Raw genomic sequence first — 115343 nt, 5'->3', positions numbered from 1 at the left:
ACATCAAAAACTTTTGCGGCAGTAGAGGCGTGTATGTCTTCACCGTTTTTAAAGGCTTCGATCATGGTATCTTCTTGGCTTAACGCAGCAATGATACGCAACTCAATTTGGGAGTAATCGGCGGCTACCAAAACGTGATTTTCATCTCTTGGGATAAAGGCTTTTCGAACCTCACGACCGCGCTCGGTGCGTATAGGTATATTTTGCAGATTAGGATTATTGCTGCTCAATCGGCCTGTGGCCGCTACAGTTTGCATGTATTCGGTATGAATTCTACCGGTTTTCTCTTGTATTTGTTGTGGTAAAGCATCCACGTAAGTGCTCTTTAACTTCATTAATCCGCGCCAAGCGAGAACATCAGCTATAATTTGATGCTCGCTAGCCAAGTAAGATAGTACATCTTCTGCGGTAGAATATTGACCGGTTTTGGTCTTTTTGGGTTTTTCTACCAACTTTAATTTACCAAATAAAATTTCGCCCAATTGCTTGGGAGAGCCAATATTAAAAGATTCTCCTGCTTCTTGATATATTGTTTTTTCTAGAGCCAGAATATCTTTTTCTAAAGCTTGAGAGAGTTGCTCTAGAAAATTTTGATTTACTCGTATGCCTTCTAATTCCATTTTTGCCAATACTTTTACCAAGGGTAACTCAATCTCTTCATAAAGTTTTTTGGTCTGGGTAGCTTCCAATTCCTGGCTAAAGTATTCTTTGAGTTGAAAGGTAATGTCGGCATCTTCTGCAGCATATTCTTTTTGTTGCTCTAGCGGAACCTCTCGCATAGAAATCTTCTTTCTTCCTTTACCTATGAGTTCTTCAATAGGTTGCGGACTGTACTTGAGGTAGGTTTCTGCTAGAACATCCATATTATGACGCATGTCTGGATTGATAACATAATGCGCTAGCATGGTATCAAAAATGGGACCTTTGAGCTGCATGCCATATTGGGCCAATACCTTAATGTCGTATTTTAGATTCTGACCCACTTTTACAATGCTATCGTGGGTAAAAAATACTTCTAATTGGTCAAGTAAAGCTTTGGCTTCTTGATAATCTTGAGGAAAGGGAAGGTAGTAGCCTTTGTTTTTGTTCCAGCTAAAGGCTATTCCTACCAATTCGGCTTCAAAAGTATTGAGTGAAGTGGTTTCTGTATCAAAACAAACAGCAGGTTGCTTTAGCATTTGCTTGATAAAAAGATCTAATGGTTTGCCGGCTTCTATAAGTTGATAATAGTGCGCAGTGTTTTCGAGATTGCGATAACCTGTGAAATCTGAGGTATCTAAATCCTCCTGATTTACCGCATTACCAAATAGTGAAAATTGACCGCTCCCAGCTGTAGGTTTTTCATTGCTTGTTTTCTTTGCTTCTGGAGTGGTAAGACCACCGTTGTTGTTGCTTTGCTCGTTATACATTTTAAGGAACTGCTCACTCAAACGTCTAAATTCTAACTCTTGAAATAGCGCCATTAGTTTTTCAGTATTGGGAGGTGAGAGTTCAAAATCTTTCTCATCAAATTCTACATCGCAATCGGTAAATATGGTGGCTAGTTTTTTAGAAAGTTTACCTAATTCTTCATTGGCTTGGACTTTCTCTTTCATTTTGCCTTTAAGCTGGTCAATATTTTCATATAGGCCTTCCATGCTACCAAATTGCTTAATAAACTTTTTAGCCGTTTTATCGCCTACTCCAGGTAGCCCCGGAATATTGTCTGATGCATCTCCCATCATCCCAAGGTAGTCAATAACCTGCTCAGGCTTTTCAACGCCAAAACGTTTTTGAACCTCCTCAATACCCCAAATTTCTATCGCATTTCCCATGCGTGCTGGGCGGTACATAAAAATATTTTCACTTACCAATTGGCCAAAATCTTTATCTGGGGTAACCATAAAAACTTGGTAATCTTTTTTTTCGGCCTGTTTGGCTAAGGTTCCTATAATATCATCGGCTTCAAGTCCTTCTAATTCTATTACGGGAATATGTAATGCCTTTAAAATATCTTGAATAATGGGAATGGATTGCCTGATGACATCTGGCGTTTCATCTCTATTGGCTTTATAATCTTCAAACATTTCGGTACGGGCTTTACTCCCTCCTTTATCAAAACAAACTGCAAGATGATCTGGTTTTTCACGCTTAATCACATCGAAAAGCGAATTTACAAACCCCATTATAGCCGATGTGTCTTGGCCCTTTGAGTTTATCCTAGGGTGTTTTATCAAGGCGTAATACCCTCTAAAAATTAACGCATATGCATCTAATAAAAACAGTCTTTTTTGCTGGGCCATAATTTCTAGTATTTAGAAGCGTAAAGCTACACGATTTTTTATCGAAAATAAAATTAAGAAGCTGCAATATGAGGTAGGTATTTGCCTACTATTAGATGTGTTATTCTTTTACAGACGTTAATTATCTCCAAATTAAACCATAAAAAGAGCAATATAGGTTAGTTTTGTACACTCAAAAAAAAAGAAATGCGCTGGATTATTTTCATACTATTTTATGCGGCAATTAATTTTTACAGCTATCAAGCTATTAAAACCCTAAGCAAAAATTTTTGGGTACAAGCTATGTTTGTAGGCCTAAGTCTTATTTTCTTAGGCTACTTTCTGTTTTATTGGTTGCAACCAGCAGTGGGAAGCGTTTTTACGGGAAAACGCAGTTTTGCTTTTGGTTTGCTGTTGAGTTTTATGTCGGCTGAACTGGTATTGATTGCTTTTTTAATGGGGGAAGATATCATTCGTACCTTAATTTTTTTAAAAAATAAAATAGTTAATCCAGAAGTGGCTCATTTGCCTGGCCGAAGAAAGTTTGTAAGTACGCTGGCTTTAGGATTGGCGGCTATTCCTTTTGGATCTTTGCTTTACGGAATGTTTAGAGGAAAATATAATTACAAGGTACTCACCTATGAAATAAACTTCCCTGATTTACCAGAGGCTTTTGATGGCTACCAAATTACTCAAATAAGCGATGTTCATAGCGGTAGTTTTGATAATCTAAAGAAGGTTAAATATGCAATAGATTTAATTAACCAACAAAAAAGTGATGCTATCTTTTTTACAGGTGATTTGGTGAACAATACCGCCGATGAAATGGATGCTTGCCAAGAGTTATTTGGTGAACTTAAGGCTAAAGATGGTGTTTTTTCTGTATTAGGAAACCATGATTATGGCGATTATGTGCGTTGGGACTCACCTCAAGAGAAAATAGAGAACTTAAATCGTTTAAAATCTATTCAAAAACAAATGGGATGGAAGCTATTATTAAACGAGCATGCTTACATCCGTAAAGGAGATGCTAAATTGGCTGTTGTGGGTGTAGAGAATTGGGGAAAAGGTGGTTTTGTAAAGCATGGCGATTTAGATCGCGCTGCTGCGGAATTAAGCAAAGAAGAATTTAAAATACTGTTAAGCCACGATCCGAGTTACTGGCAAGAGAAAATAAAAGCACACGAAAAAGAATTTCAACTTACTCTAAGTGGTCATACCCACGGCATGCAATTTGGTATTGAAATACCCGGTTGGTTCAAATGGAGTCCGGTAAAATATCGGTACGAAAACTGGGCTGGACTTTACAAAGAGTTTAATCGTTATCTCTACGTAAATCGAGGGTTTGGCTACCTGGCTTACCCAGGCAGGGTAGGGATGTGGCCCGAAATTACCGTACTTAAATTGAAGAAAGGCACTGCAAATGCTTAAATCTTAACGTTTAAAGTGCAAAAATTATAGATTAAGTGTTTATATTCGATTTCAAAAAGGGATAAAATGAAATCGATAACTTTATATCTCTAATTGTTAATTACTCTAGGTGATTTTGCTCAAGTAGGTATAAACACCTAGAATCCTCATAATAGTTCTATTCTTTATGTGCAAAGTGAGGCTGCGGGTGTTTTATTACCTAGGGTAGCCTAAGCGTCTCGCGATACCCTAACCACTGGTATTGCAAATTCTTTATTGCTATTTGATACCGATAATAACCAATTTTATTACAATGCCGGCGATGAGACCGCCAGTAACTGGTTAGCCTTATTGAGCAGTGAAAACAAACGCGATAATCACGTGTTGGTTAAAAGTGAAAGCGATTTTCCCGCACCAAGCGGTGGTGTGATTACGCTAGACAGCCAAACGCTCTATGAAATAAACGGAACCGTTACCTTAAGCGCCAGTATAGATTTAAATGGAGCTTACTTAATTGGGCAAGATACCAATGAAGATGTTTTAAACTATTCTGGTGGCAGTAGTCTGTTCGTTGGTGATGGCTCTGGAAATTTAAGGAATGTAACCTTAATTAACGCAGGAACGGGAAACCTGTTTAATCTAACGGCCGCTTCGTCAAGTGAACGTCTGATAGGACAGAGTGTTGTGGTAAGTGGTTTTAACTCGGTTGGAAGTGTATCTGGTTATGGTCTAGTTTTTTTTAATGTTTTTCAGTTCATCGGAAATGCAGATGGAATTACTTATACCTACATAAACAGCTTACTTCTTAATTACATAGGATGGCAAATTAATAACAACGGTACTTATGAAACTTTTACAGGTACGTTTAATTTTATTCAAAAATCAAGCGGTTTTTCTTACGTCGGTGCTAGTTCAACGGGAATTGATGTAAGTAGCAATCCAACCTTAAATAAGGGGGTGATTAAGAATGTTGTTTTTAATGGTTCAGGAGATTTTGTAAAGCCCTACTCGGGATTTAACACTTATGCTGGTTACAATTTCGATATAAACTGGGATATAGATTGTGTAGGGATCCCTCGCGAATCAGACAATAACGCTTCGGGAAACATCTAGATTACAAAGAACTCTACCACTAGTAATCCTTCATTTAATGTCAGTAGTGCGGTACCGATAGATGCTCAGATTAGTGCTGGGCAGCTTTTTCGCTTTTCAAACTCTACTTCCAATGTTACCGGTACCAATAATGTGTAAGTATACGAAGGGAAAGAACCTAGAACCTTTACAGTAACGGGTAACTTATCGTATCAGTCTGCATCTACTAATTCTAATGGAGGTGCTACCATTCACGCCTTCTATATTAGACTTTTTGACAGTAATGGATCCCCTATAGGAATACCATCTGGGACAGAAATTTACTCTGAAGTGGGTGGTCATCCTGATACAAGGGTTCGAACCGTACCGCTGGGAGGAAAGGTAACCTTAGATCCTGGTGACTACATACAAATCTATGCTCATTATATAAGTGCCGGTGGCGGAATACGTCGAAATAACATTCGAATTTATTCGGTTAGCTTAACGTTAGAGTAAAATCTTACAGCTAACAGAAATCACGAGACCATTTTCTTTTAAGATCTTGGTATAAAATAGCCGTGAAAATCATCGAGTATTTTTGAGTATTTACTTTTAAACACCTTTAAATTAAAACAATTTTCTCCTTTTCGGATTTAAGGAAGTGATTTAAAACGATATCCTGCATTAGAGAAATACTCTAAGGTATTAGGGAGTAATTTTTTGAGGTTTTTTTCGGCTTTCAAGCTGTCGTGAAATACTAAAATGCTACCCGGGCGTGTATTTTTTTTGATGTAATCCCAACGTTTGTCTATGCAAATATTTGGTTTATAATCTAAGCTGAGAATATCCCACATAACAATTTGATGGCTTTGAGCAATACGTTTTGCTTGTTTAGCCTTAAGCTTTCCATAGGGTGGTCTAAAAAGCAGTTTTTGATTTGATGAAGACTTAATATAATTCTCGCACTTTTCGGTGTTTTCTATATAAATCTTATTATTGGTTTTCCATCCGTTTAAATGGTTGTAGGTGTGATTGCCCACGCGATGGCCTTGGGTTATGATTTTTTTGAATACCTGGGGGTGCTTTTTTATATTTTCTCCTATGCAAAAAAAGCATGCTTTAGCCTCGTACTTTGCCAATTGCTCTAAGACCCATGGGGTTACCTCAGGAATTGGCCCATCATCAAAAGTAAGATAAATTGATTTTTCCTCGCGTGGCATATGCCATAGACGTTTGGGAAAAATCAATTTACCAAGTTGAGCAACTGCATCAATAATCATTTCAAACTATAAGGGTAAGCTGTCAGGATTAACCAATAAATTATCATCTGGTAGATTAGGTTGGGCATCACCTTCTTCCAGGCTACTCGACTCTTCTAGAGATTCGTTTTCTAGCATAGATTCATCGTCTCCATAAAAATGATTAAACAAAGTGAGGTGTTTGTTGAATGCTTTAACCTTTTCTTCGAATATTTCTTCGTCTTGATTGATAACCAATAAATCGATAAGACTTCGGTAACGCTGAATGTTAATTACAATCTCATCTCCTAGCATATATTGGCGTTCTAAATCAAGCTGACTATAGTAAGTCAAATACTCTTGGTATTTTTCTGCAGTTCTATTCCATAAATCTCTAGCCAGTTGTTTTTCGCCTACCTTATAATAACCATCAATAAAGGGTTCTACTAATGAGTAATACCCAAATTTATCAAGCGGCATTTTCTCCATGGCTAAATTGATAATTTCAAGCGCTTTCTCCTTTTCTCCTGCAGCTAGCAAAGATTCTGTTAAGCGTGCTAGATTACTGCGGTAAGTGATTGCATTTTTACGGGTTTCTGGGTCGTGGTAGATTTTATCGCTACCACTGTTGCCCCATTCCCAATTGGTTACAATTGAGTACATTTTTTCGTGATCTATTCTCCCCATAGAAAACGGATCTTTAGGATCTACTGGGGTTCTAATAGGAACAAGCTTATAACAAACCCCGTCTAATTGCAGATAGTCTTTCATCCATAAATAATCATCTTCGCCAAAACTCCCTCCCGTAAAATACACAGGACGTTTCCATTGCGTATTAGCCACTACATCGAGCATAAGCAATCTGTTTTTATAAAGAATCTCACTGTTGATTTCTATATCTATATAAGGCACAATCTTATCTGCGTCTTCGGGTTTAACCAAACCGCTGCTTAATGCATTTTCTTTATTAACGGGTAAGCGTAGGGTTTTGGCGGGAAAAGTATTTATTAACTGACCATTGGCTAACTCAACTTGGGTGCTAGGGTGGTCACTTTTAATATACTTTAGCCAGTCGCTAATCATTAACGTGTCTGAAAGTCTTGGGTCTGGGGAGTAACGAATATACTCATTGGTCCCGTAGCGGTAATTTTTATTTTCAAGGGTAGTGCGAATGGGTTCACTTTCGTAAGCCTTAACCCTCATTTGATCAATATACCAGTCGGTTGCAAAAAGACTGGTATTAATCACCCTAACATCGGTTCGGTAATTTTCAATCTCTTGCACATACCATAGAGCAAAAGTATCGTTGTCACCAATGGTAAATAAAATGGCGTTTTCATCTACAGAGTCGAGGTATTTTTTAGCCATGGCTTGAGCAGTATATCGGTCTGAACGATCATGGTCGTCATAATTTTGTGAAATTAAAACACCGGGAACTGCCAATAGACATACCAACCCAATACTGCTAGCAGCTATTTTGCTTGGAATATAATTTCGTAGCTTATGGTAAATGGCGTAAACCCCCATTCCAATCCACATCGCGAATACATAAAAAGAACCTACCAGGGCGTAATCTCTTTCTCGAGGTTCAAAGGGGCGCTCGTTGAGGTATATTTTTAGAGCAATTCCTGTGAACAAGAAGAAAACCAATAAGACCCAAAAGCCTTTCACTTCTCTTTGTGCGTGAAAAAGCAATCCGATAAGGCCTAAAATCAAAGGAAGGAAAAAATAGGTATTACGACCTTTATTGTTCTCAACATCACTTGGTAAATTAGCTTGAGTGCCTAAGCGTATTTCGTCTATAAAATCGATTCCGCTAAGCCAGTTACCGTGTAAATCGTTTAATCGACCCTGAATGTCATCTTGTTTTCCAACAAAATTCCACATAAAGTAACGCCAATACATATAGCCTATTTGAAACTCGATTAAATACCTAAAGTTTGAAATGTCTGAAGGTTTTTGAACTACGAGGTACGGACTAAATTGCTTTAAAAAACTGATGTAGTCTTCATTATTTAACCGGCCTAGCGCATACTCTTTTTTAAATTGGTTTACCGTTTGAATTAATTGTTCTTCTTGTTGGTATTCTGGATTTATGGTAAATTCAATGGGTCCCGTGTACTCCATATAATTGGCCATATGTTCTGTGCTCCACATACGAGGTAAAAAAGTTTTATGCTCTTTACTAGAATTTTGTTTGGCGTTTTTCCAGTTGTTTACAATTTCATATTTTCCTGTAGTCTCGTTTTCTTCATATTTGGGTTTATCATCTATATAAGGATTATCGGCATCTAGGCTGCCAAAAATATCGGTAAACTGGGGTCCGTAAAACAATTTAGTTTCAGGATATTGCTCTCGGTTATAATAAGCGAGTAGTTCACGAGCATTGTCGGGTCTATTTTCATTGATTACTGTTCCTGCGTTGGCACGGATAGGGAGCATGATCCAAGATGAAAATCCTATGAAAATGAATAAAATACAAAGTAAAATCGTGTTGATGTGAATATAATTTTGCTTTCGCGTATAATTAAGTCCAAAATAAAAGAAAGCCACCAAAGCTAGCGCTGCAATTATAGTTCCCGAGTTAAAAGGTAAACCTAGACTATTGACAAAAAACACCTCGGCTTCACCAAAAAACGCCAGCGAGTAAGGTAAAAGTAATTTGAATATAAACATTAGAATACCTACCACTACTAGATTTGCAATGATAAAGTTTTTAACGGTGATATTTTTTACGTTTTTAAAATAGTATAAAAAGCCAATAGCAGGAATGGTAAGTAAGCCCATAAAATGAACACCAAAACTAAGCCCTATGATAAAAGCGATTAAAATTAACCAACGATTACCTCTGGGTTTAAACATATCGCGCTCCCATAAAAGGCCTACGTAAAAAAGAATCGCCATAAGGCAACTGGCCATTGCATATACTTCAGCTTCAACGGCGCTAAACCAAAAACTATCGGTAAAGGCAAAGGCTAAAGAACCTACTAATCCGCTGGCTAGTACCGCTATTTTTTCACCCGTTTTTAAATGTTCTGCTTGTCCGCTGATTTTTTGAACCAATAGCGTTATAGACCAAAACATAAATAGAATAGCAAAAGCACTAGAGAAAGCCGATAGCATATTTACAGTAAAGGCTACCGTTTCGGCATCGGGGGCAAAGGTAGAGAAAAAAGCGCCCATCATTTGAAAAAGCGGGGCTCCTGGCGGATGTCCAACTTGTAATTTGGCCGAGGTGGCAATATATTCGCCTGCATCCCAAAAACTTGCAGTGGGTTCTAGGGTTAAAGTGTATACGGTGAGTGCTATAAAAAAGCTAATCCAACCTAAGGCTTTGTTCCAAAAAGTAAAATTAAATTCTTTCATTGAGTTTTATATTGTAAGCTTGGCTTTGCAACTAAAAATTTATCGATTTATTTTATCTGCATTTAAAAATAATACTGGCGAAGGTACTAAATATTGTTTGAAGAAAATTTTTTTAAAAAAAATTAAATTTTGTTTTGGACAATTGAAACTTTCCTTTATATTTGCAACCGCAATCAAGCATTGGCCTATGGTGTAACTGGCAACACGTCTGGTTTTGGTCCAGAAGAGTCTAGGTTCGAGCCCTAGTAGGCCAACAAAAATCCCAATTCATTTAGAGTTGGGATTTTTTTCTTTTTAGACGGTTATAATGGGTCAAGACGGATCAAGACCATTTTGGATCAAGACCATTTTCTGGGTTTTTGGGTTTTTAAGCAAATAATTTTTCGAGTCGAAACAAGAAAAATTCGGGTATTCTTACTCCCTTTAACCTTGCTCTAAATGCTTTTATTGTGGCATCGAAATTATATGCAGATTTGCTTATATTTAATTAGGTATAATTCTTTAGTGGAGACTTTAAATTAGAAAATCATTTTTTTATTTAATAAACAGTCTTTAGGTTTGGATTGGCGATTTTTTGACTTGTGCACTAATGCAATTCAGCCGTATTTTCAATTTCGCATCGGGTTGGTTCATTGTTATCTTCAAACGCATCATCAAAAATATACTTATTTGCCTTTAGAATAAGTAGGCAAATGAGAATAACGCTTGAAAGAAAGAAGGTAAATTTTGTAAATAAATTATTAGTTGCGTACAAAGTATAGTAAGCAAAACCAGAGTGGCTGCCTAGAATAAAGATAATAAAAACTATACGTAGCAACATTTTTTTTCTTTAAAGATAGTGTCTCAAGCCTTGTTATACATCTAAAATATTCCCAATTAATCTTAATTTAACGTATAGGATGATTGTGCTTTCATATCTTAGAGAGTAAAATTATAGTGGAGTGGCTAGTAAAACTTTAAAATATATATTTCTCGGAATTTTACTTGTTGGAGTAAGTTATTTTGGAACGCAATGGTATATCGAATTTCGATTAAAGCAACATTTAAGCAAGGGGCTTTTAGGTGGAGAGCTTGTATTTAAAGAACTTGATGTCAGGCTGTGGCAAAGAACTGCACGATTAACTGAATTTTATTGGCATAAAAAGGGAGATGATCCTGTTTTTGAGGTAGAGGAAATTCAGGTGAAAGGGGTACAAATCTTAAAATTAGTATTTGAGAATGTGTTGGCAATTGACGAAATTCAAATTGACCAACCTAAAATTGTATGGGTGAGTAATAAATCAATTCCTGAAAAGAAAGCGGAAAAGGAGATGAAAATGAATGCCATTCGGGTGAAAAAAGTGCATTTGCAGAAGGGTAGCTTTAAATGGCTAGAGCAAGATCGGCTAAAAGCAGAGGTAAATCAAATAAATTTATCTATAAATAATGTTGTGCTTAATAATAAAACAGTGAAACAAGTTATACCTATTAATTATGATAGCTATCGTTTTGAACTTCTAGATTTGTTTTTAAATGTAAACACCCTTCAAGACTTAAAACTGCAGAGACTTGACTTAAATGACTCGCAACTACAAATAAATAATTTAACTTATACACCTAAATATTCTAGGGCGGAGTATGTGAATCACATACCTTACGAAAAAGATTTGATAAATCTAAAAGTTGAGCGTGTCACCTGTAAAGATTTAAAATACTCCTTTGGTCAAATATTTTCTTTATACATACCCAATGTGGCCATACAAAAGGGAGATTTGCAAATTTATAGAGATAAAACAATTAAAGATGATGTGCGGCAAAAAAAGCTATACAGTGAGATGTTACGTAAGCTGCCTTTTAATATTAAAATAGATTCGGTAGACGTTCATGAAACTTTTATTAAATATCAAGAAAAGTTAGGAAAAGATGAAATGGGTGAGGTATCATTTGAAAAGGTAAGTGCGGTTATTAAAAATTTAGTCGGAGGTAAAGCTAGTTTCAACTCTAGAAATGAAACGAAGCTTGAGCTGAAAGCAGAATTTACTGGGATTTCTAAGTTAGATTTTAAGTACTCATTCCTAGTAGCTGATTCTACCGATGCTTTTCAATTTAAAGGAAGCGCTTGGGAGGTGCAAGATTACCAAATAAATAAATTTTTTATTCCGGCTTTGGGTGTGCAGGCTGATGGTAGTATTGATGCTTTGCACTATAATTTTAGCGGTAACCGAAATGAGGCATCAGGAGAAATGATTATGAATTATGATGAACTTAAATTTGATGTGCTTAAGAACAATGGGAAAGAAAAGAAGGTGATGAGTTGGTTGGCTAATATCTTGGTAAATAACAAAAATAAAACCCGTAAGCCTGTCGAGGTTACGGGTGTGCAAAGAGATAAAACAAAATCTTTTTGGAACTTCTATTGGCGTTGTTTACAAAAAGGCCTTAAAAAGGAGTTGCTTTAATCTTGTTCTTTAATTTTAAAAGTAATTACAGGTATTTTAGCGTGATTTACAAGATCTTCACTGATGCTTCCGTTTAGGAAATGTGCAATCCCTTTTCTACCATGAGTACTCACGCCTATAAGAGAGGCTTTTTTAAAGGCAGCAAATTTTAAGATTCCTTTCTCAATAGATTCCGCTCCATATAAATCAAAAGAATAATTATCAAAATCTACATCTTTAAAGAAAACAGCTTTTTTCTTATTGATGTATTCGTCAGTTTTAAATTTATTTGCAGTATTAATGTATACTACGTGCATTTCAAGATTCATTTTCTTGGCGAAATTTACTGCTTCCAAGAAAGAATCTCTATTTTTTGGTATAAGATCAGTGGCATAAACCATAGATTTAACCTTGCTTACTTCCAATTCGTTCTTTACAACCAATACAGGGATGTCTGAGTTTCTTACCACTTTTTCTGTGTTTGAGCCTATGAAGATTTCCTTAAAGCCGCTTGCTCCATGTGAACCCATGACTACTAAATCAACATCATTTTCGTTTGAGAAAGTCATAATTCCTTCAAAAGCCTCGTTAAATTGAACCGTTTCGTAAACCGTTAATCCTTTAAGATAATCACTGTTTAAAACATCTGAGAAGCGTTTACGGGCTAATTTCATAAAATAAATTGCCTCGGGTAAACTGTTAGGATTGCCGTCTAATGTGGGGTCAATCAATTGAGCTGGAAGCTCAAGCATGTGTAGTAAATATATCTCGGCATTATAGTTTTTGGCTAGTTGAGCCGCTACTTTTAAGGCATTTTCAGCTTGATCAGAAAAATCTGTTGGGACAAGAATTTTTTTCATTTGTGTTGTTTTAGTTGTCTGTTTGTGCTAATAAAATTTAAAAGTACAAATAATTTCGTTGGTTTCTAATTTATTATGTGAGAAAATATTATTACATTTGCATTGTAAACAAAAAAATATAGGAGGGGACACTTTAAGTCCCCTCTTTTTATAACTAGAAAAGCGTTTTATGAAGCAAGAAATAGTAGCGGGATTAATAGAGGAAGCCCTTGCTGAGAACCCTTCGCTTTTTTTGATCGATTTAAGTATACAAGCAGACAATCAAATTCAAGTAGTGATTGACGGTGACCAGGGGGTGAGTGTGAATGATTGTATTGCTGTAAGTCGAAAAATAGAACATAACTTAGATCGTGAGGAGGAGGATTTTTCTTTAGAAGTAACCTCGGCTGGGGTAACAGCCCCTTTGCAATTACCAAGGCAATTCAAGAAAAATTTAGGTAGAAAGTTAAAGGTTACCACAGAAGAAGGTGTTTTAGAGGGTAATCTAGATCAAGTTGAGGATGATAAAATACTATTGAGTTGGAAAGCTAGAGAGCCAAAACCAGTAGGAAAAGGCAAGCATACAGTAAATAAAGAAGTATGGGTGCCACTGGAAGAGATAAAAGAAGCAAAAGTGATGATAACATTTTAACCTAAATTAGATATGGAGAATATCGATTTAATCAACTCATTTTCAGAGTTTAAAGATAATAAATTAATAGATCGTGTAACTTTAATGGCGATTCTGGAAGACGTTTTTAGGAATGCCTTGAAAAAGCGATTTGGACAAGATGATAATTTTGATATTATTATTAATCCAGATAAAGGCGATTTAGAAATTTGGAGAAACCGTATTGTGGTGGCCGATGGAGAGGTTGAGGATGACAATCAAGAGATTTCTTTGACAGAAGCTAGAAAAATTGAGCCAGATTTTGAGGTGGGTGAAGATGTTTCAGAAGAGGTGAAATTGATTGATTTAGGTAGGCGAGCGATTTTAGCGCTTAGACAAAACCTAATATCCAAGATTCACGAACATGATAACACAAATATATACAAGCAGTTTAAAGATCTTGAGGGAGAGATTTATACCGCCGAAGTGCATCATATTAGGCATCGTGCGGCAATCTTGTTAGATGATGAGGGCAACGAATTGGTGATGCCAAAAGACAGACAAATCCCATCAGATTTCTTTAGAAAAGGTGATAATGTGAGAGGTGTTATTGAAAGCGTAGAGCTTAAAGGTAATAAGCCTATCATTATCATGTCTAGGACAGCGCCTGAATTTTTAGAGAAATTGTTCGAACAAGAAATCCCAGAGGTTTTTGACGGGTTGATTACTATTAAAAAAGTGGTGCGCGTACCTGGAGAAAAAGCTAAGGTAGCTGTAGATAGCTATGATGACAGGATAGATCCAGTTGGAGCTTGTGTGGGAATGAAAGGATCTAGAATTCACGGGATTGTTCGAGAATTAGGAAATGAAAACATTGATGTGATTAATTTCACCAATAACATTCAATTATTGATAACGCGAGCTTTGAGTCCAGCAAAGGTGATGTCGATAAAAATGGATGAAGAAAATAAACGTGCTCAAGTTACTTTAAAACCCGAGGAGGTTTCTAAGGCCATTGGTAGAGGAGGACACAATATTAGACTTGCCGGACAACTAACCGGGTATGAGATTGATGTTTACCGAGATGGCGAAGAAGAAGATGTAGAGTTACGTGAGTTTTCAGATGAAATCGAATCTTGGATCATTGATGAATTGTCAAGAATCGGTTTAGATACAGCAAAAAGTGTCCTTGAAAAAGATGTGGATGATTTGGTTAAAATTACCGATCTTGAAGAGGAGACGATAGTAGAAGTTATAAGAATTTTGAAAGAAGAATTTGAGTAAGATTTTTTTAAAATTTTAAGACATAATAAGAATAAAGAGGTTAATTTAGAGGCAATTTATGGCTGAAGCGAAAAATATGCGATTAAACAAAGTATTACGTGAATTTAATATATCACTAGACCGGGCTGTGGAGTTCTTGGAGTCTAAGGGTTATGAGATTGATGCACGTCCTACAACAAAAATTTCGGAGGAAGTTTACCAAGTGCTTTTTGAAAAATTTCAAACTGATAAAAGTAAAAAAGTGGCTTCTAAAGAAGTGAGTAAAGAAAAACAAAAGGAAAAAGAAGAACTCCGTTTGGCTAGAGAGCGCGAACAACAAGAGAAATTGCGTAAACTGGAGGAGAAGAAAGAACGCGAAAGAAAACGCCAGGAGGAAGAAGAGCGTATTGTTAGAGCTAAAGCTAGCCTAGATGGTCCAAAGCAAGTGGGTAAAATTGACTTAAATAAATCGGCTGATAAAAAAGAAGCTGATAGTAAAAAAGAGTCTAAAGAAACTGTTAAGTCAGAAGTGAAAAAAGAAACTTCGGCAACAAATAAACAGTCTAATGAGGCAGGTCAATCTAAGGCCAAAAAGGAGCGTGAAACAGATGAGCCCAGACCAGAAGAGCGTATTCAAACAAATTACAAGAAATTAGATGGTCCTAATTTTACGGGTGAAAAAATTGATCTAAGTCAATTTAAGAAAAAACCGGCTAAAAAGAAGGAGGACGATAAAAATACTTCTAATTCAAAGAAGAAACGCAAGCGTATCGCTAAAGATCCTTCTAAAGGAGGAGCAGGTAAGAAAAAAGGAAACTTCAAAAAAGGCAATAAGGCTAGAAGGCCAGTGGTGAAAGAAGAGCCTACCGAAGAAGAAGTACAAAAGCAAATCCGCGAAACCCTAGAAAAACTTCAAGGTAAATCTAATAAGGGTAGAGGAGCTAAATATCGTAAAGATAAAAGAGATCAACACCGTCAAAAGACAGAACAAGAACAAGAGCAGCAAGAGCTAGAAAGCAAAACGCTAAAGGTAACTGAATTTGTTACTGTATCTGAAGTGGCGACGATGATGGATGTTCCGGTCACTAAAGTGATTTCAGCATGTATGTCGCTAGGAATGATGGTGACAATGAATCAGCGTTTAGACGCCGAGACACTAAGTATTGTAGCAGAAGAGTTTGGTTATGAGGTAGAATTCGTTACTGCCGACTTGGAAGAAGCTATTGAACTAGAGGAAGATAAACCAGAAGACTTAGAAAGTAGATCGCCTATCGTAACTGTAATGGGGCACGTTGACCACGGAAAAACTTCGTTGTTAGATTATATCCGTAAAGAAAATGTAATCGCAGGCGAAAGTGGGGGTATAACCCAGCATATAGGAGCATACGGTGTAGAGCTAGATAATGGCAAGCGTATTGCTTTCTTAGATACACCAGGTCACGAAGCGTTTACCGCAATGCGGGCACGTGGAGCACAAGTTACCGATATTGCTATTATTGTTATTGCAGCCGATGATGATGTGATGCCTCAAACAAAAGAAGCTATTTCTCACGCACAAGCAGCGGGAGTGCCTATAATTTTTGCGATAAACAAAGTAGATTTGCCTACTGCAAACGTAGAAAAAATCAAAGAAAAATTAGCCGGAATGAACCTACTGGTAGAAGATTGGGGTGGTAAAATACAATCTCAAGATATATCTGCTAAAAAAGGAACCGGGGTTAAGGAATTACTAGAGAAAGTATTGCTAGAAGCTGAGTTGCTTGAATTAAAAGCGAACCCCAATAAATTGGCTACAGGTACTGTTGTTGAAGCTTATTTGGATAAAGGTAGGGGATATGTTTCTACCATATTAGTTCAAGGTGGTACACTTAAGATAGGTGACTATGTATTGGCAGGTACTACAAGTGGTAAAATCAAGGCGATGCACGATGAGCGTGGAAACAAAATAAAGGAGGCGGGTCCTTCTACTCCGGTTTCCATCCTTGGTCTTGATGGTGCTCCGCAGGCAGGTGATAAATTTAGTGTTATGCGCGATGAAAGAGAGGCTAAAGATATTGCTAGTAAACGTACGCAATTGCAACGCGAGCAAGACGTGAGAACACAAAGACATATTACCCTTGATGAGATAGGAAGACGTATTGCATTAGGCGACTTTAAGGAGTTAAATATTATCCTTAAAGGGGATGTGGATGGTTCTGTAGAGGCCTTGACAGATAGTTTCCAAAAATTATCAACCGAAGAGATTCAAATTAACATACTTCACAAAGGCGTAGGTGCTATTACCGAAAGTGATGTGTTGTTAGCTTCAGCATCTGACGCTATTATAGTTGGGTTTAATGTAAGGCCTGCGGGTAATGCTAAACAGGTGGCTGAGAAAGAAGAGATTGATATCAGAACCTATTCTATTATCTATGATGCCATAAACGATCTTAAAGATGCAATGGAGGGAATGTTATCTCCAGAAATGAAAGAAGAGGTAACCGGTACAGCAGAAATTAGAGAAACCTTTAAAATTTCTAAAATTGGGACCATTGCAGGATGTATGGTTACCGATGGTAAAATTTACCGAAACAGTAAGGTGCGTTTGATACGTGATGGTGTTGTAATTTATGACGGACTTTTAGCGTCTTTAAAACGATTTAAAGATGATGTAAAAGAAGTTTCAAAAGGTTATGACTGCGGATTGCAAATTAAGAACTACAACGACATCAAAGAAGGTGATATTGTAGAAGCATATCAAGAAGTTGCAGTGAAGAAGAAACTTAAATAGTTAACTGTTTAATTCTTAATAAAAAAAGGGATTGCAAACGCAATCCCTTTTTTTATTAAGCTTATTTTTGATCTATGACCGCGGTTTAAAAACGAATGCTTTCTTAAAAGTTTCTTTGAGATCTCTAAAAGCTCTATCAGCTTCTATTCTATTTCTAAAATTACCAGCCCAAACCTTATAATTGGGGGCTTGATATTCTATACTCGAAGTCATTTCAGGGAATTCTTTTTGAAGTTTAGCTCGAGTTTTTTCAGCTTCACTTAAAGTAGCATCAGCCGATAATTGTATAATATAGCGATCATTTATTTCTTTGGTTTCAACCATTTTATTTTTTAAAATCACTAACTCTTGTATCAGTGGATCTGCTTCAATTTTAAGTGTTCTTTCCTGCGCATTTATGCCTAGCGTGGTTATCATAAAAACTCCTAAAAATAAGGGCTTATACGCTTTTACATTTTCGATCATAATTCTAATTTTACACAAAAATATACTTTTCTAACTATTTTTAATGAAATTTATTATTTAGAACTGGTATAAATTACGTATTAACACTTAGCTAACATTTTTAAAATGCGTGATAAGTGTTACTTTTGCTATTGATTTTCGCAGTATTCAGGCTTGTTTAGAGGTAACTGCCTTATTGTGAAAGGTATATCAAGTTAAAGATGTTAATTCAACTGTAATATGAAAAAGGTGAAAATGCGCCATTCAAATTCAAGATTCCTTTTGCTCGCTCTAGCAGCATTATTTTTCTTTTCTAACCCCTCTTTTGCACAAGATGCTGCCGATAGTCCTTCGGTAGAAGAGAACACCACCCCGGTCGATGAGGCTGGTTTAGAAGGTGATGTGAGTGCTGGTAAAGATTTGTTTAATAGTCTATGTGCCGCTTGTCATAAGCCTTATAAGCGAGCTATTGGTCCTGCTTTGCATGGGGTGACTGAAAAACGAGGAAAAGAGTGGTTGTATTCTTGGATTAAGAATAGTTCGGCAATGATTGAAGCAGGAGACCCTCAAGCGGTTGCGATTTATGAAGAATATAACAAAGTGGCGATGAATGCCTTTCCTCAATTATCCAATTCTGATATCGATAATATCTTGGCTTATGTAGAGCAGCCAAAACCTGAGCCTAAAGTGGCAGTTGCTACCGAAGGCGCTGCGGAGGCCGGTCAAGGGGGTGGTGCAGGAGTGTCTACCCAGGTTGTTTTAGGTATTTTGGCTTTTGTGTTATTATTGCTTTTGGTGGTTTTGTTTTTGGTAAACAAAACACTAACGCGTTTTGCAGAGGCAAATGGTGTGGTTATTGAAAAAGACGAAAAAACTTCGAAGCCTATTTGGAAGGCGTTTGTAGAGAACCAGTTTTTAGTGATTGTCACTACGGTAGTTCTTTTACTAGTTGGTTCGTATTATGTATATGGTTTCTTTATGCAGGTAGGTGTAGATCAAGGTTACGCGCCTGTGCAGCCTATTCATTATTCGCATAAGATTCACGCGGGCGACAATGGTATTGATTGTAAGTATTGCCATTCTTCTGCTCGTGTGAGTAAGCATTCAGGTATTCCTTCTTTAAATGTTTGTATGAATTGTCATAAGTCAATTGCAGAGGTTGCTCCGGAAACGGCAACAGAAGAGTATTCTAAAGAATTTTATGATGGTGAAATAGCCAAGCTTTACGATGCCGTAGGTTGGGATCCAGCTACGCAATCCTATACAGGAGAAGAGAAGCCGGTAAAATGGGTTCGTATTCATAATTTACCAGATTTAGCTTATTTTAATCACTCTCAGCACGTTACTGTGGCGGGTATCGAGTGTCAAAAATGTCACGGTCCTGTTGAGGAAATGGAGATTATGAGGCAGCACGCGCCTTTAACTATGGGGTGGTGTATAGAATGTCACAGAGATACAAAAGTGAATATGCAGGGTAATGAGTATTACGAAAAGATTCACGAAGAATTATCAAAGAAATATGGTGTTGAAACCTTGACGGCTGCTCAAATGGGAGCGCTGGAGTGTGGAAAATGTCATTACTAATTTATTAAGCAGTTAATATCTATTTTATATATGTCATCAAACAAGAAATACTGGAAAAGTGTTGAGGAGCTAAAAGATAATAGTTCTATTGTTGAGACGCTTCAGCAAAACGAGTTTGTAGAAGAGATTCCTACAGATGAGTTCTTGGGAAATAAAGAATCTTTGGAGAGTTCTAAGACCTCTCGAAGAGATTTTTTGAAATTCGTAGGTTTTAGTACAGCAGCAGCATCTTTAGCAGCTTGTGAAGGTCCGGTTGTAAAGTCTATTCCTTATGTAGTTCAGCCCGAAAGAATTGTTCCTGGAGTAGCGAATTATTACGCGACAACAATAGCTAACGGATTTGATTTCTCTAGTGTATTGGTTAAAACCCGTGAAGGTAGACCAATTAAAATTGAGAATAATAGCTTAGATAAAATGAGTCCGGGAGCAAATGCAAGGGTTCATGCTTCGGTGCTTTCTTTGTATGATACTAATAGATTGCAGCGCCCAATGGTAGGTGGTGAGTCTGTTTCTTGGGAAACATTTGAATCTGATTTAAAGAAGCGTTTAGATGCTATTGCTGGGAAGAAAATTGTTTTCTTGACGCAGAGTTTTGCTAGTCCATCTACAGAGCGTTTGATGGAAGAGTTTAAACTGGCTTACCCTAATGCAAGTCATGTAATATATGATGATGTTGCAGAAGATGCTGTGTTGAGCGCTTTTGAGCAAAAATATGGTTATAGAGCCATGCCAAATTACGATTTTGCAAAAGCCGAAGTGATAGTATCTGTTGGTGCAGATTTCTTAGGTGATTGGCAAGGTGGTGGTTACGATTCAGGTTATGCTAAGGGTCGTATTCCTAAAGATGGCAAGATGTCAAGACATGTTCATTTTGAATCTAATATGTCTTTGACTGGCGCTAATGCTGATAAGCGTGTAATGGTTACCGCCGCAGAGCAAAAACAAGTTTTAGCGGCGCTTTACGGATATGTTTCGGGTAAATCAACTAGTGGATTACCTGCGAAATTAGATGATGTTGTAGTAAAAGCTAAAGAGCAGTTGCGTAAAGCTGGTTCTGGTGCAGTTGTAGTATCTGGTCTTCAGGATGTTGATGCTCAATTGCTTGTGATGGCTATAAATGAAGCCTTAGGAAGTAAGGTGATGAGTACAGATGATCCGAAACTTACCAAGCAAGGAAATGTAGCTGAAGTAAAAGGTCTTATAGCCGATCTTAAAGCGGGTGCTGTTGGTGCGGTGATAATGGCGGGGGTTAATCCTGTATTTACTTTGCCTAATGGAGATGAATTTGCTTCTCTTTTGGCAAATGTAGATGTTTCTGTAGCTTTCGCTGAGCGACTAGATGAAACTGCAAAACTTTGTGCATTTGTTGGGGCGGAACCTCATTATTTAGAAAGTTGGGGAGATGTACGTTTTACCAAAACTCAATTCGGTTTAACCCAACCAACCATACGACCGTTATTTGCTACTAAGCAATTTCAAGACGTATTGTTGAGTTTATTAGGAAAAGAAGAGAATTATTATAAATATATAAAAGAGACTTGTAAAGGGATTTTAGGTGGCACCAATTGGGCTACTGCACTGCATGATGGAGTATTTACTTCTAGTACAGGAGCTGACTTAAAAGCAAGTGAAGGCTTTGTGGCTAATGTAAGCATTTCTAATGCGGCCAATCGTCTAGCGAAGGCTGAAAAAACCAATGGTTTAGAGCTTCACTTGTATACAAAAACCGGAATGGGCAGTGGAAGACAGGCTAATAATCCTTGGTTACAAGAATTTCCAGATCCGTTAACGCGAGTATCTTGGGATAACTATTTAACCGTATCAAAGGCAGATGCTGAAAACTTGGGGTTTGTAAATGAACATGTTGCTGATGGTGGTTTAAACGGTAGCTATGCAAACTTAAGCTTGGATGGCGTGGTTATAGAAAACGTACCGGTAATTATTCAACCGGGTCAAGCAGTGGGAACCTTAGGTTTAGCTCTTGGGTATGGCAGAAAAGAAGCTATTCAGAGTGAAATGCAGGTGGGAGTTAATGCTTTCCCATTATATAAAGATTTTAATTCTGTTCAAAATATTAGTGTTGAGAAGGCGAGTGGCATGCATGAATTTGCTTGTGTGCAATTGCATAAAACGTTAATGGGACGTAGTGGCGATATAATCAAAGAAACCACTTTAGAAATTTTTAATACTAAAGATAAAGATCATTGGAACGCTATTCCGCATGTTTCTTTAGATCATAAACCGGTTTCTGTAAATTCCCCTGAAGTTGATTTATGGCAAGAATTTGATAGAAGTGTAGGGCATCATTTTAATCTTTCTATAGATTTAAATGCTTGTACCGGTTGTGGTGCTTGTGTGATTGCTTGTCATAGTGAGAACAACGTTCCGGTTGTAGGTAAAGAAGAGGTTAGAAAAAGTAGAGATATGCACTGGTTGCGTATTGATAGATATTACTCTTCGGAAGAAACCTTTGTTGAGGATTTAGAGAAAAAAGACAATTTTGATGGTTTAGGAGACTCTCTTTCAGGATTTGGTGAGCTAGAAGAGGCTTCGGGTAATCCGCAGGTAGTTTTCCAGCCAGTTATGTGTCAGCATTGTAATCATGCGCCTTGTGAAACAGTTTGTCCTGTAGCGGCAACTTCTCATGGTAGACAAGGTCAAAACCAAATGGCTTATAATAGATGTGTGGGTACGCGTTATTGCGCAAACAACTGTCCTTATAAGGTACGTCGTTTCAACTGGTTTAGATATAACCAAAACGATTCATTTGACTATAATATGAATAATGATTTAGGTAGAATGGTGATTAACCCAGACGTGACGGTTCGTTCTAGAGGGGTTATGGAGAAATGTTCAATGTGTATTCAGATGACTCAGAAAACGATTCTTGACGCTAAGCGTGAGGGTCGTGAGGTGAAGAAAGATGAGTTCCAAACAGCTTGTTCTCAAGCTTGTGGTACTGGTGCTATTCAGTTTGGAGACATTAATAACGAAGAGAGTGAAGTTTATAAGAATAAGCAAGACGATAGAATGTATCATTTGTTAGAGTACTTAGGTACTAAGCCGAATGTTTTCTATCAGACTAAAATTAGAAACACATCAGAAGTTTAATTAAGTAAAGAATTAATTTTAAAAATACTATGTCTCATTACGAAGCACCTATAAGAAAGCCGCTAGTTACCGGGAATAAGACCTATCACGATGTAACATTAGACGTTGTTGCGCCGGTTGAGGGAAAGGCTAACAAATCTTGGTGGATTGTCTTTTCTATTGCCTTAGTAGCCTTTATTTGGGGATTGGGTTGTATAACTTACACCGTTTCTACCGGAATTGGTACTTGGGGTCTAAATAAAACCGTAGGCTGGGCCTGGGATATTACCAACTTTGTATGGTGGGTAGGAATCGGGCACGCCGGAACCTTAATTTCAGCTGTTCTATTATTGTTTAGGCAAAAATGGAGAATGGCCATTAACCGTTCTGCAGAAGCGATGACTATCTTCTCGGTAGTGCAAGCAGGATTGTTCCCAATTATTCACATGGGTAGACCTTGGTTGGCTTATTGGGTTTTACCTATTCCTAACCAATTCGGGTCTTTATGGGTTAATTTTAACTCTCCGCTACTATGGGATGTATTTGCAATTTCAACATACCTTTCTGTATCCTTAGTTTTCTGGTGGACAGGTTTACTTCCAGATTTTGCTATGATTCGTGATCGTGCGGTTAAACCCTTTCAAAAGAGAATTTATTCTATACTGGCCTTTGGTTGGTCGGGTAGAGCCAAAGACTGGCAGCGTTTTGAAGAGGTTTCTTTAGTATTAGCCGGTCTTGCAACTCCTTTAGTACTTTCGGTTCACACTATTGTATCGTTTGACTTTGCTACCTCTGTTATTCCTGGATGGCACACTACCATATTCCCCCCTTACTTCGTTGCAGGGGCAATTTTCTCAGGATTTGCAATGGTAAATACACTTTTGATCATTATGAGAAAAGTGTCTGGATTAGAAGATTATATTACTGTACAGCATATTGAATTGATGAATATCGTAATTATGATTACGGGTTCAATAGTAGGGGTGGCTTATATTACCGAGCTGGTTATTGCTTGGTACTCTGGAGTAGAATTTGAGCAGTATGCCTTTTTGAATAGAGCAACTGGACCTTACTGGTGGGCTTATTGGGCGATGATGACTTGTAACGTATTTTCTCCACAATTTATGTGGTTCCCTAAGTTACGAAGAAGTATCATGTTCTCATTCTTTATTTCGATTGTTGTAAATATTGGAATGTGGTTTGAACGATTTGTAATTATTGTAACTTCTTTACACAGAGATTACTTGCCGTCTTCTTGGACAATGTTCTCACCAACTTTTGTAGATATTGGAATTTTTGTAGGTACCATCGGATTCTTTTTTGTATTGTTTTTATTGTATGCGAGGACCTTCCCAGTAATTGCTCAAGCCGAAGTAAAAACCATTTTGAAGTCATCTGGAGATCGTTATAAGAATATGCGTGCAGCACATGGTGATGATGTAAAATTGTATGAATTGCCGAAAGAACAAATGGTTAATGTTGTTATAGATTCGCCCGAGACAAAATCAGCAATAGCTCAAAATAAAGAGCTCCTGGTGCAACAGCTTTTAGATCGAATTGGAAGATTTGATGCGGCGAACCAACAACAAGATGATTTAACAAAGATTGATGGGATAGGGGTAAATGTTGCGCATCAATTACATCAAATAGGGGTTTTTACCTATGATCAAATCAGTAAAATGACAAATGAGGATTATGCACTTTTAGATCAATTACTTGTCGATTACGATGGGCAAGCAGATAGAAAGGATTGGTCTGGACAGGCAACTAACTTAAAAAATAACTAATTGAAGATGGCATCAACAAAGATTCATGCAATTTACACAGATGATGATATCTTAATGCAAGCGGTTAAAGATACCCGTGCTAAGCATTATCATATCGAAGAGGTTTTTACGCCTTTCCCTGTTCACGGACTAGATAAAGCGATGGGTTTACCACACACCCGCTTGGCAGTTACTTCTTTTCTTTATGGATTAGTAGGGTTGACGGTCGCCATCTTGATGATGAATTTTATTATGATCGAAGACTGGCCACAAAACATAGGAGGTAAACCAAGTTTCTCTTTCTTAGAGAACCTTCCTGCCTTCATTCCAATTATGTTTGAGCTTACGGTATTTTTTGCGGCTCACTTAATGGTAATTACTTTTTACTTAAGAAGTAGGTTATGGCCTTTTAAAAAAGCTGAAAACCCAGATGTAAGAACAACCGATGATTTGTTTTTAATGGAAGTTTTAGTCGAGAATAATAACATAGAAGAAATGGCTCAATTCTTTAAGAATACTGGGGCATTAGAAGTTAATTTAATAAACAAATAAGCCTTATGAGAAGTTTATTTAAACTAGCGAGTATTTGTGGTCTATCTTTAATAGCAGCATCTTGTGCTGGTGAGAAAGACAGAAATTATCAATACTTCCCAGATATGTATGAACCTGTAGGGTATGAAGCTTACGGCGAATATGATATTTTTGTGAACGGGCAAGAAGCTAAATTACCAGCAGAAGGTACGGTTCCAAGAGGTTGGATGCCTTATGAATACGAAAATAACTTAGATGGTTTTGATGCTGCAAAGGCCGAGCTTAAAAATCCGCTTCCTTATACAGAAGAGAATGTAAATGAAGGGGCAGCTTTGTATACCATATATTGTGCAATCTGTCACGGCGATAAAGGTGATGGTAAAGGAACTTTAGTGAATCGAGAGAAAATTTTAGGGGTGCCTTCTTATGATGATATGGGAAGAGCAATTACCGAAGGTTCTACTTATCACGTGGTTTATTATGGATTAAATAGTATGGGGTCATATGCGGCTCAAACTAATGAGAAAGAACGTTGGCAAATCGTACATTATGTGATGGACCTTAAAAATGAACTTGAAGGGAAGCCTAAAAGAGATTTCATGACTGCAGACGAAATTGCCCATTGGGAAAAAGCAGGAATTGCCGGAGATAAAGCCAATAATGAAGCACAAGATTCGGCTGACCAAAACCTATCAAAAGAAGAAAATAATTAAGAATAACCGCATTATTATCTATTAATATGTACACGCTATCTGGTAAATTAAAAATAACAGCTATAATCTTTATGATTTTAGGGGCAATAGGATTGGTTTATGCCTTTGCAACTGCACCTACCTCGATTGAAGAAGTAAAAGAGATTTTAGCTGCTCAAGAGCATCACGGTAATCATGAAATGGCCGCGGGAGAGCATTCAGTTGCCCATCATGGAGATGCAGCGCACGATGACGAACACGCAGAACATGTTCTTCATCAATTACAAAACAAACCTTGGGCCGCACTTTATGTGGGAGCCTTCTTTTTCTTTATGATCGCCTTAGGAGCCCTAGCCTTTTATGCGATTCAATATGCGGCACAGGCCGGTTGGTCGCCAGTACTATTTAGGGTCATGGAGGCTATAACTGCCTACTTGTTGCCAGGTAGTATAATTGTATTTATTCTTTTGGCTTTGTCTGGTGTTCATCTTAATCATTTATTTATTTGGATGGATCCTGATGTAGTTGCCACCGATGAAATAATCCAGAATAAATCTTCTTACTTAAATGTTCCATTCTTTTTGATTAGGGCTGCCATTTATATTATCGGGTGGAATGTATTTAGATACTTTTTAAGAAAAAATTCTTTAAAACAAGATGAAGCTAATGATAACAGCTACTATAGAAAAAACTTTAAGTTATCTGCAGCTTTTCTAGTATTCTTTATTGTTACTGAATCGATGATGTCTTGGGATTGGATTATGAGTTTAGATCCGCACTGGTTTAGTACTTTGTTCGGCTGGTATGTGTTCTCTAGTTTATTTGTTTCGGCAATTACCGTAATCGCTTTGGTTACCATTTACCTTAAGTCTAGAGGTTACCTTCCCTATGTAAATGATAGTCACATTCACGATTTAGGTAAGTTTATGTTCGGTATTAGTATATTTTGGACTTACCTATGGTTCTCTCAGTTTATGTTAATTTGGTACTCAAACATCCCAGAAGAAGTGGTTTATTACGTTACTAGAATAGAAAAATACAACTTAGTATTTTTCGGAATGGTAGCTATTAACTTTCTATTTCCTTTGTTGGTACTAATGAATAGTGAGTATAAAAGAATTAATTGGTTTATTGTTATGACCGGTATAATGATTTTAGTTGGTCATTATCTAGATATCTATACTATGGTAATGCCAGCAACCGTTGGGGAATCTTGGTTTATTGGTGTACCAGAAATAAGTGCGGTACTTTTCTTTGGAGGATTATTTACTTTCGTTGTATTTAACGCATTAACTAAAGCACCCCTACTAGCAAAAAGAAATCCGTTTATTAAAGAGAGTGAACACTTTCATTATTAAAATTTAAAAAGTTAAAGACTACGATAAAATGACTGTATTTTTAATCATATCTGTTTTAGCCTTATTGGGATTGACCTTTTGGCAAATGTCAAAAATCCTGAAATTATCGAAGCCTGTGTCTAGTGATGATTCTAGTATTGCTTCAGATAAAGACAATAAAACCCAAGCCTATTTATTGATGGCCTTTACGGTTTTCTTGTATGTTTTTATGTTTTATAATTTTTGGAATTATACAAAATTGTATCTTCCAGAAGCTGCCTCAGAACACGGGGTAGATTATGACCGGCTAATGTTTATAAGTATGGGTGTTATCATTTTTGTACAAATGATTACTCAATTCTTGTTGCATTATTTTGGTTGGAAATATAGAGGTAAAAAAGGTCAAAAAGCGCTATTTTATGCAGATAATGATAAATTAGAATTTATCTGGACAATTATTCCTGTTATCGTATTGGCGGGCCTTATAATTTACGGATTATTTACTTGGTCTGATATTATGTTTGTTGACGAAGATGAAGATACATTGGTAATAGAGGTTTATGCTTATCAATTTGGTTGGAAAGCACGTTATTCTGGTGAGGATAATACCTTAGGAAAAGCCAATGTGCGCTTTATCGAGGGAATCAACACCTTAGGAGTAGATGAAAGTGATCCTTATGCAATGGATGATAAAATTACAACAGAATTACACTTGCCAGTTAATAAAAAGGTACTCTTTAAATTTAGATCGCAAGATGTGTTGCACTCTGCTTATTTTCCATTTCATAGAGCACAAATGAATGTGGTTCCTGGTATGATTACTCAGTTTGGCTTTACACCAACCTTAACTACAGAACAAATGCGTACTACCGATTATATGGTAGATAAAGTTAAAGAACTTAATGAGATTAGGAAACAAAGAACAAAAGAGTTAGAAGCTCAAGGCGAAATGGGATTAGATCCTTATGAGTTCGATTATTACTTATTATGTAATAAAATTTGTGGGGTTTCTCATTACAATATGCAGATGAAGATTGTAGTGGAAGAAGAGGATGAATACCAAGCGTGGCTTGCAGAGCAACCAACATTTGGTTCTACAATTGAGAAGAAATAATAATACATTAGAAAAGATATAATAGCTTATAAATATGTCAGTAAACGCAACATTAAACGCTCAAGATCAGCACCACGATGATGGTCACGGTCACCACCATAAAGAAACGTTTATTACTAAATATATTTTTAGTCAAGATCATAAAATGATCGCTAAACAGTTTTTGATTACTGGGTTTGCTATGGGATTCATAGGGATATTGATGTCCATATTGTTCAGAATCCAATTGGCTTGGCCAGAACAATCTTTTTATATTTTTGAGTTACTTCTTGGCGATAAGTATGCACCAGATGGAGTAATGACGCCAGATTCTTACTTAGCATTAGTTACCATTCACGGTACTATAATGGTGTTCTTTGTATTGACAGCCGGTTTAAGTGGTACTTTTAGTAACCTATTAATTCCATTGCAAATTGGAGCGCGTGATATGGCTTCCGGCTTTATGAATATGGTGTCATACTGGTTATTCTTTATATCATGTGTTATCATGATTAGTTCTTTATTTGTAGAATCGGGACCAGCATCAGCTGGTTGGACTATCTATCCTCCATTGAGTGCTTTACCAGAGGCTATTCCTGGTTCTGGTTTAGGGATGACGCTTTGGTTAATATCTATGGCAATATTTATTGCGCAATCGCTAATTGGTTCATTGAATTATATCGTTACCGTACTTAACTTAAGAACAAAGGGCATGTCTATGACACGTCTTCCGCTTACAATTTGGGCTTTGTTTGTAACGGCTATTATTGGTGTGGTTTCTTTCCCTGTTTTATTAAGTGCCGCGCTAATGCTTATCATGGATAGGAGTTTTGGTACATCCTTCTTCTTAAGTGATATTTATATTAAAGGAGAAGTTTTAGCACACCAAGGTGGTTCACCTGTACTTTTTGAGCACTTATTTTGGTTCTTAGGTCACCCAGAAGTATACATCGTTATTCTTCCAGCAATGGGGCTAGTGTCCGAAATCATGGCGACAAATTCAAGAAAACCTATTTTTGGTTACCGAGCGATGATTGCTTCTATATTAGCCATTGCCTTTTTATCTACAATCGTTTGGGGTCACCATATGTTCGTATCAGGAATGAATCCTTTCTTAGGTTCTGTGTTTACTTTTACAACCCTTTTAATTGCCATTCCTTCTGCGGTAAAAGCCTTTAACTGGATCACTACCTTATGGAAAGGTAACTTGCAGCTTAACCCTGCGATGCTATTCTCAATTGGATTTGTTTCTACTTTTATAACAGGAGGATTAACAGGAATTATTTTAGGAGATAGTACGCTAGATATCAACGTGCATGATACCTATTTTGTTATTGCACACTTCCACTTGGTAATGGGTATTTCGGCAGTGTACGGTTTGTTAGCCGGAGTATATCACTGGTTTCCCAAAATGTTTGGGAGAATGATGAACAAAAACTTAGGATATGCGCATTTTTGGATTACTGCCGTTGGAGCATACGGAGTTTTCTTCCCTATGCACTTTATCGGTCTAGCCGGACTTCCTAGAAGGTACTACACCAATACAGCGTTTCCTTATTTCGATGACTTAGCTGACGTAAATGTACTAATCACATTGTTTGCTATTATGACCGCATTAGCTCAATTGATATTTGTTTATAACTTTATAGCTTCTATTTTCTATGGTAGAAAAGCTACGCAGAACCCTTGGAACGCGACCACGCTAGAATGGACTACTCCGGTAGAGCATATCCATGGTAACTGGCCAGGTGAAATACCAAGTGTGTACCGTTGGTCGTATGACTATAGTAAAATGAATAAGGAAGAAACAGACTATGTAATTCCTGGGCAAGATTTTGTGCCACAGCACATACCACTTCAGCCTAATGAAGATGAATTAAGTCATTAAAACTTCTTTTAATAAATCACAAAAGCCTTTTCAAGATTTGAAAAGGCTTTTTGTTTATCTTTGTTTTTATGAATGAGCATTTAGATCCAACTGGTGAGGGGTTCTCTCCAGCCGAGCACGATATAGAGAAAGCCTTAAGGCCTTTATCTTTTAATGATTTTGCAGGTCAAGAAAAGGTACTGGAAAATTTGGCTATTTTTGTTCAAGCGGCTAATCTTCGCGATGAGGCTTTAGATCATACGCTGTTTCACGGGCCTCCAGGTCTAGGTAAAACAACGCTAGCTCATATTTTGGCCAATGAACTCGGAGCAGGTATCAAAATTACTTCCGGTCCTGTTCTCGACAAGCCTGGTGATTTAGCTGGGTTATTAACCAATTTGGAGCCTCGAGATGTTTTATTTATAGATGAAATACATCGCCTCAGTCCGGTTATAGAAGAGTATCTCTATTCTGCCATGGAGGATTTTAAGATAGATATCATGATAGAAAGTGGTCCTAATGCACGTAGTGTTCAGATAGAATTAAATCCGTTTACTCTTGTTGGAGCAACCACTCGTTCTGGTCTATTAACTGCACCCATGCGTGCTAGGTTTGGTATTTCAAGCAGATTACAATATTATAATACAGAGCTCCTAGCCACTATTATAGAAAGAAGCGCTAGTATTTTGCGAGTACCCATTAAAACTCAAGCGGCTATTGAAATTGCAAGCCGAAGTAGAGGAACACCCCGTATAGCCAACGCCCTATTGAGAAGGGTTAGAGATTTTGCACAAATAAAAGGATCAGGTCAAATCGATTTAGCTATTGCCCAATATGGTTTAGAAGCACTCAATGTTGATGCTAATGGACTTGATGAAATGGACAATAAAATATTAACCACCATTATTCACAAGTTTAAAGGTGGCCCTGTGGGGATTACCACTCTGTCTACGGCAGTGAGCGAAAGTGCAGAAACTATTGAAGAAGTCTATGAACCTTTCTTAATCCAGCAAGGTTTTATTGTTAGAACACCCCGCGGGCGAGAGGTAACCGAGGCTGCTTATAGGCATTTGGGTATTTCTAGGCCTAATTCGCAGGCAGGGTTATTCTAATGATAAACATGAGCACTACCTTTACTTATAAAGAACTTATTAAACTCGAAGCAGACCGGCTTGGGTTCATTTCTTGCGGTGTGAGCAAAGCAGAATTTCTTGAAGAAGAAGCTCCTCGTTTAGAACAATGGCTAAAAGAGGATAAAAATGGACAGATGGGTTATATGGAGAATCATTTTGATAAACGGCTTGATCCTCGATTGCTTGTTCCTGGGGCAAAAAGTGTAATATCTTTACTATATAATTATTATCCTGATGTAAATCAGAGACAAGATACCTACAAAATAAGCAAATATGCCTATGGTCGGGATTATCATTTCGTAATTAAAGATAAACTAAAAATATTATTTGAATACATAAAAAATGAGATTGGAGCCGTTGAGGGGCGTGTTTTTGTTGATTCTGCACCAGTTCTAGATAAAGCTTGGGCGGCTAGAAGCGGATTGGGTTGGATAGGTAAAAACAGTAATTTATTGGCCAAAAAAACAGGCTCATTCTTCTTTATTGCAGAATTAATTTTAGACCTAGAGTTAGAACCCGATACTCCCGTAACAGATCACTGTGGTAGCTGTACGGCCTGTATTGATGCTTGCCCAACAGAAGCGATTTATGAACCTTATCGTGTAGATGGTAGTAAATGTATATCTTACTTTACCATTGAGCTAAAAGAGGAAATACCACCATCACAAAAAGGTAAATTTGATGATTGGATGTTTGGTTGCGACATTTGTCAAGATGTTTGCCCTTGGAACCGATTTTCTAAACCCCATAATGAACCACTTTTTGATCCACACCCCGATTTGCTGGCCTACACAAAATCTGATTGGGAAGAGATTACACAAGAAACTTTTGGTAAGATTTTTCAAAAATCGGCCGTTAAACGGACTAAATTTGCGGGTCTTCATCGTAATATCTCGTTTTTAAAAAAGCAATCTTAGCAAATCAAAAAACTTATGTTTACATTTGTAGGTTCGCTAAACAAAATACAAATGAGCATACAAAACGAAAGAAAAAGACGAGAAGCTTTAGTTTATCACGCCAAACCCAAACCTGGAAAAATAGAGGTTGTGCCAACCAAAAAATACGCGACTCAGCGTGATTTAGCATTGGCTTATTCTCCTGGAGTTGCCGCTCCTTGTTTAGAGATTGAAAAAGATAAAAACAACAGCTACAAGTATACATCAAAAGGGAATTTGGTTGCGGTTATATCAAATGGTACTGCCGTTTTGGGCTTAGGAGATATCGGGCCAGAGGCCTCTAAACCCGTAATGGAAGGGAAGGGCTTGTTGTTTAAGATTTTTGCAGATATAGATGTTTTTGATATTGAAGTTGATACCAAAAATGTAGATGAGTTTATACAAACAGTTAAGAATATTGCACCAACTTTTGGTGGAATAAACCTAGAGGATATAAAGGCACCAGAAGCATTTGAAATTGAAAGACGCTTAAAAGAAGAGTTAGATATACCCGTGATGCACGATGACCAGCATGGTACGGCTATTATATCGGCTGCCGCACTTTTAAATGCAGTTGAGCTGGCAGATAAGAAAATAGAAGATGTAAAAATTGTGGTGAGTGGGGCAGGAGCCGCTGCAGTTTCTTGTACTAGACTTTATAAAGCTTTTGGGGCCCAGGCAGATAACATTGTTATGTTAGATAGTAAAGGGGTAATCCGTAAAGATCGAGAGAATTTAAGTGCCGAAAAAGACGAGTTTGCCACCAGCCGTACAATCGATACACTCGAGGAGGCGATGCAAGATGCAGATGTTTTTGTGGGCTTGTCTATCGCCGATATTGTTACACCAGAAATGCTCTTAAGCATGGCAAAGAATCCTATTGTCTTTGCTATGGCTAACCCTAATCCAGAAATTGATTACGATTTAGCCGTAGGTACAAGAAAAGATTTGATTATGGCAACTGGGCGCAGCGATCATCCTAACCAAGTAAATAATGTACTTGGTTTTCCGTTTATTTTTAGAGGAGCATTAGATGTTCGGGCCACAAAAATTAATGAAGCTATGAAAATGGCTGCTGTTAGGGCCTTAGCAGAGCTAGCTAAAGAAAATGTTCCAGAGCAAGTCAATATTGCCTACGGAGAAACCAAATTGGGCTTTGGTAGAGAATATATTATACCTAAGCCTTTTGACTCAAGATTGCTTACAAAGATACCGCCGGCAGTAGCTAAGGCGGCAATGGAGAGTGGCGTGGCTCAAGAACCTATAGAGGATTGGCAACGCTATGAAGATGAGCTTTATGAACGTATGGGAGGCGATAATAAAATTACCCGTTTGCTTTTAAATAGAGCAAAGCTAAATCCAAAACGGGTGGTTTATGCCGAAGCAGATCATTTAGATGTATTAAAAGCAGCTCAAATAGGTCACGATGAAGGCTTATGTAGACCTATTCTATTAGGAAGAAAGGATGTGATTCTTGAATTGATGCAGGAATTGGAGTTTGAAAAAACAGAAGCTGTTGAGATTATAGACCCTAAGTCTGATGAATGCAAAGACCAAGTAAATGCTTATGCCGAAGTGTTTTGGAATGCTAGAAAACGTAATGGAATTACCTTGTATGAGGCGCAAAAGCTGATGCGCGAGCGTAACTATTACGCTAGTATGATGGTAAATGAAGGAGATGCAGACGCTTTGTTGTCTGGTTATTCTAGAGCCTATCCTACCGTGGTGAAACCAATTTTAGATTTGATCGGAATGGATAAAGGGGTAACTCGAATTGCAGCAACCAATTTGATGAATACCACCCGTGGTCCGTTGTTTATTAGCGATACCTCCATTAATATAGAGCCCGATTCTGAAGATTTGGCTAAAATTGCTTATATGACTAGTCGAATCGTAAAAATGTTTGGTATGGAACCTATTATGGCCATGGTTTCTTATGCAAATTTCGGGTCCTCTAAACATGATAAAGCAAAGAAAATAAAACGTGCAGTAGAGATTTTACACGATAAAATGCCAGATTTGATTGTAGATGGCGAATTGCAAGTAGATTTTGCTTTGAGTCGACGCATGTTAGAAAGTAAATTCCCGTTTTCAAAATTAGCGGGTAGAAAGGTGAATACGCTTATTTTTCCGAACCTTGATGCGGCCAATTCTAATTACAAAATGATAAAAGAATTGAATCAAACCGATTCTATTGGTCCTATTTTAATGGGATTAAAAAAACCTGCACATGTTTTGCAATTAGGAGCTAGTGTAGAAGAAATGGTTAACATGACCGCCGTTGCAGTTGTAGATGCGCAAGAAAAAGAAAAACGATCTCACACAGGAATACCGCATTAAAATACACGAAAAAAGCAGGTGTGTTAAACCTGCTTTTTACTTTTTGTATCCTAATTAATTTGCTACATTTGGAGCTTTAACGCTTTATTAACGTTTATGATTGCTTATTTAAAAGGTAGATTAGCCGAAAAGTCACCTACTTATGTGGTAATTGACTGCCAGGGTGTTGGTTATTTTTTACATATTTCTTTACATACCTACGAGCAACTTCCGCTCGACGAGAACGTAAAAATTTATACCTATTTACAAGTTCGAGAAGATGCGCATACTTTATTCGGGTTTATGCAGGTGCAAGAGCGTGAGATTTTCAAAAAACTCATATCAGTGTCGGGTATAGGCGCAAGTACAGCAAGAACCATGCTCTCTTCTTTATCTCCTCAAGAAGTTGTTGAAGCTATAACCCAAGAAGATGTTGATGTGATAAAAAGTGTGAAAGGGATAGGAACCAAAACAGCGCAAAGGGTAATTATAGATTTAAAAGATAAACTAGGAGATCACCTTGAACAAGCACAAATTTCAATGCCTCAAGGCAATAGTGCAAAGCAAGAAGCGTTATCTGCACTAGAAACTCTTGGGTATAGTGCAAAGCAATCTGAAAAAGTAGTGCAGCGCATTTTAAAAGAAACTCCAGACTCAACCGTTCAACAAATTATAAAGCTAGCTCTAAAAAACTTATAAATATCTTGAATACAATTGCTCTAGGTAATAAAAGTAAGATTGTTGCTTTTCTGGTTTTAGGCTTGATTTTTAGCCCTAAGTTTTGGGCGCAACAAGAAACTGTGCAAGATAGCACCGAGACAGGACATCAAACGGGTAAGATAGATTTAAGTTACCCTAATAGTATTAAACAAAAATATACTTATGACCCCATTTTAGACCGGTATATTTATACAGAGAAAACTGGAGCGGTGAATGTCAATTATCCATTGGTTTTAACACGTGAGCAATATGAAAATTTGATTTTAAAAAATCAAATGAAAGAATATTTTAAGCAAAAATCTGATGCGCTAACTGGAAGAAGTGATGAGGCCAAAGAGGCACAAAAGAACTTGTTGCCCATTTTTTATGTAAATAATGATTTTTTTGAAAGCATTTTTGGGGGTAGTGAAATTGAAATTATCCCACAGGGTTCGGTTGAAGTAGATTTGGGAGTGCTATACACCAAACAAGATAATCCCTCATTATCGCCTAGAAATCGAAGTAGTTTTACCTTTGATTTTAACCAACGTATAAGCTTGAGTTTGCTGGGTAAAATAGGTAAGCGCCTAGAGATCAACGCTAATTATGATACACAATCTACTTTTGACTTCCAGAATCAAATCAAATTAGAGTATACTCCTACAGAAGATGATATAGTAAGAAAGATAGAGGTGGGTAATGTGAGTATGCCACTCACCAGCTCACTAATGCAGGGTAGTCAAAGTCTATTTGGAGTAAAAACCCAGTTGCAATTTGGAAAAACTACAATTACAGGAGTTTTTTCTGAGCAAAACTCAGAACGACAGACTACAGAAATACAAGGCGGTGGAGCGGTAGAGAAATTTGAAAAATTCATACTAGATTATGATGAAAACAGGCATTTTTTCTTGGCGCAATATTTTAGAGAACATTACGATAAAGCGTTAGAGAATTATCCTTTTATAAATAGCAATGTGCAAATTACCCGAGTGCAATTATGGGTAACCAACCGTACAAACTCAACCCAGGCGCTCACCGATGCTAGAAATATTGTTGCAATTCAAGATTTGGGAGAGTCTAACCCTAGAAAAGTGGGGGTTTTATTAGATGCCAATGGTAATCCGAGCAATCCACCAGCATTTTCAGGCTTTATCAATGCTCCTGCCAGTGCATTTCCTAACAATAGTAATAACGACTTTAATCCGCTGGGTATTAATGGTCCACAACAGAGTTTGTTAACCGAGGCCATTCGGGATGTTGCGAGTGTAGATCAAGGTTTTGGAGCTGTTTCTTCTCAAGTAAGTGAGGGGACAGACTACGCCAAACTAGAAAATGCCCGTCAATTACAGCCATCTGAATATACCTTACATCCACAATTGGGATATGTATCCTTAAATCAGCGTATCAATAATGATGAGATGTTGGCTGTAGCTTTTCAATTTACAGTAAACGGTCAAGTTTATCAAGTGGGTGAATTTGCAAATGATGGGGTTCCAGCTACCCAAGGGCAAACCACCGGTACAGATCCTAACAACCAAAACCAAGTGGCGGTGAGTCAAAATTTGGTGGTTAAAATGCTTAAAAGTCCTATTACGAATGTGAACGAACCGGTTTGGGATTTAATGATGAAAAACATCTATAGTTTGGATGCTTTTCAAATTGAAAAAGAAGATTTTAGATTTAATATACTTTATACAGATCCTCAACCCTTAAACTACATCAAAGGAGTGGCGAATGCCAATTTACCACCAGATGTAGAAGATAAAACCTTATTACGTGTTTTTAATCTAGATAATTTAAACTTAAATAACGACCCTGTTCAAGACGGTGACGGATTTTTTGATTTTGTAAATGGTCTAACCATTGATACACAAAACGGTCGGGTTATTTTTACTAGTGTAGAACCATTTGGTGAGTATCTTTTCAATAAACTTGACAATACCCCAAACGGAGGTCCAGAAAATTACGAAAATCCGTTAAGTTATAACGCCAATCAAACGAAATATGTTTTTAGAAGTTTGTACACTACTACAAAGATTCAGGCAGAGCAAGAAGAAGCCGATAAGAATAAATTTCAGTTAAAAGGTAGTTATAAATCAAGTGGTCAAGGAGGAATCCCAATAGGTGCTTTTAACGTGCCTCAAGGTTCTGTGGTAGTAACCGCAGGAGGAAGAACTTTACAAGAGGGAGTAGATTATACGGTAGACTATCAATTAGGTAGAGTAAATATTTTAGATGAAGCTTTATTGGCCTCAGATACGCCAATTCAAGTTTCAACTGAAAATAATGCGCTTTTTGGACAGCAAACCAAGCGTTTTACCGGCTTAGATATACAACACGAATTCAATAAAAACTTCATTATTGGTGCCACTTATTTAAACCTGAATGAGCGACCGCTAACCCAGAAAGCAAATTACAGTTATGAGCCTATAAATAACTCTATGTATGGCTTTAATTTAAACTACTCTACAGAGGTTCCTTTCTTTACGCGATTGGTGAATAAACTACCAAACATAGACACCGATGTGCCTTCTAATTTTTCTGTACGTGGTGAATTTGCTTATTTGCATCCTGGTAGTCCTAAGGGTGATAATTTTAACGGTGTAGCCACCAGTTATGTAGATGATTTTGAGGCTTCTCAAACTTCAATTTCAGTAATGAGTCCTTTATCGTGGTTCTTGTCAAGTGCACCACTAGGCTTTGGAGGAGAGCGTAGCAATAACGATTTGGCTACTACATACAAACGTGCTCACTTATCTTGGTACACCATAGATCCTATTTTTTATACCAATCAGCGCCCTTCAGGTATTAGCGATAATGACCTTTCTTCATATGCCACCAGACGCGTATTTATAGATGAAATTTTTCCAGATACCGATATCGTTCAGGGGCAAACGCAGGCTATTTACACTTTAGATTTAAACTTTAATCCGCAGGAGCGTGGCCAGTATAATTTTAATCCGGCTGCGACCGATAATACGCTTCCTAACCCCAAAGAAAATTTTGGAGGAATAATGCGTGAGATTACTACTACAGATTTTGAGCGTTCAAATGTTGAGTTTATTGAATTCTGGGTGATGGATCCGTTTATTTACCAAGAAAATGCCAGCATCAATGAAGGATTGATTACCCTTAATCTGGGAAATATTAGTGAAGATATTTTAAAAGATGGTAGAAAACAATACGAGAACGGATTGCCAGTAGACGGATCAACCGATAATACCCTTGAAACAGCTTTTGGTAAAGTGCCAAGTAACCAATCTTTGGTTTATGCCTTTGATACAGAAGGTCAACAAAGGGTAAATCAAGACCTTGGTCTTGACGGTCTAGACGATAGCGAAGAAGGTCTGCAATTTCCGCAGTTTGCCGGATTAGAAGATCCTGCGAACGATAACTATGAATTTTATCTAAGTGCTACGGGAAATATTTTAGAGCGCTACAAAAAATACAATGGTTTGCAAGGTAACAGTCCTACAGAAGTGGGGCAGAACAATAGAGGAAGAACTACTGTACCTTCTGTAGAAGATATCAACCGTGATAACACCATGAATACTATAGACAGTTACTTTGAGTATAAGGTTCCTGTTTTTAGAAATATGAGTGTTGAGAATAACACCGCAAGTTTTGCTGGGGTTGACTATGATTATATTACCGATGTAAAGACCTTAACCACTACTTTGCAAAACGGTAAACAAATGGAAGTGCGGTGGGTACAGTTTAAGATACCTTTACGCACCGAAAGTCAATTTGCGGTAAATGGTATTGCAGACTTGCGCTCTATTCGTTTTATGCGAATGTTCCTTAGCGGATTTGAAAAGGAGGTAACCTTAAGATTTGGAAGTTTAGATTTGGTACGCGGTGATTATAGACGCTACAACCAAGCTGTGGTTCCCGACGGTACCGATCCAGAAATTACTACCGGAACTACCTTTGAAGTAACCGCTGTAAGTAAAGAGCAAACTTCAGATTATGTAACACCACCAGGAGTTGTACGAGAAGAATTAATCGATAACAATCAGCGCGTGCGAGAAGACGAGCAATCCATGTCTTTGGTAGTTAAAAATTTAAAACCCAATGATTCTCGGGCGGTTTATAAGAATTTTCAGATTGATATGCGTCAATTTGAAAATTTAGAGATGTTCTTGCATGCCGAGTCGTTACCCGCCCCAGAACCCACTTTATTAGATGGAGAATTATCGGCTTTTATACGTATGGGTACAGATTTTACCGATAACTTTTATCAAGTTGAGATTCCTCTTACGGTAAGCGACCTAAATTCAACTGTACCTAGAGATGTGTGGCCCATAGAAAATGACTTAAAACTCCCCCTAGCTTTATTACAACAAATAAAATCATTGGTTATAGGAAATCCTAATTTTAATCCAGGACAGCTAAACTATTTTAATAAAGAACTGCAGCCTGTTACTGGGAATACTTCTGGAGAGATGAAGGTTGGTATAAAAGGGAATCCAACTTTTGGCGATATACGTATGTTGATGCTAGGTTTAAAAAATACCGGAACAACACAGGCTAGTGGTGAAGTTTGGTTTAACGAGTTGCGCCTTTCTGATATGAAAAATGAAGGCGGCTGGGCCGCAATCGTAAATATGGATACCAATCTAGCCGACTTCGCTAGCGTAAGCGCTACAGGTAAGCGAAGCACTGTTGGTTTTGGTAGCATAGAACAAGGACCTAACCAGCGTAGCAGAGAAGATGTGAAACAATATGATGTTGTAACCAGCTTAAATATGGGGCAATTACTACCCAAAAAATGGGGTGTAAAAGTACCTTTTAGCTACAGCCGTGGGGAAGAGTTAATCACTCCTCAATTTGATCCAGAATATTTAGATTTAGAATTAGAGACGCTGTTAGATAATGCTACACCCGAGCGCAAGCGAGAATTGCAAGAACGAGCCGAAGATTATACAAAGCGTCAAAGCGTTAGTGTTATTGGTCTTCGAAAAGAAAGACAGAATCAAGATAAGGTACCGCTTCCTATTGATGTAGAAAACTTTACTTTTTCTGGTACCTATAATCAAGAAGATCATCGTGATTTTGAAATAGCAGAAGCATTAAGCCAAAATGTTAACGTAGGTGCAACTTATGAGTACGCACCGCCAAAAGTTGCAGTAGAGCCTTTTAAAAACATTTCCGTTTTAGATAGTAGTGATTACTATCAGCCGCTAAAAGATTTCAATTTTAATTTATTACCTACTAGTTTATCGGCTTCAAGCACCATTTTGAGGCAGTATAACGAACAGCGATTTAGAGAAATTAATCTGCCACCAGGTTCTTTAGGTTTACCAAAGTTATATCAGCGTAATTATACACTCGACTATCAATATGCTATCAATCATCAATTGACTCAATCTTTAAATTTTGTACTCTCGGCAAATACCAATCGAATAGTTCGTAATTATATAGATGAAGAAAATAGGCAAGACAATAGCGTTGGGGTGTGGGATGATTTTTTTGCCATCGGAGATCCAAATAGCTTTAACCAAAATTTACAAGTAAATTATGAGTTGCCTTTTGAGAAGTTTCCATTCCTTAAATTTTTAAGGGCAACCTATTCTTATACGGGTAATTTTCAATGGCAACGCGGATCTCAAATCTTAAGAGATTTACCCGGTATCCCTGATTTAGGAAATACCATACAAAATGCTAACACCCACCAAATAAATGGTACGGTAGAAATGGGTACTCTTTACGATTATATAGGTTTAAAGAAAAAAGGCGGGAATAGTAATAAGTCGGCAATTAACATGAATGCGCGTCCGGCTAACGCTCTTGGATTTTCAAGAAGTGGAGGCACAAATGCCGCAAATACAGATGATGAAGAGTTGAGCTTTGGTGACCGCGTTTTAAGTACAGGTATAGATGTTGTGACTGCTTTAAAACGTCTTACTTTTAATTATCAAGAAACCAATGGTATGTTTTTACCAGGTTATACTAACGATATAGGATTTTTAGGTACCTTAAAACCCAGTGCAGGTTTTGTTTTTGGAGGTCAAAATGACATTCGTGAGCGTGCAGCTAGAAGAGGTTGGCTTACCACATATCAAGAATTTAATGAGCAATATACAGAGAATGAAACACGCAATTTGGGTGTTCAAGCTAATATTGGTTTGTTGCCAGGCCTTACCTTAGACTTAAACGCCAATAGGGTTTATTCTGAAAATTATGCCGAAAATTACCGAGTAAATCAAGACGATTTGCAATATAGATCGCTGGCTCCAAATAGTTTTGGTAATTTTAACATCTCTACTATTATGATTAGCTCAGCTTTTTCTGAAAGTACCAAAGAGCGATCAGAAGCATTTGAACAGTTTAGGGAGAATAGACTTGCCGTTGCTAACCGTTTGGCACGTAAAGCCGGTATAGATTTGTCAGATCCAGCCAACATTAACCAAGAAACCGGGTTTCCTAAAGGATTTGGAAGAACTAGTCAGGCGGTGCTGTTACCTTCTTTTCTATCGGCTTATACCGGTAAAGATGCCCAAGATATTAGTTTAGGTGCCTTTAGAGATGTACCTTTGCCTAACTGGACTTTAAAGTACACGGGTCTTATGCGTATTAAATGGTTTAAAGATACTTTTAGAAGATTTACGCTTCAGCATGGATATACTTCGCTGTACAGTATCAATCAATTTCAAAGTAATTTAGATTATGATAGAACCAATCCGTACAGTATAACCAATCTAGACCAATCGGGAAATTTCAAAAATCCGTTTTTAATTTCAAACATTAATTTAAGTGAGCAATTTTCACCTTTAATTAAGGTTGATATGGAGTTGAAAAATAGCATTAAACTTTCAACTGAAATCAGAAGAGACAGACAGCTTTCTTTGAGTTTTGATAATAACTTATTAACCGAAGTGCAAGGAAACGAATATATTTTTGGTTTAGGTTACCGTGTTCAAGATTTAAGCTTTACTACAAAGGTAGGGGGTAACAACCGAATTATTAGAAGTGATTTAAACCTTAAAGCCGATATTTCTTTTAGAAGAAATGAATCTATCATAAGGTATTTAGATTTTGCTAATAGTCAAACCACGGCGGGTCAGGATTTGTGGAGTGTATATTTTACGGCAGATTATGCTTTGTCAAAAAACTTAACGGCCATATTTTATTATGATCATACTTTTTCGCAGTATGCTATCTCTACTGCCTTTCCTACCACAACTATACGTTCGGGTATAACCCTTCGATACAATTTCGGAAATTAAAAAAACACAACTATAAATTAAATCAGTTAATATTATGAACATTCCAAATGAATTAAAGTACACTAAAGACCACGAATGGGTTAAAATAGACGGTGATGTTGCTACTGTGGGTATAACCGATTTCGCACAAAGCGAACTAGGTGATATTGTATATGTTGAGGTAGAAACAGAAGGCGAAGAATTAGCCAAAGATGAAGTTTTTGGAAGTGTAGAGGCTGTTAAAACCGTTTCTGATTTGTTTTTGCCTTTGAGTGGTGAAATCATCGAGTTCAATGAAGGACTAGAAGACGAGCCAGAGAATGTAAATACAGATCCGTATACCGAAGGCTGGATTATTAAAATTAAAATAAGCAACCAAGAAGAAATAGAAGACCTATTAGATGCAGAAGCTTATAAAGAACTTATTGCCAGCTAAACTTTTACTCGTTCTTGCTTTGGTTAATACCTTGTGCATTGTTTACCTATCTTTAACCAGTACGCAAGGTTTACCAAAAGTTCAAATCAATCAGGCCGATAAGATTTTTCATTTTACGGCCTATTTTGTTTTAAGCTTTTTATGGATTTGGTACCTCTTTAAAGCAGTTAAAAACGCTAGGTTTATCTCAATTAAAAAAATAGTTTCTTTACTCGTAATCATTTTTGGCATTTTTATTGAAGTATTACAAGAAAGTCTTACAAGTTACAGAACTTTTGATTATTGGGATATTTTGGCCAATTCTGCCGGCGTGATGGTCGCATATTGGGTTTCAACTTATTTGATGAGGCCTGAGAAACAAGAAAAGAAGTTAAACTTTTAGATTTTTATCAAAAAATATTTACATTAGCAATTCGTTAAACTCAAGTTATGAAACCAAAAAAAAATCCAAAGAAAGATTTAGGAAGAAAAAGTGTTTTGTTCTTCCAAATTGGTCTTATTCTAATGCTTTTGATTACTTGGCGTGCCATTGAGTGGAAAACTTATGACAAAGAAGCCATAGACCAAGGAGTAGTGCAATTTGACCAACTAGAGGAAGAAGATGTGCCCATTACCGAGATACAAACCCCACCACCGCCACCACCGCCACCGCCACCAGCACCAGAGGTGATCGAAGTAGTTGAGGATGATGTAGAAATCGAGGAAGAAATTATTGAGTCTACCGAGGTTACAGATGAGCCAGAAATAGTTGAGGTTGATGATGTGGAGCCAACTCCTGAAGAAGTGATAGAAGATGTTCCTTTTACGGCTATTGAGGATGTTCCTTTATTTCCTGGCTGTGAAAAATATAAAACTAACGCCGAACGTAAGAAGTGTATGTCTGATAAAATCAAGAATTTTGTAAATAGCAAATTTAATACAGATCTTGGTTCAGAACTCGGTTTGTCTGGTGTAAATAGAGTATATGTAAGATTTAAAATTGACAGAAACGGAAAGGTTGTTGGTGTTCAAGCGAGAGCCCCACACCCAAGGTTGCAAAAAGAAGCCGAGCGTGTTGTAGGTATGTTGCCTAATATGGTGCCTGGTAAACAACGTGGAAAACCAGTTGGTGTTTTGTACTCACTTCCTATTATTTTTCAAGTGCAAGATTAATCTTAATCTTATTCAATATAAAAGCCTTCAAGCATTTGAAGGCTTTTTTTATGGATTTAAAGTTTTAATTTTAGGTACTAAGCTTTGCGCTATAAGCCACTTAGTTTTACATTTGTGTACTTAACTATTTTTAAATCTATGGCTAATTTCAATTTGCTTATCTTCACGCTTTTACTGGCTAACCTAACTTTGGCTCAACAAACTACCCAAAGAATAGAGCAATTTCCCGTTTTTGATTCTTGTACTGCTCAATCCGATAATGAAATAGAAAATTGCTTTTATGAGCGATTAAACGAATTGGTGTTTGAAAATTTTAATATACCAGCCAATCTGAAGGATATAGAAACTCAAATTGATGTTTTGTTTGAAGTTGATAAATCTGGAAGCTTTAATGTGCTTTATGTGACTAGTGCTCATAAAGTTTTAAAAGAAGAGGTTTACCGCACCTTTAACGCATTCCCTAAGGTGAAACCAGCATTTTTTAACGGCAAGCCTACCTATATGCAGTTTCGCTATCCTATAAAACTACCTTTAGAGGCACCTAATAAAATTGTTCAAGAAAAGACAACCAACAAAGAAAGCCAAGAAATTAAACTTCAAGAATACGATTTAGTCAACCAAGCTAAAGTGCCCTATACAAATCCAGAATATGAAAGCCAAATCAATATTCCGTTATCGCACGAAATATACAATCGGTTCGATAAGGAATTAAATCAGTTGGGAAGTAATGCCCATACTTCGGTCAAGCCGATGACTTACAATCGTGTTAATGCTTACTATAATTTTAAAAACGAACATGAAAAACTAAAATTACCTTTTAAATCATGGTTTGGTAAAAAGTTTTTTAACGAGCATTTGGTACGTTTACAAACCGAAGATTATTGGTTTACTGCAGATGTAGCTGCAGACCTTCAAATAGGTAAAGATTTTGATGCCGATTTTAATTCTACTTACAATAATACTCGTGCCGCTGTGATACAAGGAGGGATTGGCTCTAAATTTAATTTTTATGCGGCAGTTTATGAGAGTCAAGGACGTTTTGCCAACTATTTTAATGAGTATGCTAATAGTATTCGGCCCGATGGCGGAAATCCTGCCGTAATACCTGCAAGGGGAATTGCAAAAGATTTTAAAACAGATAGTTATGATTATCCTATCGCAGAAGGCTATATCTCTTACACCCCAAATAATTATTTTAATTTACAATTAGGGCATGGAAAAAACTTTATTGGCGACGGTTATCGTTCTATGCTATTGAGCGATAATGCGAGCCCGTACCCATTTTTTAAAATTAATACCAGTTTTTGGAAAATAAAATATACCAATATTTGGATGAGTCTACGCGACATAAGGCCAGCGGTGACAGAGTCTGGCTCTTTTCGCACAAAATATATGGCCACTCATCATTTAAGCTACAATGTAAGCAAGCGATTAAATATAGGATTGTTTGAATCTGTACTATGGGAAAACGACAACGATCGAGGTTTTGATTTTAACTACTTGAATCCGGTTATTTTTTACCGTGCCATAGAATTTTCAACAGGATCTAGAGGAGGAAATGCATTGATTGGTCTTGATGCCAAGTACAAATTTTCAAATCAAATTAACGCCTATACCCAAATGATGATCGATGAGTTTTCATCTTCAGATATTTTTGGAGGCCAGCAGAGTTACAAAAACAAGATTGCCTATCAATTGGGCCTTAAATTATATGACTTTGTTGGTGTACGCAATTTAAATTTACAGGTAGAATATAATCAGGCTCGACCTTACACTTACTCTCATAATACAGTGGTTTTAAATTACGGTCATAACAATCAATCTTTAGCGCATTTATGGGGTGCTAATTTCAGAGAGTTTTTATTCATAACTCGCTATAAGCAAAAACGCTGGTATGGGCATGCTAAATTTATTTTAGGAAAACGCGGATTAGAGCTGGAAGCAGATTTAGATCCGTTTTACGGCGGAAATATTTACGGAAGTGAAGACCAGCGAATAAGTAATAAAGGAAACGAAATGCTGCAAGGGAACACCGCAGACTTTTTTTATGCTGAGACAGAGTTGGGGTATTTGCTTAATCCGGCTACAAATTTAAAAGTGTATGCTAATTTTATTTATCGAAACTTGACACCCGATATTGAAAATACATTCCTGCCGTCTACGGGCACTACTACCTGGTTAAATTTTGGGTTTAGAACCGACTTATTTAATTGGTACTACGACTTTTAAAAATATAGCAGCATGCTTTGTCTTTACCGCTTTTAAGCAGTATCTTTGCAGCGACAATTTTTAGGAGATTGAGCAAGACCATAGAAAATACTTATCAGGTAAGTCGGTTAACCGATTTTAAAGAAATTACCAAAATGCGTTTGGCGGTAAGTGTGGTTTTTTCTTCTATTGCTGGTTATTTTCTAGGAGCCGATAAAATTAACTTTTTTACGGTTTTATTGCTCGGTATTGGAGGTTATATGATGGTTGGTGCAAGTAATGCTTTTAATCAAGTTTTAGAGCGTGATTTAGATGGATTAATGAGCCGTACCAAAAACAGGCCTTTACCAGCAGGTAGAATGAGTGTGAAAATGGCGCTGTTTATTGCTGTTAGTTTCACCTTATTGGGGTTGGCTGTTTTGTATATCATCAACCCTGTAACGTCTATGTTCGGTGCGATATCAATCTTTTTGTATGTAAGTGTTTATACACCATTAAAAACCAAAACACCACTTTCTGTATTTATAGGTGCCTTTCCGGGAGCAATCCCATTTATGCTTGGCTGGGTAGCCGCTACAAATGATTTTAGTATCGAGCCAGGAACGCTTTTTATGATTCAGTTTTTTTGGCAATTCCCGCATTTCTGGGCGTTAGGTTGGTGGTTGTACGATGATTATGAGAAAGGCGGATTTTTTATGCTGCCAACGGGAAAACGAGATAAAGGGACTGCGATTCAAATTATACTCTATACAATTTGGACGGTGGTAATTTCACTAGTACCCACACTGGGGGTTACCGGTAAATTATATCTGAGTCCGATTGCAGGGGTATTAATATTTTTACTTGGCTCAGGTATGATGTATTATGCCGTGAAATTATACCGTGATAGAGACCAAAAAACGGCTAAGCAGCTTATGTTTGCTAGTGTTAGCTATATTACCTTACTACAAATAATTTATGTTTTAGATAAATATATTCGCTTATGGATTTAACAGATGGTACCGAGAGAGAAAAAATAGCACGGTCAAAAAAAATGATGTTGTGGTTCGCAATCATAAGCATGGGTATGATGTTTGCTGGCCTTACCAGTGCATTTGTGGTGAGTAAAGATAGGCCCGATTGGATTGAAGATTTTCAATTACCAGCGCCTTTTTTGTACAGTACAATTGTTATTTTGCTAAGTAGTGTCTGTCTGCTTTTTGCTAAAAAAGCCGTAAAGAATAATGAAACCAAAAAAGCAGGGTGGTTACTTATAGCAACCTTTGTTTTGGGTAGTGTTTTTGTTTGGATGCAATTTCAAGGATTTATGGAAATTTTGGGTGAGGGGTATTATTTTACAGGAAGTGCGAGCAACATAACTTCATCTTTTATTTATTTAATTGTTATATCTCATATCGCCCATATAGTGGCGGGTTTAATCATATTATTAGTCTTAATTTATAATAATTCTAAACAGCGCTATAAATCTGGGCAAATGCTTGGATTAGAGCTAGGTGCGACCTTTTGGCATTTTGTAGATGTCTTATGGATTTATCTGTTTTTCTTTTTATATTTCTTAGGATAATAAAATTAACTATTTTTGCTTAATATTTAACACTAATTTCTATTTATGGAAGCTACTGTTGCCCAAACAGGCACCGAAGGAAAAACTTGGGGTGGAGGAAATAAACCACTTGGAGCAAGTTATGGAAAATTAATGATGTGGTTTTTTATTGCATCAGATGCGCTTACGTTTTCGGCGTTTTTAGCAGCTTATGGTTTTTCAAGATTTAAGTTTATAGACTCTTGGCCTATAGCCGATGAGGTGTTTAATCACTTTCCGTTCTTACACGGGGTTGACGCACCCATGTACTATGTGGCGTTGATGACTTTTATTCTAATATTTTCATCGGTGACCATGGTGTTAGCTGTAGATGCAGGACATCATATGAACAAAAAGAAAGTTACACTCTACATGTTTTTAACCATTATTGGTGGTTTGGTCTTTGTAGGATCGCAAGCTTGGGAGTGGAAAAATTTTATAAACGGTACCTACGGTGCGGTTGAAACACGAGGAGGTCAAATTTTACAGTTCGTAGATGCCGATCACGAGCGCGTTGCTTTAGCCGATTTTGCTAAAACCTTACCTCAAGACCGTATAGAACACCAGCCTAGCAATGGTGTGTGGTATGATGCTGATAAGCAGACGTCTGCTAGTTTTACTGTAGAGGAAATTACTAAGGGGTTTGAAGCTAATCCAAACATATTGGTTCGTATTCAGCAATTAGATGAGAACGGTAAGAAAATTGTTTTATCTAGAGAAGCTTCATTGGCAAAATTAGAGAATGATGCTGTTACAACCGTAGAAGGAGCAAACCTTACCCATAATGAATATGGACCGCCATTATTTGCCGATTTCTTTTTCTTTATCACAGGATTTCATGGTTTTCACGTATCTATGGGTATTATTCTAAATATTATAATATTTTTTAATGTTTTAATAGGCACATATGAGCGAAGAGGAAGCTATGAAATGGTAGAAAAAGTGGGATTATATTGGCACTTTGTAGACTTAGTTTGGGTATTTGTATTTACTTTCTTTTACCTTGTTTAATAAAAAACACAATTAAAAATGGCACACGATTCAGCACATACTAATCAATCAGCAACAAAGCGAATTTGGTATGTATTTATGTTACTCTCAGTAGTAACTATTGTAGAGGTGGTATTGGGTATCTTTAAACCAGCATTCTTGGTGCAGACCGATATCTTGTATATGCATCTTTTAAATTGGATATTTATTATTTTAACCGTTTATAAAGCTTATTTAATTACTTGGGCCTTTATGCATATGGAAGGTGAAAAGAAGGGTTTAAGGCGTTCTGTGGTGTGGACAGTTGTATTTCTAGTTTGTTACTTGGTTTTTATCCTTCTTGCAGAAGGAGTTTATGTTCACGATGTTTTTGCTAACGGTTTTCTAACTTGGAATTTCTAATAGAAACATAAGTTAAATCATAGAAAAAGGCGGTTTTATTTAACCGTCTTTTTTATTTTTGCAAAAGCAATTATATTGTTATGAAAAAATATTTAGTGCTTACCTTATTGTTTGCATTGCCTATTGTGGCTTACTTATTTTTTTCTTCAGGAATTAATCATTTTGCCATACTTCCCACTTTAACCAAACCTATTTCCGAAATCGATAATTTTCAGACTTCTCAAAGCGAAGAAGTGCGTTTGAAAAACCATATTAGTGTTCTTTTCTTCATGGGGAATCGCGTTAAGGAAATGGAAGGGAATGCTTTTAATCTTAATGAAAAAATTTACGATAAAAACTATCAGTTTAAGGACTTTCAATTTGTGATATTGGCAGAAAATGGGCAAGAACAAGCGGTCCAAGATCTGCTAAATCAATTAGGCACCACCATAGATGTCAAGAATTGGAAATTTGCTTTTGGTACTCAGCATGACATTCAAAGGGTCTTTGATAGTTTGCAAACCCCTCTGCAATTAAATGAAGGTGGTGCTAATGAGCACGTTTTTATTATTGATAAAGAATTAGCTTTACGCGGAAGAAAAGATGAGCAAGATAAAAGTGTGGTTGAAAATTATGGGTATGACACTTCTTCTGTGGCAGAGCTTAGCAACATCATGAGCGACGACATAAAAGTGATTTTAGCCGAATATAGATTGGCCACAAAGGGGAATGCAATTAAAGATAAAGATGAAAAATTATAAATACATTGGTATAACTTTTATTATTTTGATTTTTGGAATTTGGGCGGTTCCTAAAATAGTAGATCGTTTTAGCGGTAATAAAGTTGCTATGACAGTAATAGGTAAGGTGCCTAGTTATCAGTTTACCAATCAAGATGGTGAGCTCATTTCTGATGAAGATTTTAAGGGTAAGGTTTATGTAGTAGAGTTCTTTTTTACTACTTGTCCTACTATTTGCCCCGAAATGAATGAAAATATGACAAAAATTCAAGACGAATTTTTTGGTAATCCTAATTTCGGTATAGCTTCTTTTAGTATTAATCCAGAATACGATACGCCAGAGATTTTAGCTGCCTACGCCAAAAAACATGGTATATCACATCCTAATTGGCATTTGTTAACTGGTGAACGAGACGCTATATTCCAATTAGCCAATCAAGGATTCAATCTTTACGCAGCCTACAATCCTAAGGTAAAAGGTAACTTTGAACATTCAGGCTATTTTGCTCTTATCAATAAGCAAGGTGAGATTGTTTCTCGCCTCGATGAATATGGTAATCCAAAAGGTTATTACGATGGGTTAGCCCCCAAAGATCTAAATATGCTTAAATCTGATATAAAAAAGTTGTTGTAAAATGAAAGAGGTAATTCAAAAGGGTAAAGATAAAATTGTTGTACCTATTATTATTATTTTATCTATTGCGGTACCACTTATAGTATTAGTCCTGCTCAATCTTCCTACAAGATATGATTTATTAGGATTAGAAATAGGTACCTATCCATTTTTTCACGCCGTTTTAAATGGGATTACAGCAGTACTTTTATTTCTTGGCTATATCTTAATCCGTAAAGGAGAAAAACTACTTCATCGCAATGTAATGATTACTGCTTTTGTTTTATCTTGCGTGTTTTTAATTAGTTATGTTTTCTCTAAATTAAGTAATGATCCTGTTCCTTATGGAGGAGAAGGATTTTTAAGGCCATTGTATTTTTTTATTTTAATTTCGCATATCGTACTTTCTGCTATAATAGTACCTTTGGTCTTGTTTACCATGTATAGAGGTTTAACAGCAGAATATAAAAAGCATGTTAAAATAGCCCGATATACTTTTCCTATTTGGTTTTATGTGGCTGTAACAGGAGTTTTGGTTTATTTGTTTATGTTACCTTATTATGGATAAAAAATTAGTCTTTCTTTTGTTTTTTGTATTATTTATTGGTTTCATATTACCAGTCAATGCACAATGCGCTATGTGTCGAGCGGTATTAGAAAGCGACCCAGATGGGACAGCCGCCAAGTCGATAAACAATGGAATTATGTATTTAATGGTTTTTCCTTATCTGCTGGTTGGCGGGGTTGGCATAGCGGTTTATCGCACCTTAAAGAATAGAAAAAAAGAAGCATAGTAACGCGCTTTTTGTAACAAAATTCCATCATATTCGTCCTATGATTAGTAGGTTTTAAAAGTAGAGCAAAAGGAAATTAAGTTGCTTGTGGTTATTTATTTGATCCAGTTGTAACAATAATCCTACTTTTTCTACTTATAAATTAGTAAATTATAATGATGCGAATAAAAACTTTACTCCTTTCCATATTTTGTCTTCCGGCTGTACTTTTTAGCCAAGAAAAAAAATGGACGCTAAACGAATGTGTTACGCATGCTTTAGAGAACAACATCAGTATCAAACAATCTGAGTTAGATTTGGAAAGTGCTCAGTACGATAAAAGAGATGCTATAGGTAATTTTATACCAAGTCTTAATGGTTCTGCATCTTACTCTACGAATACCGGAGCTAACATTAACCCGGTTACCAACCAATTTGAGAATGAAGTTTTTAGTTCTTTTACCACCGGGTTTAATTCTTCACTTACTTTATTTGATGGTTTAAGGAACATTAGGCAGCTCCAAAGAGCCAAATTAGCTCAATTGGCCACGCAATATCAACTTGATAAAATGAAAGATGATATTAGTCTCGCCGTGGCAAACGCCTATTTAAATGTCTTGCTTAATAAAGCCAACCTATCATCGCTACAAAGTCAAAACCAGGTTAGTAATGAGCAGTTAAAGCGTACAGAAGATTTGGTAGAAGGTGGCGTACTACCAAAAGGAGATCTTTTAGAAATAAAAGCCAATATGGCCAATGAAAAGCAGCAAATAGCCATAGCACGAAACAATGTAAAAATTGCTTTAATTAATCTCGCGCAGTTGTTGTTGGTTAAAGATTATGAAAATTTTCAAATCGTTGATGAAGGTTATGAGCTGGTCTCAAACGAAGTAGCTAACCAGCCTGTGGCATCTATTATCGCTTCCGCGGAAGAGAATAGGCCAGAACTTAAAATTGCCGAACAAAATTTAGCTATTGCACAAAAAGATGTGCAAATTTCTAGGGGAGCATATTATCCTACTTTAACCGCTTTTTTTGGATATAATACCCGTTATTCAGATAATGATTTTTTTGAACGTTCATTCACAACGCAGTTGTATCAAAATGACGGAATTGGCTATGGAGTGCAATTAAACGTACCTATACTTAACGGTTTGGCCACTAGAAATAATGTAGCTCGCAGTAAAATAAATTTAGAAAGAAGAAAGTACCAACTAGAACAAGCTAAATTAGATTTAGAGTCTAATGTATATCAAGCACACGTAGATGCTCAGGGAGCTTTAGAAGCATATGAAGCAGCTCAAGAAGTGGTTAAATCACAAGAATTGGCTTTTGATTATGCCCAGCAGCGCTATGATGTTGGTCTCACCAATGGTTTTGATTTTACCCAGGCTAAACAAAGATTAGACAACGCTTTTATAGAGCTTAATCGTGCTAAATACGACTATATTTTTAAATTAAAGGTGCTTGAATTGTATTTCGGAATAGATCCGCAAAACTTAAAATTATAAAAATGAAAAAAAAGAAAATACTTGTAATTGTAATAAGTGTATTGGTTTTAATTGCCTTTTTAATAGGAGGTAAAAAAGCGGGTTGGTTTGGAAAGGCAGATAACCTTAAACAAGTGGAGGTATCCCTTTTAGAAAAAATGGACTTGGTAGAAACGGTGTCAGCAACGGGTAAAATACAGCCTGAGGTAGAGGTTAAACTATCTTCTGAAGTTTCGGGTGAGATTATCGAACTACCTATAAAAGAAGGACAACGCGTTGAAAAAGGTGATTTACTGGTAAAAATTAATCCAGATTTATACCAATCAAGTCTACAACGTTCGCAAGCTAGCTACCAAAATATTAAAGCCAATTTAGAGCAAGCTAAGGCTAGCCTTAAAGAAGCTGAAGCTAACTATAACCGAAACAAAACTTTGTTTGAGAAAGGGGTTATTTCACAAAGTGAATGGGATGCCGTTTTATCTAGGTATGAGGTAGCAAAAGCCACACAAAAAAGCGCCTATTTTAATGTACAAAGTGCCGCAGCAACGGTTAACGAAGCACAAGATAACTTAGGCAGAACTACAATTTATGCACCCATGTCGGGGACAATTTCAAAATTGGACGCCGAATTGGGCGAGCGTGTTGTGGGAACCCAGCAAATGGCGGGTACAGAGATATTACGCGTTGCCAACTTGAATGAAATGGAAGTTGAGGTTGATGTGAATGAGAATGATATCGTAAAAATTAATGTAGGTGATTCCGCTATAGTGGAGGTTGACGCTTACTTGGATAAAAAATTTAAGGGGTTGGTAACGGCTATAAGTAATTCTGCAAACGATGCGCTTTCTGCCGATCAAGTAACTAACTTTAAGGTGAAAGTGAAAATTTTAAAAGAATCTTATGCCGATTTATTAGCGGGTAAAGGAGAGAACTATTCACCCTTTAGACCAGGGATGACAGCCACAGTTGATATAATTACAAACAGTAAAAAAGACATTCTTGCGGTTCCTATTAGCGCGATTGTTATTAAAACAGATACGACCAAGTCAAACGCGTCTGGTTTAGACGACAAAACTTACGAAGCTGTATTCATTAAAGAGGAAGGCGAAGCAAAGTTACAAGCCATAAAAACCGGTATTCAAGATGAAACCAATATTGAGATTATTGAAGGTCTTAAAGAAGGAGATAAAATAATTACAGGTCCGTATAGTTTAGTTACTAAAAAATTAAAAGACGGTCACGCGGTTGAAGAAATTAAAAAATCGAAATAAATTGGCATTATTATTAGCGTTAGAAACAACAACTACCAATTGTTCTGTTGCGTTGTGGAAAGATGAGAAGTTAATAGATTTAATCGAAGATCGAACTCCTGGATATTCCCACGCTGAATTGCTTCATACCTTTATTCAAAAAATAATTGAAGACAATGGTTTTTCATTAAAAAGTTTAGATGCAGTAGCCATAAGTAAAGGTCCAGGGTCGTATACCGGATTACGAATTGGGGTGTCGGCGGCTAAAGGTTTGTGTTATGCCTTGGGCGTTCCGCTTATTGCCGTCGATACTTTAGAGGCTCTAGCTATGCGGTATAATAAAGAAACGCACGGAGAGGTAGATAAAATTATATCTTGCCTAGATGCTCGCCGAATGGAAGTTTATGCCGGTTTTTATTCGGTGAATTCGAAATCTGATACTGGCTTAACCACAATTAAACCCGTTGAAGCTTTAATAATTGAAGCAGATTCTTTTCAAGATGAAAAAAGCCAACGTCTTTTATTTTTGGGAGAAGCTACAAGTAAGTTGTCTGAAAAGTTGACGTCTAAAGATAATTTTACTTTTGTTGAAGCACAACCTTCTGCAAAGGAAGTAGGTATTTTGGCTATGCGAAAATATAAAATAAGCGACGTAGAAGACGTCGCTTATTTTGAACCGTTTTATTTGAAAGATTTCAAATTAGGGTAATCCCTTATTCGGGTTTGCTAATAATATGAACGTCTCTTTGAGGGTAAGGAATACCAATTTCGGCAGCATCCAATCTTCTTTTAGCCTCTTCGATGGTATACCAATGGCAGTCCCAGAAATGCTCATTTAATGCCCAAAAACGTAAAGATAAATTAACTGAATTATCGGCTAATTCTGTTACAACTACTTGTGGTGCAGGATCACGCATAATATTTTCCTGCTCTAGCATAAGGTTTTCTAAAATATCTTTAGCTTGTTTTATATCTGCATCATAAGAAATACCTATAGTAATAGCATCTTTACGCTTTCCTTCAACAGTGTAGTTAGTAATGTTATCATTGGCTAAAGGGCCATTAGGAACCGTAACCAATTGATTCCCGAATGTATTTATTTTTGTATAAAATAAAGAGATTTCTTTTACAGATCCAGAAACACCTTGAGCCTCAATCCAGTCGCCTATTCTAAAGGGCTTTAAAATAACTATAATCACACCTCCTGCAAAATTGGCCAAAGAACCTTGTAGAGCCAAACCAATAGCTAAAGTGGCAGCACCAATAACTGCAATTATACTTGTGGTCTCTATACCGATTTGATTAATAGCTGTAATGAAAACGAGAATCTTAAGCGTATATTCGATAATTTTAGTAAGAAATTGCTCTAAAGCAATGCCGTAATCTTTTTTGCTTAAAATTTTTCTTACATACTTAACAATGACTTTAGAAAGCCACCATCCTATAATTAAGATGACAATTGCGGCTAGTAAATTAGGTAAGAAATCGATTATTTTATCGATATACTCTTTTGCGTAATTTTCAAATTCAGTTATTTCCATATTTATAATTTTTGTTTGTTGCATTATATGGAACAAACTGCTTTTTTAAAACTTTTATTCGTTTAATTTTTGTTAATAATTATTACTCAATAAGAGCTTTATGGCTTTCTGCGTATTATATACAGGAGGGAGGCAAGCTTTTTCTGTGCAAATTAATATTTCTTCCTTTACAGTGTTATTTGTGCTTTTTTGGCTTGTATTAATCGTACGATAAAAGTTAATAAGTGCTTTTCTTTTGCAAAACGCAGACCACAAGTTTTCATTGGTTTTCACCAAAAAAAACGGATAATCTCGTTTCAATTGGTTTTGTAGCCATTGAGAATAGTCACTAGGAGAGTGAATAATATCTGCCAAAATACAATCTTGCATTTTCTCAAATTGTTTTCGATATGTTGACTTGCCCGTAAGCAGCGCCAGCTTATGCAGATTCTCACTCATTACAGCATTGGCACTAGGAACAACATTATCACGAACTGCAATTGGTTTTATAAATAAATCTTCGTTATGAATCTCAGAATAGTAAAAAAAGATATCGGTTTCTTTTTTAAAGTTTTTAAAACAATACTGGATAAAAGCCTCAGAAAGCTTTAAATAAATAGGCTTTAGACTAACTTCATGCATACTAAGTAAGGCCTGAATAAAAAACGCGTAATCTTCTAAGCTGCCAGCTTTTGAATCTTGGTGCTCGTGTAATTCCTTGTAAAGCTTATTGCCATCGTAGTTGAGCTGTAATATTCGATCTATTGCATTTTGGCATCGCAATAGGAGAGGTTGCTCTTGTGTTGTTTTATAAACATTCAAGTAGGTTGTAATGGCCATGGCATTAAGCGATAGCATCTTTTTATTGTCTAGTTGTGGTTTTGCTCTTTTTGCTTTGCTAGCTTTTAATGTTTGTAAGCATTCGTTTATTTTATTTTCTGCCTCTAGCTTCGATAAATTAAATGATTTTACAAGGCTTGAAATGGATTGACTTTTATATAAAATGTAATTTCCATTCTCCCAATACCCTTTCGGGTTGATGTTAAAGTAACTGGCAAATAACTCAAACTTTTCTTTTAGTAATTCTTGGAGTTCTTCTTTTTTCCAGGTATAATATGCACCTTCTTCGCGCTCTTCTTTTAAATTAAGGCTATCGGCATCTAGAGCAGTAAACCACAAATAATCATTATCACTCAATTGCTGGTCAATGAAAGCGAGTGTTTTCTTATATGTTTTTTTAAAGGATTTCTCTTGGAATAAAATATAGGCTTGGTGGTACAGGTTGATGAGTTGAAGGTTGTCATATAACATTTTCTCAAAATGTGGGACATGCCAATTTTGATCTAGAGCATAGCGTGAAAATCCGCCTTCAATATGATCATGGATTCCTCCGCGTTCAATTTTTTTCAAACTTAATTTAAGATAATTATTCAAATTATCGTCTTGGGCAATATGAGCGTATTTTAGTAAAAATAAGTGCTGATTAGGCATCATAAACTTTGGGATGCCCAAGTCACCTCCATAGGTGTAATCGAGTTGATTCTTCCATTTATTTATAAGCAATTCAAAATCTATTTTTTTCTTTAATTCTTTATCATTTATATTAGGTAATTGTAGTTTTGATACTCCTTCCTTTAAGGTGTCGGCGTATTCTTGCATTGAATTAGGATCTTTTTCAAACAAAGCATTTATCTGCATTAAGGCACTTAACCATGGTTTCGCTTTTAAAAATGTACAACCCCAAACTGGCATCTTGTTGGGTAGGGCTATAATATTTAGGGGCCAACCCCCTTGCTTAATCATAAGCTGCAGACTTTGCATATAGAGATGGTCGACTTCGGGATGAACCTCACGATCTACTTTTATAGCAACAAAATGTTCATTCATAAATTTAGCTACCTCCTTGTTCTCGAATACCTCTTTTTCCATTTCGTGACACCAATGGCAGGTAGTATAACCTATACTAATTATCAGCATTTTATTTTTTTCAATAGCATAGTTTAATACGTCATTACTCCACACTTGCCAATTTATCGGGTTGTCGGCGTGTTGTTTTAAATAAGGGCTATTGGAGTTTTTGAGGTTATTGGATTTAAAATTGATCATAATTATTATTTTTTTTCGGGAAGAAGGTAAATTGAAAATTAATGTTTTGGTAACATTGGGTTGATAAGTAATTAAAAATAAAAGCAGGAATTTTGCACCCAATTAGGTAAACAAATTTATGGAAACTTTTTACATTATTGTTTTAGTTATATTATTTGCTTTAGCCATTACAGATTTAGTAGTGGGGGTAAGTAATGATGCTGTAAACTTTCTAAATTCGGCCATTGGTTCAAAAGCTATTTCCCTAAAGACAATTATGATTGTAGCTAGTATAGGGGTGGCCGTTGGAGCAATCTTTTCAAGCGGACTTATGGAAGTAGCCAGAAAAGGAATCTTTGATCCCAGTCAATTTTATTTTGATGAAATCATGATCATCTTTCTGGCAGTTATGATTACCGATGTACTATTGCTCGACTTTTTTAATTCCTTAGGATTGCCTACTTCAACTACAGTTTCTATTGTATTTGAGTTGTTAGGAGCTGCGGTAAGTGTAGCTGCAATCAAGTTATACGAGCAGTCCCAGAGTTTTAATCTTATTTATGATTATATAAACACTTCAAAGGCCTTAGAGATAATTATGGGTATTTTGCTTTCTGTGCTCATTGCATTTACAGTAGGAGCCATTGTGCAATATCTCTCCCGGTTAGTATTTTCTTTTCAGTTTGAACGTAAAATGAAATATGTAGGGTCTGTTTTTGGAGGGGTGTCTATTACGGCTATCACTTATTTCATTTTTATTAAAGGGATGAAAAGTATTTCTTTTATTCCAGGGTCGGTTAAAGAATTTGTAAACGATCAAACCTTGATAATAATAGGGATTAGTTTTTTGTTCTGGACACTTGTTTCCCAGTTAATGATGAGCCTATTCAAAGTAAATATCCTTAGAGCAATTATAGTAATTGGGACCTTTGCACTAGCCTTGGCCTTTGCCGGGAATGATTTGGTAAATTTTATAGGGGTTCCTATTGCAGCTTGGCAATCTTACGACATTTGGATGGCCAGTGGCCAAGCACCAGGACAATTAGATATGACCGGCCTTGCAGGTGCGGTGCAAACCCCTGAAATACTTTTGATAGGGGCTGGAGCCATAATGGTTATTACGTTGTGGTTTTCGAGTAAAGCCCGAGCGGTTGTAGATACGGGTATAAATCTTTCTAGACAAGGAGACGGGGCAGAACGCTTTGAACCGAATAGCCTCTCTAGGGTTATTGTAAGATATTCAGTAATTTTTAGCAACAGTATTACTCATATTCTACCCAATAGTATAACCAATAGTATCGAATCTAAATTTCAAAAACCTAAAGAATTATTGAATGATCGCAGAATTGATGCTCCTGCTTTTGATATGGTACGCGCTTCTGTGAATTTGGTTGTTGCTAGTATTTTAATTTCAATAGGTACTAATCTTAAGTTACCCTTGTCTACTACTTATGTTACCTTTATGGTAGCCATGGGTACTTCGCTTGCTGATCGTGCTTGGGATCGTGAAAGTGCTGTTTATCGTGTGGCAGGTGTGATTAATGTAGTTGGCGGTTGGTTTGTTACTGCTTTAGTAGCTTTTGTGGCAGCGGCGATTTTTGCTTTGGTGATTTGGTTCGGAGGCATGGTAGCCATTTCATTATTAGTTGGTCTAGCAGTATTTTTAATTGTTCGTGGAGCAATTCTTCATAATCGTAAAAAGAGACTAGAACAAAGTAAAAAGCGATTTAATAGAAGCGATATCATCACTATTAATGAAATTACTCAAGAGACTTCGCAAAATGTTTCCAATGTAATTAAAGGTATTAATAAAAGATATAGTAAGGTCATAAACCATTTGGGTTATCACGATCTGAGTAAACTTAAAAAAGATAAGAAACGCTTGAACGAGCTTGATGGAGAAGTAGAAGAGTTGAAAGATAATGTTTTCTATTTTATTAAGTCTTTAGAAGATAACTCGGTTGAAGCTAGTAAATTCTATATCTTATTTTTAGACTATTTGCAAGACATGGTACAATCTATCGGTCTTATAGCACAATCAAGTTACAAACACGTAAACAATAATCATAAAAACCTGAAGTTTAATCAAATTAGAGATTTAAAAAGTGTAGATCGGGATATGCAGGTGCTTTTTGATGACATCATTGAAACCTTCGATAGTCATTCGTTTGAAAATATTAACCGAATTCTGGAAGAAAAGCAGAAGTTAATGAACAAGGTGTCTGAGTTAATTCAAAAGCAAATCAATCGTATCAGAACTTCAGAAACCAGCCCTAAAAACACCAAGCTTTATTTTGGTATCTTGTTAGAGACCAAAGATTTAATAAGCGCTACCATGAATTTACTGCAGCTTTTTGATGATTATTATCAAGACGCAAAAAGAGAGTTGTAAATTTAAATTCTGTTATAAGTTGATAAAAAAGGAGGCTCGTGAGAGCCTCCTTTTTTTATGAGTTATTTGGTTATACAATATTAGCCATTTACAGCTTCTACACGGCCAATTTTATCGTGTAACATTTCTTTTAAAACGTTTTCAATACCATTCTTTAAGGTGATGGTAGATGAAGGACAGCCGCTACAAGCGCCTTGCAAAATAACTTTTACCGTTTTAGTGTTGGCTTCGTAAGAATCAAACATAATATTACCGCCATCACTAGCTACGGCGGGTTTCACATACTCCTCTAACACGGCAATTATTTGCTTTGATACCGAATCTAATTCTTTTGAATTATCAGCTTGGCTTTTTGGTTTTTCTGTGTCTTTATTTGACTCGGTGCGCTTTATTTCTTTATTTAGTACTGGTTTGCCTTCTTCTAAATAAGTTTTGATAAACTCCCTTAATTCTAGAGTGATTTCATTCCATTCTGCAATATCGTATTTAGTAATCGAAATATAGTTATCATCTAAAAACACTTCCTTTACAAAAGGGAAATGAAAAAGAGCTTGAGGTAGTGGTGCATCCTTGGTTTCGTCTATATTTTTAAACTCAATGCTTTGTAGAACCAGTTTCTTGTTTGCAACAAATTTTAAAACCGCCGGGTTGGGTGTGCTCTCGGCATAAACCGTTATGGCTATTTTTTCATTTTGGTTTTTATCTTTTACAATTTTAGTTCCTTGGTTTAATAAATCGGTTATTTTAGACTTTAATTCATTTTGAATTTCAGACCAGGGGGCGATGTTAAACTTCTTTATCGCTACAAAATTTTGAGCGATATAAACTGTTTTTACAAAGGGTAAATGAAAAAGAGCTTGAGCTAAAGGGGAGTCTTTGGCGTCATCAATATTGTTAAATTCATAGGATTTATGATTGACCAAAAACCTGTCGGTTTCAAATTTTAGGATATCTGGATTTGACGTATTTTGTAATTCAATCTTGTAATTTTCCATAGTTTTAAATTTCATACAAAAATACTAAAAGAAATACTATGAATTCAATATATTTACCCAATTATAATTTTCACCTAAAAACAATAAAAACCTTAAAATTCACGTTGAATTAAGAGTAGTGTTAATTTTATTTTAAAAAAAAGCCAAAATAAATTTTTTACTTACTTGCATTTTGTTTTAATTTGGAGCAACAACACCCTAAATGAATATGAAGTTTAATAAAACCTATTTAGTTTTTGTATTTTTTGCCTTTTCATTATTAGGCTTTAGTCAAGAACGAGGAATTCCCGTTTACAGTGATTACTTAACAGATAATATGTATTTAATTCACCCTTCTATGGCAGGGGCAGGGTTGCTTAGTAAAGCTAGACTTACTGCTAGAAGGCAGTGGTTTGATGTAGATGATGCGCCTACTTTAGAAACCTTGAGCTTAAATGGTAGACTAAGTGATAGTAACATTGGCTTAGGTGGTATATTGTATAATGATAGTAATGGTAGATTTTCACAACAAGGTGCCTATGCTACTTTTGCTTATCATTTATTGCTTTCTAGAGATCGGGTAGATTTAAATCAATTGTCATTTGGTTTAAGTGTTGGGGTTTTACAAGAAAAACTTGATGAAAGTGATTTGATTGGAGGTACCAACCCTTCAGATCCTAATATAGCAGGTATCGAGCAGCAAGATTCTTACTTTAATATTGATTTTGGTATTTCTTACTATTATCTTGAGTTCTTTACGCATTTAACTGTTAAAAATTTAATTCCGCAGAAGCGTGATATTTTTGCCGAAGATTTTGAAACTGATAATCAGCGTCAATACTTATTTACTTTGGGTTACACTATAGCACCCTTTGCTAGTGACTGGTCTTTTGAACCTTCTGTAATGTTTCAAATGAAAGAAGAAACTGCAGAAGCGGCCGTAGACGGAAACTTTAAAGTATACAGACAATTTGACTTTGGTCAATTATGGGGAGGTTTGTCTTATAGACGTAGTTTAGACGGTGCTGAATATACAGAAGACGGTGCTGCGACGGTTGAAAATCAGAAATTACAATATTTTTCTCCCTTTTTAGGTATTAATTACAAGCAATTTATGTTTGCTTATACTTATACTTATCAAGCTAATTCTATTGTGTTAAGTAATGCTGGATTTCATCAAATCACCTTAGGATATAATTTTGGAGGTGGCAAAGAGAAATATCACTGTAACTGTCCTGCGATTAATTACTAAAAATCTTTATAACCAACTAAAAACCGCTCCTCGGATTGAAGAATTTTTTCTATAATCCGGGGATTTTTATTGCTATAAAATATACACTTTTCACCGGAGTCTTTTCTGAGAAGATTTAGCTTTTCTAATACATTTTTTGTTTGTTGCGCCGCGGCTCTTCCTGAATCAATAATTTGTACGTGTTGTGGAACAATTTCGTTAAGAATTGGCATAAGATAAGGGTAGTGGCTGCAGCCTAAAACTAAGTAATCTATATTTTCTTTAAGCATAGGTGTAACAAGTTTTTTAACCAATTGCTTTAAGGCGGGCTGTTGTAAATTGCCTGTTTCAATTAAAGGAACCAGTCCTTCACCTACCACTTCTATTACTTTAGTACCGCGTGTATACAAATCTGATGTTTTTATAAATAATTCGCTTGCCAAGGTACCTTTAGTAGCTAAAATGCCAATCGTTTTATTTTTACTATTTAAAGCCGCTGGTTTTATTGCAGGTTCTATGCCTACAATGGGTGTGCTGTATTTTTCACGCAACACTTTTATAGCATTGGTGGTAGCGGTATTGCAGGCTACAACAATTATCTTTGCGCCCATCTCCAGTAACAACTCGGTATTTTTAATAGATAAATCTATAATCTCTTGCTGACTTTTAGCACCATAGGGAGCGTTTTTACTGTCTGCGAGGTAAATTACTTGTTCCAACGGTAAAAGCTTATGAATCTCTTTAAAAATAGATGTTCCGCCTATTCCCGAATCAAACATACCTATGGGTGCCAGTTTTTTTTGCATTGCGTTAGCTTCTTGGTTAAGTAGTAAAAATAAAAAAGCGTTTCTATTTAAGAAACGCTTTGTAATATATTATTTAATAAAGAAGGCTCTTACATCCCTAATTCTTTTTTTACATCATTAAGTAAGTTGTACCCGTCTGCTAGCAATACTCCGCCAGCTCCGGTAGTAGAATCAAGTACATAGTCAAATCCTTTTGCACGGGCCACTTTTTGAATAGCATTTCTAGCTTTTTCATACACTGGTCTAAGTAATTCAGTTTCTTTCTTCTGCAATTCTCTTTGTGCGGTTTGTTGAAATTGAACTATTTTTTCTTGTGTAGCCTGTAACTCTCTTGCGCGTGCTGCATTCTCCTCATCTGTTTTGGTAGGAGCTTCATTTTGATAGCGCTGATTTTTGCTCTGCGCTTCTTTTAGTAAGTCGTCTATTTCAGAACGATAAGTTTGCTCTAATTTCTCTAATTGTGACATAGCCGATTTATATCCTGGCATAGACTCAATTAGCTCTTGTGTGCCTATATGAGCAATTTTAGAAGTTTGTGCTTGAGCAAAATTCATAGCACCAAACATAAGCGTTAAAGCTAAAAATACGGTTTTAAATTGTTTCATCTTTTCTTAATTAATTTGATTTTGGGTTATTTAATTTTTGCCTTTCGGCGGATTTAATCTTTGCTGTTTCTTACTCGCTCTAAACTATCTCTTCTTCGCTGTCTATCTTCTAATAGTTTTTGTCTTCTTGCTTCGAATGCAGCTTGCCTAGCCGCTCGTGCAGAATCTCTAGCTCTCTCACGATCTTTAATCAGGTTTTCTCTTTCTTTCTCTCGCGTTAAACGATCTCTTTCGCGTTGAGCTTCCTCTGCCTTATCTTCTTTTGCTTTTTCAACAGATTTATACGTGTCTTCTGCTATATCTGCACCTTTATTTTCTCTTCGTTCTGTACGACTCTGTCTGTCAATCATTTTAAGAATTTGATCGCTGATGTCGTGACGGTTAGCCGAAAATAGCATTAATGCATCTGAAGACCGTTCAAAAATATAATCAAAATCTCTTTTAATCGCATACTCCTGTACAGCATTAAAGACTTGATCTTGCACGGGTTGAATAAGTTGTCTTTTCTGAGTTATAAAATCCCCTTGAGGGCCAAATCTTTTTTGTTGGTATGCAACCACTTGTTGTACCTCATAATCGATTTCGTCTTCGCGCTCTTCAATCAATTCTTTGGTTAGTAAAGGGCTTTCCTGTTTTAAAGCCTGTTTCATTTGTTCAACTTGGTTAAGTTTTTGCTCGACCTCGGCTCTCCATTTTTGAACTTTTGCATCCAATTGGTTGTTTGCCTCTTGGTATTCTGGAACATTCTCTAGAATATAATCCATATCAATATAGGCAATTTTCAATCCGCTTTGAGCGAATAGAAAGCCTGCTTGAAGAAGAAATATAAAAAGTACTATGTTTTTTCTCATGTTATTTCAAATTTAGAAAATATCGTGCCAAAATTAAAATTGCTGTCCAATTATAAAGTGGGTTTCCCAACCGTTAGCGGCACCGTTGGTTCCTGGGATGGGATCAAAACCGTAACCAAAGTCTATTCCTAACAATCCAAAAGCAGGCATAAAGATTCGAATTCCTGCACCGGCAGATCGGTTTAATTGAAAAGGGTTGTAATCCTTAAATCCGTCATAACTCGAACCTCCTTCTAAGAAGGTTAACGCATAAATAGATGCTTGTGGTTTAAGTGTAATTGGGTACCTAAGCTCTAATGAAAACTTGTTGTAAATGGTAGCACCATCTTCGCGAGTAAGACTTTCATCTCTATCTCTGGGTACAACTGTTTGGTTACCATATCCGCGTAAAGCGATGTTTTCTCTACCATCTAGGCTATAGCCACCAAGACCGTCTCCTCCTAAGTAAAAACGCTCAAAAGGCGGTATACCTCTATCGTTGTTGTAGGCTCCTAGGAAACCAAATTCTGTTGCAGTTCTAAGCACTAATTTACCTATAAGTTTATTGTACCAGTCACCATTAAATTTTATTTTATAATATTCTAACCATCTAAACCTTTCTTGGTCTATTTTGGCTACATCTGGTTGACCGTTGGGTAATTGAAAAGCAGGGTCATTGGCCAGGTTAGCGTAGTCTACACCATTCCAAGCCGAATAAGGGGGTGTTACCTTTGCGGTTATACCAAATTTAGATCCTCCTGTTGGGAAAATAGGGTTGGTGTGGGTGTTATCTCGGCTTAGACCAAAAGTTATGGCAAGGTTGTCTGCTGTACCATTGGGGAACGTAAATAAACCAATGTTATAATTTTGCAAGTTATAATGCTGAAAACTTAGGGCTACAGAGGCTACAAAAAAGTCATCTGGAACTTTAAGGTTTTTAGCTAAGCCGATAGATCCACCGGTGATTAAAAAGCTGCGATCTGTATCGGTTTCACGAGCAAAAAAGTCACGGTAAAACTGTTTCGTGTGTGAGAAACTTGTAGTTAAACGAATGGGCTTTTTACCTCCTAACCAAGGCTCTGAGAAAGACAAGCTGTAAGTTTGGTAGAATGAAGAAGCTTGAGCTCTTAATGAAAGCGTTTGGCCGTCTCCCATTGGTAGAGGTTTGTATGCGTCTTTGTCGAATATTCCTTTTAAAGAAAAATTGTTAAATGAAAGGCCCAAAGTTCCTACAAAACCACCGCCGCCATATCCTCCTTGTAGTTCAATTTGGCTTGCGCCACTTTCAACCACTTTAAAGTTTAAGTCTACGGTACCATCACTCGGATTTACATCAAAGTCGGGTGAAAGTTGTTCGGCATCAAAAAAGCCAGTGGCTCCTAATTCTCTTACGGTTCGCACGACATCTTGCTTACTATAAACCTGTCCCGGTCTGGTTCTTATGTTTCTGTATATTACGTGGTCATTGGTTTTGTCGTTTCCAGTAACCCTAATTTCATCAAAATAAGCCATTTTTCCTTCCATCACTCGGATTTCAAAGTCGATAGTATCATTGTAAACTCGAGTTTCTACAGGATTAATTCTAGCAAATAAATAACCGTTATTTTGGTATAAGTTGGTTAAATCTGCAGCATCTGGTCTTTCTTTGTCCGCAATTTTTTTCTCTAAAAGTACTCCGTTATAAACATCACCTTTGGCGATACCCAAAACTGCTTTTAATTGCTTATCGGTGTAAACTGAATTTCCTAAAAAGCTAATCTCTCCAAAATAATATTTGTTACCTTCTTCTAATTCAAGTGTTAAGGCTACTTCTTCTTCATTTAAAATACTTAGGCTATCTTTTATAATTCGCGCATCTCTGAAACCACTACTTTTATACTTGTTAATAATGTTTTCTTTACTTTCTTTATATTCTTCTGCAATGTATTTAGACCTTTTCCAAAAGCGTAAAAAATTCTTTTGCTTGGTTTTCATTTGGCGCCTAATCTTGGCATCGCTAAAGATCTCATTACCCTTAATTTCAATTTCTTTTATTTTTACTTTTTCACCTTTATTGATTCGCAGTACTAGGTCAACCTTTTCCTTGTCGTTGTCTAAACTATCTTTAATGGTGCGGGTTTGAATATTAACTTTAGCAAACAGAAAACCATCTTCGGCATATTTGTTTTCTATGCTTGATTTAGTGGTGGCAATTAAGTTTTCGGTAACTTTTGTGCCTGGTTTTAAATCATTTTCTTTAATGATTTCTTCTCGTTTTTTCTTTTTGTCAAGGCCGCTAATTTTTACTTCATTCAGTTCGGGAACTTCTTTTATTTCTAGCTGCAGATCGGCAACATTATTGTCAATGTTGGTTACATATAGGTTGATGTCGCTAAACAATCCTAAATCCCAAAGTTTTTTTATTATTCCGCTTATTTTATCTCCTGGGATATAAAGTTTATCTCCAGATTTAATCCCCATAAAGGCGATAACGGTTTGTTGGTTATAATTGGTGCTTCCTACAACACTTATTTTGCCAATGGTATATTCTTTACCATTAGCCAAAGCCATGTCTTGGGCTTGCGATTGCCAAACTGCAAAAAGGCAAAAACATAAAAGGTATAATTTCTTAATCATTAAAATCTTAATTGATTTGTTCACTTGTTTTTCCAAATCTTCTTTCTCTATTTTGGTAATTTAATATGGCCTCGGCTAAGTGTTCTTTTCTAAAATCTGGCCATAAGACTTGTGTGAAATATAATTCTGCATAAGCTATTTGCCATAATAAAAAATTACTTATGCGTTGCTCACCGCTAGTTCTAATCAATAAATCAACATCGGGTATAAAGTTGGTATATAATTGATTGTTTATATCTTGCTCAGTGATCTTGTCTGGATCTATTTTATTTTCTTGAGCCAAGCGGGCAATTTTTTTGGTTACATTAAGCAACTCTTCCCGCGACCCATAACTAAGCGCTAATGTTAGCGTCATCATAGTGTTTTTTGCGGTTTGTTGCATCACTTCATTTAATTCTTCTTTTGCTTTTTGCGGTAAACTGTCTAAACATCCGATAGCTTTAAGTCTAATGTTGTTATCTTGAAGCGTTTTGATTTCTTTGCGTAAAGAGGAAACCAGTAATTTCATTAAAGTTTTCACTTCAATTTGTGGTCTATTCCAGTTTTCTGTAGAAAAAGCGAATAGGGTAAGGTTTTCTATACCTAATTTCGCACAGGTTTCAACGGTCTCGCGCACCGATTTTGTGCCGCTTTTATGCCCAGCAACCCGCAATAATCCTTTGTTTTTTGCCCATCTTCCATTACCATCCATAATGATCGCGATATGCTTGGGTAATCTTTCTTTGTCTATGTCGTGAAAAGGCTCCATTAAAATTTACAATAACATGGTTTGCGTCCAAAACTATAAGTAAGTGTTATCCCGGTAAAAACATACCAATCGTTCGAGTTGGCACTACCAAAGCTGGGGTAAACATCTTCGGCATCTATTTCTTCTGGATTGCTTCCGTCCAAATTATCGGTAAAAGTATAACGCGCTCCAATCTCAAAAGCTAAAATCCATTTTGTAGATAGCGTTCCTTTTACCCCTAAAACCATAGGAATAGCAGAAGTAAATTTATTGTCTTCTGGTATAATTTTATTACGTCTATCTACAAACATATCTTGTGTAAATATTCCTGTAAGACCAGTGTAGATATAAGGCGTCCATTGTGCTTCTAAATTGTGCAAATCCCACTCCCAAAAGGTGTATTCAATACCTAGGGAAGCTTCTGTAATTTTATTTTTAAACGAGTAATCCCTTAGCTTTCTTCTTGTTTCTTGGGCGTCTGCGTCGTTGGCTTTTATTTTTGAATGAAAAAGGCTAAACCTAAAGGAATGTCTGGTGCTTCGATTCCACTTAAAAATTCCGCCAGCCGCTAGTGTTTTTGGAGCGATATATTGGGTGTTACCCACATCACCAATGTAATTGGTTGCACCGAGCATAGGGCCAATTTCAAAGGTTTGGGCCAAACTTAGGCTGGTGAATAATATTATAAATGAAAAGATTAAATATCTCATAGAATCTCAAAAGATTGCAAATATATAAATTAAGTTTGCTCTACGTTAATTTTAAACTATTTTGTGCCTCTATGATTAACAAATTATACGCTAGTTTATTGTTTTAAATTCCTTTTATCTTCTCCCCATAATAGTTTCTGACGCAAGGTCTTAATAAAACTATTTTCATTGAGTAATACAATACCTATTTGAAAATCTGCTTTCTTGAGATGTATTTCGGTATCGTTGTTTAAAGTGGTAAGTCTCGAGTCTAGTGAAATTAAAAATTGATTTTCACGGCTAGATACTTTTAATTTTAGTTCTTTATCGTCTGGTATTATTAATGGCCTCACATTCAGATTGTGCGGTGCTATGGGGGTAATAGAAATAGCCTTGGTTTCTGGTGTAATAATAGGGCCTCCGCAACTAAGTGAGTAGCCCGTCGATCCTGTTGGAGTTGAGATAATAAGACCATCTGCCCAATAGGCATTCAGGTATTTATCGTCCATCCAACTTTCTACGGTAATCATAGAGGTACTGTTTTTTCGGCTTATGGCCACTTCATTTAAAGCAAAATTCATACTAGAAAGACTTTGATTGTCTGGATATGTTGCAACACTTAACAAATCTCTTTTAGAAATCGTGTATTCTTTTTGCTTTAGGGCTAAAATCATAGCTTTAATTTCTTCTTTTTGAATGGTTGCCAAAAAGCCTAATCGTCCAGTGTTTATACCTACAATGGGTATATCTAATGCTTTTACAAAATGCACACTGCGTAAAATTGTGCCATCTCCCCCAATACTAAAAAATAAATCATAACTGTCGTCAAGCTGTTTAAAAGTTTTAAATTGGGTGTATTGTTTGGCAACGCTTTTATTTTGGTTTATAATTTTAAGAAATTCCTCCTCTATTCGAACTTCAATATCTAGGTTGCTTAGCTCATCGAGCAATTCCCGTATGTATTTTCCTGAGTTTTTATGGTAAAATTGTCCGTAAAGAGCTACTTTCATATATCTAAATATTTTTTAAGGTAATTTGATCTTTCTTTTATAGTTTGTGTGTGCCGATCTTCTTGGTGTAGGCTAACAATTTGATAATCATATCGTCTAAAGGCAGCTAGAACTTCGGTAATGCTTTGGCTTCCTATTTTTAAGGTGATTTGTACTTTATTTAAATCGGTTTCACTTATAAAAAGGCCCAAAACTGTCTGGTTGGCTTGTTCTGCAATTTGGGTTACTTCGCTTAAGGTGTAATCTCGCGCCGATTTTTCAATTACTACCAACGCACCTTCTTGCTGTAAGAAAGGGGTAGAACTAAAAATGCCAAGCAAGTCAATGAGTTCTATATAGCCCAAGTATTTTTGATCTTCTGGATTGATAAGGGGTAGCAAGTTGGTTTCAAGCTTACCAAAATGAGCTAAAACTTCTAGCCAGTTTTCATTTACATCGGCATGAACATTCTCTATGGCATATCTATATTCTGTCAATGTTTTTGTCTCATCAAAACAACGTAGGTCATTTTCAGCAATCAATCCAATATAAACATCATTTTCAGCAACAGGTAAGTGCGTGTAGGTGAATTCTTTAAAAATTGCCTTAAACGCTCCAACAGTTTGCGATATGGGTTGTAAATCTATGTCGTTGATAATGTATTGCGATAGCTTCATAGCTTAATGTTTGGTGCAAATTAATTAATTTATAACACATAGATGCGGTGCAACTTTGTATTTTTGTCATTTAAAGTTAAGAAATATGACCAAACTAAGCGTAAACATAAACAAGATTGCTACTTTAAGAAACGCTCGAGGCGGAAATGTACCTAATGTAGTAGAAGCTGCCAAGCGTATAGAGGGGTTTGGTGCGCAGGGAATTACGGTTCACCCCAGACCAGATGAAAGGCATATAACCTATCAAGATGTAAGGGACTTAAGTGAAGTAGTGCAAACCGAATTCAATATCGAGGGTAATCCCAATCAAAAATTTATCGATTTGGTACTAGAAAATAAACCTACTCAAGTAACTTTAGTTCCCGACGCTGTAGATGTGCTCACTTCAAATGCCGGTTGGAACACCCAAAAACACCAAGCATTCCTAAGCGAAGTTATAAGCGTATTTAAAAATGCGGGAATAAGGACATCTATTTTTGTAGATCCTAATTCAGCTATGGTAGAATCGGCTGTTAAAACGGGAACCGATAGAATCGAATTGTATACAGAAGCTTATGCAATAAATTACGCTAAAAACCCTAGAGCTGCTATTGCTGCTTACGCCGATTGTGCTGCAATAGGTAAGAAATTAGGTCTGGGTATTAATGCGGGTCATGATTTATCATTAGAAAACATAGCTTTTTTTAAGCAGCATATGCCGTATCTTGATGAAGTTTCAATAGGCCATGCTTTAATTGCTGAGGCGCTTTACAGCGGATTAGAAAACGTAGTCAAATCTTATTTACATAAACTTAAATGAAGTTACACGCAAATATTATAGGTCAGGGTGAGCCATTGCTAATTTTGCATGGTTTTTTGGGTATGGGAGACAATTGGAAAACCTTAGGTAAGCAATTTGCAGAAGAAGGTTATCAAGTGCATCTTATAGACCAAAGAAACCACGGACGTAGTCCTCACTCAGAAGAGTTTTCTTATGCCATTTTGGCGAAAGATATTAAAAACTATTGCCGCGAGCATAATTTAAATAAGGTTGTTTTGATGGGGCACTCAATGGGCGGTAAAACCGCCATGAAAACTGCCGTCTCTTATCCAGAGCTGATAAAAGATTTGGTTGTGGTTGATATTGCACCACGCTATTATGAACCGCATCACCAAACCATTTTAGAAGGATTAACTATGCTGGCTGATGCTAAACTAACTTCTAGGCAAGATGCAGATAAGAAGCTAGCAGAATTTATAGATGATTGGGGGGTACGTCAATTTCTACTCAAAAATTTATTCCGTAAAGATAATGTCCTAAAATTACGTGTAAACTTGCCTGTGCTTAAAAGTAAAATTGAAAATGTAGGTGCGGCACTTGAAGAAGGAGAATTATTTGAAGGTAGCGCATTATTTATTAACGGGGGCAATTCAAACTACGTCAGGTCAAATGATAGAGATTTGATTAGAAAGTATTTCCCTTCTAGTCAATTGGTTACCATTAAGGATGCTGGGCATTGGATTCATGCAGAAAAGCCAGAAGTGTTTTACCAAGCTGTGTTAAGGTATTTAAATCGCTGATTTGCATTTTTTGCTATGCTCGCATAATAAATCATAAAAAAGTTGTAATTCTCTTATTTTGTGTTAAATTTGGGTTAATGAAAAACTAATTCATTTTTAATTATGAAGAGAAAACTACTTTCACTTACCGTATTTTTGTTCGCGGTAAGTTTAACTTTTGCGGGCGGGTACCGTATTAGTACGCAAGGTCAACGCGCATTAGCTATGGGGCACACAGGTGTTGCTGTAGTGAATAGTGCAGAGTTGGCATTTTTTAATCCAGCAGGACTGGTGTATTTAGAAAATAAGTTAAATATCTCGGCTGGTGTAACTGCCGTAAATGCAAATGTAAAATGGCAAAATTCCATGACGGGTCAATTTTCAGAAACAGAAAAAATCTGGAAAACACCATTTTACTTTAATGCTTCTTATGCCGTTACAGATTTTTTAAGTGTGGGAGTTAGTGTTACTACGCCATACGGTAGTTCTGTAGAATGGCCAACAGATTGGGCAGGTTCACATTTAATTAATGATATAGAGCTTACTGCATTTTATATACAACCTTTAATCTCCTTAAAATTATCAGAATATTTTAGTATTGGAGGAGGGCCTATTTATGTTACGGGGGGTGTTAACTTTAATAGAAATTTAAATAGAAATTTAACCGATGAACAGGGTAATCGCTCGAATGTAGAGGTTGATGCTTCTGATGTTTCAAAATGGGGTTGGTCAGCTAGTTGGATGTTTAATCCAACCGATAATTTGCGTATTGGTTTTAATTATCGCTCTGAAATTATCCTAGATGCAGAGAATGGAGAGGCTACTTTTAGTAATGTTCCAGATTCACCTTTGGCTCCAGTTGAAAACGGAACGGTTGGGTTTAACGCCTCTTTACCGATGCCAGCCGAATTGACCATTGGTTTATCTTACGAGTTTGCTGATAAGTGGTTGTTTGCATTTGACTATAATCGCGCATATTGGGGAGTGTATGAAGATCTTACAATCAATTTTACGCCAGAAGATATTCCTACCTCTAGAAACCCGAGAAATTACAAAAACGCTTCGACATACCGTTTTGGTTTACAATACGAGGCGCTTGATAAGCTAACTTTACGTGCGGGATATTACTATGATGAATCACCTGTTCAGTCAGGTTATTTCGCGCCTGAAACACCAAGAAATGACTCTTCAGGATTTACTGGAGGGCTGTCTTATCAAATTACAGAAAAATTAGCCATAGATGCATCTATAGCCTATTTACGTTTTGATGAGGTAGACGAAAGTTACGATCATTACCAAGAGAATGGTCAAGAAGTTCCTTTTGGAGGTACATATAAAAGTAATGCAATCCTAGCCGGATTAGGAGTAACATTTAAACTATAAAAAAATGAAAAATTATATAAAATTTGTAGCAATTGCCGCATTAGGTTTGGTGGCTTGTGAGCCAGAGTTTGATAAATCTGTAGAAGACGGCGATTTTTATAGTAGCGGAGAAGCCAATTTTGCTAAATATGTCGCTGTGGGTAATTCGCTTACCGCGGGTTATGCCGATGGTGCTCTTTACAGGCAAGGTCAAAAAAACTCATTTCCTAACTTATTAGCCCAACAACTTGAATTTGTAGGAGGCGGCGAGTTCAATCAGCCTTTAACCAATGATAATCTAGGAGGTCTCACCTTAAACGGTCAAGCCATTGCTAGTAATCGATTAACTCTATCGTTGGTCAACGGTAATCCTTCTCCGACTCCAATCGAGGGGCAGCCCACAACCGAAATTAGTAATACTCAGACAGGTCCCTTTAATAATATGGGAGTTCCTGGTGCTAAATCATTTCATTTGCTAGCTAACGGGTACGGAAACCTTGCTGGTGTTTCTGCAGGGCAGGCAAACCCCTACTTTGTTCGTTTTAGATCATCAGAAAATGCTAGTGTTATAGAAGATGCTGTAGCGCAAAATCCAACTTTTTTTAGCTTATGGATCGGTAATAATGACGTGTTAAGTTACGCTACTTCTGGAGGGGTAGGTGAAAACCAATTGGGTAACTTAGACCCTACCACTTATGGCAGCAATGATATAACAGACCCGAATGTTTTTGCAAGTGTATATGCGCAGGAAGTAGAGGCTTTAATGGCTTCGGCTAGCGCGGGAGTATTATTAAATATTCCTAACGTGACTGATACTCCATTTTTTACAACGGTTCCCTTTGCACCCTTAACACCTGCTTTGCTAGGCGATCAGTTACCAGTCTTAAATGCTACATTCGCTCAATTGAATCAGGCGTTTGCATTTTTGGGTGTTCCAGAAAGAGCTATACAGTTTAATAGCGATGGGCCAAGCGGAGTCTTGATACAGGATGAAAGTATTCCAAATATTTCAGCTCAGCTTGCTCAAGTTTTACAAGCAGGAGGTTTAGATGCAGCAACGGCTAATTTATATGCCCAGCAATTTGGTCAGGTTAGGCAATCAAATGAAAACGACTTGCTGGTGCTTACCAGTAGTGCTGTGATTGGTAGCTTAAATGAATCGCACTTAGGTGTTTTAATGGGCTTAGGTGTACCAAGAGAAGCAGCAGCGCAACTGGCAGTTAATGGAGTTACTTATCCGTTGCAAGATCAATATGTGTTAATTCCTACAGAACAAGAAGATATTGCAAATGCTACAGCGGCTTTCAATGCTACCATTGCTGGCATTGCCTCATCAAAAGGCTTGGCATTAGTTGATGTAAATGCTATTTTAAACGAAGTAGCCGATGGAGGAGTTTCTTTTGATGGTGGTTTGATTACCAGTACGTTTGCAACAGGAGGAGCTTTCTCATTAGATGGTGTGCACCTCACTCCTAGAGGAAATGCTTTTATCGCTAATCAAATTATTTTATCATTAAAAGAGACCTACGGCTCAGACATCCCAATGCTTAATGTGGGAGACTATAACGGGGGCCCTGCTATTGGAGAATAAAAATATCGTTATAATTTTCATAAAAGCGTCGCATCAATAGCGACGCTTTTTTAATTTTAATCAAATCTTTATATTATGAAATTTTTACTTCGCTTATTAGTAACAGGAATTTTAGTAGTACTATTAGCTAATCTGTTACCGGGTGTGAGCACAGATTCTTATTGGACCGCCATTATTGTGGCTTTAATATTAGGTATTCTAAATTTAATCGTAAGGCCTGTTTTGGTAATTCTTACCTTACCAGTAACAATATTAACCCTAGGTTTATTTTTACTGGTAATAAATGCATTTATAATATTAATGACCGATGGTCTTATAGATGGATTTAGTGTAGATGGATTTTGGTGGGCGCTTCTATTTAGTATTTGTTTGTCTATCTTGCAATCTATACTCGATGCTTTAGTTGAAAAATAGATTTTGTTAAATGAAACATAGAAAGTCTCAAGGTTAATTCAGTGAGACTTTTTTTAATTGACTTAAAAAAATAAAAACTTGGTTGGCAGGCAAATAAATTGTAATTTTGCCAACCAAATTTTCACAAAAAACAACCATGAATATCACAAGAGAAAATATTGATGAGCTTAATGCAGTGGTAAAGGTAGAAATCAAAAAAGATGATTACCAGCCTAAAGTAGAAAAGATATTAAAAGATTATAGAAAATCGGCTAATATTCCTGGGTTTAGGAAAGGGCACGTGCCTATGGGCTTAGTTAAAAAGCAATACGGTAAAGCTGTTCTTGTAGATGAGGTAAATAAATTGCTTCAAGAATCATTAAATAATTATTTGAACGAGGAGAAATTAGAGGTTTTAGGTAATCCGCTTCCAAAAGCTCAAGATAATTTTGATTGGGATAAAGAAGATTATGCTTTTGAATTTGAATTAGGTTTAGCACCAAAATTTGATGTGAATCTTAATACTAAAGACAAGGTAACTCACTATAAAATAGTGGCAAACGAAGAAATGATAGATAACCATGTGAAAACCATACAAAAACAGTATGGCAAACTGGTTTCGAAGAATGAAGTTGAAGAAGGAGATCTTGTCGCAGGAACTTTTAAAAGTGAAGACGGCGAAATAGAAAATACTACTACGCTACCTGTTGAAAAAGTTAAAGGCAAGCGCAATACTGCAAAATTTATTGGAGCAAAAGTAGGTGATCAATTGAGTTTAAAATCGAAAAACTTATTTGAAAATACAGAAGATTTGACAGAATTTTTAGGAGTGGATGCTGAAACGGCAGAAGACTTAGATGTAGATTTGAGTTTTGAAATTACCGAGGTGAACAAACAGGAACCAGCTGAACTAGACCAAGAGTTGTTTGATAAGCTATTTGGGAAAGATCAGGTGAAATCGGTAACAGAATTGAAAGAAAAGATAAAAGAAGATGCTGAGAATCAATTCGTGCAGCAAAGCGATCAGCAGTTGCTTAATGATGTGACTGAAAAATTGATCGAGGAAACTAAATTTGAGTTGCCTGGTGAATTTTTACAGAAGTGGATCATGACCAGTGGAGAGAAAGAATTATCTGCTGAGGAAGCAAAAGAAGAATACGAAAAGAGTGAAAAAGGAATTCGTTTTCAATTGATAGAGGCTAAGATTATCAATGATAATGATTTGAAGGTTGAATTAGAAGAAATTAAAGACCTTACCAAAGACAGAATCAAGATGCAGATGGCTCAATTTGGTCAAATGAATCCTTCAGATAAAGACTTAGAAGATATAACTGCTCGTGTTTTAGCTAATCAAGATGAGGTTAAGAAATTATCAGAACAAGTTTTAAATAAAAAGTTGCTCGATACTTATAAAGAAAAAGCCAACTTGGAAGAAAAGGAGCTAAGCTATGAAGATTTTGTTAAAGAGGTTTACAACTAATTTAAAACAAGAATAAATAGTATATTTAAGGCGTTAAATCTCTTTCGAGGTTAACGCCTTTTGTAATAATAACCTGATTTATTTCAGTAAAAAAAGAGAATCTATGGATTTTGGAAAAGAATTTAAAAAATTTGCAATAAAAGATCAAGGTATTAATAGTAACTACTACGATAAAATAGTGAGTGCTGTTACTCCGCCTACAGGCATGACACCCAATATTATTGAAGAAAGACAAATGAATGCGGTAGCTATGGATGTTTTCTCGCGTTTGATGATGGACCGAATTATCTTCTTAGGCACGGGGATTAATGACCAAATCGCTAATATTGTGCAAGCTCAGATGCTCTTTTTAGAAAGTGCAGACGCTAACAAAGATATTCAGATCTATATCAATTCGCCAGGTGGTAGCGTATATGCAGGCTTAGGAATTTATGACACCATGCAATTTATTAAACCAGATATTGCAACTATTTGTACCGGTATGGCAGCATCTATGGGTGCCGTTTTACTATGTGCAGGAGCTGCGGGAAAACGCAGTGGATTACCTCATTCACGTGTGATGATTCACCAACCATTAGGAGGGGTTCAAGGGCAAGCTAGTGATATAGAAATTACCGCTAAAGAAATTTTAACTTTAAAAGAAGAGTTATATAATATTATTGCTAAACATAGTGGGCAATCCTATGAGAAGGTTTACCAAGATAGCGATAGAGATTACTGGATGAAGGCTGATAAGGCAAAGGAGTACGGAATGATTGATGAAATTTTAACTAGAGAAGATAAATAAAGCATAATTTATGGCTAAAGATAACCTAGAATGTTCGTTTTGCGGAAGGAAAAAACCAGAAACCAATTTATTGATTGCTGGTCTAGATGCACATATTTGTGATAGATGTATAGAACAAGCCCATGGTATTGTAATTGAAGAAGCTAAGCAGGAAGGCCAGCAAGAGCTAGCGAACGAGCTAGAATTGAAAAAACCAAAATCAATTAAAGAGTTCATAGATGACTATGTAATTGGTCAAGAATATACAAAGAAAGTACTCTCTGTGGCAGTTTATAATCATTATAAGCGTTTGCTTCAGCCTAAAAGTGAGCAAGATGATATCGAAATAGAAAAGAGTAATATTATTATGGTTGGGCAGACAGGAACCGGTAAAACCTTAATTGCCAAAACCATTGCTCGCATGTTGAATGTGCCTTTAGCAATTGTTGACGCAACCGTGCTTACAGAGGCTGGTTATGTAGGAGAGGATGTTGAAAGTATTTTAACCCGATTACTGCAAGCGGCCGACTATAATTTAGAGAAAGCCCAGCAGGGTATTGTGTTTATAGATGAAATAGATAAAATTGCCCGCAAAAGCGATAATCCATCTATAACGCGTGATGTTAGTGGTGAAGGTGTTCAGCAGGCACTTTTAAAGTTGTTAGAGGGTACCACAGTTAATGTTCCACCTAAAGGAGGAAGAAAACATCCAGATCAAAAATTCATTGAAGTTGATACCAGCAATATTCTGTTTATTGCCGGTGGGGCTTTTGATGGTATAGAGAAAAAAATATCAAAACGCTTAAACTTGCAAGCTGTTGGTTATAGTGCTTCTCGTACCGAGGATTTAATAGAAAAGGAAAATATGCTTAAGTATATTATCCCTAAAGATTTAAAAGACTTCGGTTTAATTCCAGAAATTATAGGTAGGTTACCAGTACTTACGCATATGAATCCACTTGACAAGGAAACTTTGCGTAGCATTCTAACCGAACCAAAAAACTCTTTGGTTAAACAATATACCAAATTGTTTGCTATGGATGGAATCGCATTTAGTATCACCGATGGGGCTTTAGATTATATTGTCGAAAAAGCTATAGAATACAAACTTGGTGCGCGTGGTTTACGCTCTTTATGTGAAGCCATTCTTACAGATGCTATGTTTGAGTTACCCGAAAGCGGAGAATCTGAATTTAAAGTGACGAAGAGCTATGCCGAAAAGGCTTTGCAAAAATCTACAATAAAGAAACTTAAGGCAGTTTCCTAATTAAGATTTTAATGTAATAAAACGCACAATCTTTGTTTGTGTCATAAGTGACGCACTTAAAACAAAAAAACCTATTCTTATTGAATAGGTTTTTTATTTTAATGAGTGGTGTAAGAAGTAAAATACAGATTTTAGAACTCGTTGTTTTTATATTAATAGCTTTGTGGCACAAGATTTGTTTTTTAGCGTGTTATTAATCTAAAATTATATTTATGCGAATTTTATTTATTCTACTTCTAGTTAATCAACTTGTTTGGTCTCAAAATACTCAAAAAATAAAGCTAAATAAAACCGATGTAACCGTTTATTTAAACCAAGCCCAAATGAGTGGTGAGGCGTCATTCTTCTTGCCTAAAGGAAGAACACAAGTGCATTTTACGCAATTATCATCTGGGTTAATTGGTAATAGTATTCAAGTAAATGGGCTTAAAGGTGTTGCGATGCACGGCATGCAATTCAAGCAAAATTATTTAGAAAATAAGGAGGCAAGTTTAGAAATAAAAAGCTTAGAAGCACAATTAGCGCAATTGAAAAAGAAAAAGGCTGTTTTAGAATTTGAATTAGAAGGATCAAAAAATGCACTAAATCTATTATTGACCAATCAAAAAGTAAATAATGACAAGCAAAACCTTAGTGTAGATGAGCTAAAAGATTACGCTCTTTTAATGGCAGAACAAACCCAAGAACTAAAAACTCAACAGTACGATTTAAGTATTGAAATTGAAACTTTGAGAGAAAAAATTTATCAACTAAACCGCAGTTTATCTGGGTTTAAAGCCGATTTAAAAAGACCTACAGGTGAAATTATTTTAGATTTAGAAACAGATAAATCGCAAACCATAAACCTAGCATTGAGCTACGTTGTCAATAATGCAGGATGGTACCCTAGCTACGAAATTAGAGCAGAAGAAAATGCAAAAGACCTGCAATTTAAGTACAAGGCAATGGTGTATCAGTCTACTGGTCAAGATTGGGAGAATGTCAAACTGCGTCTATCTACAGGAAATCCTAGTTTAAATAATACTCAACCAGAATTAAATCCGCAATATTTGACCTTTTTACAGCAATATCGATCTCAATTAGCAACTAAAAATAAAATGAATGCTGCACCCCAATTAGAAGAAATGGTGGTGAGCGATGCCGGAACTAGTAGAGTAGAAGGCTATAGCCAAGAAATTACAAAAGAGCAGCTTTTTAATCAGGTAATGTTTAATTTGAATGAAAAGTATACAATTTTGTCGGCCCAAGATGCTCAAACTGTAATTATTGATAACTTTAAGATTCCGGCTACTTTTTCTCATTATGCGGTTCCTTTAGTTCAAGAAAAAGTTTATTTGACCGCCGAAGTACGAGACTGGGAGTCTTATGATTTATTACCAGGTGAAGCCCAAATTTACTACTCTGGCAGTTATGCAGGCAAAATAGGTATCGATCCTAGAACAACAGCAGAGGAGTTGTTAATATCGCTAGGTGTAGATCAGGCTGTACAAATAGAGCGTATAACTACCGTAAACAACAAAGATAAATCTTTTTTTGGTAATATGGTTAAATGGGAAAAAGGCTACAAAATTAAAATACGCAACCAAAAACAAGATGCAATTCAATTAAAAATTCTTGACAGAATACCGGTTTCTAGAAATTCAGAAATTAGTGTAGAAGGTGTTCATCACGATGCCCAGAATTTAGACAAGCAGACAGGTATTTTGACGTGGGAAATTGAGATAGATTCTAAGCAAGAATTGGAGAAATATTTTAATTATGAAATAAAATTCCCGAAATCTAAGAGATTGAATATCAATTAAAATTAGGTGATTATCTTCACTTTTTTAAAATAGTATAAAAAATTAGAGGCAAATATTTGGCTTAAAGATTAAAAGTTTATATATTTGCCTCACGAAATCGCGGGATAGAGCAGTAGGTAGCTCGTCGGGCTCATAACCCGAAGGTCACTGGTTCGAGTCCAGTTCCCGCTACTAAAAAAAGGCTTCACAAATTAGTGAAGCCTTTTTTTGTATTTTAAACTGCGCGACATACTAATGGAGTTTGTAACATTAGTCACTTAATTATTACATGATATATTGTATTTTTATCCAGAAATTTGAAAGTAAAAACGAGAATTATGAAAGTAGAACAAATTTATACCGGTTGTATAGCCCATGCGGCGTATTATATAGAAAGTAATGGCGAAGCTGCTGTTTTTGACCCATTGCGAGAAGTGCAGCCATATATCAATAGAGCCAATAAAGATAACGCAAAAATAAAGTATGTTTTTGAGACTCATTTTCACGCAGATTTTGTGAGTGGTCATTTAGATTTGCAAAAAAAGACAGGCGCTCAAATTGTATTCGGTCCCAATGCAAACCCAAATTATGATGCATTAATTGCAGAAGATAATCAAGAATTTCAAATAGGAGATTACAAAATTAAGGTGTTGCACACTCCAGGTCATACCATGGAGAGTACTACATATCTATTGATCGATGAAAATGATAAAGAGCACGGTATTATTACGGGCGATACTTTATTTATAGGTGATGTTGGTAGACCAGATTTAGCTCAAAAAGTAGCTGCAGATTTAACACAAGAAAAATTAGCAGGCCATTTATATGATTCTTTGCGCAATAAGATTATGCCATTGGCAGATGATTTGATTGTTTACCCAAACCATGGTGCGGGTTCTGCCTGTGGTAAAAATATGAGTAAAGAAACCACCGATACGCTAGGAAACCAAAAGAAGACCAATTATGCGCTACAAGAAATGACCAAAGAAGAGTTTATAGAAGCAGTTTTAGATGGTCTTACACCACCGCCGGGGTATTTTCCGCAAAATGTAATGTTGAATATTCAAGGTTACGAAAGTTTAGATGATGTGCTTACACGCGCGGATCAAGCTTTGTCTCCCCAAGAATTTGAGGCTGCGGCGAATGAAACAGGTGCACTTTTATTAGACACCCGTCAAGCGGAAGATTTTAAAAACGGTTTTATTCCTAATAGTATCAATATAGGGCTCAAAGGTAGTTTTGCTCCTTGGGTAGGCGCTATGATTCCTGATATTAAACAACCCATTCTTTTGATTGCCGAGCCAGGAACAGAGGAGGAAGCACTCACTCGTCTCTCTCGTGTTGGTTATGATTATACCGTAGGCTACCTTAAAGGAGGATTCGAAGCTTGGAAAAATTCAGGAAAAGAGGTTGATACCGTTACCCGAATAAGTCCTAAAACATTTGAAGATGAATTAAATCAAAATGGATTTAAAGTAATCGATGTGCGTAAGGCTTCAGAATTTCAAGCCGAACATATTGAAGGAGCGCTTAATATACCTTTGAGTGAAATGAACGATCATTTAGCGAGCTTTCCTAAGGATCAAGAATTTGCCGTTCATTGTGCAGGCGGTTATAGAAGTATGATTGCCGCATCAATATTGAAACAGCGTGGTTGGGATAACTTTAAAGAAGTAGCTGGAGGCTTTAATAAAATTAAAACCGAAACCAACTTGCCAACTACCCAATATGTTTGCCCTAGTACTCTAAAATAATTAATAAAATGTTTCGCAAAAAAACACTTTACTGGCTACTTTTTCTTGTTGTATTTGTTCACTGTCAACCAAATACTAAAAATAAGGAGGTTGCTAAAGAGCAAAAAGAAGCAATCTCTCAAGAAGAGGCTTTAGAAATAGGGCAGAATTTAGCCATAGCCTCCCAACAAGTATTGGGTAAAAATTTAAAGCTTGCAATTGAAAAAGGAGGTGTTTTAGGAGCGATAACTTTTTGTAACACAGCAGCTATAAAGCTAACAGACAGTATGTCTATAGCCCATAAACACTCTATTAAAAGGATAAGTGATAAACCGAGAAATCAGATGAATCAAGCTTCTGGAGCAGAGGAAAAACTTATAGCAGCTTATTCAAAAGATCTAGCTACGGGTAAAAATATAAGACCTAGTGCATTTAAAAAAGAAAATGGGGGTTATCGTTATTATCAGCCTATTGTTAGCAATAAACTATGTTTGAATTGCCACGGTGTTGTGGGGCAACAGGTAAACGAAAAGACTTTTACTCAAATCAAAGCGCTTTATCCAAATGATAAAGCCACCGGCTATGCTGCCAACCAAATACGTGGCTTGTGGTCAATTGATATTGAAAAGTAAAATGTATAATTTTATTCGAAAAAAAAAGATCGGTTGTAACAACCGATCTTTTTTTTGATATACTTTTATACTTTTACTTCGGTGATAACTTTATAAACAATTCGTTACCTAAGCGAGGTTTGATTGAATTATAGCACGTCTCCATAATTTCAAGATTAAAGTACTTAGAAAACAAGACTTTATATTCCTTTTTATTTCCTCCAAATGGAGGCTTGTCATTATTTAAAGTAGCGTCAAACAACAAACCTACAAGGTGCCCAGAAGGCTTTAAAAGCTGACTCATGTTTTCTGCATATTTAAATCTTAAATTTGGATTTAAAGCGCAAAAAAAAGTTTGTTCAAAAATTAAATCAAAGCGGTCTTTCAATTCAAAAAAATCAGTATGTAATAAATGATGGTCGGGAAAAGAAGGAACTCGTCTTTTTAAATTTAACAAGGGAGTCTCAGATAAATCGGCAACATAAACTTTTTTAAACCCTTTTCCATATAAATATTCCGCCTCATAAGCATTGCCACCTCCTGGAATTAGAATTTTTAAATCTTTATCTTCTAATTGATCAAAGTAAGCTTTTAATGGAGGCGATACCTGCCCTAAATCCCAACCGGTTTCTTGATTTTTATATTTGGCCGTCCAAAATCGAGCGTCTAATTTTTCCATTAATTTGCCCAGTTTAAATAACCACCTTCTAAATCATAAATTTCTTTAAACCCCATTTTAACTAATTTCTTGGCAGCGGCTTGGCTTCGCGCTCCAGAGCGGCAGAATAGGTAAACAGGCTTGTCTTTATCTAACGCTGCGAATTTTGAGTCAAAAGTTTTTGGTTGCTTATAATCTATAAGTTGGGCGTTTTTTATAGTGCCCTCTTGATATTCGCTAGGTGTTCTCACATCAACCAATTGCACTCCTTTTTTTTCAATAGCCTTAGCAAATTCAGTCTTAGACAATATGTAAATGCTACCATCCACATGCTTTTCTATTTCTTGGGTCATATTAGCTTCATTAGTGCTCTTTTGACCGCATCCTAAAAGGCTTAAATTGGCTATTGCAAGAGTGAATAGTATTTTTTTCATAACAAGGAATTTAGCTGTAAATGTAAACAAATATAAATAGCCTAAACGTAACTCAGGTTACACTTAATATTATTTGTATCTTTAAAGTTACAAAATAAAGACGATGAGTAGAGGGTTTGTTAAAGAGGAAGATCAGGAGGAAGCTCCATTTATACCACCTAGAGCGGCTTTACCTAATGGTGTTGTAAATTATGTCACGCCAAAGGGTTATGATTTATTGCAGTTAGAAAAAAATGAACTTGAAGAGCAAAAAAAAAATTTAGATAAAGTCAATGAGACGGAATACCGCAGAAATTCAGCGGTAATTGATGGTAAAATGAAACTTTTGAACGATCGCCTTCGCAGTGCTAAAATTATAGACTTAAAACAGCAGCCTAGAGATGAAGTTCGGTTTGGAGCGTACGTAAAATTTTTGCTTGAAGACAAAACTCAAAACTTACAAATTGTTGGAGTAGATGAAGCTGATTTAAAACAACAAAAAATTGCATTTATTGCCCCTTTAGCTAGGGTTTTAAATGGACTTAAAGTAGGGGAATCTTCTGAGTTTTCTCTTGGTAATAAAACTAAAAAAGTTCAAATTCTAGCTATTAAGTATGCAAAATAATAATTTAGAGCAGGGTTATTTTGGTATTGGCATACAAAATGGGAAAACACCAGAAAATCTGGGTGTGTTATGGCGATCTGCCCAAAACCTAGGAGCAAGTTTCATTTTTACCATTGGCAATAGGTATCATAAGCAAGCTTGCGATACGCATAAGGCTGTAGGAGCAATGCCTTATTTTCACTATGATTGCTTTACAGATTTCTATAAGCACTTACCAAAAAGTGCCTTGTTAATTGGAGTAGAACAGGATAAAAACGCTAAAAAATTAGAAAATTTTAAGCATCCTAGGCGTGCAGTATATTTGTTAGGAGCCGAAGATCACGGCCTAACAAAGGAAGCTATAAAAGCCTGTCATTTACTCGTCGAGTTTAATTCCGCTTTAAGCTTAAATGTTGCGGTGGCAGGGAGCATTGTTATGTATGATCGAAACACAAAGGGCACCCACATTTATTGATTTATAAATAAATCTAGCCTTATAAAAACCTTTTATATTCCTTTTTTCTGTTTTAGGATATTTGATTTCGATGCGATTGAAAAACCTTTCACATTGCAAAAATCTTTCGTGCTAGAATAGGTTAGATTAAATGAATCAATCAATAAAGAACTTATATTAATCTTTTTAAAATTATAGTTGAGCTCTAATTTTTTCAATAGCATTTAAAATACTTTTATCGGGCTCAATGATGTTATTTTTACCCCAAAAAGTAGCATCTTCAAAACCTGATCTATCGTCTATTAAAATATAATCTTCTCGTATATAATCTTTGCGGTCTAAATTAAAGTTTTTTTGTTGGTGTTTTGTAACCAGTAGTTCACTTTGACTAAAATATTTGGTATTAAAGAGTTTTCCTTTTTTATTAACCGTAAATTCAGCCATAACTTGGCTGTACCCGAATCGCCAAATATTTTGATCACGAAAATAATGCACTTCATAATTTATTTGTTCAGGGTACACTTTAACTTTACGAGGTCTTTTGCTTACAAAATATCGGGCGGCTTTTTTTCGATCCTCTACATTTAAGGTATAATGCAACTGGACTAAAACTTGCTCTTTTTCATGAATAAAGAATGATCCAGAGAACCATACGTCACCTTTTATTTTCTCTTTAAACCCTATTTCAAGTACTGGCTCGCTAGATAATTGGGTCCTGCCTAAGAATTTAAGTTCTAACAATTCAAGGGCTTGCGTATCAAAAAATTTATCGTTGTAAGTTATAATATCGGTGTAAAGTGCAGCATAAGGTCCGCCTTGCATTTTAAAAGCTAAGGTGTCTAAACGGTCGTAGTCAGTTATTTTTCGAGCTTTGTAGATCGCTATTTTGTCATTTTTAAAAGATTTTTCACCAGGCCGCACTAGCCTAATTACACTTTCAGCTAAACTAACAGGACGTTTTGATTTCTTGATGGTTTCCCGATAAAAGGCAGTTTGAAATTGAGTATTTTCTTTGGTGAATTTTTTATGTGCTGCTATACTTTTTTTAACCAACTCCTGTAAATTTTGTACACTAAACATTTCAACGGCCGGCAGCATGTTGGTCTGGCTATTTAAAAATATTTTGATTGGTTGGGTTTTAGTAATTTCGTTTAAACTAATTTTTTTTGATTTAAAACCTAAGGCATTAACGGTTAAAAAAGCTGTACCCTGCAGTTTATTATACTTTAGTTTAAAATAACCCTCGGCATTAGTAACAGTATTAATATTCAATTCTTGAATTTCTACTTGGGCTTGTGCAACAGGTTTTTGGTTAGATTGGTCGTAAACATAACCCGCAACTTCTGAGTTATTTTGAGCTGTAGAATCAAATCCGTAAAATAAAGAAATGATAAAAGTAAGGTAGATAAATTTATTTTGAAACATTTTATTTTATTTTAAAAATACGTTATTTTAAAAAATTAGCAGTTAATTTTAACAGTTTTAAACGCTTGTTGATGAGTGTTTTAAGGGGGTGTTGTGAAGATTGAATTTAGATATTTTTTTCTTTTTTAATTAGAGGGCTTATCTTCACCAAAAAAAATTGTGGTAAAAGCGATATTATTTGATATGGACGGTGTAATTGTAGATACAGAACCTTTACACCATAAAGCCTATTACGGGATGTTTGACGAGATAGGCATTAAGGTTCCTGAAACTTTGTACCAAACGTTTACAGGTCAATCTACTTTGTATGTTTGTCAACAACTTTGCAAGCATTTTGACCTTCCACATAAACCTACTGATTTGGTATTGAAAAAGAGAAGCATTTTTAAAGCTTTATTTGCTACAGACCCTAGTTTACAGTTAATTTCTGGAGTTGAGAAGTTAATAAAACATTATCACGAGGCTGGACTACAATTGGTTTTAGCTTCATCGGCATCTATGGGTACTATTAATAGTGTTTTTGATAGGTTTGGGCTTAATCCCTATTTTGTAGATAAATTGAGCGGGGCAGATTTAAAAGCTTCGAAACCACACCCAGAGATTTTTCTTAAAGCATCACAAAGCGCAGGAGTTAAGCCAGAGCATTGTGTGGTTATAGAAGATTCTACAAACGGTATTAAAGCAGCTAAAGCGGCAAATATCTTTTGTGTTGCGTTTAAAAGTCCGCACTCAAAAAATCAAGATTACTCTGAAGCAGACCATATAACTTCTGATTTTAATCAAATCACCCTCCCTTATTTAAATCAATTTTTCAACTAATAATTATCAACTATGAAATTTAATTTTTCTTATTTTTTGTTGCTAAATTTTGTATTTCTCATCTTTTCTCAAGAACAGAATGCACAAAATAATCAGCAGCATTTTGATGAGTTTATGCAAACTCCTTCTACCCTTTATCGTACAGCATCTGGTAAGCCAGGACCAGCTTATTGGCAAAATCAAAATGATTATGAAATAACGGTATCACTTGACGAAAAAAACCATCGGTTAAAGGGGAAGGTTACTATTACTTATACCAACAACAGTCCAGAAAAACTTGATTTTATTTGGTTGTTTTTAGAGCAAAATAGGTTTACTTCAACATCAAGAGGAACTTTAACCACGCCTATACAAGGAAACCGTTATAACGGAGATGTTGAAGGAGGTTACGATCTTGGTCAAGTTAAAGTAAATGGAGAAAAAGCTAAATACTCAATATCTGATACACGAATGCAAGTTTTCTTGCCAGAATCTTTAGCGGCAAATGGCGGATCTACAACTATAAGTATGAACTTCGCTTATAAAATCCCAGTAAAAGGAATGGACCGAATGGGAAGACTTGAAGTACAGCAAGGTACTATTTATGCTTTAGCGCAATGGTTCCCTAAAGTAGCTGTGTTTGACGATGTGAGCGGATGGAATATAGAGCCTTATTTAGGGGCTGGAGAGTTTTATTTGGGTTATGGAAATTATGACTATAAAATTACAGTACCTTATAATCACACTGTTGTTGCATCGGGTAGGTTAATGAACCCAAAAGAAGTTTTAAATAAAAAAGTATATAAAAGATATCAAAAAGCTCAAGAAACCGAAGAAACAACCTATTTAATAGAACCAAGCGAGGTAGGTTCTCGAAGAGTACTTAATAAACGAAAGGGTACCCAAACATGGCATTTTAAGATGGAGAATACTAGAGATATCGCTTTTGCTTCTTCATCGGCCTTTATTTGGGATGCTGCCAACATAAAATTAGCTTCGGGTAAAAATGTTATGGCACAATCGGTTTATCCAGCAGAAAGTGATGGTGAAGAGGCTTGGAGCCGAAGCACTGAGTATACTCAAGAATCAATTAGATTCTACGCAGACACTTATTTTGATTACCCCTATGCTACGGCTATTAATGTTGCTGCAGATGTAGGAGGTATGGAATATCCAGGGGTGAGCTTTTGTAGTTATAAAAGTAAAGGTGCAAGTCTTTGGGGCGTGACAGATCACGAATTTGGACACAATTGGTTCCCTATGATTGTAGGATCAAACGAACGTTTACATGCGTGGATGGACGAAGGTTTCAACACTTTTATCAACCATTATAGCACGTTGAATTTTAATAATGGTGAGTATCCTGCAGATTTTACCAACGGTAGAGTTATAAACCCTTACCTTAAATTTCCTGGTAGAGAATCTATTAACACCTACCCAGATGCTACCAATTTACGTAATTTAGCCTATACAGCATATTATAAACCAGCTATAGGTTTAATCATGTTGCGTGAATATATTATAGGAGAAGAGCGTTTTGATTATGCTTTTAAATCCTATATCAAAACTTGGGCATTTAAACATCCACGTCCTCAAGATTTCTTTGCGCATATAGAAAATGCAAGTGGAGAGAGTCTTAACTGGTTCTGGAAAAATTGGTTTTATACCAATAATAATATCGATATAGCGGTGGTAGATGTAACTAATAAAGAGCACGGAGCACTAATTAGTCTTGAAAATAAGGGGGAAATTCCTATGCCAGTAGCTTTGAAGGTAAGTTATGCAGATGGTTCATACGATACCGTTCGTTTACCGGTTGAAATTTGGCAACGCGGTAATGATTGGGATTATTTTCACGAAACCTCAAAAAAGGTTACTGTGGTAGAATTTGATCCTAAAAAACAAGTAGCTGATATTGATGGCTCAAACGATTCCTGGGGTAAATAACGCATCAATTAATTAAAAAAAACCGGAATTTTTAATTCCGGTTTTTTTTTACCTAAATTTTTCACCCGGCGCCATGGGAGCATCCTCATAACCATCAGCAAATGTTTTTGTAGTAGAGTAATTGTCAATTAAAACATGGTAAACAGCCATTACTAATGCAAGTTGCCCAAGCACGGTTAAATAAAATACCCAAGTAAAAGCAATATCCATGGCGGCAAAAATAGTTACCGTTAATAAAATAAACGTTGTTATCGCTAAAAGCGGAAGACCTAAATTTTTCATTTTTTATTTTAAAGTACTTAAAATTAATGAGTTGTACCCTTTAAAAAATGATAATGTTTTCTAAAAATAGTAATACCTCTACTTATTTTTTATATTATACCTTTGTAAAAAAATTAAATTATGGCGCATAAAGCAGGATTTGTAAATATTATTGGCAATCCCAATGTGGGAAAATCAACTCTCATGAACGCATTTGTGGGAGAGCGCCTATCAATCATCACCAGTAAAGCACAAACTACTAGACATCGTATTTTAGGAATAGTAAATGGTGAAGATTTTCAAGTAATTTTAAGCGATACACCGGGTATAATTAAACCTGCTTATCAACTTCAAAGCTCAATGATGGATTTTGTTAAATCTGCCTTTGAAGATGCAGATATTTTAATTTATTTGGTTGAATTGGGCGAAAAAGCATTAAAAGATGAACAGTTTTTTAAAAAGATTGTTCACGCTAAAATCCCTGTACTTTTATTATTGAATAAAGTAGATCAGGGTACGCAGCAACAAGTAGAAGAACAAACAAAATTATGGAAAGAACAAGTGCCTAATGCAGAAATTTTTGCTATTTCAGCCCTAGAAAATTTTGGTGTTCAAGAAGTGTTTAAACGCATTGTTGAATTACTGCCAGAATCACCAGCCTTTTACCCTAAAGACGCATTAACCGATAAACCTGAACGTTTTTTTGTAAACGAAATAGTTAGAGAAAAAATACTATTGCATTATAAAAAAGAAATTCCTTATAGCGTTGAAATTGAAACTGAAGAGTTTTTTGAAGATGAAGAGATCATACGTATGCGATGTGTGATAATGGTTGAGCGTAGCACACAAAAAGGAATAATAATTGGGCACAAAGGATCAGCTATTAAGCGAGTAGGTATGGAAGCTAGAAAAGATTTAGAGCGTTTTTTTGGCAAGCAAGTACACATAGAGTTGTATGTAAAGGTCAACAAAAATTGGCGAAGTGATGATCGTCAATTAAAACGCTTTGGATACAATAAATAAACTAATACTAAAAAATTATAGGTAGCCTAAGCTTTTACACCTATTTTTGCAGCATCAAAAATACAAGAAATGAGTAATATAGTAGCCATTGTAGGAAGGCCTAATGTAGGTAAATCTACTTTTTTTAATCGTTTAATTCAACGCCGCGAAGCCATTGTTGATTCGGTAAGTGGGGTGACGCGAGATAGACATTACGGAAAGTCTGATTGGAATGGAAAAGAATTTACGGTTATAGATACTGGAGGCTACGTGATAGGGAGTGAAGATGTTTTTGAAGCTGAAATCGATAAACAGGTTGAGCTTGCTATTGATGAAGCAGATGTGATAATTTTTGTGGTCGATGTAGAAACTGGGGTTACTCCAATGGATGAAGATGTAGCCAAATTATTACGCAAGGTAAATAAACCTGTTTTTCTAGCTGTTAACAAAGTAGATAGCGGAAAAAGAGAAGATCAAGCGATGGAGTTTTACACGCTTGGGTTGGGAGAGTATTATAGCATTGCAGGAATTAACGGTAGCGGTACTGGCGATTTGCTAGATGCTGTTGTAGCAGCTTTTCCAGAAAAAGAGGAACAAGAGGATGAAAATCTACCACGTTTTGCCGTTGTAGGTCGCCCCAATGCAGGGAAATCATCTTTTATAAATGCTTTGATTGGAGAAGAGCGTTATATAGTTACCGATATAGCAGGTACTACGAGAGATTCTATAGATACAAAATACAATCGTTTTGGTTTTGAATTTAATTTGGTAGATACTGCTGGTATCCGACGCAAATCTAAAGTTAAAGAAGATATCGAGTTTTACTCGGTTATGCGAAGTGTGCGAGCTATAGAGCATTCAGATGTATGTTTATTGATTGTAGACGCTAGTCGAGGCTTTGATGCACAAGTGCAAAATATTTTTTGGTTGGCTCAACGCAATCGTAAAGGCATTGTAATTTTAGTGAATAAATGGGATTTGGTTGAGAAAGAAACCAATACCATGAAAGATTTTGAAGCTAAAATTAGAAAGGAAATTGAACCGTTTACCGATGTGCCTATCGTTTTCATTTCTGTTTTGAACAAACAACGTATTTTTAAAGCTATAGAAAAAGCCGTTGAGGTATACCATAACCGAAGTAAGAAAATAAAAACGCGCACCTTAAATGATGTGTTGTTGCCAATAATTCAAAACAATCCGCCACCAGCTTATAAAGGGAAATATGTGAAAATAAAATTTATAACACAATTGCCCACGCCACAACCTCAATTTGCCTTTTTCTGTAATCTACCACAATACGTTCGTGATCCCTACAAAAGATTTTTAGAGAATAAATTGAGACAAGAATTTGATTTTAGCGGTGTGCCTATTTCAGTATATCTGAGAAAAAAGTAAATATTTAATAAATAGTGTTAAAAAACAGGTTTAAAAGACAGTTTAATTGTCTCTAAGTCTGTTTTTTTAAAATTTAATGAAGTAAGTGTCTCTACCTATACCAATAAAGCTCATATCTATTTTTTAGGCGGTTATGTATTTCCCCTTGAGAACGAAGTTCAATTAAAACCTGCTTTTTTAATTAAAGCGGTTAGCGGTGCACCTCTAGCAATAGACTTGTCTAGGAATATTTTTTTTTAGAGCGTTGGAACCTGGGTGCATCTTATCGATTAAACGCGGCCTTTACTGCTTTGGCGGGTTTTTGTATAACAGATGAATTGACTTTAGGTTATGCTTATGACAACGAAACTACCATCATAAGCAAGTATAGCAGTGGCTCTCACGAAGTTTTTTTGCAGTTTGAGTTATGGAGCAGATATAGAAACCGATTCAGGTGCTTTTAAAATTAGCGCTTTAATAAAGCATTGGGCTTAAAAATAAAAAAATCGTTTGCCAGCTTTTTTTAATCCATTACATTTATTGTATTAAACTGAGCCACATGAAAAATCAAAAGCAGGCTATGGCTTATGCCGGAATAGCGGTTTTACTATGGAGTACCGTAGCCACAGGTATGAAACTTGCCTTGGATAGTTTTGACTATTTACAATTACTCTTTTGGTCCTCAGGAACAGCAGTGTTGGTTTTGGCTATAATATTGGTAGTAAAGAAGAGATTCTTTCAACTCTTTAAACTCCCCGCTAAAGCTATTTTTAAGTCTGCTTTATACGGTGGAATAAATCCCTTTTTGTATTATATCGTACTTTTTAAAGCTTACGATTTATTGCCGGCTCAAGAAGCACAAGCACTTAATTATACTTGGCCCATAATGTTTAGTCTATTAGCCATTCCGCTTTTAAAGCAAAAGATGACACCAAAAAATTTATTGGCTATAGGCATCAGTTTTGTAGGAGTTCTGATTATTGCCACACGTGGTAATTTGGTGAACTTGTCCTTTTCAAATTTACAAGGAGTTTTGTTTGGGTTGGGTTCAGCAATTATCTGGGCTGCATTCTGGATTTTTAACATTAAAGATGAGCGTGAAGAATTGAGTAAATTATTCCTCAATTTTTGTTTTGGCTTTGTCTATATTGCAATTAGTGTTTACTTCTTTTCAGACTTCACAATGGATTATGGTGTAGGTTTGTGGAGTGCAGTATATGTGGGTTTGTTTGAAATGGGCATCACTTTTATAATTTGGTCTATTGCGCTTAAAAAATCATATTCTGCTGCAGGAGTGAGTAAGTTGGTGTATTTGGTTCCTTTTTTGTCGCTTGTAGTCATCTATTTAATTTTAAAAGAGCCAATAGGATTACCTACTTTAATGGGATTATTTTTAATTATTAGCGGCTTGGTGTACGATAAAATCAGTTTTAGGCAACTACGCTTTTCGCGGAATCGAAAACAAGATGAAAAATAATTTAAGTACTAGCGAAAAATGGGTAAAACGCGGTGTAGATTTAATAGCCTCTCTGGTGGGAATAGGCCTACTTTCCCCAATATTGATTTTAGGTTTTATTTTAGCCAGTTTGAGCACAAATCAAAACGGAATTTACAGAAGCAAGCGAATAGGTCAATTTGGTAAAGAATTTTATATTTTAAAATTAAGGAGTATGCGCAGAATCGAGGGGGTTGAAACTTCAGTAACCACAACTCGGGATCCTCGTATTACAGGTATTGGTGCATTTTTAAGAAAATACAAAATAGATGAGCTACCACAATTGTTTAATGTGCTGCTAGGCCAAATGAGTTTGGTAGGACCAAGGCCAGATGTAACAGGCTTTGCCGATAATCTTACCGATAATAATGCTAAAATATTATTGCTAAAACCGGGCATTACGGGTTTGGCCACCTTGGCTTTTAAAAATGAAGAAGAACTTTTGGCGCGGCAAAACGACCCTATAGCATACAATCGTGAGGTGATTTGGCCCGAAAAAATTAGATTAAACAAATATTACCTAGAGAACTATAGTTTGACTTTAGATATTAAGATTCTTTTTAAAACGGTTTTTACATAGTGGTTACCCTTATCAGGGTTTTAAATATTTTATTGTAAATTATATGATTTTTATCTTAAATAATCGATATGCCTACTAAGCACTTAAAACACAGACGCATTTTAGTACTTTTTATTCTATTTATAGGCTCAATGAGTTTTGCGCAAGAATACCATGACTTTCTAGTAGAAGGAAGTTTAATCGATGATAATGAGAGGCCCTTGGAGTCGGCTACTATATATATAGAAGAGCCCAACGGTACTTTAGTAGATTATACCCTTAGTAATAAGGAGGGAAGATTTGAAATTGCAGGAAAAGTACAAAACGATAGTTTGTTCTTGTTTGTTAGCTACACCGGATTTTTACCGGTAAAGCAATTACTAGACTTAAAAAAGCAAAGTAACTGGAGTTTCAATAACTTGCAAATGAAAATTGATGATAAAACCTTAGAGGAGGTATTAGTTCAAGCGCAAGCAGCACCGGTTACGGTAAAGACAGACACTTTGGAGTTTAATGCCGCTTCATTTAAAACAAAGGCAAATGCCAATCTTGAAGACGTGCTTAAAAAATTACCTGGAGTAAGCGTTAACAACGCAGGTGAAATCAGTATTAACGGTAAACCAGTTGCTAAGATTCTAGTGAATGGCAAATCTTTTTTTGGTGACGACCCCAAAATAGCCACTAAAAATTTACCTAAGGAACTTATCAACAAAATCCAAGTGGTAGACACCAAAACAAAAACCGAAGAATTTACAGGTAAAGAAGGTGATAGTCAAAATAAGACGCTTAATATAACTATAGACGAAGATAAAAATAAAGGTTATTTCGCTCGAATCACCGCGGGTATAGGTACAAAAGACCGTTACGAAGCAAGCGGAATTGCCAATTATTTTAAAAATAATTTTCGCTTAAGTGTATTGGGAGGGTCTAATAATATTAACTCTTCAGGCTTTAGTTTCGATGAAATTTATGATGCTATGGGGAGAAACGCATATAGTATTTCACGCAGTAGCAATGGCAGTTTCAGTATTAATGGAAACTCTTTTGGAGGGGGTAGTTCGGGTATTACCCAAACCTACAACGCTGGTTTTAACCTAGTAGAGGAATGGGCAGAGCAAACAGAATTGGAGACAGATTACTTTTTTAATCGCAGCAACACCGAGACTAAAACAAAAATTAACCGAGAGAACATATTACCCGATCGCATTTTTTTTAATGAGTCAAGTTCTATTTCTCAACGGGAAAACGATAATCACCGCGCAAGTTTTGATTTTAGTTTTCGCCCAGACTCGCTTACGCGGATTTCGTTTCGTCCTAATTTCTCTTACAACAAAGGAAAGTCACAAAGCGATTCTGAAACCAAATCCTTTCAAGAAAATTTTGCCGTTTTAAATCAAGCAGAAACAAGAAATGATACCGAGATAGAACAACTCAATTTTGCCGCTAGGTTAGGTGCTAGCCGAAGACTAGATACGCTGGGAAGTTATGTAAATGTTAATCTTAATTACACCAATAATACTACAGACAATCAACAATTGTTTTATTCACTGCGACAAATTTTTGATGATAATGGAGGTGTTTCCGATACAGATTTACAAGACCAGCGCATAAAAGAAAATACAGATGCGAAAACTTTTAATACCGGGCTTGGCGCACGTATAGCTTTACCCAAAAAAATCTTCTTAGATGTAGAATATACCCTCAATTACTCAAAGTCTATAAATGAGCGTTTGGTTTACGATAATAGCACTAAAGATTTTTTGCTAGACTTAAGTAATGATTTCAAAACCAGTAGTTTAAAGCATCGACCCAGTTTGGGTATGGTTTACCGGAGTAAAAAATTAAGGGCCTCACTATCTGCTGGGGTAGAACAACTTAGTTTAACCAATAAAGATCATTTTAGCGGCAATCGTTTTGAGAGTAATTTTACTAACTTTTATTCAGACCTTTACTTAAGGTACAAGATAAACCAAGCGGCTTCTGTTTATTTCAATTACGAGAGTCAACAAAACGCACCAAGTATCAATCAACTGCAACCGGTTGAAAACAGAACAAACCCTTTAAATATTATACAGGGTAACCCAAATTTAAAGCCTAATTTAACTCATAATTTTTACTTTAGTTTTAATAATTATAACTACAAAACTAAATCGGGTTTATATACCTATGCTGGTGCAGATTTTATTCAAGATAAAGTAACCAGCATTAGTCAGACCAATGAAGAACTGATTCGTGAAACCAGTTACACCAATGTGAATGGTGCGTATTCTGCATTTGGGGGTGCTAATTATAGCTTTATGTTTTCTAAAAAAGAGTTTTACAATTTAAAACTCCGTTTGGGTTTAAGCGGTGCCTTTAGTAGAGACGTTGGTTTTAGTAATGCAGTTGAGTTTGTTACCAAAGACTCAAGGTTATCGCCAAGTGTAAAATTAGATGTTGATTTTACAGATATTCTACAGCTTACCCCTTATTACGAAATAAATTTTCAAAATGCTAAATACAGTTTACCTACGCGCAGTAATGAGCGTTTTGTGAATCATGAACTTGGCGTTGAAGTAACTAGCTTCTGGCCCAAAAATCTCATATTTGGAAATGACATATCCTACCAGCGCCTAGGAAATGTAAGCCCGGGCTTTACCAATAATTTTATTTTATGGAATATGAGCTTGGGCTATCAATTCTTTGATGAAAAAGCTACTTTTAAAGTCAAGGTTTTTGATGTTTTAGACCAAAATATAGCTACTCGCAGACAAACCGGTGAAGACTTTATTCAAGACACCCAAGAGTTGGTTTTAGAGAGATATATGATGTTCAGTTTGACTTTTAAGCTAGATAAATTTGGTAAAAACAAAGGCTAAATCATAAATTCATCTCTTTATGAAATAGAGTTTTGTTGGCATAATACGGGTTAGATGAGGTTATTTCTTTCATCCAGGTGATAAAACTGCTTGATTTTCGTTTAAAAGTGAATCCGAGTGCTTGCACCCGTAATTCCTGCGGTGGATTAGTTTTCATAATTAAAGATTGTTAGTTAGTTGCCGAAAATTACAACTAAACTGACTAATCCCGAAAAATTTAATGAAAATCCTTTCTTAAAATTGATTAAAAGCTTGATAATTAAGACGAATTGACTTTTACCAGCTGCCGCCGGCTCCACCACCGCCAAAACCGCCACCGCCGAAGCCGCCACCAAAACCGCCACCGCCAAAGCCTCCACCTGAACCAAAACCGCCAGAAGATCCTCCGCCAAAACCGCGGCCCATGCTGCTTAAAATGAGTATATCAAGTAGTGAATCTGCCCCAGATTTACGGCCTCCGTTTCTGCCACCACCATTACGATTCTTAATGACAGAGAGTATAATAATTACGATAAAGAAAATAATTATAAAAAAACCAACTCCAGAATTTCCTGAGCTAGATCTCTTTTTTGGAGTTTTATAAGTGCCACTTAGAACTTGCATTACAGCAGTAGTACCAGCATCTAAACCGGCATAAAAATTACCTCGCTTAAAATGTGGAATAATAATTTGATCTATAATTTCCTTTGTACGATAATCGGTTAAATATTGTTCAAGACCGTAGCCAGTTGTTATCCATAATTTGCGTTCTTTTTTTGCCATTAAAATGAGCAAGCCATTGTCTTTTTTATTGTCCCCAATTCCCCATTTATGGGCCCACTCGGCGGCAAATGTGCCAATGTATTCTCCGTTTAAGGTGTTGATAGTAACTACCACAATCTGGGTTGAGGTTGTATCGGCGTACTTGATGAGTTTCTGTTTTAAAGCCGATTCTTCAGATGGGCTTAAAAGCTCTGCAGCATCGTAAACACTAGTTGCAACCTTGGGTTTGGCTGGTAGATTAAGCTGTGCAAAACCATAGTGGGTAGGCAATAAAAAGCCTAATAAAAAAATATACCGGAAGATCTGTTTTTTATTGAACATTATTTGCCTTTTGAGATTTCATCAGACAATTCATTTACATCATCTGCCTGGTAGGGGAAATAGTTTTGTAATTGCTCACCGGCCTTTAAAATACCAGCTATCAATCCTTGTTTAAATTCAGCCTTTTTAAAATACTCAATGACTAATTCTTTGGTCGACTCCCAAAAATTTGCTTCAACACGGTCGTTAATTCCCTGATCGCCTAGTATATAAAATAAATGATCTTCAAGAGCAATATAAAACAGAACTCCATTTTTTTGTTCGGTTTGGTGCATCTCAAGTTTTTCAAAAACCTCCTTGGCTCTTTCAAATGCAGGACCCTTACATTTACTTTCTAGATGCACGCGTATCTCGCCAGAAGTGTTCTTCTCGGCTGCTTTTATCGCATTGATAATTTCATTTTCGTCTTGTTGAGTAAAAAGCTGAATAGCCATGAGAAATAAAGATTAAAATTCTACAGTAGGAGCTTGTTCTGCACCTTCAACTGCTTCAAATGCAGTCATCTTATCAAACCCAAAAAAGCCAACAACTAGATTGTTAGGAAATTTTCTAATAAAGGTATTGTATAATTTCACCGCTTCATTGTATCGTTTTCTTTCTACATTGATACGGTTCTCTGTTCCTTCTAGCTGAGACTGCAATTGCTGATAGTTTTGCGTAGCTTTTAATTCTGGGTAGCGTTCTACGCTCACAAGTAATTTTGATATTGCAGAACTTAATCCGTCTTGAGCTTGTTGAAAATTAGCGATTGCTTCTGGAGAAAGGTTATCTGCATCGATATTTACCGAGGTAGCTTTAGCACGAGCTTGAATAACTTGGGTAAGTGTTTCTTGTTCAAAATCTGCTGCACCTTTCACCGTATTTACCAAATTAGGAATTAGGTCATTTCTTCTTTGGTAGGCATTTTCTACATTAGACCAAGCGGTTTTGGCTTCTTCCTGTTTTTCAACAGCTGTGTTATACGTTCCGCCAAATAACGAATAAGCTATGAAGCCAATGATGGCGATTACAATAACGGGAATTAACCATTTTTTCATGATTTCTTTTGTTTAAAGTTGATTTTTTATTTGAATTAATTGTTCTTTAATATGGTTAAGACGCTTAATCATTTCATAGTTATTTAGGGGCTTTCTTTTTTCAGCTTTAAGCTGAATTTTCGCGCCCTCTAAGGTGAAGCCACGTTCTTTAACCAGATGATAAATTTTTTCTAGATTTTTAATGTCTTCTGGAGTAAATTTCCGATTTCCTTTAGCGTTTTTTTTAGGCTTTAAAATGTCAAATTCTTTCTCCCAAAAGCGAATAAGCGAAGTATTTACTTCGAATGCCTCGGCTACCTCGCCAATGCCATAATACATTTTTTTTGGTAACTCAACCGCCATTAGTCTAAAGATTGATTTTCTAAGGTAGATTGGTTTAACATAATATCATATTCTTCTGCCGTTAAATCGCCGTGGTAATAATTTATAGGATTAACAACCTTTCCGTTTTTATGCACCTCATAGTGCAAATGCGCTCCTGTTGATAAACCGGTGTTTCCTACCTTGCCGATCACCTCGCCTCTTTTAACTTTTTGACCTTCCCGAACCTCAAAAGCACTAAGATGGGCATAATAGGTTTCGTAGCCAAAGCCATGGTCAAGAATAATTAAATTACCAAAGCCTCTGCTTCTTCTGGCTTTTTTAACCGTAGCATCACCTGTAGCAAATACGTCGGTTCCTTTTTTTGCGGTAAAATCCATACCATTATGCATCTTGCGGTATTTGAGGATGGGATGCATACGCATTCCGTAGCCTGAAGCCATGCGGGTTAAATTTTCGTTTTTTATGGGTTGTATGGCCGGAATGGCAGTAAGTAATTTTTCTTTTTCTTTGGCCAATTTCACGATTTCATCTAGAGATTTGGACTGCACAACTATTTGTTTCTGCAAGATGTCCATTTTTTTATGCGTCTCAATAATCAAATCTGAATTATCAAATCCATTGAGGTATTGGTAGCGGTTTACTCCGCCAAATCCTGCTTTGCGCTGTTCTTCGGGAATTGGATTGGCCTCAAAATAAACCCGGTAAATATTGTTGTCTCGATGCTGTACATCGGCTAGGACCTCTTGAGCTAAATCAATTTTTTTATTTAAAACCGAATATTGAATTTTTAAATTATTGAGTTCACGTTTGAGTGCTTTCTCTTTTGGCGTCTCAATTTGCGGGATATTAAAATAGATTATCAATAAAATAAAGCCTGCTAAAAAAGAACTCGCAATCCCCAATGCAATTAGCCCAATTCTCCTACCTGGTTTTCGTTCTATCTTTTTATACGACAAACTTTCGTTGTCGTAATAATATTTTACCTTCGACATTGTTTGAAATTATGCTATTTTTGCAAACGTTTTGTGTTGATATGTTCAACCTTAATAACGAACAAAGATAAACATTGTTTCAAAAGTACGCTAATAATTATAAGTCAAGAGCCGCAAAGCCTATGAAATCAAAAGAAATACGCAGTAGATTTTTAAACTTTTTTAAATCGAAAAATCACGAGATTGTGCCCTCTGCACCTATGGTGATGAAAGATGATCCTACCTTGATGTTCACCAATGCGGGGATGAACCAATTTAAAGAGTATTTTCTGGGTAACGCCACGGCCAAGTATACGAGAATAGCTGATACGCAAAAATGCCTGCGAGTAAGTGGTAAACACAATGATTTAGAAGAAGTAGGTAAAGATACTTACCACCATACTATGTTTGAGATGTTAGGTAACTGGAGTATTGGTGATTATTTTAAAGAAGATGCAATTGCTTGGGCTTGGGAATTTTTAACCGTTGAATTGAAAATAGCACCAGAGAATTTATATGTAACTGTTTTTGAGGGCGATGAGGAGGATCAAATCCAAAAAGATAATGAGGCCTTTAACTTATGGAAAAAACATATTGCTGAAGAGCGTATTTTGTTAGGCAATAAAAAAGATAATTTTTGGGAAATGGGAGAGCAAGGGCCTTGTGGCCCAGCCTCTGAAATTCACGTCGATATCAGATCGGAGGAGGAAAAAGCGAAAGTTCTTGGTAAAGACTTAGTGAATCAAGATCACCCTCAAGTAGTTGAAATTTGGAACTTGGTTTTTATACAGTACAACCGAATGGCTAATGGAAGCCTTAAAGAATTGCCCGCAAAGCATATTGATACAGGAATGGGGTTTGAGCGCTTGGCGATGGTTATGCAAGGCAAACAGTCTAACTATGACACGGATGTATTTATGCCTATTATTCACGAAATTGAAACCATTACCGGTGCAACCTATCAAAAAACAGAACAGACAGATATTGCCATAAGAGTAATTGCAGATCATGTTCGAGCGGTTAGTTTTGCTATAGCCGATGGACAATTACCTAGCAATAATGGTGCAGGTTATGTAATACGAAGAATTTTAAGAAGGGCTATTCGTTACGGATTTACCTTCTTAAATACCAAAGAAGCTTTTATCTATAAATTGGTAGCCGTGATAAGCAACCAAATGGGAGATACTTTCCCAGAAATTAAAAAGCAACAGCATTTGTGTGAAAATGTGATTAAAGAGGAAGAGAATTCTTTCTTAAAAACCTTAGATCAAGGCTTGAATTTGTTAGAAAGTATAATCAATAATGCGCAGTCAAAAGAGATTTCGGGTAAGAAAGCATTTGAATTGTACGATACTTATGGTTTCCCTATAGATTTAACGGCTCTAATTTTGGAAGAAAAAGGGTTAAGCCTTAATTATAGTGAATTTGAGAGCGAGTTGAGCAAACAAAAAGAACGTTCGCGCTCCGCTGCTCAAAGTACAGCTGGTGATTGGGTAATACTTAGGCAAGATGATGAGGAGGAATTTATTGGTTATGACTACTTAGAAACACAAGTTAAATTAACCCGTTACCGCCAAGTTGAAAGTAAAAAAGACGGAAAATTATTTCAATTGGTTTTTAATTTAACTCCATTTTATCCAGAAGGAGGAGGTCAAGTTGGTGATAAAGGTTACCTTGAAGAGCCAAATGGAAACCTTACTTATATAATTGATACTAAAAAAGAGAATAACTTAATTATTCATATCTCTAAGCACTTACCGCAAGATCTGCATGCTACCTTTACTGCTACGGTAAATAATCAACATAGATTAAATGCAGCTGCTAACCATAGTGCAACACATTTATTGCATCAAGCATTAAAAAATGTATTAGGTGAGCACGTAGAGCAAAAAGGATCTTTGGTACACCCTGCTTATTTAAGATTTGATTTCTCTCATTTTAGTAAAGTAAGTCACGAGCAATTAGAAGAGATTCAACAGTTTGTTAATGCGCGTATTTACGAAGAACTCGATTTAGTTGAAGGTAGAAATGTACCCTTTGCTCAAGCGGTTGAGCAAGGAGCTACGGCGTTATTTGGTGAAAAGTATGGAGATACGGTGCGAACAATTCAATTTGGTAATTCTTTTGAACTTTGCGGAGGTACTCACGTTTCAAATACAAGTCAAATTTGGCATTTCAAAATAGTATCAGAATCAGCGGTTGCTGCTGGGGTTAGACGAATTGAAGCCATTACTCTAGATGCGGCAAAAGACTTTTTGAACGAGCAAAGCAATCAATTTAACGCTTTAAAGCAATTGGTGAAAAACAGCAAAGAACCTTTAAAAGCTGTTGAAAACCTTCAAAATGAGAATGCCCAACTTAAAAAGGAGATTGAGCAGCTTAAAAAGGAGAAAGCAGCAGCAGCAAAAACAAACCTAAAAGCCGCTCTGCAACAAGTAAATGGTATTAATTTTTTAGCTACTACTGTAAATTTAGATGCTGCGGCGATGAAAGATTTATCTTTTCAACTGGCAGGAGAAGTTGAACAATTGTTTTTAGTGCTTGGATCTAAACAGAATGGTAAAGCCTTATTGTCTATTTATATCGATAAAAAATTAGCCGAAGAAAAAGAGCTAAATGCCGGAAAGATTATTCGAGACTTGGGTAAGTTTATACAAGGAGGTGGTGGTGGTCAAGCCTTTTTTGCTACCGCTGGGGGTAAAAACCCATCAGGTTTAGCAGAGGCATTATCCGCTGCAAAAACTTACATAGATTAGCCGTGAGTATTGTCGATAAAATATAATGCCATGAAATTACAGACCCCTATCAGTATTTTAGCGCAGCAACCAAAAATTGACTATGGCTCTAAAATACTGCTTTTGGGTTCGTGTTTTTCCGAAAATATAGGGCTTCAGTTTGATCGTTTTAAGTTTCAAAACCTTCAAAATCCCTTAGGTATTTTATTTCATCCTTTTGGTATTGAAAAATTACTCTTACGGGCCACACAAAACAATTTATTTACCGCGCAAGATGTTTTTTGTTATAATGAAGCTTGGCACTGCTTTGAGGCGCATAGTAGATTGAAAAGTACGCAATCACAAGATGACTTGTTGTTAAAATTAAACTTGGCACTTAGGGACACACAAGATTATTTGCAAAACTCCACTCACATTGTGATTACCTTAGGTACGGCCTATATTTACCGCCATCTTGAGAGCGATAAATATGTGGCCAATTGTCATAAAGTGCCCCAAAAGCACTTCGCAAAATCTTGTGTTAAAGCTGATGCTATTTTAGTTAGTCTCAAACGCATAATGAATTATTGCACTGCCATCCGTAAAGATGTAAAAGTAATATTTACCGTTTCGCCAGTAAGACATATGAAAGACGGTTTGGTTGAAAATAATTACAGTAAAGCTCAATTGATAACAGCCATACACGATTTGCTGCCAACCTGGCCGCAGGCCTCGTATTTTCCCTCTTATGAAATTATGCTAGATGAATTGAGAGACTACCGCTTTTACGCAAAAGACATGCTTCATCCATCGTCACTAGCTATAGAATATATTTGGGAGAATTTTATGCAAACCTGGATAAATCCTAATGCGTTTGAGACCATGAAAAAAGTAGATTCAGTACAAAAAAGACTTGAGCATAAAGCTTTTAACCCTCAAAGTAAACAGCATCAAAACTTTTTACAAAAACTTAAACAAGACATTGAGGCTTTGAAAAACCAATATGGTTTTATGCGGTTTACGGATTGAGTAGTGTATATAATTTATGCCAATTGCCACCATTTATACATTCAATGCCTTTGCTTTTTAAAATCCCTGCCGCACTCCCAGAGCGCATACCGCTAGCACAACACGTAATAATCGGTTTGTTGTAATTTTTGATCTTTTGAATATTTTGACCGATTTGCTGTAGCGGAATATTTTTCGATCCTGGAATGGCACCATTTGCATATTCGCCTGCCGAGCGAACATCAATAATTATAGCGCCACGTGATTTAAAGTCTTGAATCATTTTACTTTTGTTGCCCAATAATAAATTTAAAATACCCATTTTTTTTGTCAAAGTAAAGCAATGTTTCTTTTTATACAGGTAACTTAAGTTACTTAACCTTTATCTTTGTTTAAATCTTAGAATTTTATCCAGGATTAATAAATTTAGACGATTTACGATTATTGATCAGCAATAGTAATTCATGATTACAAATAAGATTAATTAAGACCTAAATTTGTATTTTAGAACCAAAATTGTCTATGAGAAAATTTATATTGGGATTTTTATTTAGTGGTATTTTGTTTCTAGGGTTTTGGTATTATAAAACTCAAAAAGACCAAAAATTAGAGCTGTTACAAACTAGTCAACTGCTTGAAAAGCAAATAAAAAATGTAAGTAAGCTTATAGTTACCGAGGGCAGCTATGCTCAGATTTATACTTATGAATCGAGTAAAGACGTTTTTTTAGGTGTAGAGGCGCGTAAAAAAGCGTTAGTAGCGGTCAACGCCAAAGCTACAGTAAGCTATGACTTGAACCAACTTTCTTATGAAGTAAACCCCAAATCGCAAGTGTTGCGAATAACCCGTATACCAGAACCTGAATTAAGTATTTATCCCGATTTTGATTATTATGATATATCTGCAGATTATCTTAATAAATTTGAGGCAAAAGATTACAACACCATAAAAAAACGTATAACCCGTAAACTGCAAAATGAAATTGAAGCGTCAAGCCTAATGAGTAACGCAGATGAGCGATTAATTAACGAGTTGCAAAAGATTTTTGTATTAACACAAAGTCTAGGTTGGACTTTAGAATACTACAAACAGCCCGTACAATCGGCTAGAGAACTAGAGATACTTTTTTAAATCAAGTCCATGCCATCTTCAATAAGATGTTTAATTTCCGGACGTTTTACCTTCAATTCATTTAAAGCATCAAGAGCATGGTTTTTTAAGACGTTATTCTTAAATTGCTTAGCAAGCTCATAAATTTCTAAAGTTAGCAACCAATCTAAAGGGTAATCTTGTTTTAGCTTTTCTAAAATAAGCAATAGCTGCACTTGTTCTTCTCCTGTCTCTCTTATATTTCTTACTTTTTGGTATAATTGCTCTAGCTCTATTTGCGCTATAGATTTTTTAAAACCTTTTGGTGAAGTAGAGAGTTCGTGAATTGTTGCCTCAAAAGAATAGGGGTCTGCTGCTCCAGCAAAAGCAGAAACAATCTTTTTTCCAACGGCCAAATAAAAGTCGCCGTCTTTTGGAGCAAATAAAATTTCATCTCCATAAGTGACGGTGCAATCTGTAAATTGAATTAGTATAAGTTCACCTTTTAAATTTCTAATACCCGTAACATTAAGTCCTTCAACAACGATTCCACTTTCAAAAGTAAATTCAATTCGTTTATTGTCGTAAAAATTGTAGGCTTTTAAATCACGCGGTCCCATATTTTCTATAGATAAATTAATACCTTTTAATTTACCAATAGGAGATCTAAAGCCATTGTGGTGAGTGTTAATGCCGTGACCTATTAATTCTTTATCGCGATTGGCTAGAGCTGTAGGGCCTTTGGTTTCAAAATATACAACTTCGTTTTCTTCATTTTTTATCATTCGGGTAAAGGTTCCTGAAACTTGAATTCCGGTACTCAATTCAATTGTTCCAATTGATTTTGAGTCAATTAGACGTTGTAGGCCTCTGTGGCCTCCTTTTCTCAATGCCATACCATCAGCAAATTCTTCTAAAACCTCGGCCAAATAGGCGAAATCTGGCGTAACATAAAGTTGTGGTTGAGGTTTTGTAATGTCAAAATCTTGCTTGGCGGCTTCAATAGAATAGGGTATTTTTTTTACTTCGGGTTGCATACAACTTTTGCTTTCTCCAATAGAAGACAGAAGTCCGGCTCCGTAAATTTTAGGGTCATCTAGGCTTCCCACTAGGCCATATTCAACAGTCCACCAATGCAGGTTTCTTATTTTTGCAATTTCAGAAGGCTCTACTTTTTTCTTTTGTAGTTGTTCTACTTTATTTTCGGCTTCTTTTATCGCTTCCGCGGAAGCGTAATCACTTTCTTTTAAAATAGATAAGTCGCGTACCGCATGGTACATTTCCATATCGTGTGCAGAAGCAATGGCCTTGCTACCTATAGCTCCAAAACGTCTTAAATATTCTGCGTAATCGGGGCTCGCAATAATTGGGGCGTGTCCTGCACCTTCGTGGATAATATCTGGAGCGGGAGTGTATTCAATATTTTCTAATTGTCGTATCTCTGAAGCGATAACCAACACCTTGTAAGCCTGAAACTCCATAAAAGCATTGGGAGGTATAAAACCATCAACGGCAACAGCCGCCCAACCAATATCTTTTAAAATACGATTCATGCCATACATACTAGGAATTTCATCTATAGAGATTCCTGTCTTCTTCAATCCGTCTAGATAAGAAGAATGGGCTACTTTACTTAAATAATCAACATTTTTTCGCATAACATAGCGCCATACCGCTTGGTTAATTGGAGTGTAAGATTCATAATTTTGTGGTTTTATGAATTGTTTTAAGTGAGGAGGTAAGGCCTCAATTAAGGGGTTACTTTGGTACGTATCGGCCATCGTGCTATACTTGATTTATCTACAAAGATACTTCTCTGTTGAAGCAAACAAATTTTAAAAGTATAAATTTGTGTTTCCAAAATTAAAATAAATTATTGTTCGATAAGAATTCGAGCCAATTGAGATGCATAAAAAGATATGTCAATTACTAGAAAGCAGGAGATAATTAATACGGCGGCCTTGTTGTTTAAAGAAAAAGGCTTTAATGCTGTTTCAATGCGTGATTTAGCACAAGAAATGGGTATTAAGGCAGCTAGTATATATAATCATTTGCCTTCTAAGCAAAGTATATTGGGTGCCATAATTTTTGAAGTAAGCGTTGAATTTACCACTCATATTAATGCAGTTATTGATGACTCTCTGCCAATTTTGCAAAAATTAGAAGCTATAATTACCATGCATATTGATTTGACACTTAAGAAAAGTGAGTTTTTGGCTTGTATGAATAACGATTGGGTACATTTAAATGATGTTGATAAGAAGCAATACATAAAAATGCGAAACGCATACGAAGAGAAATTTAGATCTTTATTACTGCAAGGAATACAAGAAAAGGCGCTTAAACCAATTGATCTAGAAATTATGCTTTTCTCTATTTTATCAACTCTGCGCACTTTTTACTTATGGTACGCCAAGCACCAAATGCTGGATTTTGAAAAAGTAAAAGGGGATTTATGCACCACTTTGCTAACGGGTATTCGTAGTTAAGCTGCTACAAACTAGTGTCTTGTTAAAATAATTAGCGAAATTTGCATACAAAACTAACAATCGTTAGTTTTGTGAGGAAGATTAAACCTAGATATGGCAAAATTTCATAAATTAAAGGTAAAAGACATTTATAAAGAAACTTCAGATTGTAGTGTAGTTACATTTGATGTTCCTGAGGAGTTAAAAACAGAATTTAAATTTAATCAAGGTCAGCATTTGACTTTGAGAAAAAATATATTAGGAGAAGATGTGCGGCGCTCCTACTCGCTTTGTTCTAGCCCTGTTGAACAAGAATGGCGTGTAGCCGTTAAAGAAATACCAACCGGAGTGTTTTCTACCTATGTAAATCAAGAGTTAAAAATTGGCGATGAACTTGAGGTGATGGCGCCTAGCGGTAAATTTGGTGTTTCGGTACAAAAAGAAAAGGCTAAGAATTATTTGTTTTTTGCTGCCGGAAGTGGAATTACTCCAATTTTATCCATGATTAAGTCGCACTTAGCACTAGAACCGAACTCAACGTGTAAATTGTTTTATGTAAACAAAACTGCAAAATCAATTATTTTTAAAGAGGAGTTAGAGCAATTGCGTAATCAATATTTTGGGCGGTTAGAGATTTATTACTTCTTAACACAAGAACGCAGAGATATCGAGTTGTTTAACGGTAGGTTTAACGATGAGAAAATGGAGGTTTTAACACGTACTTTTATAGATATTCCAGACACAAGTGAGGTCTTCTTATGTGGTCCAGAAAGCATGGTGAATTATGTAAGTGATTATTTAATAAAAGCTGGCTTGCCCAAAGAATTAGTTCACTTTGAGCTGTTTGTGAGTGGTCTTTCAGAAGAGGACATCGCACGTGCCAAACGCTTAGCTAAAAGAAATGTAGAGGGAACACAGGTTACCATTGTCGATGGAGGTAAAGAATTTAGTTTTACCATGACACAAGAATATGATAACGTACTCGATGCGGCATTAGGAGCAGGAGCCGATTTACCTTTTGCTTGTAAAGGTGGGGTTTGTAGTACTTGCAAATGCCAAGTTTTAGAGGGAGAGGTTGAAATGAAAATTAATTATGCCTTAGAAGAAAATGAAATTCAACAAAACTTAGTGTTAAGTTGTCAAGCCGTACCCAAGACCAAAAAGGTAAAAGTAGATTTTGACGTATAAACCACCTTTACACAAAACCAATAAAGTTTGTAATTTGTTGCAATAATTACTATCTTCTTAATAAAAAAAGGATTATGAGCGAAAAGGAAATTAAAAATTTAGAGGCTATTTTTGAAGCTAAAATAGCCCGTGATGAAAAGATAGAGCCTAAAGACTGGATGCCAGAGAAGTATAGAAAAACACACATTAGGCAAATGTCTCAACACGCCCACTCAGAAATTGTGGGTATGCTACCCGAAGGAAATTGGATTACAAGAGCTCCTTCGTTAAGAAGAAAAGTGGCCTTGTTGGCCAAAGTACAGGATGAAGCCGGTCACGGATTATACTTATACAGTGCAACCGAAACCTTAGGTATTTCTCGGGAAGAACTTTATGAGCAATTACACTCGGGAAAAGCAAAATATTCGAGCATATTTAATTACCCTACCATCACCTGGGCAGATATAGGAGCTATTGGTTGGCTGGTAGACGGTGCAGCCATTATCAACCAAGTTCCGCTTTGTAGTACCTCCTTTGGTCCTTATGCAAGGGCTATGGTGCGAGTATGTAAAGAAGAAAGTTTTCACCAAAGACAAGGCTACGAGATTATGCTTACATTGGCCAATGGTACACCAGAGCAAAAAGAAATGGCTCAAGATGCATTAAACCGCTGGTGGTGGCCTAGTTTAATGATGTTTGGCCCAACAGACGATATGTCTACCCATACCGAGCAGTCTATGAAGTGGAAATTGAAACGTAAAACAAACGATGCATTGCGCCAGCAGTTTATTGACCAAACTGTGCCACAAGCCAATATCTTAGGTTTGTCTATTCCTGATCCAGATTTAAAATGGAACGAGGAGCGTGGTCATTATGATTTTGGTCCTATAAACTGGGATGAATTTTGGCAAGTAGTAAAGGGCCACGGACCCTGCAACAAAGAGCGCTTGCAGACCCGTGTTGACGCTTGGGAAGAAGGTGAATGGGTACGCGATGCTGCTATGGCTTATGCCGAGAAAAAAGCAGAAAGAAAAGTGAAGCAAGCTGGATAAAATTTATTTGGCCAAGCTTAAAGCGGATTTTTACAGGGTGGTGAAAAAGACACTTTAGTAGAGCAATGTAAAACCCTAGGGGTTAAACTAGTTTTCAAATTAAAGAAACGCAATTTTTTTTCGCCTAATAATAACTTTGATTACATAAATAATAAATATGTCAGAAAGTAAAAACAATAAAAAAAACTGGCCTCTTTGGGAGGTTTTTGTACGCAGTAAAAACGGATTAGAACACCGCCACTTTGGTAGCTTGCACGCAGCCGATGCAGAGATGGCACTTGAAAATGCTAGAGACGTGTATACACGAAGAAATGAAGGTGTAAGCATTTGGGTAGTGGAGTCTAAAAACATTACAGCCTCAAACCCTAAAGACAACGGAGAGTTGTTTGAACCAGCCTCTGATAAAGTTTACAGGCATCCAACTTTTTATGATTTACCAGATGAGGTAAAACACATGTAAACTTTTATAGGTGAAATCCGCGAAAGCTAAATAAAAATCAATTTTTATATAATTGAAAATCATGAGTTTAAAAAAACATGACTTCCGTGAAAACGGAGATAAAATAGATTATTTACTTACCATTGCTGATAACTCATTAATCTTAGGGCAAAGAATGGGAGAGTTAACTGGGCACGGTCCTACTTTAGAGGTAGACATTGCTTGTACCAATATCGCCTTGGATTTATTTGGGCAAGTAAGAAGTTATTTTCAATATGCTGCACAGCTATCAGGAAAGTCGTGCACAGAAGATGATTTAGCTTTTTTAAGAACCGAGCGAGAGTACAAAAATGTACTCTTAGTAGAGCAGCCCAATACTAATTTTGCATATGTGATAGCCAAACAATTTTTATTTGATCATTATCATTTTTTGTTTTTAAACGAACTGCAAAAAAGTAACGACACAACATTAAGCGCTATTGCTAAGAAAAGTATAAAAGAAGTTAGCTACCATAAGCGATTTTCATCTGACTGGGTATTGCGATTAGGTGATGGCACAACAACAAGTAAAGAAAAAATACAGAAGGCTATAAATGATTTATGGCCTTTTACTCAAGAGCTTTTTGAGCCAAATGAAGCCGAAGAAAAAGCTATTGAATTGGGATATGGAGTCGATATTTCAAAACTGCAAGAAGAGTACAAGCGAGCTGTAGAAAAAGTTCTTATAGAGGCGACTCTAGAAGTACCTGTTTTAGAGTTCTATCAGCGTGGGGGTAAAAAAGGAGTGCACTCAGAGCATATGGGTTACTTATTGAGCGATATGCAATATATGCAACGAACTTACCCAGGTATGAAATGGTAACTAATATTTTAATGAGTAATTTTTAGCTAATCAATTGGCGTAGTTTTGCAACAAAAATCAGTTTACATAGATCCAGTTTTAGAGCCTATTTTACGGGAGGTTCCAGATCCCGAAATACCAGTTTTGAGTATTTTAGATTTAGGAATGGTTCGTGAAGCACGGTTGAATGATAAAGCCGTTGCCGTGAAACTTACGCCCACTTATAGCGGTTGCCCTGCTATGGATGTTATTGGCGATGATATTAAAAAAGCGATAGAAGATGCTGGTTATGTTTGTGATGTAGAGTTGGTCTTGGCACCGGCTTGGAGCACAGATTGGATTACCCCAGAGGGGCGTAAAGCCCTAGAAAAATATGGTATCGCTCCGCCTTTAGATGCTTCGGCAGATAAGCGTGCACTCTTAGGAGAAGAAAAATTGGTGAAGTGCCCCCAATGTCAATCTAAGAAAACCCACTTGGTAAGCCAATTTGGATCTACAGCTTGTAAAGCACTTTTTAAATGTGATGATTGCCAAGAGCCTTTTGATTATTTCAAATGCTTGATATAAAACTGACTTTTAATAAATATTAAGCTATTTATTTTTACCTTGTTTTCCAGGTTATTAAAAATTGTCGGCAATTAAAATAAATTTTCACGGTACCCAATCCCAATAGAAATAAGACATAGAGTTAAAGAAAAATTATAAAATAATACCATTAATGAGTCAAACCATTCAAGTAGATATAAAAGACAGAGTAGCTACCATTAGGCTAAATAGACCAGAAGTTTTTAATAGTTTTAATCGAGAAATGGCACTTGCTGTGCAAAAAGAATTAAAAAATCTTGCAACCCATCCAGAGGTTCGCGCTATTGTGTTAACCGGTTCAGGAAGAGCTTTTTGTGCTGGTCAAGATTTAAAAGAGGTGACAGACCCCAGTTTAAATCCTGGTTTCAAAGCTATTTTAGAAGAGCATTACAATCCTATTATTCAACTCATTCGTGAGACGCCAAAACCTGTTTTAGCAGCGGTAAATGGTGTAGCCGCTGGGGCCGGAGCAAATATAGCTTTAGCTTGTGATATTGTGGTGGCCTCAGAACAGGCTGCTTTTATTCAGGCTTTTAGTAAAATAGGCTTAATACCAGATTCAGCTGGTACATTCTTCTTGCCGCGTTTAATTGGCTTTCAAAAAGCTTCTGCATTGGCTATGCTCGGCGATAAAGTAGATGCTCAAGAGGCCGAACGTCTTGGGATGATTTATAAATATTACCCCACCAAAGATTTTGAGGATGAAGTAAATAAACTTGCAGTAAAATTGGGAGACATGCCAACAAAGGCTTTGGCATTAACCAAAGAAGCTTTGAATCACGCATTGGTGAACAACTTAGATGAGCAACTGGCATTAGAATCGCAGTTTCAGATAGAAGCGGCCTCTTCTCAAGACTATACCGAAGGGGTAAGTGCTTTTGTGCAAAAAAGAAAGCCAGAATTCAAAGGAAAATAACCAAATTTTTTAAATCTATCTAAAAGGAGAAAAGATGAAAACAGCTGTAATAGGAGCAGGAACAATGGGTAGCGGAATAGCTCAAGTAGCAGCTACTGCCGGAAACAAGGTACTGCTTTATGATACAAAACCAGAGGCGTTAGAAACGAGTAAAGCCAAACTTGAAAAAGTATTGAATCGGTTAATCGAAAAAAATAGAATCGATGATGCCGAAAAAAAACGTATACAGCAGAATATAACCTATGTAACGCACCTAAGAGATTTAGCTGAGGCTGACTTAACTATTGAAGCCATTGTTGAAAATTTAGAAATCAAACAAAAGGTCTTTCAAGAATTAGAAAGCTATCAGACAGAAAACGCGATTATTGCTACCAATACTTCTTCACTTTCCATTGCATCAATCGCTTCGGCCTTTAAAAATCCTGAACGAGTAATAGGAATACATTTTTTTAATCCGGCTCCACTTATGCCCTTGGTAGAAATTATTCCAGCTGTGCAAACTTCGGCATCAGTAAAAGATGAAGTGGTTAAAATCATTAAAGACTGGCGTAAGGTGGGTGTGTTAGCCAAAGATACACCAGGGTTTATCGTAAACCGGGTCGCAAGACCATTTTATGGAGAAGCGCTCCGGATTTATGAAGAAGGTAAAGCCAACTTACTCGAAATTGACCACGTGATGAAAGAATTGGGTAAGTTTAGAATGGGACCTTTTGAATTGATGGATTTTATAGGTCATGACGTGAACTACACCGTTACCGAAACCGTTTTTAAAGAATTTTACTTTGACCCTAGATACAAACCTTCTTTTACACAAAAAAGACTAGCCGAAGCCGGTTATTTGGGTAGAAAAACAGGAAAAGGTTTTTATACCTATCAAGACGGTAAAGCCTTAGAAACACAAAATAAAAGCATCAACTTAAGTAAAGATATGGCTCATTACGTCTTTAATCGTATATTAGTAATGCTTATTAATGAGGCTGCAGATGCTTTGTTCTTAAATATTGCAACGGCAAAAGACATAGATTTAGCCATGACAAAAGGCGTAAATTATCCCAAAGGGCTACTCGCTTGGGCAAATGAAAAAGGAATAGCTTGGTGTGTAAACCAAATAGATGCATTATACAATGAATATCACGAAGACCGTTATCGTTGCAGTCCACTGTTAAGAAAAATGGCAAAACAAAATGAAAATTTTATAATAACCTAAACAATTAGAGGTATGAAAAGAATCATTAGGAACATTTTGGCAGTTATCATAGGTGCCCTAATTGGCGGTATTACCAATTCTGCGATTATTTATTTAGGTCCGTCACTTATCGAATATCCAGCTGGTGTAGATACTACAACCGTAGAAGGTTTAAAAGCGGCGGCAGATTCTTTAACTGCGAAACACTATGTAATTCCATTCCTAGCTCATGCTTTAGGAACTTTAATAGGTGGTTTTTTTGCTGCCTTATTAGGAGTAAAAAAAGAAGGTTTACTAGCTATAATTGTAGGAAGCTTTTTTCTAATTGGGGGCATTGTGGCTAGTTTTATGATTCCAGCACCAACCTGGTTTATTTTTCTAGATTTACTACTAGCTTATATACCTATGGCTTGGTTGGGTTATAAAATTAAAGTAGCTATCATCAACAACAAAATGGGCTAAAAGATTTTATGGGTAAATCCGATGATAAGGCGAAGCAAATACCTTATAAAATGCTAGAGAACGATGCCTACAGTAAGTGGTTAGGTATCCAAATTCTTGACGTAAAAAAAGGCTACTGCCAATTAAAAATGCAAATCCGTAAAGACATGCTTAACAGCATGAAAAAAGCCCACGGCGGTATAACTTACGCTTTAGCAGACACCGCTTTCGGGTTTGCTTGTAATACGTATGGTAAAAAAGCGGTATCAATAGAGAGTTCTATCAATCATATCGAGGCGCTAGTAGAGGGCGATATTCTCATTGCAGAGTCAGATGTAAAGAGTCAAAAAAATAAGCTCGGCTTCTATATTGTTGAAATAAAAAGAGACAATCAATTAGTGGCCCTTTTTAAAGGAGTTACTTATAAAACAAATGTAGATTGGGAAATATAATATAAGCTTTTGGGCGCGACCCCTTAAAAGAAAGGGGTCGGGCTATACGCTATATTTTTTTTGCAAGAACCTCTTTGTAATTCGTTTAACCAGTAGTAAGCAAAAAAAGATGCCGCTGCTATCCCTCGCGCAAAGAAGATTAACTGTAAATTTTCACTATATTTATTGAAAACAAAAATAAATTTGCTGTTATGAAATGGAAAGGAAGACGCAAAAGTAATAATCTAGAAGATCGTAGAGGTATGAGTGGCAAAGGTAAAATTGCCGCGGGAGGTGGTTTAATTGCAATTATCGTCATACTACTTCAGGTTTTTGGCGGAGAAACTGGTCAAGCTGTCGCACCCGTATTAAATCAACTCAATACCAATAATGCGTCACAACAGGTAGCTGAAAGAGAATTAACCGACCAAGAAAAGGAATTAGGCGATTTCATGGCAACCATTCTTGCCGATACAGAAGATGTGTGGACACAAATTTTTCGTCAAAATAACATAGGTGATTATCAAAAGCCAAAGATGATTTTGTTTAGCGATGCAGTACAAACAAAATGTGGTAATGCAACCGCAGCAACCGGCCCATTTTATTGTCCAGCCGACCAAAATGTGTATATGGATCTCACTTTTTTTAATGAATTATATACTCGTTTTGGAGCAAAAAGAGGTGATTTTGCGATGGCTTATGTCACGGCTCATGAAATTGGTCATCACGTTCAAACGCTTTTAGGAACCTCACAAAATGTTCGTCGGGCACAACAAAATATGAATGCTGTAGAAGCCAATAAACTGTCTGTAGCCCTCGAGTTACAAGCCGATTTTTATGCAGGATTATGGGCGCACTACAATCAGCAATATTTAGAAAAAGGCGACATAGAAGAGGCTTTAAGTGCTGCGCAAGCCGTGGGCGATGACGCTATCCAAAAAAGAGTGCGTGGTTCGGTAAACCCAGACACTTTTACGCACGGCACCTCTAAACAAAGAATGTATTGGTTTCTAAAAGGTTTTCAATCGGGCGATATGAAGCAACATAACACTTTTAAAGCGCTTAACGCTTTAAAGTAATGTTTAATTTTAATATATATTTTGATTTTAAAAACACTTTAATCCAGTAATCATTACTCGGCATAGGTTTTCCATTATAATTGCCATCCCAAATTCTATTACTGGTATTAGATTGATGTAAAAGTTTACCATATCGATCAAAAATCAATACATAATCCATTTCGTTTTTAGGATCTTTAAAACGTAAAACATCGTTGATACCATCTGAATTCGGTGTGAAAAAATTAGGTATAACTAATTCATTTTTATCAATAGGCGGTTCAGTAGTTACACTTTCCGTAGTAAAACTTTCTTCTGCGCAAGTACTAGCATTTCCTGCCGAATTGTAGGGTATTATACTCACGTAAATTGTGGTGTTGCTTGGTAGCGGATTTGCAGGAGTAAAACTAGTTACATTCCCCACATCTTGATTATTGAGAATAGAAGTTCCACCAGGGTTTGT

99 protein-coding genes, 2 tRNA genes and 1 pseudogene (1 of these 102 running past the window's edge) are annotated in these 115343 nt (G+C 36.3%); 73 read left to right on the top strand and 29 right to left on the bottom strand.

Translation table 11 applies throughout. The features are described from left to right. Positions 1–2282 carry the 5' portion of a DNA polymerase I gene (gene polA / locus FT993_RS05855; protein ID WP_147861608.1) on the bottom strand. 556 nt of this gene lie to the left of the window's left edge, so only the first 2282 of its 2838 coding nucleotides appear in the window; its start codon is at positions 2280–2282; its stop codon lies beyond the left edge, outside the window. A 186-nt stretch (positions 2283–2468) separates the two neighbouring features. Between polA and FT993_RS05850 the strand changes: the two genes are divergently transcribed. Further along, positions 2469–3692, top strand: coding sequence for a metallophosphoesterase (locus FT993_RS05850; protein WP_147861607.1), 1224 nt, complete (start codon positions 2469–2471; stop codon positions 3690–3692). 255 nt (positions 3693–3947) lie between these two features. Next, the gene (locus FT993_RS05845; RefSeq protein ID WP_147861606.1) at positions 3948–4784 is read left to right on the top strand and encodes a hypothetical protein; all 837 of its coding nucleotides are present in this window, start codon (positions 3948–3950) and stop codon (positions 4782–4784) included. 611 nt (positions 4785–5395) lie between these two features. Here FT993_RS05845 and FT993_RS05840 read toward each other — a convergent pair. Next, positions 5396–6022, bottom strand: coding sequence for a polysaccharide deacetylase family protein (locus FT993_RS05840; protein WP_147861605.1), 627 nt, complete (start codon positions 6020–6022; stop codon positions 5396–5398). Between the two features lie 6 nt (positions 6023–6028). Further along, on the bottom strand, positions 6029–9346 hold the full coding sequence (locus FT993_RS05835; RefSeq protein ID WP_147861604.1) for a DUF2723 domain-containing protein: 3318 nt from the start codon (positions 9344–9346) through the stop codon (positions 6029–6031). 181 nt (positions 9347–9527) lie between these two features. On the opposite strand from FT993_RS05835, the gene FT993_RS05830 reads away from it, so the two are divergent. Continuing rightward, positions 9528–9600 (top strand) — tRNA-Gln (locus FT993_RS05830). Between the two features lie 687 nt (positions 9601–10287). Further along, positions 10288–11784, top strand: coding sequence for a hypothetical protein (locus FT993_RS05825; RefSeq protein ID WP_147861603.1), 1497 nt, complete (start codon positions 10288–10290; stop codon positions 11782–11784). Here the strand turns inward: FT993_RS05825 and FT993_RS05820 are convergent. Continuing rightward, positions 11781–12623, bottom strand: coding sequence for a universal stress protein (locus tag FT993_RS05820; RefSeq protein WP_147861602.1), 843 nt, complete (start codon positions 12621–12623; stop codon positions 11781–11783). The genes FT993_RS05825 and FT993_RS05820 overlap by 4 nt on opposite strands. A gap of 169 nt (positions 12624–12792) precedes the next feature. Here FT993_RS05820 and rimP point away from each other — a divergent pair, with 169 nt between their 5' ends. Genes rimP through infB form a run of 3 tightly spaced genes read left to right on the top strand, consistent with a single transcriptional unit; the run spans position 12793 to position 17245 of the window. After that, on the top strand, positions 12793–13254 hold the full coding sequence (rimP, locus tag FT993_RS05815) for a ribosome assembly cofactor RimP (protein WP_147861601.1): 462 nt from the start codon (positions 12793–12795) through the stop codon (positions 13252–13254). 12 nt (positions 13255–13266) lie between these two features. Beyond that, complete coding sequence (nusA, locus tag FT993_RS05810) at positions 13267–14496, top strand: transcription termination factor NusA (RefSeq protein ID WP_147861600.1); 1230 nt, start codon at positions 13267–13269, stop codon at positions 14494–14496. Between the two features lie 58 nt (positions 14497–14554). After that, on the top strand, positions 14555–17245 hold the full coding sequence (gene infB / locus FT993_RS05805) for a translation initiation factor IF-2 (RefSeq protein ID WP_147861599.1): 2691 nt from the start codon (positions 14555–14557) through the stop codon (positions 17243–17245). 72 nt (positions 17246–17317) lie between these two features. Here the strand turns inward: infB and FT993_RS05800 are convergent, their stop codons facing one another. Continuing rightward, positions 17318–17710: an SPOR domain-containing protein gene (locus FT993_RS05800; RefSeq protein WP_147861598.1), complete on the bottom strand. Its 393-nt coding sequence runs from the start codon at positions 17708–17710 to the stop codon at positions 17318–17320. A 219-nt stretch (positions 17711–17929) separates the two neighbouring features. Here FT993_RS05800 and FT993_RS05795 point away from each other — a divergent pair, with 219 nt between their 5' ends. From FT993_RS05795 to tsaB, 28 genes are all read left to right on the top strand, one after another. Continuing rightward, positions 17930–19273 (top strand): c-type cytochrome, encoded by a 1344-nt coding sequence (locus FT993_RS05795; protein WP_147861597.1) that lies wholly within the window; start codon positions 17930–17932, stop codon positions 19271–19273. A gap of 30 nt (positions 19274–19303) precedes the next feature. Further along, positions 19304–22384 carry a TAT-variant-translocated molybdopterin oxidoreductase gene (locus FT993_RS05790; RefSeq protein ID WP_147861596.1) on the top strand — a complete coding sequence of 1027 codons (3081 nt, stop codon included), beginning with the start codon at positions 19304–19306 and terminating at the stop codon, positions 22382–22384. A gap of 29 nt (positions 22385–22413) precedes the next feature. Next, a complete protein-coding gene (nrfD, locus tag FT993_RS05785) occupies positions 22414–24150 on the top strand; it encodes an NrfD/PsrC family molybdoenzyme membrane anchor subunit (RefSeq protein WP_147861595.1) in 1737 nt (578 codons plus the stop codon). Positions 24151–24156: 6 nt separating this feature from the next. Further along, positions 24157–24681, top strand: coding sequence for a DUF3341 domain-containing protein (locus tag FT993_RS05780; RefSeq protein WP_147861594.1), 525 nt, complete (start codon positions 24157–24159; stop codon positions 24679–24681). 5 nt (positions 24682–24686) lie between these two features. Next, positions 24687–25373, top strand: coding sequence for a cytochrome c (locus FT993_RS05775; protein WP_147861593.1), 687 nt, complete (start codon positions 24687–24689; stop codon positions 25371–25373). Positions 25374–25399: 26 nt separating this feature from the next. Beyond that, positions 25400–26710: a quinol:cytochrome C oxidoreductase gene (locus tag FT993_RS05770; RefSeq protein WP_147861592.1), complete on the top strand. Its 1311-nt coding sequence runs from the start codon at positions 25400–25402 to the stop codon at positions 26708–26710. 28 nt (positions 26711–26738) lie between these two features. Further along, positions 26739–27803, top strand: a complete 1065-nt coding sequence (locus tag FT993_RS05765; protein WP_147861591.1) for a cytochrome c oxidase subunit II — start codon at positions 26739–26741, stop codon at positions 27801–27803. A gap of 34 nt (positions 27804–27837) precedes the next feature. After that, complete coding sequence (locus FT993_RS05760) at positions 27838–29670, top strand: cbb3-type cytochrome c oxidase subunit I (RefSeq protein WP_147861590.1); 1833 nt, start codon at positions 27838–27840, stop codon at positions 29668–29670. Between the two features lie 68 nt (positions 29671–29738). Then, on the top strand, positions 29739–30761 hold the full coding sequence (gene ruvB / locus FT993_RS05755; protein WP_147861589.1) for a Holliday junction branch migration DNA helicase RuvB: 1023 nt from the start codon (positions 29739–29741) through the stop codon (positions 30759–30761). 8 nt (positions 30762–30769) lie between these two features. Then, positions 30770–31699, top strand: a complete 930-nt coding sequence (gene queG / locus FT993_RS05750; RefSeq protein ID WP_147861588.1) for a tRNA epoxyqueuosine(34) reductase QueG — start codon at positions 30770–30772, stop codon at positions 31697–31699. A gap of 51 nt (positions 31700–31750) precedes the next feature. After that, entirely contained in the window at positions 31751–34057 is a 2307-nt protein-coding gene (locus FT993_RS05745) for an NADP-dependent malic enzyme (RefSeq protein WP_147861691.1), read from the top strand. A gap of 96 nt (positions 34058–34153) precedes the next feature. Then, positions 34154–34735, top strand: coding sequence for a Holliday junction branch migration protein RuvA (gene ruvA, locus FT993_RS05740; RefSeq protein ID WP_147861587.1), 582 nt, complete (start codon positions 34154–34156; stop codon positions 34733–34735). Between the two features lie 5 nt (positions 34736–34740). Then, entirely contained in the window at positions 34741–41964 is a 7224-nt protein-coding gene (sprA, locus tag FT993_RS05735) for a cell surface protein SprA (protein ID WP_255504434.1), read from the top strand. Positions 41965–41998: 34 nt separating this feature from the next. Then, positions 41999–42379 carry a glycine cleavage system protein GcvH gene (gcvH, locus tag FT993_RS05730; RefSeq protein WP_147861585.1) on the top strand — a complete coding sequence of 127 codons (381 nt, stop codon included), beginning with the start codon at positions 41999–42001 and terminating at the stop codon, positions 42377–42379. Next, the gene (locus FT993_RS05725; protein ID WP_147861584.1) at positions 42345–42761 is read left to right on the top strand and encodes a VanZ family protein; all 417 of its coding nucleotides are present in this window, start codon (positions 42345–42347) and stop codon (positions 42759–42761) included. The genes gcvH and FT993_RS05725 overlap by 35 nt, the downstream gene beginning before the upstream one ends. A gap of 47 nt (positions 42762–42808) precedes the next feature. After that, positions 42809–43531 carry an energy transducer TonB gene (locus tag FT993_RS05720; RefSeq protein WP_147861583.1) on the top strand — a complete coding sequence of 241 codons (723 nt, stop codon included), beginning with the start codon at positions 42809–42811 and terminating at the stop codon, positions 43529–43531. A gap of 138 nt (positions 43532–43669) precedes the next feature. Next, positions 43670–45760: a capsule assembly Wzi family protein gene (locus tag FT993_RS05715; RefSeq protein ID WP_147861582.1), complete on the top strand. Its 2091-nt coding sequence runs from the start codon at positions 43670–43672 to the stop codon at positions 45758–45760. Between the two features lie 68 nt (positions 45761–45828). Further along, complete coding sequence (cyoE, locus tag FT993_RS05710) at positions 45829–46731, top strand: heme o synthase (protein ID WP_147861581.1); 903 nt, start codon at positions 45829–45831, stop codon at positions 46729–46731. Continuing rightward, complete coding sequence (locus FT993_RS05705; protein WP_147861580.1) at positions 46722–47303, top strand: cytochrome c oxidase subunit 3; 582 nt, start codon at positions 46722–46724, stop codon at positions 47301–47303. The genes cyoE and FT993_RS05705 overlap by 10 nt, the downstream gene beginning before the upstream one ends. 45 nt (positions 47304–47348) lie before the next feature. Continuing rightward, the gene (locus FT993_RS05700) at positions 47349–48332 is read left to right on the top strand and encodes a cytochrome c oxidase subunit 3 (RefSeq protein WP_147861579.1); all 984 of its coding nucleotides are present in this window, start codon (positions 47349–47351) and stop codon (positions 48330–48332) included. 18 nt (positions 48333–48350) lie between these two features. Next, positions 48351–48713 (top strand): cytochrome C oxidase subunit IV family protein, encoded by a 363-nt coding sequence (locus tag FT993_RS05695; protein WP_147861578.1) that lies wholly within the window; start codon positions 48351–48353, stop codon positions 48711–48713. An 80-nt stretch (positions 48714–48793) separates the two neighbouring features. Further along, on the top strand, positions 48794–49453 hold the full coding sequence (locus FT993_RS05690) for a hypothetical protein (RefSeq protein ID WP_147861577.1): 660 nt from the start codon (positions 48794–48796) through the stop codon (positions 49451–49453). Next, the gene (locus FT993_RS05685; protein WP_187240764.1) at positions 49440–50066 is read left to right on the top strand and encodes an SCO family protein; all 627 of its coding nucleotides are present in this window, start codon (positions 49440–49442) and stop codon (positions 50064–50066) included. Before FT993_RS05690 ends, FT993_RS05685 begins: the two co-directional genes overlap by 14 nt. A gap of 1 nt (position 50067) precedes the next feature. Further along, positions 50068–50613 (top strand): DUF420 domain-containing protein, encoded by a 546-nt coding sequence (locus tag FT993_RS05680; protein WP_147861576.1) that lies wholly within the window; start codon positions 50068–50070, stop codon positions 50611–50613. Beyond that, positions 50606–50839: a hypothetical protein gene (locus FT993_RS05675; protein ID WP_187240763.1), complete on the top strand. Its 234-nt coding sequence runs from the start codon at positions 50606–50608 to the stop codon at positions 50837–50839. The genes FT993_RS05680 and FT993_RS05675 overlap by 8 nt, the downstream gene beginning before the upstream one ends. A gap of 155 nt (positions 50840–50994) precedes the next feature. After that, entirely contained in the window at positions 50995–52329 is a 1335-nt protein-coding gene (locus FT993_RS05670) for a TolC family protein (RefSeq protein ID WP_370450885.1), read from the top strand. 2 nt (positions 52330–52331) lie between these two features. Further along, a complete protein-coding gene (locus FT993_RS05665; RefSeq protein WP_147861574.1) occupies positions 52332–53579 on the top strand; it encodes an efflux RND transporter periplasmic adaptor subunit in 1248 nt (415 codons plus the stop codon). A gap of 1 nt (position 53580) precedes the next feature. After that, entirely contained in the window at positions 53581–54267 is a 687-nt protein-coding gene (gene tsaB / locus FT993_RS05660; protein ID WP_147861573.1) for a tRNA (adenosine(37)-N6)-threonylcarbamoyltransferase complex dimerization subunit type 1 TsaB, read from the top strand. A gap of 4 nt (positions 54268–54271) precedes the next feature. Here tsaB and FT993_RS05655 read toward each other — a convergent pair whose 3' ends face one another. Together FT993_RS05655 and FT993_RS05650 are read right to left on the bottom strand one after the other, a co-directional pair. After that, positions 54272–55099, bottom strand: a complete 828-nt coding sequence (locus tag FT993_RS05655) for a mechanosensitive ion channel family protein (protein ID WP_147861572.1) — start codon at positions 55097–55099, stop codon at positions 54272–54274. Positions 55100–55171: 72 nt separating this feature from the next. Beyond that, a complete protein-coding gene (locus tag FT993_RS05650; RefSeq protein WP_147861571.1) occupies positions 55172–57184 on the bottom strand; it encodes a thioredoxin domain-containing protein in 2013 nt (670 codons plus the stop codon). A 118-nt stretch (positions 57185–57302) separates the two neighbouring features. Here FT993_RS05650 and FT993_RS05645 point away from each other — a divergent pair, with 118 nt between their 5' ends. After that, complete coding sequence (locus FT993_RS05645) at positions 57303–59555, top strand: inorganic phosphate transporter (protein ID WP_147861570.1); 2253 nt, start codon at positions 57303–57305, stop codon at positions 59553–59555. An 80-nt stretch (positions 59556–59635) separates the two neighbouring features. Here FT993_RS05645 and FT993_RS05640 read toward each other — a convergent pair whose 3' ends face one another. Continuing rightward, entirely contained in the window at positions 59636–60550 is a 915-nt protein-coding gene (locus tag FT993_RS05640; protein WP_147861569.1) for a NifU family protein, read from the bottom strand. A gap of 208 nt (positions 60551–60758) precedes the next feature. Here FT993_RS05640 and FT993_RS05635 point away from each other — a divergent pair, with 208 nt between their 5' ends. Then, a complete protein-coding gene (locus tag FT993_RS05635; RefSeq protein ID WP_147861568.1) occupies positions 60759–61781 on the top strand; it encodes a type IX secretion system membrane protein PorP/SprF in 1023 nt (340 codons plus the stop codon). On the opposite strand, the gene murI is transcribed toward FT993_RS05635, so the two are convergent. The 8 genes from murI to FT993_RS05595 all read right to left on the bottom strand — a co-directional run bounded on the left by murI (position 61778) and on the right by FT993_RS05595 (position 69699). Next, on the bottom strand, positions 61778–62566 hold the full coding sequence (gene murI, locus FT993_RS05630) for a glutamate racemase (RefSeq protein ID WP_147861567.1): 789 nt from the start codon (positions 62564–62566) through the stop codon (positions 61778–61780). The two genes, FT993_RS05635 and murI, sit on opposite strands and share 4 nt — an antisense overlap. An 89-nt stretch (positions 62567–62655) precedes the next feature. Next, positions 62656–63171 (bottom strand): OmpH family outer membrane protein, encoded by a 516-nt coding sequence (locus tag FT993_RS05625; RefSeq protein ID WP_147861566.1) that lies wholly within the window; start codon positions 63169–63171, stop codon positions 62656–62658. Positions 63172–63224: 53 nt separating this feature from the next. Then, positions 63225–64022, bottom strand: a complete 798-nt coding sequence (locus tag FT993_RS05620) for an OmpH family outer membrane protein (RefSeq protein ID WP_147861565.1) — start codon at positions 64020–64022, stop codon at positions 63225–63227. A 33-nt stretch (positions 64023–64055) separates the two neighbouring features. Further along, positions 64056–66617, bottom strand: a complete 2562-nt coding sequence (locus tag FT993_RS05615; protein ID WP_147861564.1) for an outer membrane protein assembly factor — start codon at positions 66615–66617, stop codon at positions 64056–64058. 7 nt (positions 66618–66624) lie between these two features. Further along, on the bottom strand, positions 66625–67365 hold the full coding sequence (locus FT993_RS05610; RefSeq protein WP_147861563.1) for an isoprenyl transferase: 741 nt from the start codon (positions 67363–67365) through the stop codon (positions 66625–66627). Then, positions 67365–68054 (bottom strand): DUF6089 family protein, encoded by a 690-nt coding sequence (locus FT993_RS05605; RefSeq protein ID WP_147861562.1) that lies wholly within the window; start codon positions 68052–68054, stop codon positions 67365–67367. Before FT993_RS05605 ends, FT993_RS05610 begins: the two co-directional genes overlap by 1 nt. Before the next feature lie 95 nt (positions 68055–68149). Continuing rightward, a complete protein-coding gene (locus tag FT993_RS05600) occupies positions 68150–69043 on the bottom strand; it encodes an NAD kinase (RefSeq protein WP_147861561.1) in 894 nt (297 codons plus the stop codon). Beyond that, positions 69040–69699: a CBS domain-containing protein gene (locus tag FT993_RS05595; RefSeq protein WP_147861560.1), complete on the bottom strand. Its 660-nt coding sequence runs from the start codon at positions 69697–69699 to the stop codon at positions 69040–69042. The genes FT993_RS05600 and FT993_RS05595 overlap by 4 nt, the downstream gene beginning before the upstream one ends. A gap of 85 nt (positions 69700–69784) precedes the next feature. On the opposite strand from FT993_RS05595, the gene FT993_RS05590 reads away from it, so the two are divergent. From FT993_RS05590 to FT993_RS05535, 12 genes are all read left to right on the top strand, one after another. Beyond that, positions 69785–70498 (top strand): pyridoxine 5'-phosphate synthase, encoded by a 714-nt coding sequence (locus tag FT993_RS05590; RefSeq protein ID WP_147861559.1) that lies wholly within the window; start codon positions 69785–69787, stop codon positions 70496–70498. Continuing rightward, complete coding sequence (locus FT993_RS05585) at positions 70495–71259, top strand: alpha/beta fold hydrolase (protein WP_147861558.1); 765 nt, start codon at positions 70495–70497, stop codon at positions 71257–71259. Before FT993_RS05590 ends, FT993_RS05585 begins: the two co-directional genes overlap by 4 nt. 102 nt (positions 71260–71361) lie before the next feature. After that, positions 71362–72621: an OmpP1/FadL family transporter gene (locus FT993_RS05580; RefSeq protein ID WP_147861557.1), complete on the top strand. Its 1260-nt coding sequence runs from the start codon at positions 71362–71364 to the stop codon at positions 72619–72621. Between the two features lie 4 nt (positions 72622–72625). Beyond that, positions 72626–74191 carry an SGNH/GDSL hydrolase family protein gene (locus FT993_RS05575; RefSeq protein ID WP_147861556.1) on the top strand — a complete coding sequence of 522 codons (1566 nt, stop codon included), beginning with the start codon at positions 72626–72628 and terminating at the stop codon, positions 74189–74191. A gap of 75 nt (positions 74192–74266) precedes the next feature. Continuing rightward, a complete protein-coding gene (locus FT993_RS05570; protein WP_147861555.1) occupies positions 74267–74605 on the top strand; it encodes a phage holin family protein in 339 nt (112 codons plus the stop codon). A gap of 136 nt (positions 74606–74741) precedes the next feature. Further along, entirely contained in the window at positions 74742–76064 is a 1323-nt protein-coding gene (gene tig, locus FT993_RS05565; protein ID WP_147861554.1) for a trigger factor, read from the top strand. Positions 76065–76167: 103 nt separating this feature from the next. Continuing rightward, complete coding sequence (gene clpP, locus FT993_RS05560) at positions 76168–76851, top strand: ATP-dependent Clp endopeptidase proteolytic subunit ClpP (protein WP_147861553.1); 684 nt, start codon at positions 76168–76170, stop codon at positions 76849–76851. A gap of 10 nt (positions 76852–76861) precedes the next feature. Then, positions 76862–78097: an ATP-dependent Clp protease ATP-binding subunit ClpX gene (clpX, locus tag FT993_RS05555; protein WP_147861552.1), complete on the top strand. Its 1236-nt coding sequence runs from the start codon at positions 76862–76864 to the stop codon at positions 78095–78097. A 212-nt stretch (positions 78098–78309) separates the two neighbouring features. Further along, positions 78310–79899, top strand: a complete 1590-nt coding sequence (locus tag FT993_RS05550) for a DUF4139 domain-containing protein (RefSeq protein ID WP_147861551.1) — start codon at positions 78310–78312, stop codon at positions 79897–79899. A 98-nt stretch (positions 79900–79997) separates the two neighbouring features. Beyond that, positions 79998–80070, top strand: a tRNA-Met gene (locus FT993_RS05545). A gap of 146 nt (positions 80071–80216) precedes the next feature. After that, positions 80217–81632 carry a rhodanese-like domain-containing protein gene (locus FT993_RS05540; RefSeq protein WP_147861550.1) on the top strand — a complete coding sequence of 472 codons (1416 nt, stop codon included), beginning with the start codon at positions 80217–80219 and terminating at the stop codon, positions 81630–81632. An 8-nt stretch (positions 81633–81640) separates the two neighbouring features. Further along, positions 81641–82243: a DUF3365 domain-containing protein gene (locus tag FT993_RS05535; protein WP_147861549.1), complete on the top strand. Its 603-nt coding sequence runs from the start codon at positions 81641–81643 to the stop codon at positions 82241–82243. Positions 82244–82316: 73 nt separating this feature from the next. Here FT993_RS05535 and FT993_RS05530 read toward each other — a convergent pair whose 3' ends face one another. Next, a complete protein-coding gene (locus tag FT993_RS05530; RefSeq protein ID WP_147861548.1) occupies positions 82317–82901 on the bottom strand; it encodes a methyltransferase domain-containing protein in 585 nt (194 codons plus the stop codon). Next, complete coding sequence (locus FT993_RS05525; RefSeq protein ID WP_255504433.1) at positions 82901–83314, bottom strand: rhodanese-like domain-containing protein; 414 nt, start codon at positions 83312–83314, stop codon at positions 82901–82903. Before FT993_RS05525 ends, FT993_RS05530 begins: the two co-directional genes overlap by 1 nt. 103 nt (positions 83315–83417) lie before the next feature. Here FT993_RS05525 and FT993_RS05520 point away from each other — a divergent pair, with 103 nt between their 5' ends. Both FT993_RS05520 and FT993_RS05515 read left to right on the top strand, forming a co-directional pair. After that, positions 83418–83918: a GreA/GreB family elongation factor gene (locus FT993_RS05520; RefSeq protein ID WP_147861547.1), complete on the top strand. Its 501-nt coding sequence runs from the start codon at positions 83418–83420 to the stop codon at positions 83916–83918. Then, positions 83908–84372 carry an RNA methyltransferase gene (locus FT993_RS05515; protein ID WP_147861546.1) on the top strand — a complete coding sequence of 155 codons (465 nt, stop codon included), beginning with the start codon at positions 83908–83910 and terminating at the stop codon, positions 84370–84372. Before FT993_RS05520 ends, FT993_RS05515 begins: the two co-directional genes overlap by 11 nt. Positions 84373–84543: 171 nt before the next feature. Here the strand turns inward: FT993_RS05515 and FT993_RS05510 are convergent, their stop codons facing one another. Then, a complete protein-coding gene (locus tag FT993_RS05510) occupies positions 84544–85776 on the bottom strand; it encodes a carboxypeptidase-like regulatory domain-containing protein (RefSeq protein WP_147861545.1) in 1233 nt (410 codons plus the stop codon). A gap of 159 nt (positions 85777–85935) precedes the next feature. On the opposite strand from FT993_RS05510, the gene FT993_RS05505 reads away from it, so the two are divergent. Next, positions 85936–86595, top strand: a complete 660-nt coding sequence (locus FT993_RS05505; RefSeq protein WP_187240762.1) for an HAD family phosphatase — start codon at positions 85936–85938, stop codon at positions 86593–86595. A 12-nt stretch (positions 86596–86607) separates the two neighbouring features. Further along, positions 86608–88521 carry a M1 family metallopeptidase gene (locus FT993_RS05500; protein WP_147861543.1) on the top strand — a complete coding sequence of 638 codons (1914 nt, stop codon included), beginning with the start codon at positions 86608–86610 and terminating at the stop codon, positions 88519–88521. 48 nt (positions 88522–88569) lie between these two features. Here FT993_RS05500 and FT993_RS05495 read toward each other — a convergent pair whose 3' ends face one another. Continuing rightward, a complete protein-coding gene (locus FT993_RS05495; protein WP_147861542.1) occupies positions 88570–88803 on the bottom strand; it encodes a hypothetical protein in 234 nt (77 codons plus the stop codon). Between the two features lie 120 nt (positions 88804–88923). Between FT993_RS05495 and era the strand changes: the two genes are divergently transcribed. The 6 genes and pseudogenes from era (at position 88924) to FT993_RS05460 (ending at position 96070) form a co-directional block, all read left to right on the top strand. After that, the gene (era, locus tag FT993_RS05490; protein WP_147861541.1) at positions 88924–89805 is read left to right on the top strand and encodes a GTPase Era; all 882 of its coding nucleotides are present in this window, start codon (positions 88924–88926) and stop codon (positions 89803–89805) included. Between the two features lie 69 nt (positions 89806–89874). Then, positions 89875–91179 (top strand): ribosome biogenesis GTPase Der, encoded by a 1305-nt coding sequence (der, locus tag FT993_RS05485; protein ID WP_147861540.1) that lies wholly within the window; start codon positions 89875–89877, stop codon positions 91177–91179. A gap of 45 nt (positions 91180–91224) precedes the next feature. Then, a pseudogene (locus FT993_RS12575) lies at positions 91225–91622 on the top strand (type IX secretion system membrane protein PorP/SprF). A gap of 95 nt (positions 91623–91717) precedes the next feature. Further along, entirely contained in the window at positions 91718–92635 is a 918-nt protein-coding gene (locus FT993_RS05470) for a DMT family transporter (RefSeq protein ID WP_147861539.1), read from the top strand. Next, a complete protein-coding gene (locus FT993_RS05465; protein WP_147861538.1) occupies positions 92625–93233 on the top strand; it encodes a sugar transferase in 609 nt (202 codons plus the stop codon). The genes FT993_RS05470 and FT993_RS05465 overlap by 11 nt, the downstream gene beginning before the upstream one ends. Positions 93234–93301: 68 nt before the next feature. Beyond that, positions 93302–96070 carry an outer membrane beta-barrel protein gene (locus tag FT993_RS05460; RefSeq protein WP_147861537.1) on the top strand — a complete coding sequence of 923 codons (2769 nt, stop codon included), beginning with the start codon at positions 93302–93304 and terminating at the stop codon, positions 96068–96070. A 1-nt stretch (position 96071) separates the two neighbouring features. Here the strand turns inward: FT993_RS05460 and FT993_RS12285 are convergent, their stop codons facing one another. The 6 genes from FT993_RS12285 to FT993_RS05435 all read right to left on the bottom strand — a co-directional run bounded on the left by FT993_RS12285 (position 96072) and on the right by FT993_RS05435 (position 99506). After that, positions 96072–96227 carry a hypothetical protein gene (locus FT993_RS12285; RefSeq protein ID WP_187240761.1) on the bottom strand — a complete coding sequence of 52 codons (156 nt, stop codon included), beginning with the start codon at positions 96225–96227 and terminating at the stop codon, positions 96072–96074. 119 nt (positions 96228–96346) lie between these two features. Next, entirely contained in the window at positions 96347–97153 is an 807-nt protein-coding gene (locus FT993_RS05455) for a YgcG family protein (protein WP_147861536.1), read from the bottom strand. Beyond that, the gene (locus FT993_RS05450) at positions 97153–97587 is read right to left on the bottom strand and encodes a TPM domain-containing protein (protein ID WP_147861535.1); all 435 of its coding nucleotides are present in this window, start codon (positions 97585–97587) and stop codon (positions 97153–97155) included. The genes FT993_RS05455 and FT993_RS05450 overlap by 1 nt, the downstream gene beginning before the upstream one ends. A gap of 12 nt (positions 97588–97599) precedes the next feature. Then, on the bottom strand, positions 97600–98190 hold the full coding sequence (locus FT993_RS05445; RefSeq protein WP_147861534.1) for a LemA family protein: 591 nt from the start codon (positions 98188–98190) through the stop codon (positions 97600–97602). Positions 98191–98202: 12 nt separating this feature from the next. Beyond that, entirely contained in the window at positions 98203–98532 is a 330-nt protein-coding gene (locus FT993_RS05440) for a MerR family transcriptional regulator (protein ID WP_147861533.1), read from the bottom strand. Next, positions 98532–99506 (bottom strand): M23 family metallopeptidase, encoded by a 975-nt coding sequence (locus tag FT993_RS05435; protein ID WP_147861532.1) that lies wholly within the window; start codon positions 99504–99506, stop codon positions 98532–98534. Before FT993_RS05435 ends, FT993_RS05440 begins: the two co-directional genes overlap by 1 nt. Positions 99507–99628: 122 nt before the next feature. Between FT993_RS05435 and alaS the strand changes: the two genes are divergently transcribed. After that, positions 99629–102241: an alanine--tRNA ligase gene (gene alaS / locus FT993_RS05430; protein WP_147861531.1), complete on the top strand. Its 2613-nt coding sequence runs from the start codon at positions 99629–99631 to the stop codon at positions 102239–102241. 30 nt (positions 102242–102271) lie between these two features. Next, the gene (locus FT993_RS05425) at positions 102272–103228 is read left to right on the top strand and encodes a GSCFA domain-containing protein (RefSeq protein ID WP_147861530.1); all 957 of its coding nucleotides are present in this window, start codon (positions 102272–102274) and stop codon (positions 103226–103228) included. Here the strand turns inward: FT993_RS05425 and FT993_RS05420 are convergent. Next, positions 103218–103529: a rhodanese-like domain-containing protein gene (locus FT993_RS05420; RefSeq protein ID WP_147861529.1), complete on the bottom strand. Its 312-nt coding sequence runs from the start codon at positions 103527–103529 to the stop codon at positions 103218–103220. The genes FT993_RS05425 and FT993_RS05420 overlap by 11 nt on opposite strands. A gap of 200 nt (positions 103530–103729) precedes the next feature. Between FT993_RS05420 and FT993_RS05415 the strand changes: the two genes are divergently transcribed. Then, positions 103730–104338, top strand: coding sequence for a DUF4230 domain-containing protein (locus FT993_RS05415; RefSeq protein WP_147861528.1), 609 nt, complete (start codon positions 103730–103732; stop codon positions 104336–104338). Here FT993_RS05415 and FT993_RS05410 read toward each other — a convergent pair. After that, complete coding sequence (locus FT993_RS05410) at positions 104335–106077, bottom strand: aromatic amino acid hydroxylase (protein WP_147861527.1); 1743 nt, start codon at positions 106075–106077, stop codon at positions 104335–104337. The genes FT993_RS05415 and FT993_RS05410 overlap by 4 nt on opposite strands. Before the next feature lie 138 nt (positions 106078–106215). On the opposite strand from FT993_RS05410, the gene FT993_RS05405 reads away from it, so the two are divergent. The 11 genes from FT993_RS05405 (at position 106216) to FT993_RS05355 (ending at position 114901) form a co-directional block, all read left to right on the top strand. After that, entirely contained in the window at positions 106216–106785 is a 570-nt protein-coding gene (locus FT993_RS05405) for a TetR/AcrR family transcriptional regulator (protein ID WP_147861526.1), read from the top strand. Between the two features lie 93 nt (positions 106786–106878). Continuing rightward, positions 106879–107952, top strand: a complete 1074-nt coding sequence (locus FT993_RS05400; RefSeq protein WP_147861525.1) for a 2Fe-2S iron-sulfur cluster-binding protein — start codon at positions 106879–106881, stop codon at positions 107950–107952. A gap of 74 nt (positions 107953–108026) precedes the next feature. Further along, a complete protein-coding gene (gene paaA / locus FT993_RS05395) occupies positions 108027–108983 on the top strand; it encodes a 1,2-phenylacetyl-CoA epoxidase subunit PaaA (protein ID WP_147861524.1) in 957 nt (318 codons plus the stop codon). A gap of 157 nt (positions 108984–109140) precedes the next feature. Then, positions 109141–109443 (top strand): 1,2-phenylacetyl-CoA epoxidase subunit PaaB, encoded by a 303-nt coding sequence (gene paaB / locus FT993_RS05390; protein WP_147861523.1) that lies wholly within the window; start codon positions 109141–109143, stop codon positions 109441–109443. Between the two features lie 61 nt (positions 109444–109504). Beyond that, on the top strand, positions 109505–110284 hold the full coding sequence (paaC, locus tag FT993_RS05385) for a 1,2-phenylacetyl-CoA epoxidase subunit PaaC (protein WP_147861522.1): 780 nt from the start codon (positions 109505–109507) through the stop codon (positions 110282–110284). Between the two features lie 45 nt (positions 110285–110329). After that, entirely contained in the window at positions 110330–110830 is a 501-nt protein-coding gene (paaD, locus tag FT993_RS05380) for a 1,2-phenylacetyl-CoA epoxidase subunit PaaD (RefSeq protein WP_147861521.1), read from the top strand. A 151-nt stretch (positions 110831–110981) separates the two neighbouring features. Beyond that, complete coding sequence (locus tag FT993_RS05375; RefSeq protein WP_147861520.1) at positions 110982–111764, top strand: enoyl-CoA hydratase-related protein; 783 nt, start codon at positions 110982–110984, stop codon at positions 111762–111764. A 34-nt stretch (positions 111765–111798) separates the two neighbouring features. Then, positions 111799–112971: a 3-hydroxyacyl-CoA dehydrogenase NAD-binding domain-containing protein gene (locus FT993_RS05370; RefSeq protein WP_147861519.1), complete on the top strand. Its 1173-nt coding sequence runs from the start codon at positions 111799–111801 to the stop codon at positions 112969–112971. 12 nt (positions 112972–112983) lie between these two features. After that, positions 112984–113412, top strand: coding sequence for a hypothetical protein (locus FT993_RS05365; protein ID WP_147861518.1), 429 nt, complete (start codon positions 112984–112986; stop codon positions 113410–113412). Positions 113413–113420: 8 nt separating this feature from the next. Beyond that, positions 113421–113843, top strand: coding sequence for a hotdog fold thioesterase (locus FT993_RS05360; RefSeq protein ID WP_147861517.1), 423 nt, complete (start codon positions 113421–113423; stop codon positions 113841–113843). A gap of 191 nt (positions 113844–114034) precedes the next feature. Then, positions 114035–114901 carry a neutral zinc metallopeptidase gene (locus FT993_RS05355; RefSeq protein WP_147861516.1) on the top strand — a complete coding sequence of 289 codons (867 nt, stop codon included), beginning with the start codon at positions 114035–114037 and terminating at the stop codon, positions 114899–114901. Here FT993_RS05355 and FT993_RS05350 read toward each other — a convergent pair. Continuing rightward, a partial coding sequence (locus FT993_RS05350; RefSeq protein WP_147861515.1) for a T9SS type B sorting domain-containing protein occupies positions 114885–115343 on the bottom strand: 459 nt, incomplete at its 5' end. The two genes, FT993_RS05355 and FT993_RS05350, sit on opposite strands and share 17 nt — an antisense overlap.

Source organism: Mesonia sp. HuA40 (genome assembly GCF_008017835.1).
Classification (GTDB): Bacteria; Bacteroidota; Bacteroidia; order Flavobacteriales; family Flavobacteriaceae; genus Mesonia.
The sequence above is the reverse complement of the archived record's forward strand: the minus strand, read 5'-3'. Positions and strand labels throughout refer to the sequence as shown.

Bases quoted from the DNA above. Each gene is read 5' to 3' on its own strand.
- FT993_RS05850 (WP_147861607.1), top strand. From the start codon at position 2,469: ATGCGCTGGATTATTTTCATACTATTTTATGCGGCAATTAATTTTTAC.
- FT993_RS05840 (WP_147861605.1), bottom strand. From the start codon at position 6,022: ATGATTATTGATGCAGTTGCTCAACTTGGTAAATTGATTTTTCCCAAA.
- FT993_RS05835 (WP_147861604.1), bottom strand. From the start codon at position 9,346: ATGAAAGAATTTAATTTTACTTTTTGGAACAAAGCCTTAGGTTGGATT.
- FT993_RS05820 (WP_147861602.1), bottom strand. From the start codon at position 12,623: ATGAAAAAAATTCTTGTCCCAACAGATTTTTCTGATCAAGCTGAAAAT.
- rimP (WP_147861601.1), top strand. From the start codon at position 12,793: ATGAAGCAAGAAATAGTAGCGGGATTAATAGAGGAAGCCCTTGCTGAG.
- nusA (WP_147861600.1), top strand. From the start codon at position 13,267: ATGGAGAATATCGATTTAATCAACTCATTTTCAGAGTTTAAAGATAAT.
- infB (WP_147861599.1), top strand. From the start codon at position 14,555: ATGGCTGAAGCGAAAAATATGCGATTAAACAAAGTATTACGTGAATTT.
- FT993_RS05800 (WP_147861598.1), bottom strand. From the start codon at position 17,710: ATGATCGAAAATGTAAAAGCGTATAAGCCCTTATTTTTAGGAGTTTTT.
- FT993_RS05795 (WP_147861597.1), top strand. From the start codon at position 17,930: ATGAAAAAGGTGAAAATGCGCCATTCAAATTCAAGATTCCTTTTGCTC.
- FT993_RS05790 (WP_147861596.1), top strand. From the start codon at position 19,304: ATGTCATCAAACAAGAAATACTGGAAAAGTGTTGAGGAGCTAAAAGAT.
- nrfD (WP_147861595.1), top strand. From the start codon at position 22,414: ATGTCTCATTACGAAGCACCTATAAGAAAGCCGCTAGTTACCGGGAAT.
- FT993_RS05780 (WP_147861594.1), top strand. From the start codon at position 24,157: ATGGCATCAACAAAGATTCATGCAATTTACACAGATGATGATATCTTA.
- FT993_RS05775 (WP_147861593.1), top strand. From the start codon at position 24,687: ATGAGAAGTTTATTTAAACTAGCGAGTATTTGTGGTCTATCTTTAATA.
- FT993_RS05770 (WP_147861592.1), top strand. From the start codon at position 25,400: ATGTACACGCTATCTGGTAAATTAAAAATAACAGCTATAATCTTTATG.
- FT993_RS05765 (WP_147861591.1), top strand. From the start codon at position 26,739: ATGACTGTATTTTTAATCATATCTGTTTTAGCCTTATTGGGATTGACC.
- FT993_RS05760 (WP_147861590.1), top strand. From the start codon at position 27,838: ATGTCAGTAAACGCAACATTAAACGCTCAAGATCAGCACCACGATGAT.
- ruvB (WP_147861589.1), top strand. From the start codon at position 29,739: ATGAATGAGCATTTAGATCCAACTGGTGAGGGGTTCTCTCCAGCCGAG.
- queG (WP_147861588.1), top strand. From the start codon at position 30,770: ATGAGCACTACCTTTACTTATAAAGAACTTATTAAACTCGAAGCAGAC.
- FT993_RS05745 (WP_147861691.1), top strand. From the start codon at position 31,751: ATGAGCATACAAAACGAAAGAAAAAGACGAGAAGCTTTAGTTTATCAC.
- ruvA (WP_147861587.1), top strand. From the start codon at position 34,154: ATGATTGCTTATTTAAAAGGTAGATTAGCCGAAAAGTCACCTACTTAT.
- gcvH (WP_147861585.1), top strand. From the start codon at position 41,999: ATGAACATTCCAAATGAATTAAAGTACACTAAAGACCACGAATGGGTT.
- FT993_RS05725 (WP_147861584.1), top strand. From the start codon at position 42,345: ATGCAGAAGCTTATAAAGAACTTATTGCCAGCTAAACTTTTACTCGTT.
- FT993_RS05720 (WP_147861583.1), top strand. From the start codon at position 42,809: ATGAAACCAAAAAAAAATCCAAAGAAAGATTTAGGAAGAAAAAGTGTT.
- FT993_RS05715 (WP_147861582.1), top strand. From the start codon at position 43,670: ATGGCTAATTTCAATTTGCTTATCTTCACGCTTTTACTGGCTAACCTA.
- FT993_RS05705 (WP_147861580.1), top strand. From the start codon at position 46,722: ATGGATTTAACAGATGGTACCGAGAGAGAAAAAATAGCACGGTCAAAA.
- FT993_RS05700 (WP_147861579.1), top strand. From the start codon at position 47,349: ATGGAAGCTACTGTTGCCCAAACAGGCACCGAAGGAAAAACTTGGGGT.
- FT993_RS05695 (WP_147861578.1), top strand. From the start codon at position 48,351: ATGGCACACGATTCAGCACATACTAATCAATCAGCAACAAAGCGAATT.
- FT993_RS05690 (WP_147861577.1), top strand. From the start codon at position 48,794: ATGAAAAAATATTTAGTGCTTACCTTATTGTTTGCATTGCCTATTGTG.
- FT993_RS05685 (WP_187240764.1), top strand. From the start codon at position 49,440: ATGAAAAATTATAAATACATTGGTATAACTTTTATTATTTTGATTTTT.
- FT993_RS05680 (WP_147861576.1), top strand. From the start codon at position 50,068: ATGAAAGAGGTAATTCAAAAGGGTAAAGATAAAATTGTTGTACCTATT.
- FT993_RS05675 (WP_187240763.1), top strand. From the start codon at position 50,606: ATGGATAAAAAATTAGTCTTTCTTTTGTTTTTTGTATTATTTATTGGT.
- FT993_RS05670 (WP_370450885.1), top strand. From the start codon at position 50,995: ATGATGCGAATAAAAACTTTACTCCTTTCCATATTTTGTCTTCCGGCT.
- FT993_RS05665 (WP_147861574.1), top strand. From the start codon at position 52,332: ATGAAAAAAAAGAAAATACTTGTAATTGTAATAAGTGTATTGGTTTTA.
- FT993_RS05655 (WP_147861572.1), bottom strand. From the start codon at position 55,099: ATGGAAATAACTGAATTTGAAAATTACGCAAAAGAGTATATCGATAAA.
- FT993_RS05650 (WP_147861571.1), bottom strand. From the start codon at position 57,184: ATGATCAATTTTAAATCCAATAACCTCAAAAACTCCAATAGCCCTTAT.
- FT993_RS05645 (WP_147861570.1), top strand. From the start codon at position 57,303: ATGGAAACTTTTTACATTATTGTTTTAGTTATATTATTTGCTTTAGCC.
- FT993_RS05640 (WP_147861569.1), bottom strand. From the start codon at position 60,550: ATGGAAAATTACAAGATTGAATTACAAAATACGTCAAATCCAGATATC.
- FT993_RS05635 (WP_147861568.1), top strand. From the start codon at position 60,759: ATGAAGTTTAATAAAACCTATTTAGTTTTTGTATTTTTTGCCTTTTCA.
- murI (WP_147861567.1), bottom strand. From the start codon at position 62,566: ATGCAAAAAAAACTGGCACCCATAGGTATGTTTGATTCGGGAATAGGC.
- FT993_RS05625 (WP_147861566.1), bottom strand. From the start codon at position 63,171: ATGAAACAATTTAAAACCGTATTTTTAGCTTTAACGCTTATGTTTGGT.
- FT993_RS05620 (WP_147861565.1), bottom strand. From the start codon at position 64,022: ATGAGAAAAAACATAGTACTTTTTATATTTCTTCTTCAAGCAGGCTTT.
- FT993_RS05615 (WP_147861564.1), bottom strand. From the start codon at position 66,617: ATGATTAAGAAATTATACCTTTTATGTTTTTGCCTTTTTGCAGTTTGG.
- FT993_RS05610 (WP_147861563.1), bottom strand. From the start codon at position 67,365: ATGGAGCCTTTTCACGACATAGACAAAGAAAGATTACCCAAGCATATC.
- FT993_RS05605 (WP_147861562.1), bottom strand. From the start codon at position 68,054: ATGAGATATTTAATCTTTTCATTTATAATATTATTCACCAGCCTAAGT.
- FT993_RS05600 (WP_147861561.1), bottom strand. From the start codon at position 69,043: ATGAAAGTAGCTCTTTACGGACAATTTTACCATAAAAACTCAGGAAAA.
- FT993_RS05595 (WP_147861560.1), bottom strand. From the start codon at position 69,699: ATGAAGCTATCGCAATACATTATCAACGACATAGATTTACAACCCATA.
- FT993_RS05590 (WP_147861559.1), top strand. From the start codon at position 69,785: ATGACCAAACTAAGCGTAAACATAAACAAGATTGCTACTTTAAGAAAC.
- FT993_RS05585 (WP_147861558.1), top strand. From the start codon at position 70,495: ATGAAGTTACACGCAAATATTATAGGTCAGGGTGAGCCATTGCTAATT.
- FT993_RS05580 (WP_147861557.1), top strand. From the start codon at position 71,362: ATGAAGAGAAAACTACTTTCACTTACCGTATTTTTGTTCGCGGTAAGT.
- FT993_RS05575 (WP_147861556.1), top strand. From the start codon at position 72,626: ATGAAAAATTATATAAAATTTGTAGCAATTGCCGCATTAGGTTTGGTG.
- FT993_RS05570 (WP_147861555.1), top strand. From the start codon at position 74,267: ATGAAATTTTTACTTCGCTTATTAGTAACAGGAATTTTAGTAGTACTA.
- tig (WP_147861554.1), top strand. From the start codon at position 74,742: ATGAATATCACAAGAGAAAATATTGATGAGCTTAATGCAGTGGTAAAG.
- clpP (WP_147861553.1), top strand. From the start codon at position 76,168: ATGGATTTTGGAAAAGAATTTAAAAAATTTGCAATAAAAGATCAAGGT.
- clpX (WP_147861552.1), top strand. From the start codon at position 76,862: ATGGCTAAAGATAACCTAGAATGTTCGTTTTGCGGAAGGAAAAAACCA.
- FT993_RS05550 (WP_147861551.1), top strand. From the start codon at position 78,310: ATGCGAATTTTATTTATTCTACTTCTAGTTAATCAACTTGTTTGGTCT.
- FT993_RS05540 (WP_147861550.1), top strand. From the start codon at position 80,217: ATGAAAGTAGAACAAATTTATACCGGTTGTATAGCCCATGCGGCGTAT.
- FT993_RS05535 (WP_147861549.1), top strand. From the start codon at position 81,641: ATGTTTCGCAAAAAAACACTTTACTGGCTACTTTTTCTTGTTGTATTT.
- FT993_RS05530 (WP_147861548.1), bottom strand. From the start codon at position 82,901: ATGGAAAAATTAGACGCTCGATTTTGGACGGCCAAATATAAAAATCAA.
- FT993_RS05525 (WP_255504433.1), bottom strand. From the start codon at position 83,314: ATGAAAAAAATACTATTCACTCTTGCAATAGCCAATTTAAGCCTTTTA.
- FT993_RS05520 (WP_147861547.1), top strand. From the start codon at position 83,418: ATGAGTAGAGGGTTTGTTAAAGAGGAAGATCAGGAGGAAGCTCCATTT.
- FT993_RS05515 (WP_147861546.1), top strand. From the start codon at position 83,908: ATGCAAAATAATAATTTAGAGCAGGGTTATTTTGGTATTGGCATACAA.
- FT993_RS05510 (WP_147861545.1), bottom strand. From the start codon at position 85,776: ATGTTTCAAAATAAATTTATCTACCTTACTTTTATCATTTCTTTATTT.
- FT993_RS05500 (WP_147861543.1), top strand. From the start codon at position 86,608: ATGAAATTTAATTTTTCTTATTTTTTGTTGCTAAATTTTGTATTTCTC.
- FT993_RS05495 (WP_147861542.1), bottom strand. From the start codon at position 88,803: ATGAAAAATTTAGGTCTTCCGCTTTTAGCGATAACAACGTTTATTTTA.
- era (WP_147861541.1), top strand. From the start codon at position 88,924: ATGGCGCATAAAGCAGGATTTGTAAATATTATTGGCAATCCCAATGTG.
- der (WP_147861540.1), top strand. From the start codon at position 89,875: ATGAGTAATATAGTAGCCATTGTAGGAAGGCCTAATGTAGGTAAATCT.
- FT993_RS05470 (WP_147861539.1), top strand. From the start codon at position 91,718: ATGAAAAATCAAAAGCAGGCTATGGCTTATGCCGGAATAGCGGTTTTA.
- FT993_RS05465 (WP_147861538.1), top strand. From the start codon at position 92,625: ATGAAAAATAATTTAAGTACTAGCGAAAAATGGGTAAAACGCGGTGTA.
- FT993_RS05460 (WP_147861537.1), top strand. From the start codon at position 93,302: ATGCCTACTAAGCACTTAAAACACAGACGCATTTTAGTACTTTTTATT.
- FT993_RS12285 (WP_187240761.1), bottom strand. From the start codon at position 96,227: ATGAAAACTAATCCACCGCAGGAATTACGGGTGCAAGCACTCGGATTC.
- FT993_RS05455 (WP_147861536.1), bottom strand. From the start codon at position 97,153: ATGTTCAATAAAAAACAGATCTTCCGGTATATTTTTTTATTAGGCTTT.
- FT993_RS05450 (WP_147861535.1), bottom strand. From the start codon at position 97,587: ATGGCTATTCAGCTTTTTACTCAACAAGACGAAAATGAAATTATCAAT.
- FT993_RS05445 (WP_147861534.1), bottom strand. From the start codon at position 98,190: ATGAAAAAATGGTTAATTCCCGTTATTGTAATCGCCATCATTGGCTTC.
- FT993_RS05440 (WP_147861533.1), bottom strand. From the start codon at position 98,532: ATGGCGGTTGAGTTACCAAAAAAAATGTATTATGGCATTGGCGAGGTA.
- FT993_RS05435 (WP_147861532.1), bottom strand. From the start codon at position 99,506: ATGTCGAAGGTAAAATATTATTACGACAACGAAAGTTTGTCGTATAAA.
- alaS (WP_147861531.1), top strand. From the start codon at position 99,629: ATGAAATCAAAAGAAATACGCAGTAGATTTTTAAACTTTTTTAAATCG.
- FT993_RS05425 (WP_147861530.1), top strand. From the start codon at position 102,272: ATGAAATTACAGACCCCTATCAGTATTTTAGCGCAGCAACCAAAAATT.
- FT993_RS05420 (WP_147861529.1), bottom strand. From the start codon at position 103,529: ATGGGTATTTTAAATTTATTATTGGGCAACAAAAGTAAAATGATTCAA.
- FT993_RS05415 (WP_147861528.1), top strand. From the start codon at position 103,730: ATGAGAAAATTTATATTGGGATTTTTATTTAGTGGTATTTTGTTTCTA.
- FT993_RS05410 (WP_147861527.1), bottom strand. From the start codon at position 106,077: ATGGCCGATACGTACCAAAGTAACCCCTTAATTGAGGCCTTACCTCCT.
- FT993_RS05405 (WP_147861526.1), top strand. From the start codon at position 106,216: ATGTCAATTACTAGAAAGCAGGAGATAATTAATACGGCGGCCTTGTTG.
- FT993_RS05400 (WP_147861525.1), top strand. From the start codon at position 106,879: ATGGCAAAATTTCATAAATTAAAGGTAAAAGACATTTATAAAGAAACT.
- paaA (WP_147861524.1), top strand. From the start codon at position 108,027: ATGAGCGAAAAGGAAATTAAAAATTTAGAGGCTATTTTTGAAGCTAAA.
- paaB (WP_147861523.1), top strand. From the start codon at position 109,141: ATGTCAGAAAGTAAAAACAATAAAAAAAACTGGCCTCTTTGGGAGGTT.
- paaC (WP_147861522.1), top strand. From the start codon at position 109,505: ATGAGTTTAAAAAAACATGACTTCCGTGAAAACGGAGATAAAATAGAT.
- FT993_RS05375 (WP_147861520.1), top strand. From the start codon at position 110,982: ATGAGTCAAACCATTCAAGTAGATATAAAAGACAGAGTAGCTACCATT.
- FT993_RS05370 (WP_147861519.1), top strand. From the start codon at position 111,799: ATGAAAACAGCTGTAATAGGAGCAGGAACAATGGGTAGCGGAATAGCT.
- FT993_RS05365 (WP_147861518.1), top strand. From the start codon at position 112,984: ATGAAAAGAATCATTAGGAACATTTTGGCAGTTATCATAGGTGCCCTA.
- FT993_RS05360 (WP_147861517.1), top strand. From the start codon at position 113,421: ATGGGTAAATCCGATGATAAGGCGAAGCAAATACCTTATAAAATGCTA.
- FT993_RS05355 (WP_147861516.1), top strand. From the start codon at position 114,035: ATGAAATGGAAAGGAAGACGCAAAAGTAATAATCTAGAAGATCGTAGA.